The organism is Sphingomonas phyllosphaerae 5.2 (assembly GCF_000419605.1).
GTDB classification, from domain to species: Bacteria; Pseudomonadota; Alphaproteobacteria; order Sphingomonadales; family Sphingomonadaceae; genus Sphingomonas; species Sphingomonas phyllosphaerae_B.
In genome coordinates, this window is record NZ_ATTI01000001.1 from 2,087,524 (window position 1) to 2,198,433 (window position 110,910).

Genomic DNA, 110,910 nt, shown 5'->3' on the forward strand with positions numbered 1-110,910 from the left:
CCATCCCGGCGTTGACGAACATCAGCGTCGGGTCATTCTGCGGCACCAGTGGCGCCGACGGCACGATCTGGTGCCCGGCAGAACCGAAATAGTCGAGAAACGAGCGGCGGATGTCGTTGGTAGCGGTCATGGCGCTCGGCTTAATCCGCGAAATGTCCCGTGCCTAGTCGCCTCGACGCGTCGCTGTGGCGTGAAAGCCACCGTCGGCCTCATTCCGCGCGATCGTCTTGTGGCTGATACATGGGTGTGCAAAGCCGGTTAATAGACGGTTAAGGGGGTTTCAAATGAAGGGTCGATTCTGGCTGGCTGCGCTCGGCGCGGCCTGCATTGCCAACGGTGCGTCGGCTGCGACGATCATCCAGTTCGACAGCGAACAGGGCGCGTCACGCGGCTTCGACGGCTTCGACAGTTCCAGGGGGACCTTGAACAAGGTTACGCTACAGGTCGCGATCAACAAGTCGCGGGTGTGGCTGTTGAGCGTGCCGTCGAACAGCCCGACCACCAGCAGCGTCGACTGGGCGATCGACGGCGTCTGGCGCTTCGGCTCCAACAATGCCGCCTTGGGGAACCCGCTTGTCGCGCTGACCGGGGCCGGCACCAGCGTCGTCGCGCTCAACCAGCTCTCCGATGGTCGCGCGTTCGGCTATTTCGCCGTGACCGCCAAGGGCTCTGCCACGCTGAACTTCGATCCGATGCAGTTCGTCGGCCGTTACTCGCGGTTTAACGGGTTCGACCTCGGATTCCTCCCGAACCTCGACCGGACCGGCGATGGCCAGCCCGATCCGTCGGATACCACCATCACCGGCCTTCCCGCCGGCGGCGACACGTTCCAGCTCGATGGCGGCGCGTGTTTCGTCAACAACGGCAACCCGGTGGCCCAGGCGGAAGATCTGTGCGGCAGCGCCAATTACACGCTGACCTACGATTATACGCCAGCAGTACCTGAGCCGGCGACCTGGACGATGATGATCGCAGGCTTCGCCGCGACCGGCGCGGCACTGCGCGGCCGTCGTCGTCAGGCCGCTAACGCCTGATCATCAGACCGGTTGATCGATCGCGGCCGGCGGGGTGCTGAACCACGCCGGCCCACGATCGGTCATGTAGAAGCAATCCTCGAGCCGCACCCCGAACCTGCCGGGAAGATAGAGGCCTGGCTCGTCGGAGAAGCACATGCCCGGTGCAAGTCGCGTCGCTTCGCCACGGACCAGATTGACCGGCTCATGCCCGTCCATTCCGATACCGTGGCCGGTACGATGCGGCAGCCCCGGCAGGCGATAATCGGGACCATAGCCCAGCCGTTCGTAGAAGCCGCGCACCGCATCGTCGACCGCGCCCGCCGCCACACCGACCCGCGCCGTACGGAAAGCGAGCGCCTGCGCGTCCCTCACGCGATCCCACACCTTCCGCTGCTCCACCGACGCCGTGCCATGCACCCACGTGCGCGATACGTCCGACTGATAGCCCTGCACCGTGCAGCCGCAATCCATCAACACTACCTGCCCGATTGCGACGCGAAGCACCTCGCGGCTGCCATGCGGCAACGCGGCGGCCGGCCCGATCAGCGCAAGCGCAAACTCCGGATCGCCGCCGAGCTTTTCGGTCGCGGCGTTCATCAGCGCGCCGATCTGCGCGCCGGTCATGCCTTTTTCCACACGCGGATAGGTCCAGCGATACGCCGCGATCGTCACGTCGGTCGCACGCTGCATCAATGCGATCTCGGCTGGCGTCTTGATCATGCGACAGCCCCGCACAACCGGGTTGGCGCTGACCAGCGTACCGCCCGGCAACGCCCTCGCCAGTCCGTCGAACGCGAAGAAGCGCGCGCTCTCCTCGATCCCGATCGCGCGCCCGGCCAGTTTGCGGTCGCGCAGGAAGCCGGCGACCACCGTCAGCGGGTCCTGATCCTCCTGCCACACGCGCACCTCGGCGGGCACCGCCAGGGTCTGGCGCACCGATGGTTCCTCGAAGAACGGCGTGACGATGCACGGCTCGCCCTCGACCGGGATGATCGCTGCGGTCAGCCGCTCGCTACGGCCCCATCGAACGCCCGTGAAGTAGATCAGGCTCGATCCAGGTTCGATGAGGACCGCACCGATCCCGCTCGCGCGCATCAGCGCCTGCGCACGCGCGAGCCGCGCGGCCCGCTCCGCTACACCGATCGGCACGGCATCCGCCGTGAGGTCGCGCAACGCCGAAAGATCGGGCTCTGCTGCGCGCACGACCGACGCGGCAAGCAGCGCGGCACCGCCGCCGATCAGCGCGCGGCGGGTGGGGCGAAAGGCCGGACAGGTCATGGTTACCAGCGATACGGCGCTTGACCCCGCGGCCGCAATCCCCTTCCTAGCGTCCACGAACGGGAGCAACGAATGGCCAAGCGGCTGACCTTCTACATTCTTGCCGGGCTGGTCCTCGGGCTGGTCGTCGGGCTGGTGCTGAACGGCTGGCTCGACGATGGTTCCCCGGCGGCGCAGGCGCGCCTGACCGAGATCGCCGGCTATTTCTCGATTCTCACCTCGATCTTCCTGCGCCTGATCAAGATGATCATCGCGCCGTTGGTGTTCGCGACGCTGGTGTCGGGCATCGCGCAGATGGGCGACACCGCGGCGCTCGGGCGGATCGGCGCGCGCAGCCTGGCGTGGTTCATTTCGGCCAGCCTGCTGTCGCTCAGCCTCGGGCTGTTGATGGTCAACGTGCTTCAGCCCGGTGTCGGCATCGGGCTCACGTTGCCCGCCGCCAGCCAGTCCAGCGGGCTGGAAACGGCAGCCTTCAACCTCAAGGACTTCTTCACGCACATCGTGCCGGCCTCGATGGTCGATGCCATGGCGAAGAACGAAATCCTGCAGATCGTCGTGATGTCGGTCTTCGTCGGCGTCGCGATCACCGCCGTGGGCGAGAAGGCCGCGCCGCTGGTCAAGGCGATTGACGCGCTGGTGCACGTCATGTTGCAGGTCACCGACTACGTGATGCGCGTCGCGCCGATCGCGGTGTTCGCCGCAGTCGCGGGCACGCTAACCGAGCGGGGACCGTCGGTGATCGGGCAGCTCGCCTATTTCATGGGCAGCTTCTACCTTACGCTGCTGGTGCTATGGGCGGTTCTGCTCGGCATCGGCTTCCTCTTCATCGGATCGCGGATCCGCGAACTGATCCGTTACGTCCGGGAACCGTTGCTGGTCGCCTTCTCGACCGCCTCGTCCGAGGCGGCCTATCCGCGGATGCTGGAAGCGCTCGATCGCTTCGGCGTGCCGCCGCGGATCGCCAGCTTCGTGCTGCCGCTCGGCTACTCGTTCAATCTCGACGGCTCGATGATCTATATGACCTTCGCGTCGATCTTCATCGCGCAGGCTTACGGCATCGACATGTCCGTCGGGCAGATGATCACGATGCTGCTCGTGCTGATGGTGACCAGCAAAGGCATCGCCGGCGTCCCGCGCGCCAGCCTGGTGGTGATCGCCGCGACGCTTCCGATGTTCAACCTTCCGGAGTCGGGGTTGCTGCTGATCCTGGCCATCGATCACTTCCTCGACATGGGCCGCACCGCGACCAACGTGATCGGAAACGCCGTGGCCAGCGCTGTGATCGCGAAATGGGAGGGCGGGCTGGACCCGCGCGAGTCCCCGGTGATCGCAGCGGGCCCGGCGCCGTCGGGGGACGGCCCGGTGCGCGGCGTTGAAAGCTTTCGCGACGTCTGAGGTTTGCCCGCGAAGACGCGCTCTTTCTGCGCTTCCGGCTGACCTCAGTTTCGCGGCGGCTGCCGGCGGTAACTCAGCGCCTCGGCGATATGGATGCGGCCGATCGTGTCCACCCCTGCGAGGTCGGCGATGGTGCGCGCCACGCGCAGGATGCGGGTGTAGCCGCGCGCCGAAAGCTTCATCGCCACCGCGGCCTGCGCGAGCAGCGCGCGACCGGCTTCGTCGGGCGTAGCGAAGCGATCGAGCAGCTCGCCATCCAGCTCGGCGTTCGTCCGCGCGCCGCTGTGCGCCAGCCGCGCCGTCTGCACCGCTCGCGCTGCCGCGACGCGCGCGGCCACCTCGACCGAGCCCTCGGCAGGTGGCGGCAGCGCCAGATCGACCGCGCTGACCGCCGCAACCTCGATATGCAGATCGATGCGGTCGAGCAGCGGGCCCGAGACCTTGGCCTGGTAATCCGCCGCGCATTTCGGCGCACGCGCGCACGCGAGGCTCGCGTCGGCCAGATGCCCGCAGCGACACGGGTTCATCGCCGCGATCAGCTGGACGCGCGCCGGATAGGTCACGTGCGCATTCGCACGCGCGACGCTCACCGTACCACTTTCCAACGGCTGACGTAGCGAATCGAGCACGGCGCGCTGGAACTCGGGCAACTCGTCGAGGAACAGTACGCCGTGATGCGCGAGGCTGACCTCGCCCGGCTTCACCTTCAGCCCCCCGCCGGTCAGCGCCGCCATGCTGGCCGAATGATGCGGGCTGCGGAACGGACGATCGCGCGTCAGCGTGCCGCCGGCCAACGTGCCGGCCACCGACTGCACCATCGACACCTCCAGCGCCTCGGCAGGATCGAGCGGCGGCAGTATTCCCGGCAGGCACGCCGCCATCAACGACTTGCCCGCCCCCGGGGGACCGACGAACAACAGGTTGTGCGCACCCGCGGCGGCGATCTCCAACGCGCGCTTCGCCACTTCCTGCCCCTTCACCTGCCGCAAGTTGGGGCCGGCGCGCGCCGAGACCACCTCGCCCGGCCGCGGCGCGGCAAGCAGGCCATGCCCCTTGAGATGGTTGAGCAATCCGAGCAGATCGGGCGCGGCAAGCACCTCGATGCCACCGCTCCACGCCGCTTCCGATCCTTGTGCGGCCGGGCAGATCAGCCCCCGCCCGGTCTCGGCGGCGTGCAGCGCGGCGAGCAATACCCCCGGCGACGGTGCCAGCCGCCCGTCGAGCCCGAGTTCGCCGACCACGACATAATCCGCCAGCGCCTCGGCATCGACCACTCCCATCGCCGCCAACAATCCCAGCGCGATCGGCAGGTCGAAATGCGAGCCTTCCTTGGGCAGGTCCGCCGGCGACAGGTTCACCGCGATCCGCTTGGGAGGCAGTGACAATCCCATTCCGGCGATGGCGCCACGCACGCGTTCGCGGCTTTCGCCCACCGCCTTGTCGGCCAGCCCGACGACGTTGAAGGCCGGCAACCCGGCAATCAACTGCACCTGTACCTCGACGCTACGCGCCTCCAGCCCCAGATAGGCTACCGTCGATACGATCGCGACCATGTTCCCCCCAGCGCCCGCCATGCTCATAGCGCCTTTGCCGTGCCGGGGAATGGTCCGCAGTGACTTGCAACTGCAACACACCGCCGCCACATGACCCATATGAGGCACCGGCATCCCGCCAGGCGATATGGACAGCTCGCGCTGGGCGGCGTCCTGCTGCTGGTCGCCGCGATCATCGCGCCGCTGCCCGGCCCGGGCGGGATATTCCCGATGGCGGCGGGGCTGGTGCTGATCCTCCGCAACTCGGCGCGTGCACGCGGCTGGTTCGCTCGGGCCAAGCGGCGCTGGCCGCGCGCCGGCGGTATCGTCGATCTCGCCATGCGCCGCCGCAGCGCCTTGCGGCGACGCGCACGCGATCGTGCTGCCCTGCGTTGACTTCGCCGCGGCCCTCCCCTAACGGCGTTCTTCTTTCGGGCCGTCCGCTTGGGCGGCCTTTCGACATTCGATTTCGGGACATGAACGATGAAGCGGACCTTTCAGCCGAGCAATCTGGTGCGCGCCCGCCGTCACGGCTTCCGCGCGCGGATGGCCACGGTCGGCGGCCGGGCGGTGATCCGGGCGCGTCGCGCACGCGGCCGCAAGAAGCTGTCGGCGTAATCACGACGGATACCTGCTCGCCCGCGACTCGCGTCGCGGTCGGGCGCATGACCAGGCGGCCGGATTATCTGGCCGCAAATGCCGGGCGTCGGGCTCCGATGCCCGGCTTCGTGCTTCTGGTGAACCCGCGCGACGACGGCGACGCCGCGATGCGCATCGGGATCACCGTCACGAAGAAGGTCGGCAATGCGGTGGTCCGCAATCGCATCAAGCGGCGCTTTCGGGCGCTGGCACGCGAAATGCTGCCGGAGCACGGCCTTTCCGGGGCGGACCATGTCCTGATCGGGCGTGGCGCGGCGCTGGAGCGCGATTGGGCGACGTTGCGCACCGATCTGGCCAAGGCATTGGCAAAGGCGCGTAGCGGCGCGTCGACCCCGTTCAGGGCGAAACGATGATTGCGCGCGGGCTGATCCTGCTGGCACGCTGCTGGCAGCTCGGCCCATCGTTGCTGCTGCCGCCATCGTGCCGGTTCCAGCCGTCATGTTCCGCCTATGCAATCGAGGCCCTTCGCCGCTATGGCGCGAGCAAGGGCAGTTGGCTGGCGGTGCGCCGGATCGCGCGCTGCCACCCCTGGGGCGGGCACGGTCATGATCCGGTGCCATAAGGAAAGCGTGGGACGCTGGTGAAGGACGAGAGCAAGAACTTCGTGCTGTTCGCGGTGATCGCGGCGCTGATCCTGTTCGGATGGCCGCTGGTCCAGAGCCGCTTTTTTCCCACCGCGAACCCGCCCGCGACCAGGATGGTCGATGGAAAGAACAAGCCGCTGCCCAACCCGGCTGCGGACCCGACCGCCGATTCGCCTGCCGCACTGCGCGACCGTAAGATCGTGCTGGCCGAAAGCCCGCGCGTTCGCATCGATACGCCGGCATTGAAAGGCTCGATCAACCTGAAGGGTGCGCGGATCGATGACCTCGTCCTGACGCGCTATAACGAGACGGTGGCGAAGAACGCGCCGCCGATCCGCCTGTTCTCGCCCGCCGGGACGCAGGACGCCTATTTCGCGGGCTTCGGCTGGCGAAACGAAGGGCTCGCCCCGCCCCCGGCGGATTCCGTCTGGACCGCGTCCGCCCCGGTGCTGTCGCCGGGCAAGCCGGTGACGCTGACCGCCGCCAACGCGCAGGGTCAGCGCTTCGCGATCGAGATCGCGGTCGACAACGATTACCTCTTCACCGTCAAGCAGACGGTCGCAAACGGCGGCGCAGCGGCCGTGCCGGTCGCAGCCTATGGCCTGGTCAACCGTGTCGGCGTGTCGAAGGACCCGGACAGCTGGACGATCCACACCGGCCCGATGTCGGTCAGCAACGACGCCGCGCACTACAATCCGAACTTCAAGGACGTGGACAAGGCACCGACCAAGTTCACCACCACCGGCGGATGGTTGGGCTTCACCGACAAATATTGGCTGGCCGCGCTGGTACCGGATCAGTCTCGTGCCTTCGACGGCCAGTTCCGTGCCGGCGCCAACAGCGCCTATCAAGCCGACTTCACCACTGCCGGGCAAATGCTGCCGCCGGGTCGTCAGCTGACTCAGACCGCCAAGCTGTTCGCGGGCGCCAAGGAAGTGAAGCTGCTCGACCGCTACACCGACAGCGGCCAGGTCGTGAAGCTCGACTATGCGATCGACTGGGGCTGGTTCCGCCTCGTCGAGAAGCCGATCTTCTATTATCTCGACTGGCTGTTCCGTCTGATCGGAAACTTCGGCGTTGCGATCATCATCCTGACGCTCACGATCCGCGCGCTCGTCTTCCCGGTCGCGCAGCGCCAGTTCGCCAGCATGGCGGCGATGCGTGCGCTGCAGCCGAAGATGAAGGCGCTTCAGGAGCGCTACAAGGATGACAAGCAGCGCCAGCAGCAGGAAGTCATGGCGCTCTACAAGGCGGAGAAGGTCAATCCGCTCGCCGGTTGCATACCCACGCTTATCCAGATTCCGATCTTCTACGCGCTGTACAAGGCGCTGATGCTGACCATCGAGATGCGGCACCAGCCGTTCATCCTCTGGATCAAGGATCTGTCCGCACCCGATCCGGCGACGATCCTGAACCTGTTCGGCTATATCCCGATCACGCTGCCGCACTTCCTCGCGATCGGCGTCGTGCCGGTGCTGCTCGGGATCTCGATGTTCTTCCAGTTCCGCCTGAACCCGACGCAGATGGATCCGGCGCAGCAGCAGGTGTTCGCGATCCTGCCGTGGGTGCTGATGTTCGTGATGGCACCGTTCGCGGTCGGGCTGCAAATCTACTGGATTACCACCAATTGCATCTCGATCATCCAGCAGAAGTGGCTTTACAGCCGCCATCCGCAACTGAAGAACGCACCCGCGAAGTGAGCGACGTACAACCCCTGTTCGACGAGGAAACGCTTGAGGTGGCGCGCAAGCGCTTCGCCGGTCGGGTCGAGTTCCTGAAGTCCGCTCCGGCGCTCAACTTCCTGCCGTCCGACGAGGTGCCGGAAGTGGCGTTCGCCGGGCGGTCGAACGTCGGCAAGTCGTCGCTACTGAACGCGCTGGTCGGCCGCAAGGCGCTGGCGCGTACCTCAGTTACGCCGGGACGGACGCAGGAGCTCAACTTCTTCGATGTCGGCGAGCCGCTCGCCTTCCGTCTGGTCGACATGCCAGGCTACGGCTTCGCCAAGGCACCCAAGGATATCGTCAAGAAGTGGCGCTTCCTGGTGAACGATTATCTGCGCGGGCGGCAGGTGCTGAAGCGCGCGCTGGTGCTGATCGACAGCCGCCACGGCATCAAGGAAGTCGATCGCGAGATCCTGGAGATGCTCGATCGCGCCGCGGTCAGCTATCGTATGGTCATGACCAAGGCCGACAAGGTGAAGGCGACCGACCTTGCCGCCATCGTCGCCGCGACCGAGGCGGAGGCGCGCAAGCGCCCCGCCGCGCACCCCGACATCATCGTCACTTCCAGCGAAGGTGGAATGGGTATTCCCGAACTCCGCGCGGCGGTTATCGAGGCGATCGGCTGACGGCGGCGTGGCAGGCGGATGACGGGCGCGCCGCAAGGGCGGCGGCGATCTGCTGGCGCAACACCTCGGACCGGCTCGGCGACGGTGTGCTGGGCATGAAGACGAAGGTCGGGGCCTGAACGAATGCGGGAGTCATCGCCGACAAGGCCGCATCGTGGGAGAGAAGCTGGGCCATCGAAAATGCTCCTTGGGGAAACCTGTCTTCATACGGCCTAGCCGTGGATGCCTGCGATCCGATGTACGCCGGCGGTTAATGCGGCGGTCGTCTTTATCGCGAGCGACGTTGCCCCGCGCCGCATTGCCGCTTAACCCGGTGGCATGAAGCTCATCATCGGTAACAAGGCCTATTCCTCCTGGTCGCTGCGCGGCTGGCTCGCCTGCCGGCAATCGGGGCTGCCCTTCGAGGAAGTCGTCGTCCCGCTTTATGACCAGGAATGGGATCGTCGCCGCGAGGGCGACGAGTTCGCACCGTCCTCGGGCAAGGTGCCGATCCTGTGGGATGGCGACGCCGTCGTCTGGGACAGTCTGGCGATCGTCGAATATCTCGCCGACAAGGTCGGGCGCGAACGCTTCTGGCCCCTCGACGATGCGGCGCGTGCGATGGCGCGATCGATGGCGGCGGAGATGCACTCCAGCTTCGCCGCGCTGCGCCGGAAACACACGATGAACATCCGGCAGATCTACGCGCCGGTCGCCCCCGACGAGGACGTGCAGGTCGAACTGACGCGAATCTTCGAGTTGTGGGCGCAGGCGCGCGCGCGATTCGGTGGCGTCAGCGGACCCGATGGCGGCGACTTCCTGTTCGGTGCGTTCGGTGCCGCCGACATCATGTTCGCGCCGGTCTGCACGCGGATCGCCACCTACTCGCTACCCACCCCACGCTTCGCCGCCGCATACGTCATGGCCGTGCTGAGCCATCCGTTCATGCAGGACTGGATTGCCGCGGCGCAGGAAGAGGATTGGGTGATCGAGAAGTTCGAACAACCGGTAATCTGATGTCAGGCTTGCGTGTAACCGTCATCGGGCGACCAGCGCATCGCGATGTCGGGGTAATGGACCGTAGATCGTTCGGGCAGGCTGACCGCGAACAGCACGCAGGGCGTGTCACCGGTGTTGCGGATATGGTGCGCATTGGCATCGCCCTTGCGGAACACGGCGACCTCGCCTGCCGACATCGCATGTTCGCCGGCATCGTCGACGAGCGTCGCTGTGCCCGACAACAGCACGACGATCTCGTCCTCGCCTTCGTGCCAATGGCGCTGCGACGACCAGCCACCCGGCGGCACCACGACATGCGTCGCGACGAAGTCTTCCAAACCGGCCGCGGCGGACAGCCTGCGTACCAGCCGGCCGGACACGGCGTCGGCGAACGGCGGCGGATAGTCGCTGCCCCGCGACGCGGAAATAGGCTCGATCGTAAGTTTCGGCATCGGATGCTCCTTTCATGACCGACGTTGTTCAACTCGCCAGCGCACTGATCGCTGCCGAAAGCGTCACGCCGGCGCGCGGGCGTGTTTTCGAGGTGCTGGAAGCGGCGCTGATCCCGCTCGGCTTCGCGGTCGAACGGCGCATCAGCGGCGAGGCACCCGACGGCCCGGTCGAGAACCTGCTGGCCACGCGCGGAGCGGACGGTCCGCATCTTGCCTTCGCCGGCCATGTCGATGTGGTGCCTCCGGGGGGCGGCTGGCGCGACGATCCGTTTGCGCCGCAACGCCGCGACGGTCTGCTGGTCGGGCGCGGCGCGGTGGACATGAAGGGCGCGATTGCCGCCTTCGTCGCCGCCGCGGGCCGCGTTCCCGCCGACGCAGGCCGACTGACGCTGATCATCACCGGCGACGAAGAAGGTCCGGCGACCTTCGGCACCGTGTCGCTGATCGAGCGCATGCGCGAGCGCGGACTGATACCGGACCTGTGCCTCGTCGGCGAGCCGACCTCGGTCGCGGCGCTTGGCGATATGGTGAAGATCGGGCGACGCGGCTCGGTCAACATCTGGATCGAGGTCCCCGGCCGCCAGGGCCATGTCGCCTACCCGCATCTGGCCGACAACCCGATCCCGCGCCTCGTCGCGATGCTCGCCGAGCTGGAAGCGCTCGTCCTCGACTCGGGGAGCGACTGGTTCCAGCCTTCCAACCTCGAGATCACCGACATCACCGTCGGCAACCCTGCAGCCAACGTCATCCCCGCTCGCGCGAGCGCGCGGATCAGCATCCGCTTCAACGATCTGCACCGCGGCGCCGATCTCGCGGCGCGCGTCGCGGCGATCGTCCACCGCCACGCACCCGATGCGATCGTCACGCCGCGGATCTCGGGCGAGGCGTTCCTGACCGAACCGGGCGCGCTGTCGTCGTTGGTGTCGGCCGCGGTGCTGGAGGTGACCGGCCGCACACCCGAATTGTCGACGACCGGCGGAACGTCCGACGCGCGCTTCCTTCGCGCACTTTGTCCGGTAGTCGAGTTCGGGCTGCTCAATGCGACGATGCATAAGGCAGATGAAGCGGTCGCGATCGCCGATCTCGAGCAACTCGCGGACATCTACACGCGCATCATCCAGCGCGCCTGCTCAGCGCCGACGGCGTAACACCACGTAGAGCGCGCCCGCGCCGCCATGCCGCGGGTGCGCATTGCGGACGGCGGCGATCGCACCGGAATAGCCGGAGAGCCGCAGCCAGTCGGGGATCGCCGCGCGGATCGCGCCGCGTGCGTGTGGGCGCTGGCTTTCCGGGCGCGGCGGCTTGCCGGTGACCAGCAGGATCACGCGATCACCGCGCATGATCGCTTGCGCCAACCCCAGCTCCAGCGCCGCGTGCGCGCTAGCCAATGTGTGGCCATGCAAGTCGATGGTACGATCCGGCGCAACCACGCCCGCTGCCAGGCGCCGATCCCAACCGCCATCGAGCGTATGACCGGGCTCGCGCCGCGTCATCGTGGGCGCGGGCGCCGTCGTCAGCTTCAGCACCGGACCATTCGTCGAAGGAGCCAAAGACACACGATCGGCAACCGGAGCCGCCAGCTTGCGGCCCGGCATCGCGCGCACGGTTGCGCGCACGCGCGCCCACAGCGCTTCCTCGTCAGGGCCGAGGCGTCGACCCGACACTCGCCTGCCCCATCCCGCGCAGCGCGCGCCAACGCTCGTAACTACCACGCGGCAACAACAGGAACGCAGTCCCCCGCGCGCTCATTCCGCCCGCGATCGCACGCGCTTCCTCGCCCGCACCCCAAAAAGTGTCGAAGCGGTTGCTGCCCTTGATCGCGCCGCCGGTGTCCTGCGCGATCCAGATGCCGTTGGCGTCGGTGCGATCCATCGACAGGAACACCGGCGCGCCGAGCGGCACGAACTTCGGATCGGCCGCAACGGTCGCGCCACCGCTGACCGGCAGGCCGAGCGCTCCTTGCGGGGCCCCGTTCAGTTCACGGAAGAAGACGTAGCTCTTGTTCTCGCGCATGATCGCGCGGCCTTCTTCGGGATGCGCGTGCAACCAGGCGACGATCCCCTGCATCGACGACTGGCCGGGGCCGAGCAGCCCGCGGCTCTTCATCAGCGCACCGATGCCGGTATAATCGCGGCCATTCTGCGTGTCATAACCGATCCGCAGCACCCCGCCCTCGTCGAGACGAATGAAGCCCGAACCCTGCACCTGCAGGAAGAAGAGCTCGACGGGATCGGCGGCATAGCCAAGGATCGGCGCCCGCCCGTTCAGCGCCCCCTCCTCGATCGCGGTCCGATCGTGATAGGGCACCAGCGCCTGCCCCTGCACGCGTCCGCGAACTTTCTTGCCGGTCCACGTCGGGGAAAAGGCACCGAGGTCGACTTCGATCAGGTCGGTGGGGCGGCCGTAGATCGGAACGTAGCCCGATCGCGGCTGGCGCGATCCGGCGATCTCCGGGATATAATAGCCGGTGGCGAACGCCCGGCCGTCGGCGACCTGCACCGCTTCGAACCAGCGGCGGAAGAACGACACGGCATCGCGCGCATCGGTACGTGCCGCCTCGGCGCATGCGGGCTGCCAGTCGCTGCCGAGCGTAAGACCGGAAGTGTCGATACGACGCACAAGGCTCGGGCAGGAAATGCGGAACGCGTCGAGTGCGGCCCCAGCCTGCGCCGCGTCGAGCGGAACCGTCGACAGGTCGTTCGCCGGCAGCAATCCGGCCAACGCCGCGTTCGCGGCACCGGGCGCTACGACCGCAGGCAGCGCCGACAGCGGAACGGATGCCACCGGCTGCCGGGCCGGACGTGGACGATCCGCTGTCGTGGCTGGACCAGGCACCGCGGAAAAGGGCCGACCGGTAGGACCCGGCGGCATCGAACGGCCACCCGGCCCAACGCATCCGGCCATCATGAGGGCGCCCGCCAGCGCGAGCGTCGCTTTCGTTCGCATCCCGCCCCCGTTTATATCGTCGACGATCAGGCTTCGTCGGTGTCGGCGAGGATCCAGTTCGGATCGGAAGCGCGCACGGTGCGGACGAACGTCCATACGTCGTGCGTTTGTACCGCATCGCTCGTCGAGCCACCGATCACGTTGCCGTCTGCGTCGCGGGTCACAGCTGCGATGTCGGCATCGAAGCGCACGGCGACGCGCGCCTCGCCTCCGGCGATGCTGGCCGAGACGATCGTGGCATGCTCGATCGCGATCAGGCGATTGTCGAGGACCTGCCCCTGCCCGCGCCGCGCCTCGATCGCCTCGACGAACGCGGCATGGACGTCATCGCTCACCAGATCGCGCAATGCGCTTTCGTCGCCGCGCCAATACGCCTCCAGAATCATGCGGTACGCCGACTTGGCGCCGTCGAGGAAGCGAGCCACGTCGAACTGCGGTTCGGCGGCGACGATCGCGCGCAGGCCCGGCTCGCTCGCGCTGTCAAACGGCTTCGCGCCAGTTTCGCGCGCCTCCGTCGTCGTCTCGATCGTGCGCGGCACTGCCACGACACCGACGCGCTCCTCCGCAGGCTTGGGCAACGGCTGTTCGTGGCCGGAGCGTTTGCCCAGAACCGAGTAGAGCCGCAGGGCCAAAAAGCCGGCGACCATGGCAAGCAGGACAACGTAGAACACGGCAACTCCAGTAGTCTGGTATGCGTACATAGGCGCGCGGGCACCGAACATCAAATCTCCCGACCGGTCCATTGTATCCTTGCCTGCCGCGATCCTTCCTCTCGGGCCGCATCCATGTCGCGCATTGTGTCCGGCGCGGGGCGCTGCTAACCGCGCCACACTTCGCGTGGCGCGTGCGGGCGCCCGCTGCCTGACAGAGGGGATGACCATGGACGAACTGGACAATGCCGGCGGTGAACCGCTGGCGAACGGCGCCGACACGCTGCCGGCGGCTGGCCTGATCTCGCAATATGTCAAAGACCTGTCGTTCGAGAATCCGAACGCGCCGGCCGTTTATCAAGAGGCGCAGCCGCCCGAGATCAACGTGCAGTTCGATATCGGCGCCGCACAGGTGGCCGACGAAGTGCATGAAGTGACGCTGAAGATCGAGGTGCGCGCCACCACCGGCGGCAAGACCGCGTTCATCGCCGAATTGTCCTATGCCGGGCTGTTCGGCTTGCGCCACGTGCCGGCGGAGCATGTCCAGCCGTTCCTGCTCGGCGAAGGGCCGCGCCTGCTGTTCCCGTTCGCGCGCCGCGTCGTCGCCGATGCGATCCGCGACGGTGGCTTCCCGCCGCTGCTGCTGGAGCCGATCGATTTCAACGCGCTGTTCCTCCAGCAGGCACAGGCACAAGGCGTGCAGTTCGGCGCCGAAGGTCAGGCCTAAGATCCCGACGCGGGCGAGGATCGACGGATGAACCTCGCCCGTGCGCTTGGGTCGATCGGCGGGCTGACCTTGGTCAGCCGCGTGCTGGCGTTGGTGCGCGACACGTTGCAGGCCAGCTACGTCGGCGCCAGCTTCGCGTCCGATGCCTTCTTCGTTGCCTTCCGCCTGCCGAACATGTTCCGCGCACTGTTCGCGGAAGGCGCCTTCTCTGCCGCCTTCATCCCGCTGTTCAACCGCAAGGTGGCGGAAGGCGGCGGAACCGCGGCGGGCGTCGATTTCGCCGAACGCGCGCTGGCGTTGCTTTTCCCGGTGCTGGTGGTCGTCACCGCGCTGATGCTTGTGGCGGCGTGGCCGTTGACGTGGGGCTTGTCGCTCGGTTTCCGGCATCAGCACCCCAGTGCGGAGCAGTTCGCCTTCGCGGTGACGCTGTCACGCTTCACGATCCCCTATCTGCTGCTGATCTCGCTGGTCTCGTTGCTGGGCGGCATCCTCAATTCGCTCCATCGATTCTGGGTCAATGCCGCTGCGCCGATCCTGCTGAACATCGCGATGGTCGGCGCGCTGATCTTCTTCCACGGCGACGATCCGTACGAAACCGCCCGCGCGCAGGCTATCTCCGTGACGGTCGGCGGGGCGCTGCAACTGGCGTGGCTATGGTGGGCATGTCGCCGCGCCGGCGTGCGACTGGCGCTGCGCCGCCCGCGCATCGACGATGACGTGAAGCAGATGCTGAAATTGATCGTCCCCGCTGCGACCGGGGCGGGCGCAGCGCAGATCAACCTGGCGATCTCCACCGCGCTGGCCGGCGGACTGCTGTCCGCAGGGTCGATCTCGGCGATTTATTACGCCGACCGGCTCAACCAATTGCCGCTTGGGCTGATCGGCATCGGCCTCGGCACGATCCTGCTCCCGGTCGTCTCGCGCCTGCTGTCCGAAGGACGCGACGCGGAGGCGATGGAGACGCAGAACCGCGGACTCGAGCTTGCGCTGTTCCTGACCTTGCCCGCTACTGCCGCCTTCGTCTTCGCGGCCGAGCCCATCGTGCGCGGGCTGTTCCAGCATGGCGTGTTCGACGCCGGCGATACGATCCGCTCGGCGCAGGCGCTGGCGGCGTTCTCGCTGGGACTGCCGAGCTACGTGCTGGTCAAGGTGCTGACACCCGGCTTCTACGCGCGTGCGGATACCCGGACGCCGGTACGGCTCGCGCTCTATTCGGTCGCGATCAACCTCATCGGTAACCTCATCCTGATCCCGACGCTCGCGCATTGGGACGTCGGGCACATCGGCCCTCCCCTCGCCACTGCGCTCGCATCCTCGGTGAACGTCGCCTCGCTCTACGTCGTGCTGGCGCGTCGCGGCCATTTCGCGCTCGATCCACAGGTCAAGCGCAAGCTGCCGCGGCTCGCGCTGTCCGCGCTGCTGATGGGCGCGGCGCTGCTGCTGGTTGCCCCGTTCGTCGAACCGTTTCTGACCGGAGCGTTGCCGGTCCGCGGCGCGGCGCTGGCGGTGCTGGTCGGGGCGGGTGTCGCCATCTACGCCGTCGCCTGCTTCGTCACCGGCGCCTATCGCCTTGACGATCTCCGTTCCCTCCTTCGTCGCAGAGCCACCACCCGATGACCAACATGCGCGTCCTGTCCGGCATCAAGCCGACCGGCAACCTTCACCTCGGCAACTACCTGGGCGCGGTGAAGCAATGGGTGGCGATGCAGGATGAAATCCAGGCATCCGGTGGCGAAACGATTTATTTCATCGCCGACCTGCACGGCCTGACCGAATTCATCGCTCCTGCCGAGATGACCGCCAACACGATCGAGATGACCGCGACGCTGATCGCCGCCGGCATCGATCCGGCGCGTTCGATCGTGTTCAACCAGGCGCGCGTCGCCGCGCACGCCGAGCTGGCGTGGCTGCTCAACAATGTCGCGCGGGTCGGCTGGCTGAACCGCATGACGCAGTTCAAGGACAAGGCGGGCAAGAACCGCGAGGGCGCATCGGTCGGGCTCTACGACTATCCTGTGCTGATGGCCGCGGACGTGCTGCTCTACAACGCCACGCATGTGCCCGTCGGCGAGGACCAGAAGCAGCATCTGGAGCTGACCCGCGACATCGCGACCAAATTCAACACCGACTTCGGCGTCGAGCTGTTCACCCTGCCCGAGCCGCTGGTCAGCAAGGCCGCACCGCGGATCATGTCGCTGCGCGATGCGAGTGCGAAGATGTCGAAGTCGAACCCGTCCGAGCAGTCGCTGGTCAAGCTGGTCGACAGCGACGAGACGATCGCCGACAAGTTTCGCAAGGCCAAGACCGACCCCGACCTGTTGCCCGCGACGCTCGACGAGTTGGAAGGACGTCCGGAGGCGCGCAACCTGCTCACGATCTTCGCTGCGCTTGCCGATCGAACGCCGGAGGCGGTGCTGGGCGACTATGCCGGTAAGGGTTTCGGGCAGTTCAAGCCCGATCTCGCCGATCTCGCGGTGGCCACGCTGGCGCCGATCCGTGATGAGATGGTGCGCCTGCTCAACGATCGTAGTGCGATCGACGCCATCCTGCGCGACGGCGCGGAGCGGGCCGCGGCGCTGGCCGCCCCCACATTGCTCCGTGCGCAGGAAGCCATGGGCTTGATGATCTGATCCGATTGGCGCGTGACACCAGTTCACGCGCCAACATTCGGTGCACTACGCCGCGCATTCTGGCGCGGTGCGAGCCGAAGCCGCGGCAATCCGCGCTTTTCTCGTTCTGGCATCGCTCTTGCTCTGTGCTCCGTAACCAACGGAGCACACCATGACCGATCAGACCGCCCCCGCCGCCCATGCCCGCGACAACCTTTTCGGTATCTGCGCCGCGCTCGGCGAGGATCTCGGCTTCAACCCGATGTGGCTGCGGCTCGCCTTTGCGGTGGCGCTGCTGTTCGATCTGGAAAAGGTCCTGATGACCTATGCCGCGCTCGGCGTGATCGTGCTGGTCAGCCGGCTGCTCTTTCCGAACCGCAAGCCTGCCGCTTCCGCCGACCTGGCCGCTCCCGCAGCCTGTGAAGCGGAACGGGTCGATTATCGCGAGGCGGCTTGATCCGCCGTCGCTGGCTCAGCTCTCAAGCTGGGCCAGCAGCACGCGCACGGCGCCGTCCACGTCGCGATCGGTGTCGCGCAACGCCTCGATACGACGCACGGCGTGGATGACGGTGGAATGGTCGCGCCCACCGAACTTCCGGCCGATCTCGGGCAACGAGCGCGTGGTGAGCCGCTTCGAGAGATACATGGCTATCTGCCGCGGGCGGGCCACCGCACGCGCGCGCCGCGCCGAAACGAGATCGAGCGGCTTGAGCTCGAAATGCTCGCATACCAGCTTCTGGATCTGGTCGATCGTCACGCGACGCTGGTGGCCGCGCAGCATGTCGCCAAGCGTCTGCATCGCAAAGGCGAGGTCGATCGTCGCGCCGGTCAGCATCGCATAGGCGGTGACGCGGGTCAGCGCCCCCTCCAGTTCGCGGATGCTGCCGGTGATGCGCGTGGCGAGCAGATCGAGCACATCGGCGGGAATTTTTACCTCGGGCATGTCCCCGACGCGACGCGCGAGCACCGCATGGCGCAATTCCGGCGAAGAAGGACGAATATCCGCTACCAACCCGGACCCGAGCCGCCCCAGAATGCGCGCCTCGATCCCCTCGAGCGCCTGCGGCGCCCGGTCGGCGGCGATCACCAGCCGTTTGCCCGCAGTGATGATCTCGTTGATCGTATGGAAGAATTCGTCCTGCGTCACGTCCTTGCCGGCGATGAACTGCAGATCGTCGATCAGCAGCAGGTCGCACCCGCGCAGCTTCGCCTTGAACGCGAACGTGTCCCGCGCCCGCATCGCCGCCACGAACTCGAACATGAAGCGCTCGGCCGACAACAGCATCACGCGCGCGCCAGGATGCGCCGCAAGGAAATGATGCGCGATCGCGTTGATCAGATGGGTCTTGCCCTGCCCGGTGCTCCCGTGGAGGAACAGCGGGCTGAACCGCACCGCGCCCGGCTCGGCCAGCGCGCGCGCAGCGTTCACCGCCACCATGTTCGACGGGTCGATGACGAAGCGATCGAAGGTCAGCCGCGGATCCAGAGACGGCCGCTCCGCGGCCACCGGTAAGGGCTGTCCGGGACGAGGCTCGACTGCCGCTACCGGAGCTTCCGCGACCGGCAGCGCAGCGCTCAGCACTTCCGGCATGGCGGCCCGCAGGGCGGTGTCGATCACGACGCTGCGCACCTCCGGCAGCACGGCGCGGAACTCGTGCACCAGCCGCTCGGCGTAATGGCTTTTCACCCAGTTGGTCATGAAGGCGGATGGCAAGGTCAGACGAACATCGACGGCGTCATCGCCGGCCGCCAGCGCGATCGGTGCCAGCCACTGGTCGAAGACACGCGCGCCGGCCGACCGGCGCAGGTTGGCGCGGACCCGGGTCCATGCCCGTGCCACATCGCTCATCCCGTCGTCCTGTCCACCTGCCTTCGTCACGCACAAGTCTCCCGTTGCCGCGAACATCATCGTTCGCCGGCCCTTCAATCGAAAAGTCGAACATTCCCCTGCCCGCGGCCTCTAGCGCGTTGGCACCCGAACATTGTCCTTGTCCCGCGCAGCACGAACGGCGGCGCGGTTCGAGAGGATTAGGAACAGCGGCGTGAGTCGATCAAGCCCGCGAACGGGTACGATTCCGAAATAAAGCGGATTGACTCGCCACCAGCGGCACAAATGCGTCATATTTCGCATATGCCCTTGTTATTACTGGGAAATATTGAAGGCTCCAGATCAACGCCATTCGCGAATCGCGGGGAAAGCACGGCTTTCGAACGGGTGCTCCTTTGTTCCTTCACGCCCGTTCCAGACGCAAAAACGCCCGCCGGGATGGTCCCGACGGGCGTCAAACTCGCAACGCGAATTCAGCCGATCACGCCAGCGAGGCAACCCGCTTGGTCAGACGCGAGAACTTGCGCGAAGCCGTGTTGCGGTGGATCACACCCTTGGCAACGCCGCGCGCCATTTCTGGCTGCGCTGCCGCCAGCGCGGTGGTCGCCGCCGACTTGTCACCCGCTGCGAGCGCGGCCTCGACCTTCTTCACGAAGGTACGGATGCGGCCGATGCGGGCACCGTTGATTTCGGCCCGGCGCTGGTTGCGGCGGATGCGCTTCTTGGCTTGCGGCGTGTTCGCCATGAACGTCCTCTGATAAGTTTCGAATCGATGGAAGAAGGAGCGGGGAAGACCCTGCTTCTTCGTAAGGCGCGGCCCATACCCCGTAGGGATAGCAGCGTCAACTCCGCTGGCAGCGCGGGCACCAGAAGGTCGAGCGCCCGCCTTCGGCATAACGCTCCACCATGCTACCGCACGCGCAGGGCTCGCCAGCGCGGCCGTAGACTGCGAATTGCTTGGAGAAATAGCCGAGCTCGCCATCGGGGCGCGCATAATCGCGCAACGACGACCCTCCGGCCTCGATCGCGGCATCGAGCACCAGCTGCACCGCCGGGACAAGTCGCTCGAGCGCTGCCGCTTTGAGGGCGCCCGCGGGCGTGTGCGGGTCGATCCGTGCGTCGTAGAGCGCCTCGCAGACATAGATGTTGCCCAGCCCCGCGACGATCCGCTGATCGAGCAGCGCCAGCTTGATCGAAAAGCGCCGCCCCGCCAGCACGCGCCGGAGACGATCGGGGGTGAAGTCGGGCCCGAGCGGCTCGGGGCCGAGCATTCGGAAGGCGGCGAAGTCCGCGACCGTGGTCGTCGGGACCAGGTCCACCGACCCGAAACGACGCGGATCGTTGAGCGCCAGCCGTCGTCCCTCGCCGGTCTCGATGATCAGGTGGTCGTGCGGCAGCAGCTCCGCGGGATCGACACGCCATCGCCCCGACATGCCGAGATGGAAGATCAACGAGTCGCCGCGATCGGTTTCGATCAGCCCGTATTTCGCACGCCGGCCGAGCGACGTTGCACGCGCGCCCGTCAGCCGCTGCCGCAGGTCAGGGGGAAACGCGCGGCGCAGATCGTCGCGCCGTGTCTCGACCCGTGTCAGCACCTGTCCCTCGAGCACGGGCCGCAAACCGCGCACGGTGGTTTCGACCTCTGGCAATTCCGGCATCCGCGCCCCCTAGCCGCTCGCCGACGGTGCGGCTAGAGCGGCGCGCATGAGCGAAACCGTCTCCTTCGGCTACGAAGATGTCAGCCCGACCGAAAAGACCGCGCGCGTACGCAGCGTCTTCTCGAACGTCGCCAGCCGCTACGACCTGATGAACGACGCCATGTCCGGAGGCATGCACCGGCTCTGGAAGGACCGCTTCGTGCGCCGCGTGAAGCCACGCGCCGGCGAGCAGATCCTCGACATGGCGGGTGGCACCGGCGACATCGCCTTCCGCCTTGCCGAAAGCGGCGCATCGATCACCGTCGCGGACATCAACCCGGAGATGCTGGAGGTCGGCATCGGTCGCGCGCAGCAGCGCGGGATCGACGGACTGGTCTGGACGGAGGCCAATGCCGAGACGCTGACCTTCCCCGACCGCTTCTTCGATGCCTACACGATCGCGTTCGGAATCAGGAACGTGACCGACATACCGAAGGCATTGCGCGAGGCGCATCGCGTGCTGCGGCGCGGCGGGCGGTTCTTCTGCCTCGAGTTCTCCACGAACGTCTGGCCGGGCTTTGCAGAAGTTTATGACGCCTATTCGCACCATATGGTCCCGAAGCTGGGTCAGTTGCTCGCCAACGACGCCGACAGCTATCGCTATCTGATCGAGTCGATCCGCCGCTTCCCGGACATGCCTGCGTTCGAGCGGATGATCGGCGACGCCGGGTTCGTGCAGACCAAGGTCGAGCCGATCATGGGCGGGCTGGTTGCGATCCACAGCGGCTGGAAGATTTGACCTCTCCGCTCGTCCATACCTGGCGGCTCCTGAAGTGGGGCCGGACGCTGGCGCGCCACGGCGCGCTGAGCGGGCTGGAACGCGACCTCAACACGCCGCCGCGGCTGCGCCGGTTGCTGCGGGTCGCACGTTTCGGCGCGCGGGTGCCGCAAGTTCCGCGTTATGCGGACGCATTTGAGGCGTTGGGGCCGGCTGCGATCAAATTCGGACAGACGCTGGCAACGCGTCCCGACCTGGTGGGCGATGCGGCCGCGACCGATCTGCTGCGGCTGCAGGATGCGGTGCCACCGGTGCCGTTCGAGACGATCGAACGAACGATGCGCGCCAGCTTCGGGCGGCCGCTCGATACGTTGTTCACCGAGATCGATCCCGTACCGGTCGGCGCCGCCTCCATCGCGCAGGTGCATCGCGCGACGACGATCGACGGACGGCGCGTGGCGGTGAAGGTGCTCCGCCCCGGCGTGGAGGACGATTTCGCACGCGCGATCGAGACCTATGAATGGGCTGCGGCACAGATCGAGCCGATGGGCGGCGAGATCGCGCGCCTGCAACCCCGCCTGGTGATCGAGACGTTCAAGCGCTGGACAGCGCGGGAGCTGAACTTCACGCGCGAGGCGGCGTCGGCGTCGGAACTTGCCGAGACGATGACCTCGGAGCCCGACTTCTTCGTGCCCGCGGTCGATTGGGCGCGCACCACCGGCAAGGTGCTGACGATCGAATGGATCGACGGGATCAAGCTGAGCGATCGTACCGCGTTGCGCGCCGCGGGCTATGACCTGCCGGAACTGGCGCGGGTGCTGGTCCATGCCTTCCTGCGCCAGGCGATCGCCGACGGTTTTTTCCATGCCGACCTGCACCAAGGCAATCTGTTCGCCCTTCCCGGCAACCGCGTGGCCGCGATCGACTTCGGGATCATGGGGCGGATCGACCGGCGCGCGCGCGCCTGGCTCGCGGAAATCCTGTATGGCCTGATCACCGGCAATTACCGTCGGGTCGCGGAGATCCACTTCGAGGCGCAATATGTCCCCGCGCATCATAGCGTCGAGGAATTCGCGACCGCCCTGCGCGCGGTCGGCGAGCCGATGCGCGGCCTGCCGGTGAAGGACATGTCGATCGGGATGATGCTCGACGGACTGTTCGGCATCACGCGCGACTTCGACATGGTGACGCAGCCGCATCTCCTGTTGCTCCAGAAGACGATGGTGATGGTCGAGGGGGTGGCGACCGGGCTCGATCCCGACATCAACCTGTGGGTCACCGCCGCGCCACTGGTCGAGGACTGGATCCGCACCGAGCTGGGGCCCGAGGCGGCGATCGCAGACCGGCTGGTCGCCGACGTCAGGACGCTGGCGCGGCTGCCTGAACTGGTGCGGCGGATCGAGGCGCGCTTTCCTGCGCCCGGCGGCGCGCCGCCGCGTCCGCCGCTGCGCGAGATCGAGCGGGTACGGGTGGGCGGAGGCTGGCGCTACGCGGTGGCCGGCGCAATCGGGGTGCTTGCCGGGATCGCGGGCATGATGCTGGCCAACGGATGGTAGCTGCGCGCGCGGTGCACGGCGTGGTCGGACGATGGCTGGCGACGCCGAGCCGCGTTGCCACGCTTGGCCGGCGGACGGCGCGGCTCGTGCTCGCGGTATGGCTGGTAATGCTGGTCGCCGCGGCACTAACTGCGCCGTCGGCTCCGACGATGCCCGAGTTCCTGCACGACGCGATCGTGGCGACGATCCGCCACGGCGGCGACTTCTACGATACGGCCCGCGACCTGCTGCGCACCGAACCCGACGCGCGCGCGGCGATGGCCCTGCCCTCGCCGCTGGCGGTCGTCGAGGCGGCGGTGCCGCGCTGGGCGATGACGGCGCTGGTCGCGACCGCATTGACGACGCTGTTATGGGCTGGCGGGTTGCGCTTGGGAGCATTGTTCGCGCGGACGCCGGGCGCGGTGATGATCGTGAGCTTGCTCGCGGGGGGCGCTGTGGCGGTCGCCGCCCTGTGGCTCGTTGCGCCACATGCCGGTGCGGCCGCGATCCTGTCGGCGATCGCGATCGTCGCGCGGCGGCGCGATCTGCATGTGGCGTCGATCGCGACGGCCTGCGCCGCTGCGCTGATCGATCCGGCTGCGCTGATCACGATCGCGGCGATGGGAATGCTCGCGCTGCTCGATGGTTCGCGGCGTGAAATCGCCGGCTGGATCGTCGCGTTCGTCGCGGCAGCGGCGGTGTTCGCCTTGCATCTTCATGCGCTGGCCGGAGTCGCCCTGCCTCGTCAGCACGTCGATCCTGCCGAGGGCGCCCTGGCGAGGCTGGTCGGCGCGGCTTTTCCGGGGCTGCCCGGCGGCTTGGCGGCCGCATTGCTGATCGTGTCGGCGATCGGATGGGCCACCGTGAGCGATGTGATCGGACTCCGCGTCGTGGCGATCATGGTGGCCGGCGTCGCGCTCGATGGCGTGATGGGCTTACGATCCGCGACGCTCATGGCCGCGCTGGCCGCACCGGGCGTGGCGCTGGCGCCGGGCGGGATCGGCGATGCACTGCGTATCGCACTCGACAGACGACGGATTACCGTGACAAGGGTCGTGCGATGAGCCGGATTCTGCTGATCGTGGGCGGTGGGATCGCCGCCTACAAATCGTGCGAACTCATCCGCGGATTGCGCGCGGCGGGGCACGAGGTACGCTGCGTCCTCACCGACGGCGGCGCGCATTTCGTCACCGCGATGACCCTTGCAGCGCTGAGCGAGAACAAGGTCCACACAACGTTGTGGGACCTGAAGGACGAGGCGGAAATGGGTCATATTCGCCTCAGTCGCGAGGCGGATCTGGTGGTGGTCGCCCCGGCGACGGCGGATCTGATCGCGCGCATGGCGAACGGCCTCGCCAACGATCTTGCCACGACATTGCTGCTGGCGACGGACAAGCCGGTGCTGGTCGCCCCGGCGATGAACGTGCGGATGTGGCAGCATGCGGCGACGCGGCGCAACGTCGCCCGGCTGCGGGAGGACGGACTGCTCGTCATGGAACCCGACGACGGCGCCATGGCCTGCGGCGAGTTCGGGCCGGGACGGCTGCCGGAGCCTGTCGCAATCCTCGCGCGCATCACGGAATGTCTGCGAGATACCGTGGATAAAAGACTGAACGGACGGCATATCGTCGTCACCGCCGGCCCGACGCGCGAGCCGATCGACCCCGTGCGCTACATCGCCAATCGCTCGTCAGGAAAGCAGGGGTTCGCGATTGCAGCAGCCCTGGCCCAGCGCGGTGCAACGGTCTCGCTGATCACGGGACCGGTCGATCTGCCGACACCTGCCAACGTTACCCGGATCGACGTCGAGACGGCTGCCCAGATGCATGAAGCGGTCGGTGCAGCCCTCCCCGCCGACGTCGCGGTCATGGTGGCGGCTGTAGCCGATTGGCGAGTCGCGCACGTTGCCGACCAGAAATTGAAGAAGGGTGATGGCGACCCGCCGCCGCTCCAGCTTTCGCGAAACGTCGATATCCTCGCCGCGCTGGCGAACGATCCGCGGCGACCGCGATTGCTGATCGGGTTCGCGGCCGAGACGGAACGGGTCGTGGAGCATGCCGCCGCAAAGCGTGTTCGCAAGGGGGCGGACTGGATCGTCGCCAACGATGTCTCCGGGGACGTCATGGGAGGCGATGCCAACACCGTCCATCTTGTGACGAACGCGGGTGCGGAAAGTTGGGAGCAGCTTCCAAAAACCGTGGTGGCGCAACGACTTGCCGACAGGATCTGCGATGCCATTTGAGCCCATCAAGATTGCTCTGCGCCGCTTGCCGCATGGCGGGGATTTGCCGCTCCCGACCTATGCGACGGCGGGGGCCGCGGGGATGGATGTCGTCGCGGCCGAGGACGTGACGCTCGCCCCCGGCGCCCGGCATGCCGTGGCCACGGGGTTCGCCATCGCCATTCCCGAAGGGTATGAGGTGCAGGTGCGGCCGCGATCGGGGCTGGCGCTGAAATTCGGCGTGACCTGCCTCAACACGCCCGGCACGATCGATGAGGATTACCGTGGCGAAATCAAAGTGATCCTCGCCAATCTTGGTAGCGAGCCTTTCGACGTGCGCCGCGGCGACCGGATCGCGCAACTGGTGCCTGCGCCGGTCTTGCGGGCGCGGATCGTCGAGGTCGACGTGCTGGACACGACCGACCGTGGCGAAGGTGGCTTCGGATCGACGGGGCAATGATGCTCGCTGTGCTGCTGCTGTTCGGGCAAGCCCTGTCGTTGGCCCCACCAGCCGACTGGGAGACCTTACCGACGCTGCCGCTTCCCTCCTCCGGGGCGCCGACGCCACAATTCGAGCAATTCGTGCGGAACGAGGTGCAGGCTGCCCGTTGCGTGCTCGGCGCGGATCGAACCACGCTCGACATGGCCGTGCTCGTCGCCACGAACGGCCGCGTGCGGCGGATCGTGCCACGCGCGATCGGTTGCGCCGGCGTCGAACAATTCGCGGCCGGCATCGTGTTGCGGGCGGCGCGCGACACGATCAGGCCACCGTCGGTCGATACCTGGTATCGTACCAGCGTGCCGTTGACGCAGCCGTGACGCTGGGCGCCGACGAACTCGCGCGGTACGCCCGGCATATCGTGTTGCCGGAGATCGGCGGCAGCGGGCAGCAACGATTGGCGCGCGCGCACGTGGTGGTGATCGGTGCGGGTGGGATCGGATCACCGGTGATCCAGTACCTTGCCGCTGCGGGAGTCGGTTGGCTGACGATCATCGACGACGATCACGTCGACCTGAGCAACCTGCAACGCCAGACGCTGTTCGCGACGGGCGAAATAGGACGACCGAAGGCGGAGTCGGCAGCGGCGGCGGTGACGCGGTTGAACCCGCATGTCACCACGATCGCGCATGTCGCGCGCATCGGAGTGGAGAATGTCGACGCGCTGCTAAGCGATTCGCCGTCGGTGGTTATCGACGGATGCGACAATTTCGATACGCGCCTGCTGGTTGCCGATGCGGCGCTGGCGCGGCGCATCCCGCTCGTCTCCGCCGCGGTCGGGCGGTTCGAGGGTCAGGTCGGGGTGTATCGTGGATGGGAGCCGGGCAAGCCCTGCTACCGCTGTTTCGTCGGCGACGCGCCCGCCCGCGATGCGATGACATGCGCCGAGGAGGGCGTGCTGGGTCCGGTCACCGGGATCGTCGGGAGCATCGCGGCGCTGGAGGCGATCCGGCAGATCGCCCCGTTCGGCGACGACAGCGCCGGGAGGGTGTTGTTGCTCGACCTGCTGTCGCTACGCTTCCGGACGCTGGCGCTGCCAGCCGATCCGGGGTGCCCGTCGTGCGCGCGCGCCAAGGATCGGGTAGCGCAGCCGTGATAGGTCGCGTCGATCGCGCCGCCCGGCAGGTTCACCCCGAGCGCCTGGATCGTTCCAGCTTGCTAAGCCGTCCCTGCTTGCAGGACCGTCCCCCGGGCTGCGCCGGGGGACGGTCGATCGGGCAAGACTGATCCGTTAGCGGACGCGCTTCTCGGCAAAGGCGCGGACCGCCGGGCCGATGTCGGCGCGTTCCATCGCCAGCGCGAGATTGGCGGAGACGAAGCCGGTCTTGTCGCCGCAATCGAAGCGCTCGCCATTGAAGGTGAAGCCGTGGAAGGGCTGTTGCCCGATCAGCTTGGCCATCGCGTCGGTTAGCTGGATTTCGCCACCTGCGCCCTTTTCCTTCGAGTCGAGGATCTTCATCACCTCGGGCTGGAGGATGTAGCGGCCCGGGATCATCAGGTTCGAAGGCGCGCTGCCCTTTGCGGGCTTCTCGACCAGCGCGGTCACCTCGGTCAGCGCGCCGTCGCGGGCGCCCGGCGAGATGATGCCGTATTTGTCGGTCTCCTCGGGAGCGACTTCGAGCGCGCCGATGACGTTGCCGCCGACCTTGTCATAGGCCTGCACCATCTGCGCCATGAAGTTGGGGGTGCCGACCATCAGCTCATCGGGCAGCAACACCGCGAACGGCTCGTCACCGACGATGTCGCGCGCACACCATACGGCATGGCCGAGCCCGAGCGGCTCCTGCTGACGCACATAGACCGGCGAGCCGGGCTGCTGACGGATGTTCTCGATGATCGACAGGCTCTTGCCGCGGGCGCGCATCGTCGCCTCAAGCTCATAGGAGATGTCGAAATGATCCTCGAGCGCGCCCTTGCCGCGCCCGGTGACGAAGATGATCTGCTCGATCCCCGCCTCCAGCGCTTCCTCCACCGCATATTGGATCAGCGGCTTGTCGACGACCGTCAGCATTTCCTTCGGCATCGCCTTCGTGGCGGGAAGGAACCGGGTGCCGAGCCCGGCCACGGGAAAAATCGCTTTGCGTACCGGCTTGATGGTCATTCGATCCTCCTGTTGGCGCGGGCGCCGTGTACCGGTGGCAGCGAAGTAGCGCAATTCGTTAGCGTAACGGTTTGTCACACCGGCGTTGGCGGTCGTTGCTTGCGATGGGCGCGCGACCCGCCTAAGCAGCCCGCTTCCCGACATCGCTGGTTCCGCGTTTTTCATGCTCAAGAAGCTGTTTCGTTCGCCCCGTGCGGTCGCCATGCCGGCGCCAGCGCCCGCCGGCCACACCCGAATCTATGCGATCGGCGACATCCATGGATGCCGCGCCGAACTCGACGGATTGCTGGCGTTGATCGACGCCGACGATGCGGCGCGTGGCGGGAGCGTCGAGACGGTCCTTATCTTCCTCGGCGACCTGGTGGATCGCGGACCGGATTCGGCGGGCGTGGTGGAGCGGTTGTTGACGTTGTCGCGCGAGCGGCCGGGCACGCGCTTCCTGAAGGGCAATCACGAGGAGCTGTTCCTTCATGCGCTGTCGGGTGCGAAGGACGCGCTGCGGATGTTCTGCCGCGTGGGCGGCAAGGAAACGGTGCTGAGCTACGGCATCGACCGTGGCGAATATGATTCGCTCGACTATCCCCAGCTGGCGGAGCGGATGGCTGCGCTGGTCCCGCCCGCGCATCGCGCGTTCCTGGAGGGCTTCGAGGATTTGATCGTGTCGGGGGATTATGCCTTCGTCCACGCGGGCATCCGCCCCGACGTAGCGCTGGAGGACCAGCGCGACAGCGATTTGCGGTGGATTCGCGAGAGCTTCCTTGAACACCGCGGGACGCATCCGAAGATGATCGTCCATGGGCATACGATCACCCCCGACGTCGATCGGCAGCCCAATCGGATCGGCATCGATACCGGCGCCTATGCATCGGGACGGCTGACCGCGCTGGGGATCGAGGGACAAGAGACCTGGACCCTGAACACATGATGCACCGCGGCAATCAAGACTTGCCTTTTCCCATTTCGGGGCTATGAGATCAACCTGCACGCAAAGGGAGTTCATCATGCGTATTGCGAAGTACATGCTCGCTGCCGCTGCCGCCACGCTGGCGGTTGCTCCGGCGATGGCCGCCCCCGCCAACTCGGCGGCGAGCCTCTCGGTCGCCAAGTCGGTTCGCGCTGGCGCCCCGTCGGCGAAGAAGAACGAGCTCGCCGGTGGCGGCGTGATCGTTGCGGTTCTGGCGGCTGCTGCCGTTGTCGCCGGCATCGTCGTCGTCGCTGACGAAGACGACAGCTCGGACAGCAACTAAGCTGTTACGCTCTCCCTCGGGAGGAAGAATAGCGGCCTTCGGGCCGCTATTTTTTTGTTCCTTCGGGATGCGTTGATAGTGGCGGTGCGTTGTAGTGACGGCACCCGACCCGACGAGCGTTTCTATCGGGCTCCGCCAGAAATTCGCTTTGAACACCTAGTTGAGATGTTCTTGAGGCGGCCGTCGTACGGGTAGAGGATCGCGGTTTTAATCGAGAGGCATATCGACCGTTTGCGGCCCAGCCTGTTAAGCGAGCGTGGCGGCTGTGAAGTCGCGGATCGATTTTCGGGCGGCTTTATATGCCGACGGCAAACTGGCCGCCGAGGTACCGAATACCTCGCACTCTATAGTGGCATGCGGTTCGTAGCGGCGGCTTTATACGCCGCGCCGGCGCGTGGCATTTCTGTTCACTGGGCGAGAACACAAGGGTTGAAGCAGAGGCTTATAGTATCGAGCGTTCAATGGGACGCAAAGCCGGCAGCGGCGAAGTGGTTAACACTCGTCGGAGTCATACAGGTCGCAGATGAAGCCGACGACCTTCCAGAAATCGTCGACGATCCCGGCACCGATCCGCCGGAGTTGAGCTTTCAGTTGGAGAACGCCATCTCGACGGGATTAAGATCGGGGCTGCAGGACGGGAGAAAGAGGAACCAGGCGCCCGCTCCCTCAACATCGCCTCGGCCTTTGCGCTTTTATGAGCCGGCAGGTTGTCGAGGATGACGACATTGCCGTACCCGGGCGTCGGTGCGCGCTGGGTCTCGATTTAGGTTTCGAATAGCTCCTTGGCGATCGGGCGGTCGATGATCCACGGTGCGGTCAGGCCATCGCAGCGCAGGCCGGCGATGAAGGTCGGCCTTTTCCAATCCACCTCCAGACCCGAGGGAATCACATCTTCAGGCCGAATGGAATCTCTGCCGGTTCCTACTTCGGGCTCCATGGCTGATCTACTGAGGTCTGTTCTGCTTTCGGCTGGATAGCGTCAACGCGATATGTCGCTATTGCATCCCGATCGGCCGTGGTCGTCGCTGATGATGGGGCCGCTTCGCCGCATCTACGCTGCGATCGGGTTCTCGCGCTGGCGGCAAGACGTTTCCTGCGATCACGGTATGGATATCCATGTCCACAAGGCTTTGGTCACGATCAAGCCGGAGCGCTCCACTTTGCCGCGGGTCGACTTGTGGCGTGATTATGCCGGCGACACATCAGATGATCGCCGGGATCAACGTCGATGCTTGCCATCAGCTACGATCGTCGTCGCAAGCGGCGCCCGTCCCCCGCTGTAATAACGCGTCGAATAGCTTCCCCGCGCCCGCAGCGGAGGGAAGCTACCATCAACCGCTCAGGCAGCTGCGAACATTTCCGGTGGGAGCGCCATGATCGCTTCCGCGCCGCCCTCGATCTGGCGGCGGAGCGAACCGGTTTCCGGAAGGACGCGCTCGGCGAAATAGCGGGCGGTGACCAGCTTGGCGTCGAGGAAGGCGGCGTCGCCCTGCCCTTCGCCCTTCAGCTTCGCAGCGGCAGTCGCCATGCGTAGCCACATCAGCCCGACCGCGACCGTCCCGACAAGATGCATGTAGGGCACCGCACCGGCGCCGACATTGTTGGGATCCTTCATGCCGTTCGCGAGGAACCACATCGTCGCCGCCTGAAGCTCGCCGGCGGCCTTCTCCAGTCGCCCCGCGAAGTCGGCGATCGCCGGGTCGGCCTTGCCGGCGGCGATCTCTTGCATGACGATGCGACCGAACGCCTGCACTGCGCGACCACCATTGAGCGCCAGCTTGCGCCCGACGAGGTCCATCGCCTGGACGCCGTTCGTGCCCTCGTAGATCTGCGCGATGCGCGCATCGCGGACGTACTGCTCCATGCCCCATTCGCGGATGTAGCCGTGGCCGCCATAGACCTGCTGGGCGTTGGTCGCGATCTGGTAGCCCCGATCGGTGGCGACGCCCTTGATCACCGGGGTGAGCAAGCCGAGCAGATCGCCGGCAAGCTGGCGATCCTCGTCGCTCGCCGCATTGTGCTCGAGATCGGCCTGGAGCGCGCCCCACAGGCACAAGGCGCGCAAACCCTCGGTCCAAGCCTTGGCGTCCATCAGCATCCGGCGGACGTCGGGGTGAACGAACAGCGTGTCGGCCTTCTCGCCCGGCTCCGCGGGGCCGGTCAACGCACGTCCCTGGCGACGATCCTGCGCGTAGTGCACGGCGTTTTGATAGGCCGTCTCAGCGACGCCCAGCCCCTGCAATCCGACACCAAGCCGCGCGGCGTTCATCATGATGAACATTGCGGCGAGACCCTTCATTTCCTCACCGACCAGCCAGCCGGTCGCGCCATCATAATTCATGACGCAGGTCGAATTGCCGTGGATGCCCATCTTGTGCTCGATCGAGCCGCACGACACCCCGTTGCGCTCGCCCAGCGAACCGTCGTCGCCGACCATAACCTTGGGCACGACGAACAGCGAGATGCCTTTCGAGCTGTCCGGCGCACCGGGCGTCTTGGCCAGCACGAGATGGATGATGTTGTCGGTCAGGTCGTGCTCGCCGGCCGAGATGAAGATCTTGGTACCGGTGATCTTGTAGCTGCCGTCGGCCTGGAGCTCGGCGCGGGTGCGGATCAGGCCCAGGTCGGTGCCGCACTGCGGCTCGGTGAGGTTCATGGTGCCGCCCCATTCGCCGGCGACCATCTTGGGCAGATACTTCTGCTGCTGCTCGGGCGAGCCCTTCACCACCAAAGCGGCGATCGCGCCGTGCGCAAGGCCGGGGTACATGGCAAAGGCCATGTTGGCGGAAATCATATATTCCTGAAACGCGGTCGAGACGACGTGCGGCATTCCCTGCCCGCCGAACGCTTCCGGCGCACTGAGCGTCCCCCAGCCCGATTCGACGAACTTCGCATACGCTTCCTTGAAGCCGGCCGGCGTGGTCACGCTGCCGTCGTCGTGGCGGGTGCAGCCCTCCAGATCGCCCGACTGGTTGAGCGGGAAAAGTACCTCCGCCACGAAACGCCCACCCTCCTCAAGCACCGCATCGACGGTGTCGGGCGTGGCGGCCCCAAAGCCGGGAACGTTGGCGTAGCGGTCAAGCCCGACGACATGTTCGAGCACGAAGCGAGTGTCGCGGATCGGTGGCGTGTACTGGGGCATCGTCTCACTCTTTCCTTGCTGTGCCGGCCTCGAGCACGCCGACGAACTCGGACAACTCGGTGATCGCGGCATCGATGTCGTGCTTCTGCTGTTCCAGCGCGGCGATCCGATCGCGACATCGCTCCATGGCAACCATCCGCTGGGTCTGCCGCCCGTCGCCGAGATCGTAGAGATCGATCATCTCGCGAATGTCGGCCAGGCTGAAGCCGAGCCGCTTGCCGCGCATGATCCAGGCCAGACGGGCGCGATCACGGTGCGAGTAGATGCGGACCATGCCGCGTCGCTCGGGTGCGATCAGGCCTTCGTCCTCGTAGAACCGCAAGGCGCGCGGCGTAACTCCGAACTCCGCCGACAGGTCGGTGATCGTGAAGGTCTCGCGATCGGGCCGCGAGGGAACGACGGCGTAGGCAGCGGAGGCGCTCATGAAGATGGTGATACCTTCCCTTTACGTGAACGTCAATTAGCGCAAAGCAGCTTGCCGTCGGCGCCGCGCAGTCGTGCCGCCTCGCCGCCCGCCTCGCTGAGCCGATCGACGGCAAGCGCGTCGAGCGTCGCGCGTCCCTGGCAGAGCCGGGCGCAGGCGGCGGGAGCACGCGGAGGGAATAGCAGCCGGTCGCCGTCGCGGGTGATCGGCATGCGGCAGCCTGCGCCGAGATCGGTATCGAGTGTCGGGCGTCCCTTTGCGGTGCCGTGTGCGATGCAGCGGTGCCCCTCCCCGTAATCGACGCTGACCCCGATCCGGTAGCTGTCGGCAGCGCTGCGGGTCATGCAGACACGGTCCTCACCCGCGGCATAGACGCCGGCCGCGTCACGCGCGTCGGCGACGATGCCGGCGTTGCGTGCAGCACCCTCCAGCGCCTGCCCCGCCGCCGCCTCATCCCCGGTGTCCGGCGCACGCGCGCAGGCACCGAGCAGCAGCAACGCGGCCAGCGCCCGCCACATCAGTCGAGCCGCTCCAGCCCCGAATCGGTCAGGCGGCGATAAAAGCACGTAGGCGCTCCGGTGTGGCATGCAGGCCCGGCGGGATCGGCGACGATCCACAGCGCGTCCTGATCACAATCGACGCGGATCTCGACGACACGAAGGACGTTGCCGGACGTCTCGCCCTTCTTCCAGAGCCGCCCGCGACTGCGCGAGAAGAAGGTCGCCTCGCCGCTCGCGCGGGTGGCCGCGATGGCGGCAGCGTCCATATGCGCCACCATCAGCAGCGCGCCGCTGGCGCGATCGGTAACGACGGCGGTCACCAGCCCGGCGGCATCGAACTTGGGCAGGAAATCGCTGCCGGTCTCTCGCGGATCGCTCATGACGCTCCGCGTAGATCAGCACGCGGCGGGCCACAACGCGCGATATGATCGATCGCTCCGAGCGCGGTTGATGACATTTGCACGACGCTCGCTATATGCGGCTCCGCACCACGCGAGCCCCCACCGCTTATGCTGACAACACATCCGTTCGACGACGACCATCTGCACGAAGAGTGCGGCATCTTCGGCGCCTCCGGCTCCGAGGGCGCCGCCGCGCTCGTGGCGCTGGGCCTCCACGCGCTCCAGCACCGTGGGCAGGAAGCCGCGGGCATCACCAGCTTCGACGGCCACGTCTTCCACACCCATCGCGCGATGGGTCATGTCGCGGGCAATTTCGACCGCGACGAAGTGATCCGCGCGCTGGCCGGCGACGTCGCCTGCGGCCACGTCCGCTATTCGACGACCGGCGAGACCGCGCTGCGCAACGTCCAGCCGCTTTATGCCGAATTGCAGTCGGGCGGTTTCGCGATCGCGCATAACGGCAACATCTCCAATGCGATGCGGCTGCGGCGCGAACTGGTACGGCGTGGATCGATCTTCCAGTCGACCTCCGACACCGAGACGATCATTCACCTTGTCGCGACCAGCCAGTATCGCACGCTGCTCGACAAGTTCATCGACGCGCTGAAGCGGGTCGAGGGCGCCTATGCGCTGATCGTGATGACTCCGGACGGGATGATCGCGTGCCGCGACCCGCTGGGCATCCGGCCGCTGGTGATGGGCAAGCTGGGCGAGACGTACATTTTCGCCAGCGAGACGGTGGCACTCGACGTGGTCGGCGCGACCTTCGAGCGCTCGGTCGAGCCGGGCGAACTGGTGATCGTGCAGAACGGTGAGCTTCGCTCGATCCGTCCCTTCGAGCAGGTCGCGGCGCGGCCGTGCATCTTCGAATGGGTGTATTTCTCGCGCCCCGACTCGATCGTCGACGATCATTCGATCTATTCGGTGCGCAAGAACATCGGCGCGCAGCTGGCGATCGAGGCACCGGTCGATGCCGACCTGGTGATCCCGGTCCCCGATTCGGGCGTACCGGCGGCGATCGGCTATGCGCAGGAGTCCGGCATTCCGTTCGAGCTGGGGATCATCCGCTCGCATTATGTCGGCCGCACGTTCATCCAGCCGGGCGACAAGGTCCGGCATCTCGGCGTCAAGCTGAAGCACAACGCCAATCGCGCACTGATCAAGGGGCGCAAGGTGGTGCTGATCGACGATTCGATCGTGCGTGGCACGACCTCGCTGAAGATCGTGCAGATGATGCGCGAGGCGGGTGCGGCGGAAGTGCATATGCGCATCGCCTCGCCGCCGACGCGGCACAGCTGCTTCTATGGCGTCGACACGCCCGAGCGCGCCAAGTTGCTGGCGGCGAAGCTGGATCTCGGCGGGATGACCGACTTCATCCATGCCGACAGCCTCGCGTTCGTTTCCATCGACGGGCTGTACAAGGCGCTGGGCGAGACCGAGCGGACCGAGGGACGCCCGCGATATTGCGATGCGTGCTTCACCGGCGACTATCCGACGACGCTGACGGACCACGACGAATCGAGCGCGGTCGATCAGTTCGCGATGCTGGCGGAGCGGGTGAACTAACCACCCGCCGGCTCCTTCCCCGTCGCAGGTGCGGCGCTCAACAGGTTCGCGGGACGGTGAATCCCGGGACGAATCCGGGATGACGTTCATGACGAAGCCTCTTGCCGACAAACTGGCGCTGGTGACCGGTGCGAGCCGCGGTATCGGTGCGGCGACTGCGATCGCGCTGGGTGCGCAGGGGGCGCACGTCGTGTTGACGGCGCGCACTGCGGCCGGGCTGGAAGCGGTCGAGCAGGCGATCTTCGACGCGGGCGGGTCGGCGACGATCGCGCCGCTGGACCTGGCGCAGAGCGACTCGATCGCGCGGCTGGCGACGGCGATCGGCGAGCGCTGGCAGGCACTTGACGTCATGGTCCTGAATGCCGGAATGCTGGGTTCGCTGGCGGCGGTGCCCGCGATCGATGCCAAGGAGCTGGCGCAGGTGCTGACGCTGAACGTGTCGGCCCAGGTGGCGTTGATCCAGTCCTTCGATGCGATGCTGCGGCGGTCCGCCGGGGCACGCGTTATCGGCGTTACATCGTCGGTCGGGCGCACGCCGCGCGCCTATTGGAGCGCGTACGGCGCATCAAAAGCAGCATTCGAGACGCTTCTGGAAGCATATGGTGACGAAACCGCCGAGGTCAGCCGGATTCGCGTCGCGGTGCTCGATCCCGGCGCGACGCGGACCAAGATGCGCGCGCGCGCCTATCCCGGCGAAGATCCGGCATCGGTGAAGGCACCCGAGGTGGTGGCGGAGCGGATCGTGACGCTGGCGGTCGACGGGTTCGGGGTGAACCATCGTGAACGGGTGGGGTGAGCGCCTCGCCGCGCCTCGACGAGTGTCGTCCCTGACGTGATCCGGGATATCGCGTAAGCTCCGACGTCGCCAGGCAAGCGTCATCGTTCGTAACCGTCATTGCGAGCGGAGCGAAGCAATCCAGAGCCGGATCGGGACGCCCTCGATCGCTTCGCTCCGCTCGCAATGACGGTTTCGATCGAACCGCTGTCATGCCGCTATGAAAGCGTCACCCCGCATTACTTTCGGAGTGCCGTCGGGCGAGGCTACCGCTTGACCAGCGTGACCTGCATCACGTCGATGCCGCCGCCGCGGAAACCGCCCTCGCAATACATGAGATAGTAGCGCCACAGCCGCTGGAAGCGCGCGTCGAAGCGTGTCGGCAGGCGGCCTTCGTCGACGGCGCGGTCGAAACGGCGGCGCCAGTCGAGAAGCGTTTCGGCATAATCCAGCCCGAAGCTGTGTTCGTCTTCCCATCCCAACCCGTGTGTGGCGGCGAGCGCACGGAAGCGGGTGGCGGAGATCAGCGAGCCACCGGGAAAGACGTAGCGCTGAATGAAGTCGGCGCTGCCGGCATAGGCATCCCAGATGTCGTCGGCGATGGTGATGAATTGCAGCGCCGCCCGGCCGCCCGGCTTCAGCACACGTGCGATCGTCGCCAGGTAAGCGGGCCAATATTCCGGGCCGACCGCCTCGACCATCTCGATGCTGGCGACCGCGTCGTAGCGTTCGTGCGCATCGCGATAGTCGGTGAGCGCGACGGTGACGCCGGGCAGTTCGCGCGCGAGCACATGATCGCGCTGCTCGGTAGAGAGGGTCAGGCCGTGAACAGCCACGCCCGCGGCGGCGGCGGTGGCCGCGAACGATCCCCAGCCGCAGCCGATCTCCAGAAGTCGCTGCCCGGCGGTGGCGCGGGTGCGCGCGAGGATCGCGTCGAGCTTGCGCTGCTGCGCCGCCTCCAGCGGTTCGCCGGGACTTGCGGCGAGCGCGCTGGAATAGGTGAGCGTGGCGTCGAGCCATTCGCGATAGAAATCGTTGCCGAGATCGTAATGCGCGGCGATGTTGCGGCGCGCACCGCTGCGATGGTTGCGGCGCAGGCGGTGGCCGAGCCACATCGCCAGCCGCGCGACATGCTTGGCGCGCGCGACATCACCGAGCGCCGCACGGTTGCGGACGAACAGGTCGAAGATCGGCACCAGATCGGGGCTGGTCCAGTCGCCCGCCTCCCACGCCTCGTACCAGCCGATCGAGCCGGCGGTGACCAGTCGGCGCAGCGCGCGCCAGCGAACCAGCCGGACGACGGCGACCGGACCGGGCGCATGACCGCCAAGCAATCGCTGCGTCCCGTCGGGCAGCCGCGCGTCGATCGCGCCTTCGCGAAGTCCACGATCGATGCGGTCGAGGATACGGTGCCACAGCGGCGCGAGGAGACGCGCACGCACCGGGCGTCGCGAGAGATGAGAGGTGGCCGCGTCCATCGCGGACGCGCCCTATCGCACCTTCCGGTTCGCCGCCAGCGCGCGTTCGCGTGCCTCGCGGTGGCCGATCAGCTTGGCGGGATAGTCGTGCGGACGGCACCCGGCCGCGTCGGGATCGTGGATCGCATCGTCGGGCAAATGCGCGAGTTCGGGCACCCACTCGCGGATGTAATCGGCGGCGTCGAACTTCTCCGATTGCGAGAGCGGCGCCATGATCCGGCCGAACATGTTCGCGTCGACGCCGGTGCCGGCGACCCACTGCCAGTTGACCGCGTTGTTGCCGTAGTCGGCGTCGATCAGGCAATCCCAGAACCAGCGCTCGCCCTCCCGCCAGTCGAGCAGCAGGTGCTTCACCAGGAACGAAGCGGTGATCATGCGGACGCGGTTGTGCATCCAGCCGCTGTGCCAGAGCTGACGCATCCCGGCGTCGACGATCGGATAGCCGGTGCGGCCGCGCCGCCATGCACGCAGATCGCGGCTCGCTTCCGCGTCGCTGCGCCACGGGAGCTTATCGTAGGCCGCGCGACCGTTTCGGTCAGCATAATCGGGCAACGCAAGCACGACACCGTCGGTGAAATCGCGCCACGCCAGTTCCTTGCGGAAGGTGACGTCATGCGGGTCGCTGGCATGCCAGACCGCACGCGGCGACACCTCTCCGAAATGAAGGTGCGGCGAAAGTCGTGAGGTGCCTTCCTCCGCAGGCATGTTGCGGCGATCGTCGTAGCCTTCGAGATCGAGCGCCGCGATCTTGTGGCGCGCCTCGTCCTCGCCGGGCGTCCAGTCGAACCGGCCCGACCAGTCGGGGGTGGTCGGGAGCAGCTGCCACCCGGCCAGTGCGTCACTATCCGGCCACTGCTCCGGCGCCGGGATCGCGTCGGGCACGGGCAACGGCCGTTCGGGCGGCAGATGTTCCTGCAGGCCTTTCCAGAACGCGGAATAGATGCGGAACTGCCCGCCCGATCCGGTCCTGACCTGCTCGGGCGGCGCGAGGTGGTTCCCGTCATGCAGGCACAGCCGTTCGCCGAGCGCGTCCTCGGCCTTGCGCCACCACGGCTCGTAATGGCGGATGGCGTGGATCGCGTCGGCGCCGGTCCGCTCCATCAACCCGGTGAGAATCGCCACGGCATCGCCGCGGCGGAGGATCAGGCGACTGCCTTCTTGCTCCAGCGCCTTTCCGAGCGACGTCAGGCTGTGGTGCAGCCACCAGCGTTGCGCGCCGCCGATCCGCCAGTCGCCGGGAGCATCGTCGTCGAGGATGTAGACCGGGATCACCGGCCCCTGATGCGCGGCGGCGGCGAGCGCGGGTTGATCGTGGAGGCGCAGGTCCTGCCTGAGCCAGAGCAAGGTCGTCATCGCGCTCGCTACGAACGATCCGCCCCCACGGTTCCCGCAAACGCCTGCGCCAGCGTGTCGATGACGCGGACGTGGCGCGCGGCGATCGCCATCACATCGTCGCCGTACCCGCCGCCGACGGTGCTGGCGAGCGGGATGCCGGCGTCGATCGCGAGCCGCGCGACAAGGCGGTCGCGGCGATCGAGCCCGTCTTGCGTCAGGGCGAGCCGACCCAGCCGGTCGCCTTCGAACGGATCGACCCCGCCCTGGTAGAGGATCAGCGTCGGCTGCCATTCGGCGACGAACGGCGCGAGCGTTTCCTCCAGCACGGTAAGATAGGCATCGTCGCCGATCCCGTCGGCGAGCGGGACGTCGAGCGTCGAACGCGCCTTGCGGACCGGGAAGTTCTTTTCGGCGTGGATCGAGTAGCTCGCGATCTGCGGGTGGCCGGCGGTCAGCGCAGCGGTGCCGTCGCCCTGGTGGACATCGACGTCGACGATCATGACCCGCGACGTCGTCCCCTCGTCCACCAGCCGCAGTGCGGCGACGGCGAGGTCGTTGAACACGCAATAGCCCGCCCCGGTATCGGCGAGCGCGTGGTGGCTGCCGCCGGCGGTGTTGGCGGCGAAACCGTGTTCAAGCGCGAGCCGCGCAGCGAGATACGTGCCGCCCGGCACCAGCTGCGCCCGGCGTGCGACGATCGGGGTCACGGGGAAGCCGATGCGGCGTTCCTTGCCGGGCGGCACCTGCGCAGACAGCACTTCCGCGACGTAATCGGGATCGTGCGCCGCCTCCAGCCACTCGCGCGGCATCGGCTCGGGCGCGAACCATGTCGCGCGCGGCCCCCAATCGCGCAGCAGGTCGCGGATCGCACCGTTCTTGCCCCAGCGATAGGTGCTGCGCGCGGGCGCCTCGGTGACGTAATCGGGATGGTGTACGATGGCGATCATCCCCTTAAGATAGGAGCCCCGCCGCGTGCGCGCAGGAGTGCCGAATGACGAACGCAACGACCGACACCACGCCCTTCGTCCGCCCGGACGTGCGCGCGTTCCTCGGTTATCTCAATGCGATGCCCGGCCCGCGAACGCATGAAATGTCGCCGGCCGACGCGCGCGCGGCAATGCGCGCGATGTGCGACGTCGCCGATCCGCCGCGCGGCGAACTGGCGGTGGTGCGCGACTTGGCGATCCCCGGGCCGGCCGGTACGATCCCGGCGCGGCTGTTCGATGCACGCGAGACCCGCGTTCCGGGACCGGTGGTGGTGTTCTTCCATGGCGGCGGATGGGTGGTCGGCGACCTCGACAGTCACGCCAGCTTCACCGCCGAGATGGCGCGGCAACTGGACCTGCCGGTGCTCTCCGTCGATTATCGGCTCGCCCCGGAAGCCCCCTTCCCGGCCGCGGTCGACGATGCCGAGGCAGCGGCACGGTGGGTAGCGGACAGCCCGGCGACGCTCGGACGTGCGGTCACCTCGTTGGTGCTGAGCGGCGACAGCGCCGGCGGCAACCTTGCGATCGCGGTCGCCGTCGCGTTGCGCGACGCGCCCGCCGCCGCGCCGGTGATCGTGCAGGCGCCGATCTATCCCGCCACCGACGCGACCCGCGCCTATCCGTCGTTCGACGCCTTTTCCGCCGATTACCTGCTGACGCACGAGGCGATGGGATGGTTCGGGGGGCATTACCGCCCCGACGCGAACGATCCGCGCTTCTCGCCATTGCTGGGCGAGATGGCGGGATTGCCGCCCGCGGTGATCGTGGCGGCGGGGCTGGATCCGCTGCGCGACCAGGCGCGCGCCTATGCCGCCGCGCTCGTGCTTGCCGGCGTGCCGGTGTCGTATCAGGAGGCGGCCGGCAACATCCACGGCTTCGTCACGCTGCGGCGCGCGATCCCGTCGAGCCAGGGTGATGTCGCCGCCTATCTGACGGCGGTGAAGGCGGCTGTCGCTGGCGCGGAGGGCGCGCGCGTGATGGCGCAGGCGGCGGGTTGAAGCCGGCGCGCGTGCGGCCTATCGGACGGGCATGACTGCGCCAGACATGTTGCCCTATCGCCCCTGCGCGGGCGTGATGCTCCTCAACCGCCACGGCCAGGTGTTCGTCGGACAGCGGCTGGATAACGTACTGGAAGCGTGGCAGATGCCGCAGGGCGGGATCGATCCCGGCGAGGATGCGCAGGCCGCCGCGATCCGCGAATTGTGGGAGGAAACCGGCGTCACGGAGGACAAGGTGACGCTGATCGCCGCGGCGCCGGACGAGCTGTTCTACGACCTGCCACCCGAGATGATCGGCAAGGTGTGGAAGGGCAAGTATCGCGGGCAGCGGCAGCGCTGGTTCCTGTTCCGTTTCGACGGCGAGGACAGCGACATTCGCATCGACACGCCGCATCCGGAGTTCCGCGCATGGCGCTGGGCGGCGCCAACCGACCTGCCGCACCTGATCGTGCCGTTCAAGGCGCAGCTTTATCGCGACGTGCTCGCGGCGTTCGCCCCGCACCTGCCGCGCGGCGACAGCGCAGCCTGACGCGAGCGCCACGCGCATGTTGACGACGTTGCTCGGCACGATCGGCCTTGCCGCGCTGCCGGATCCGGCGCTGGCGCAGGCGACGCCGCGCCCGCCGCGGGTGCGGCGCGTGCGGCGTGCGACGACGCTGACGCGGCCGGAGCCGGAGGTCGACCCGGTCCTCATCGATGCAGCCCCGCCGACGGTGCCGGAGGCGGTGCTGGGCGACGTTGGCGTGACGCTGGGCAAGATCCCCGGACCCGAGATTCCGCCCGAGATCCGCGCGATGCTGGAAGCCGCGATACAGGCGAACGACGAAAGCGGCGTCGACACGCTCGTCAAATATGCCCGCAACGGCGATCCGGGATCGCGCGACCTGGTGCTGCGCCGCGCGACCGAGTGGAAGGATGCGCGATCGCGTGCCCGCAACGAGCGCGTGCGACAGGCGAGCGCCTTCCAGCTTTGGAGCGGGCGCGTGGAAGCCGGCGGCTTCATCTCGACCGGCAATTCCGATGTCACCGGGTTGACGGGCGTTGCCGACCTGACGCGCGAGGGATTGCGCTGGCGCCACCGCGTCATGGCGCAGGCCGATTTCCAGCGCACCGCCGGGGTGACGAGCCGCGAACGCTATGTCGCGGCGTACCAGCCGAACTACAAGATCAACGACCGCGGCTATATCTACGGCAACGGCCAGTACGAATCGGATCGCTTCCTCGGCTATTTCAGCCGTTATTCGGCATCGGTCGGTGCCGGTTACAGCGTGATCCGGCGCAACGGCCTGACGCTCGACCTGGAGGTCGGGCCGGCGTTTCGGCAAACCGACTATACCGACCGGACGATGCAGGGGAGCCTGGCGGCGCGCGGCAGCGTGGAGCTGAACTGGACGCTGCTGAGCGGGCTGGTGGTGACGCAGAGCGCGTCAGGGTATTGGGAACGCTACAACAGCACGGTTCGCAGCGTGTCCGCGATCGAGGCAAAGCTGCTGGGACCATTGTCGGCGCGGCTGTCCTACACGCTGCAATATGAAAGCGAGCCGCCCGACGGGCGCGTGACGACCGACACCACCAGCCGCGCGGCGTTGGTCTATACGTTCTGACCACGCCCGGTTAGTAGCGGTGGATGGAGAGACTGACGAACAGGGAGCGTGCCGCGATCGAGCGGCTCGACGCCGGCGCGATGCTGGCACGGGTCGAGCAGTGGGCGGCGATCAACAGCGGGACGCGCAACCTGGCCGGGTGCGCTGCGATGGCAAACGCGCTGAGCGAGGCGTTCGGCGTGCTGCCGGGAACGTTGCGGCTTCTCGAGCCGACGCCGGCGCAGGCGGTCACCCCGGACGGGCGCGTCGACGCGCTGGCGCACGGCCGGCACCTGCACCTGAGCGTGCGGCCGCAGGCGGCGGTGCGGATCCTGCTGACCGGGCATATGGACACCGTCTATCCCGTCGATCATCCCTTCCAGACGCTGACGTGGCGCGAGGCCGGCGTGCTGGGCGGGCCGGGCGTGGCGGACATGAAGGGCGGCCTGTCGCTGCTGCTGGAAGCGTTGCTGGCGATCGAGGCGACGGCGCCGGCGATCGGCTATGACGTGGTCATCAATTCCGACGAGGAGACCGGGTCGCTGTCGTCCGCCGCGCTGCTGGCGGAGGTGGCGCGCGGCAAGACGGCGGCGCTGACCTACGAACCGGCGCTGCCCGACGGGACGCTGGCAGGCGCGCGCGGCGGCACCGGCAATTTCTCGATCGTGGTGCATGGTCGCGCGGCGCACGCCGGGCGCAACCCCGAGGACGGCCGCAACGCCGTCGTCGCGGCCGGCGCGCTGGCGGTGCGGCTGCACGCGGAGCGTTCGCCACGGCTGGCGGTGAACCCGGCGCGCGTCGACGGCGGCGGGCCGAACAACGTCGTGCCCGACCTGGCGGTGCTGCGCGTCAACTTTCGTCCCGCCGACGGCGGCGAAATCGCGCGCGCCACGGCGGCGATCGATGCGGCTGTAGCCGCGGCAGCGGCGGCGTACGACGTGACGATCGAGGTCCATGGCGGGTTCAACCGCCCGCCCAAGCCGATCGACGCGGGCGCGGCGCGGCTGTTCGAGCTGGTGCGCGCGACCGGCGGCGACCTGGGCCAGCCGATCGCATGGCGCGACACCGGCGGCGTGTGCGACGGCAACAACATCGCGGCGTGCGGTGTGCCGGTGGTGGATACGATGGGCGCCCGTGGCGGCGCGATCCACTCGGCGGATGAATTCCTGATCGTCGACAGCCTTGCCGAGCGGGCGGCGCTGTCGGCGGTCACGATGTTGCGGATCGCAGACGGAGCAATGGCATGACGTTCGTGATCCGCGCCGCCGACACCGGCGACATGGCGCACCTTTACGAAATGGCGAAGCTGACCGGGGGCGGCTTCACGAACCTGCCGCCGGACCGTGCCGCGCTGACCACGAAACTGGAGCGGAGCGCAACCGCGTTCGGGCACGACGATACCGCGCTGGCCGACGAGCTGTTCGTGCTGATGCTGGAGAACAGCGCGACGCGCGAGGTGCGCGGCACCTGCCAGCTGTTCACGCATGTCGGTCAGAAGCATCCCTTCTACAGCTATCGCATCGGCACGCTGACGCAGTACAGCCGCGAGCTGGGGCGGACGTTTCGCGCCGAGATGCTGTCGCTGACCACCGACCTGGAGGGCGCGAGCGAGGTCGGCGGGCTGTTCCTGCATCCCGGCGAGCGCGCCGGCGGCCTCGGGCTACTGCTGGCGCGGAGCCGCTATCTCTTCATCCGCGCGCACCGCCCGCGCTTCGCCGACCGGACGCTGGCGGAGCTGCGCGGCGTGATCGACGAAGCGGGCGGATCGCCGTTCTGGGACGGGCTGGCCGGGCGCTTCTTCGGAATGGGGTTCCAGGAGGCGGACGAGTTCAACGCCGTCAACGGCCACCAGTTCATCGCCGATCTGATGCCCAAGCACCCGATCTATACCGCGATGCTCAGCGACCACGCGCGCGCCGCGATCGGCCTGCCGCACCCGTCCGGCCGCGCGGCGATGCGGATGCTGGAGAACGAAGGGTTCGCATTCGAGAAGTACGTCGACATCTTCGACGGCGGGCCAACGATGACGGTGCGCACCGATCAGATCCGCACCGTGCGCGATGCGCAGGACGCGACCGTGACCGCGATCGGTGACGGCGGCACGACCGAGGCGCTGGTCGCGACCGGGCGGCTCGCCGAATTCCGCTGCGCCTATGCCCGGATCGGGCCGTCCGACGGGGGCGTGATGCTGGACGCCGCCGGCGCGGCCGCGCTAGGCATCGCGGCGGGCGCGCGGGTGAGCTGGATCGGACGGATATGATGCGCGAGATCAACTTCGACGGGATCATCGGCCCGAGCCATAATTACGCCGGGCTCAGCCCCGGCAACCTCGCGGCGACCGCCAACGCCGGCGCGGTCGCGCATCCGCGTGCAGCAGCGTTGCAGGGCGTCGCCAAGATGCGCGCCAATCTCGCACTGGGTCTGGCGCAAGGCGTGCTGATCCCACCGCCGCGCCCCGACCATGACTGGCTGGCACGGCTGGCGACGGACTACGACGCGGCGCCCGCGCACCTTAAGGCGCAGGCGCTGTCGGCGTCGTCGATGTGGGCGGCAAATGCCGCGACGGTGTCGCCTGCCCCCGATACCGGCGACGGGCGCTGCCATCTGACGGTCGCCAATCTGGTGACGATGCCGCATCGCAGCCACGAATGGCAGGCGACGCTGGCGCAATTGCGGGTGGCGTTCGGGAACGAGCGGCATTTCGCCGTACGCGCGCCGGTGCCGGCGCCGTTCGGCGACGAGGGTGCAGCGAACCACATGCGGCTGTGCGCGGCGCATGACGCGCCGGGAGTCGAGGTGTTCGTCTATGGCGTGAGCGGTGGCCCCTTCCCCGCGCGCCAGCATGTGGAGGCGAGCCGTGCGGTCGCGCGCGCGCACGGACTGGACCCGGCACGGACGCTGTTCGTCCAGCAATCGACCGCGGCGATCGCGGCGGGCGCATTCCACAACGACGTGGTCGCGGTCGCCAACGAGCGCGTGCTGCTGACCCACGAACAGGCCTTCGAGGACCGCGACGGCTTCTACGCCGACCTCCGTCGATTGCTGCCCGAGGTCGAGATCGTCGAGGTGCCGGCCAGCGAAGTGAGCCTTGAGGATGCGATTGGATCGTATCTGTTCAACGCACAATTGGTGACCCCGCCGGACGGGCAGCCGACGTTGATCGTGCCCGGGGAGGCGCGCGCCAACGCACGCGTCCGGGCGTGGATCGAGGCGCATCTCGCCGGCAACGGGCCGATCCGCCGTGTCGAGGTGGTCGACGTGCGCGAGTCGATGGCCAATGGCGGCGGGCCGGCGTGCTTGCGGCTGCGCGTGGCGTGCGACCCCGCGACGATCGACCCGCGCTTCCTGGTCGACGATGCGCGGCTGGACATGATCGCGGCGGTGATCGAGCGGCATTGGCCCGAGGCGATCGGGCCGGATGCGATCGGCGACGCGGCGTTGCTGGCGCGGATCGCGACCGCACGCGCGGCGTTGATCGAAGCGTTGGGACTGACGGAGTTGCAGGGATGAAAGCGCGGCTGATGCGATGGTGGCGCGGCTTCGCGCGGCTGTTCGTCGTCAAGACGAAGTTCGAAGCCTTCATGCTGATCTACGCGATCGCGACCGGCGCGGTGGAGCGTGGGCTGACCTATACGCATCGCTTTCCCGGCACCGGTGGGTGGATCATGTTCGCGGCCTGCACGATCGTGGTGTTCATGGCGGGCGGCAAGATTCTCGATGGTGTCGAGCGGGATGCGATGGAGCGCAATCATCCCTATTGATATGATGTAACATGGCGCTATGGAATGCTCGCAAAGGAGTTCTCCATGAAGTTCATGTTGTTCGCTGCGGTCGCGCTCGCGCCGCTCGCCATGCCCGCCGCCGCGCAGACCGCCGGTGCCGGCCGCCAGTCCGATCCGCATCGCTCCGATGAGGTGATCGTGACCGCGCCGATCCAGACCAGCGAGGCCGACGTCCTGCAGGGTACGTCGGTGCTGACCGGCGCGAACCTGACGCGTGAGTTGCGCCCGACGATCGGCGAGACGCTGGCGCGGTTGCCGGGCGTGTCCGCGACATCGTTCGGCCCGAATGCCTCGCGCCCGATCCTGCGCGGTTTCCAGGGCGACCGCATCCGCGTGCTGACGGACGGGATCGGATCGATCGACGTGTCGAACACCTCGGTCGATCACGCCGTGATCATCGATCCGCTGCTGGCCGAACGCATCGAAGTGCTGCGCGGTCCGGCCGCGTTGCTGTACGGATCGTCGGCGGTGGGGGGCGTCGTCAACGTCGTCGATCGCCGCATCCCGCGCGCACTGCCCGAGAACGGCTACCGCGTCGATGCGATCGGCAGCTATGGCAGCGCGGCGAACGCACGCTCGATCGGCGGCGCCGCGGACGTGACCGCGGTCGGCCCGCTCGTCCTTCACGTCGACGGATCGTACCTGAAGTCGGACGACCTGCGTACCGGAGGCTTCATCCTGTCGCGCGCGGCGCGCCGCGCCTCATTGGCCGCCGCAGGGGTGCCGCAGGCGGGCGACGAAGCGATCGACTTCGCGGGCAATGCCGCGCTGCGCGGCAAGCTGCCCAACAGCGCGTCGGAAACGTGGACCGCGGGCGCAGGCGCGTCGATCATCACCGACGGTGGAATGCTGGGCGCATCCTACGCGCATTATGACAGCCTGTACGGCGTGCCGGTTCGCTACGCCACCGCGGCCGGGCAGGAGCAGGAAGCACCGCGGCTGGACGTGGCGCAGGACCGATACGACTTGCGTGCCGAGGTGACACCGCACGGAGCGGTGATCGATGCGATCCGCGTCCGTGCCGCCCATGCGAACTATCGCCACTTCGAGCTGGAGGAGGACGGATCGGTCGGCACGGCCTTCTACAACAAGGGGCTGGAAGGCCGGCTTGAGGTGGTACAGGCCAAACGCGGCGCGTGGCAGGGGGCCAGCGGCGTGCAATATTTCAGCCGCGCGTTCGACGTGGTCGGCGACGAGGCGTTCCTGCCGCGCAACGACACGCAGCAGACCGGGCTGTTCACGTTGCAACAATTCGAGGACGGGCGCTTCAAGGCCGAGGGTGGCGTGCGTTACGAGCACACTTCGTTGACCGCAGACGCCGGGTTCCGGGAGGGGACCGAGCGCTTCACCGCGCAGGCGCGGCAGTTCGATACGTGGTCGGGATCGCTCGGTGCGGCTTACACGCTCACCGACGGCGTGCGGATCGGGCTGAACGGATCGCGCACCGCACGTGCGCCGTCCGCGGAGGAACTCTTCGCCAACGGGCCGCACGCCGGCACGCAGGCCTATGAACTCGGCAATCCGGATTTCCGCGCCGAAACGTCGTGGGGGCTGGAAGCGACGTTGCACGCGCACAATGCGATCTTCAGCCTTGATGCGTCGGCCTATTACAACTGGTTCGACAATTACATCTTCGAGACGCAGGTCGTCGATACGCCGTGCGTCGTGGCGGCGGGCGGCGAGGTCGATCTGCCGTGCTTCCGCTACGGCCAGGCCAAGGCGCGCTATTATGGGTTCGAGGCCGACGCCTCGGCACAGCTGGCGACGATCGGCACGCATGCCATCACCGCCGACCTTCTGGGCGATTACGTCCATGCCGAGGTGGTCGACGGCGGCCCGGTGCCGCGCATCCCGCCGCTGCGGCTGCTCGGCGGGCTTGAGGCGCGCAGCGACACCAGCGGCGCGCGCGTCGAGGTGGAGAAGGTGTTCCCGGAACGCCGGACCGCGGCGTTCGAAACCGACACGGACGGCTATACGATGGTCAACGCCTCGCTGTCGTTCCATCCGTGGGGCGGCAGCGACCGGCGCAGCATCCTGCTGGCGGCAAACAACATCTTCGACGTCGAGGCGCGCCGCGCGTCAAGCGTGCTGAAGGATTTCGCACCGCTGGCCGGCCGCGATCTCCGGGTGACGTTCCGGGTGGGGATCTGATCGGGGCGACGATCGGTACGCACTTCGCCCCGGCCTCGCGCCGGGCGCCCGTTACGGGCGGGTTTCCACCCGCAGCGGGCGCCCGATCGGATCCGGGGCCGAGGCAGCTGTCGACGATCGGCGCCGTCGCGCCGCGCTCCGGCTGCCGCGACGGCCTGCTACAGCATGCGTGCGTAGATCAGGTCGTCATGCCACGTTTCGCCGACCCGGAAGCGGCGTGTTCCCGCGACGGTGAACCCCTGCTTTTCATAGAAGCGCTGCGCTCGCCGGTTGCCGCCGTAAACGCCGAGCAGCAGGCGGCGGTGGTCGGCGTCGCGTGCGTCGGCGATCGCCTGCGCCATCAGCGCGGGACCGAGGCCGGCGCCGTGTAACGGAAAGAGCGCGTAGATGCGCTTCAGCTCGATATCGCCGGGTGCTGGCACGACCGGCAGGTCGGGGCTGGTCAGCAGCGTGTAGCCGACCGGCGCGGTGCCGGCGCGCGCTTCGGCCAGCGTCACGATCGCGCCGTCGGCCATGTAGCGCTCGAAGGCGGCGGCGCTGCTGTTGCGGGCGACGTGCGCGACGATGTCGGCACCGTCGAGGAGGCCCGCGAACGCCTCCAGGAAGGTGGCGCCCGCTACCAGCGACAGGGCGGCGGCATCGGCCGGCCCGGCGCGGCGCAGGCGCCAGTCCATGTCAGCCGACGATCTCTTCCGGCTTGAAGAAATAGGCGATCTCGATCTCGGCGTTCTCGTCCGAGTCCGAACCGTGGACGGTGTTCGCCTCGATCGACTCCGCCAGCTCCTTGCGGATCGTGCCCGGCGCGGCGTTCTCGGGGTTGGTGGCGCCCATGATGTCGCGGTTGCGCTGCATGGCGTTCTCGCCCTCCAGCACCTGCACGACGACCGGGCCCGAGATCATGAAGCCGACCAGATCGTTGAAGAACGGGCGCTCCTTGTGAACGGCGTAGAAGCCTTCGGCCTGCTCGCGGGTCATCTGGATGCGCTTGGACGCGACGACGCGCAGGCCGGCTTCCTCCAGCATCTTCGTGACCGCGCCGGTCAGGTTGCGGCGCGTGGCATCGGGCTTGATGATCGAGAAGGTACGGTTCGCGGCCATGACGGTCACGGGCTCCTGATGATGAGGATTGGGAAGTGGCGCCGCACTAGGCGGAGGGCGGCGCGGATGCAAGTCGCGGGTCAGGCGGCCTGTTCCCAGCGCCCGGCCTCGTTCTGCTTCCAATAGCGCCGCTCGATCCCGTCGCGCGCCGCCAGATCCTTCCATGCCGCGCGCGCGGGGCGGATATGATCCTCGTCGAAGAAGTGGAAGGCGCGGTCGAAGTCGAGCGCGGCGTCCCGCCACTCGCCGTCGACCAGCGCGATGTTGCGGGCCCGGTTCGCCGCATTCACGTCCGGCGCGATCAAGATCGGCTGGCGATCGTCGGCCGCGCTGCCGAGCTGCGCATGCGGCAGGAAGCTGTCGGGCGCATAATTCCATAGCAGCCGGTCGAGCGCCGTCCGCTGATCCTCGTCGGCGGCGACGATCAGCAGCCGGGCGCCCGACGCCACCACCTTCGCCGCGATCTGCGGCAGCGCACGTTCCAGCGGCATCCGGGTCAGGTGGTAGAAGTCGACCTGCATCGGGCCTGGCCTCAGCCTTCGCAGACGTCCGCGACGAAGCGGTCCAGCACGCGCACACCGTAACCGGTCGCGCCCTTCGCCCAGGTCGCGCCGTCCTTGTCGGCCCACACCATCCCGGCGATATCGAGATGCGCCCACGCCACGCCCTCGTCGACGAAGCGCTGGAGGAACTGTGCGGCGGTGATCGAGCCGGCGCCGCGTGGCCCGACGTTCTTCATGTCCGCGATCGGCGAGTCGATCAGGCGATCGTACGCCTCGGCGAGCGGGAAGCGCCACAATTGGTCACCCGAGGCGCGACCGGCGGCAAGCAGTTGCTCGGCAAGCGTATCGTCGTTCGAGAAGAGGCCGCCGTATTCGTTGCCGAGGCTGACGATCATCGCGCCGGTCAGCGTGGCGAGGTCGACGATGCGCACCGGCTTGTGCGTCTCCTGCACCCAGGTGATGCAGTCGCACAGCACCAGTCGACCTTCGGCGTCGGTGTTGATGACTTCGATCGTCTGTCCCGACATGCTGGTGACGACGTCGCCGGGGCGCTGCGCATTGCCGTCGGGCATGTTCTCGACCAGCCCCATCACGCCGATGACGTTGGCCCTGGCCTTGCGGGTGGCGAACGACAGCATCGCACCGGCGACCGCCGCGGCGCCGCCCATGTCCCACTTCATGTCTTCCATGCCCGCAGCGGGCTTGATCGAGATGCCGCCGGTATCGAAGGTCACGCCCTTCCCGACCAGCGCGGTGAGCGGCGCCTCCCCCGCCCCGTTCCACTTCAAGGCGAGGACCCGCGCGTCGCGGCGCGAACCCTGCGACACGCCGACCAACGCGCCCATGCCAAGCGCCGCGAGTTCGGGCTCGCCGAGCACGGTGACCTCGAGGCCGAGGCCGTCGACGGCGGCGAGCACACGCTCCACGAACGATTCGGGATAGAGGATGTTCGGCGGCAGCGTGGCAAGCGTACGGGCCAGGCCGAGGCCCTTCGTCACGGCGTCCCGTCCGGCCCATTCGGCGTCGTCGCCGACGACCGTGACATGCGCCAGCGTCGGCTTCTGCTTGTCAGACAGTCTCGTGCGATATTCGTCGAAGCGCCACGCACGCTGCGCGACGCCGGCCGCGAAGCGGGCCGCGGCGAGCGGAGCGGCGGCGCCGAGATCGGCAACCGCCGCGGTCGCGCCCGAGGTCAGCAGCCTGGCGGTCAGCGCGCCGCCGGCCCGCTCGTACGCGGCATCGTCGCCGGCGCCGACACCGAGCAGCAGCACGCGCTGCGTCCCGCCCCCGTGCGGTACGAAGAGGTCGGCGACGCTGCCGGCCTCGCCGGTGAAGCGCTGCCCGGCCGCGGCGCCGGCCAGCAGCGCATCCGCGCCCTCCACGAGCCCGTCGAGCGCCGCACCCTTGGTCACGGGCAGCGCGAGGATGCCGGGGCTGGCAGGGCGTTGGGGGGCGAAGGCGATCTGCATTCCGGTGTCCTCAGTCATCATGCCTTCTAACTAGGGACGGCCCCGGCAAATGGCAAAGCGTTGCAGGCGACGCGCGGCGATGCGATAGGCGCGAGAGCGTGCCACGGTCATTTCCGGCCGGGGGTGCAAACGGGGCAACGACAATCACGTGATGCGTTTGGATTTCCTCGCCGGTGGCGCGCTGTGGCTGGCGCTTGCCACCCCGGCCGCGGCACAGTCGCTGCAGGATCGTGGCGACACCCCTGCCCCCGTCGTATCGCCCGTATCCTCGGGTGTTTCCACCGCACCGACGGGGAGCGACCAGGTGCAGTTCAGCGCCGGTACGCTGGAATACGATTATAGCGCCGACATCGTGACCGCGACCGGCGCGGTGCGCATGACGCGTGCCGGCGACCGGCTGCGCGCCGAGAAAGTCGTGTGGAACCGCAAGAGCGGTCGCGTGGTCGCCAGCGGCAATGTCGCGGTGACCAACCCGGAAGGCGATGTCGCTTACGGCGACACGATCGAGTTGACCGACACGCTGAAGGACGGCGTGGTCGACAATCTGCTGGTCGTGCTGGAACAGGGCGGCCGGCTGGCGGCGGTTCGCGGCGTGCGCGAGCAGGACGGGACGATGAACCTGGAGCGCGCGGTCTATTCGCCGTGCGCGGTGACGGGATCGGACGGCTGCCCGCGCGAGCCGACGTGGAAGATCACCGCGGTCAAGGTCGTGTACCGTCCCGACAAGCAGCGCATCTATTACGAAGGTGCGCGCTTCCACCTGTTCGGGCTGACCAGCCCGGCGCTGCCGCGGTTCAGCAACTCGATCGCCGCCAGCAACGATACCGGCCTGCTGATGCCGTCGATCGGGCTGACGCGGTTGAACGGTGCCGAATTGGTGGCGCCGGTCAACTTCGCGCTGGGGCCGAACCAGTCGCTGGTCGTCGCGCCGCACATCTTCTCGTCGGAAGTCCCGATGCTGGAGGCGCGCTACACCGGGCTGAACGAACTGGGCGCATTTTCGATACGCGGTTTCGCCACCGGCAGCCGGCGTAGCCAGGATCTGGCGAGCGGCTTCAATTCCGACACCGAGCGCGCGTTTCGCGGCTATCTCGACGGCGTAGGACGTTTCCAGTTCGACCAGAATTGGAGCCTGTCCGGATCGTTGCGGCTCGTGACCGATCGGACCTTCCTGCGCCGCTACGACATCTCGAACGAGGATCGGCTGCGTACCACGCTTGCGCTGGAGCGGGTCGACCCGAACAGCTATCTTTCGATCGCCGGCTGGGCGGTGCAGACGTTGCGCGTCGGCGACCAGCAGGGAATGCAGCCGGTGGCGCTGCCGGAGATAGACTATCGCCGTCGCGTGCCGGACGCCCTGCTGGGCGGTACGTTGCAAGTGCAGCTGAACACGCTGGCGATCGGACGCAAGGCGGGACAGGACACGCAGCGGGCCTTCGGCAGCGCGCGCTGGGACTGGCGCGGGATCACCGTCATGGGCCAGGAAGTGACGTTGACCGCGTTCGGCCGCGCCGATGCCTATGACACGCAGAACGTCGCGGCGACCTCGATCGTCAGCTATCGCGGGATCGAGGGCTTCCAGACGCGGCTGATCGGCGCGCTGGCCGCCGACGTGCGCTGGCCCTTCGTGGGTGAGTTGTTCGGGGGGTTTCAGCGCTTCACGCCGCGCGTGCAGGTGGTGGCCACGCCAAAGACCCGCAACATCCAGATACCGAACGAGGATGCGCGAGCGGTCGACCTGGAAGATTCGAACCTTTTCGCGCTGAATCGCTTCTCCGGCTATGATCGCTGGGAGGATTCAAGCCGCGTCACCTATGGTGCGGAATGGGCACTCGATCTCAACCGGATCGCGATCTCCGCCAACGTCGGGCAGAGCTACCGCCTTGTCGAACGGCCGAGCATCCTGCCGGACGGCACGGGCCTGTCGGACCGCTTCTCCGACATCGTCGGGCGCACCAACATCCGCTTCGGTGAGTTCCTGACGCTCACCCATCGCTATCGCATCGACAAGGACAGTTTCTCGGTGCGCCGCAACGAGGTCGACGCGACGGTGGGAACGCGCCGCACCTATGCGACGATCGGCTACCTGCGGCTGAACCGCGACATCGACGTGCTGGAAGATCTTCAGGACCGCGAGGAAGTGCGCGCGGGCGGACGCGTAGCGATCGGTCGCTTCTGGTCCGTATGGGGCTCGGCGATCGTCGACCTGACCGATCGTGCCGAAGATCCGCTGTCCGCATCGGACGGGTTCAATCCGATCCGGCACCGCGTAGGTGTCGCATATCAGGACGATTGTCTCGACCTGGGCGTGACGTGGAAGCGCGACTATCGCAACATTGGCGACGCGCGCAGCGGCAACAGTTACCTGTTGACGCTTTCCTTCAAGAACATCGGCCGCTAAGCCCCGGTTCAGTTCATTTTCGGCACATGCGCCTAACGTGCCCTTCACGGGTGCGCATCATCGGGATTTCGAGACGGACGTGATGACGAAGACGAAGGGCGCGGCGCTGACCCGCCGATTGCTGGGCACGATCGTGACGCTGGGCGTCACCGGTGCGGCACTGGCGCAAGGAGGCGCGCCGAACGCCGCGCCGGATTTCGCGCAGGACGTGCCGTCGCGCGACGCCACCGGGCTGAACCTGCCAGCCAACCTTCAGATCTTCGGCAAGCTGGACCCCAACATCCGCAAGGCGACCGCTATCGTCAACGAGGCGGTGATCACCGGCACCGACGTCGACCAGCGCGTGAACTTCATCGCCGCCGCGAACGGCGCCAAGCTGAACGACGAGGAACGCGAGCGGCTACGCTTGCAGGTGCTGCGCCAGCTGATCGACGAGACGTTGCAGATCCAGCAGGCCAAGGTCGCCGACATCACCGTGACCAAGGGCGAGATCGACCAGGCCTATGCGGGGGTCGCGCGTAACCTGCAGAAGACGCCGGCGGTGCTGACCACATGGCTGCGCGAGGAGGGATCGTCGGATCGCTCGCTGCGGCGCCAGATCGAGGGCGAGCTGGCGTGGAACCGCTATCTGCGCAAGCGGGTCGAGCCCTTCGTCAACGTCGGCGATGAAGAAGTGAAGGCGATCCTAGACCGGCTGGAAGCGGCCAAGGGCACCGAGGAATACCACCTCAACGAAATCTACCTCGCCGCGACGCCGGACCGCCAGCAGCAGGTGTTCGAAAGCACGAAGCAGCTGATCGCCGAAATCGGCAAGGGTCAGGCGCCATTCGCCTATTTTGCGCGCAACTTCTCCGAAGCATCGACGCGCGGCGTCGGCGGCGATCTGGGCTGGGTGCGTAGCGCGCAGCTCCCCGGGCCGCTCGCCGAAACGGCGCAGACGATGCAGGTCGGGCAGGTCGCCGGACCGGTCGCAACGCCGGGCGGCTTCTCGATCCTGTACCTGGTCGACAAGCGCCAGGTGCTGATGGCCGATCCGCGCGATGCGCGATTGAGCCTGAAGCAGCTGACGATCAAGTTCCCGGCCGGCACGACCCAGGCGCAGGCGACCGCCAGGACCAGCGCGTTCGCCGGTGCCATCCAGAAGCTGCAAGGCTGCGGATCGGTGGAGAAGGTGGCCGCGTCGCTGAACGCGGAGGTGGTCGACAACGACGCGATCCGCATCCGCGACCTGCCGCCGCCCTTGCAGGCGATCATGGTGAAGTTGCAGGTCGGCCAGGCCACGCCGCCGTTCGGTTCGCCAACGGAGGGCGTGCGGACGCTGGTGATGTGCGGGCGCGACGAAGCGCAGGGCGGACAGCTGCCGGGTGCGCAGCAGATCCAGAACCAGCTGGAGCAGCAGCGCGTGAACCTGCGCGCGCAGCAGGCGCTGCGCGACCTGCGGCGCGACGCGGTGATCGATTATCGTTGAGGAGCGTGGCGTGACCCGGCCGATCGTCATCTCGATGGGTGATCCCGCGGGGATCGGCCCGGAGACGATCGCCAGGTCATGGGACGCGCGCCACGAACGCGCACTGCCGCCGTTCGTGGCGGTGGGCGACCGGCGTGCGATCGCGCGCGTTTGGGACGGACCGGTCGCCGCGGTGTCCGACCTGAACATGGTGGCGCAGGTGTTCGCCGAGGCGCTGCCGGTGCTGACGGTCGAGGATGCCGGCGACATCGTTCCCGGCGAGCCCGACCTGGAGGGTGCGCGCTGCGCGGTGCGGGCGCTGGAGCTGGCGACCGGGCTGGTGCGATCGGGCGCCGGGCGTGCGCTGGTGACGGGGCCGGTGTCGAAAGCGCAACTCTACCAGACCGGCTTCACCTATCCGGGGCAGACGGAGTTCGTCGCCGAACGCTGCGGGATCGCGCGCGACAATGCGGTGATGATGCTGGCCGGACCGGGGCTGCGGGTCGTGCCGATGACGACGCACGTGCCGCTGGCCAACGTGCCGGGATTGCTGACGGTCGAGTTGATCCTCGCGAAGGCGCGGGTGACGGCGCGCGCGATGATGCGCAACTTCGGGATCGAGCAACCACGTCTCGCCTTCACCGGGCTGAACCCGCATGCCGGCGAGAACGGCGCATTGGGGCGTGAGGAGATCGAGGTCATGCAGCCGGCGATCGAGCAGCTGCGAGCCGAAGGGCTGGACGTGCGCGGGCCGCTGGCGGCGGACACGATGTTCCATGCACGTGCGCGCGAGGGCTACGACGTGGCGCTCTGCCCCTATCATGACCAGGCGCTGGTGCCGCTGAAGACGCTGTTCTTCGACGACGGGGTGAACATCACGCTGGGGCTGCCGATCGTGCGGACCTCGCCGGATCACGGCACGGCGTTCGGGATCGCCGGCAAGGGGCTGGCGCATCCGGGTGCGACGATCGCGGCGATCCTGATGGCCGACGAGGCCGCCACGCACCGCGCGCGCTGCACGCTGGCGGCATGACCGCACCGGAGCTGCCGCCGCTGCGCGACGTGATCGCGCGCCACGGGCTGTCCGCGTCCAAGGCGCTGGGGCAGAATTTCCTGTTCGACGCGCAATTGCTGGGGCGGATCGCGCGTATCCCGGGCGAGCTTGCCGATGCCGAGGTGCTGGAGGTCGGCCCCGGTCCTGGCGGGCTGACGCGGGCGCTGCTGGCGCAGGGCGCGCGCGTGACCGCGATCGAGCGCGACCGGCGCTGCATCCCCGCGCTCGCCGAGCTGGAGGCGGCGTATCCGGGCAAGCTGCGCGTGATCGAGGGCGATGCCACAGCGATCGATGCGCGTACCTTGTTCGAAGGCGCGCCGCATATCGTGTCGAACCTGCCGTACAATGTTGGCACCGCGTTGCTGATCGGCTGGTTGTCGGCGGAGTGGGTGCCGTGGTGGCGGTCGCTGACGCTGATGTTCCAGCGCGAGGTGGCCGAGCGGATCGTCGCACCGGTCAACGGCGATGCGTACGGGCGGCTGGCGATACTGGCGCAATGGCGGACGGCGGCGAAGATCGCGATGCCGGTGCACCGCTCGGCGTTCACGCCGCCGCCCAAGGTGATGTCGGCAGTGGTGCACCTGACGCCCGTGTCGGCGCCCGAAGGCGTGGCGCTGGACGTGCTGGAGCGGGTGACCGCCGCGGCGTTCGGGCAGCGGCGCAAGATGCTGCGGCAATCGTTGCGCGGCGTGCCGGGGGCGATGGACGCCCTGGCGGCGGAGGCAATCGACGCGACGCGGCGGGCGGAGACGGTGAGCGTCGCGGAGTTCGTGGCAGTGGCGCGGCGCCTGACCGGAACGAACTGAGGCCGAGCGAATCGCGGGTTTGCGGACGGAACGTCAGTCGACCAGCATGCGCGCTCAGTCCTGTGCCGACGGCTCCGCGCCGGTCGCGGCCGTGGTCGTGTTCGCGCCGACCTGCGCGGTCGTGACTGGCGGGCCCTTCGCGATCACCGCAGCCAGCGTCGTCGCCTGCGGGCAGCCCGACTTGCACAGCGAGCGGACCTTGGCGAGGTTCTGGCGCGCGCGCTCGACGGCCCCCTTCGCGACCATCGCCTCGCCCTGCCCCGCCAGCGCGGTGACGTCGTTGGGTTCGAGCAGCAGTGCTTCACGATAGAGCCGGATCGCCTTGCCCGGCAGCCCGCGGCCGTCCGCGACCTCGGCCAGAACGACGAACGCCTGGCGATTGCGCGGATCGATCGTCACCGCGCTTTCGAGCAGATCGGTCGCGCCGTCGAGATTACCCGCCGCCTTTGCTGCCTTGCCCTGTTGCAGCAGCGCCATGCTGCGTGCGTCGATCTGGTCGTCGGGCCGCTGGCCGTGAAGCACGGTGGAGATCGACACCAGCGCCAGCGAGGCAGCCATGGCGACGGCGGTGAAACGCATGAACGGCTCCAGCTTCGACACTATCCGGCCCGGTTAGCATGGTGCCCGCAGCCGTGCGACGAAAAAACCGTCGGTGGCGTCATGCGCGGGGGTTAGCCGGGTGCCGGCGTGATGCGCGCGCCCGAACGGAAGCGTCGGCGGCTCGGCGCGCCAACCCGGGTGCGCGGCGAGGAAGGCGTCGACCTGCGTCGCCCCCTCCGCATCGAGGAGCGAGCAGACGATGTAGACCAGCGCCCCGCCCGGCTTCAGCGCCGCGGCGCCAAGCGCGAGGACATGCTGCTGCGTGGCGATAAGGCGGTCGAGGCGCGCCGGCGTGAGCCGCCAGCGCGCCTCCGGGTTGCGGCGCCACGTGCCCGTGCCCGAGCATGGCGCGTCGATCAGCACCACATCGGCCTGGATCCCGGCGAGCACGTCGGCCTCGCGATTCGGATCGAGCAGCCGCGTCTCGATGATCGTCGCCCCGGCCTTCGCGGCGCGCGGGGCGAGCCGCGACAGCCGTGCGCGATCCACGTCGGTTGCGATGATCCGGCCGTCGTGCCCCATCAATGCGGCGAGCGCGAGGCTCTTGCCGCCGGCGCCGGCGCACAGGTCCAGCACGGTCATGCCGGGCGTCGCACCGGCGGCGAGCGTCACCGCCTGGCTGCCGGCATCCTGTACTTCGACGCGCCCGGACAGCGCCGCGACGTCCGTGCCCGCGGGCAGGCGGCGCGCGAGCGGCAGGCCGGCGATCGGCTCCGCACCGGGCAGGTCGAGATCGGCGGCATCGGAATGGAGGCGAACGTCGAGCGGCGCGCGGTCGATCAGCGCGCGTTGCTCGGCGGCGTCGATCCCGGAGGCGGCGAGCCGCTCCTCGAGCCAGCGCGGGTGCAACCCCTCGGCCGCGGGCGCTTCGTCGGCGATCGGCGCGGGACCGTGGGTCGAGCCGTCGAAGGTGGCGGCCAGCGCCGGATCGCTAGCGGCCAGCGCGAGCAGCGCGGCGCGACCATCGGCCGGGCGCTCGCCAAGCCGGCGGATCGCGGCGTAGACCAGCTCCCGCACTGCGCGACGATCTTTCGAACCGGCGTAACGGCGCTGTGCGAAGTAGCGCGAAATCAGCGTGTCGGCGGCGGCACCACCTTCACGTGCGGCAACGACGATCGCGTCGAGCAGGTCGATCGCGGCCTGAGTGCGGGCGGCGGGCGTCATCGAATGTTGCGAATGTTGAGGCTCCCGCGGGGGCGGTTGAGGCGCGTGGCGAGCGCGTGATGCGGGTCGCCGATGATCGTGGCACCGGACGTGCCGCGCGGATGTCGAGACGGCCGCGACCAGCGGACGGGCTCGCCTGCTTGTCGTATCCCGACGCTGCGGCAAGGGGCGGGTGCCACAGATGTCGCGAATATCGAGACGCTGGCGATCGCGAGTCGCGGCTCGCCGCCGACGGTCGTCGCAAGCGCCATACAGCCGGTTGCGGGTCCGCGGCGGCATCGGACGCCGTCTTCGGTCGTCGTCACCACTATGCCACCGGGCGCGTGGCCACGGTGGTGCGGGGGACGCGCCGCGAACGTCGAGACGCCGACACACCGGGATTGCTGCTTGCCGGCCGCGAGCTTCGCCGCCAGCGGGCGACCTGCTGCTCGACGGTCAGCCGAACGGCCACACCGGAGGGTCGACGGCATGCGGCAAGACGGTGCTGCGCGCCAAGTTGCGACGGGATCGGCGGCGGTCATTGTGCAGCTTTGCCACAGCGGTGGTGCGTAGGACAGCGCCCTGCCCCGCCGCCGGCGGCGGCGGGGCGGTGCGTGCGGTCAGCGCGTCGGGTAATTGGGTGCCTCGCGGGTAATCGTCACGTCGTGGACATGGCTTTCCTTGAGGCCGGCGCCGGTGATCTGGACGAATTGCGCGCGCGCCTGCAGGTCCTTGATCGTCTCCGAACCGGTGTAGCCCATCGCCGCCTTGATGCCGCCGACCAGCTGGTGGATCACGTCGCGCGCCGGGCCCTTGTAGGGCACCTGCCCCTCGATCCCTTCCGGCACCAGCTTCAGCTGGTCGCGGACTTCGCCCTGGAAATAGCGGTCGGCGGAGCCGCGGCCCATCGCCCCGACACTTCCCATCCCGCGGTAAGATTTGTACGCACGTCCTTGATATAGGAACGTTTCTCCCGGCGCCTCCTCGGTGCCGGCGAGCAGCGAGCCGACCATGCAGGTCGATGCGCCGGCCGCGAGCGCCTTGGCGAGATCGCCGGAGGTGCGCAGGCCCCCGTCGGCGATGACGGGGACGCCGGCCTTCGCGCCGACCTCCGCGCAGTCCATCACCGCGGTGAGCTGCGGCACGCCGACGCCGGCGACGACGCGGGTGGTGCAGATCGAACCCGGGCCGATCCCGACCTTGATCCCGTCCGCGCCGGCATCGATCAGCGCGCGGGTCGCCTCGCCGGTGGCGACGTTGCCGGCGACGACCTGCACGGAGTTCGACAGCTTCTTCACGCGTTCCACGGCGCGCGCGACCTCACTGTTGTGGCCATGCGCGGTGTCGATGACGATCAGGTCGCATTCGGCGTCGACCAACGCCTCGGTGCGCGCAAAGCCCTTGTCGCCGACCGTCGTGGCGGCAGCGACGCGCAGGCGACCGGCGGCATCCTTGGTCGCGTTCGGGTACATCACCGCCTTTTCGATGTCCTTGACGGTGATGAGACCGACGCAGCGATAGGCGTCGTCGACGACCAGCAGCTTCTCGATACGGCGATGGTGGAGCAGGCGGCGTGCCTCCTCCTGCCCGACGCCGACCGCGACGGTGGCGAGGTTATCGCGGGTCATCAACTCGGCGACGGGCTGATGCGGGTTCTCGGCGAAGCGCACGTCGCGGTTGGTGAGGATGCCGACCAGCTTCCCGTCGGACTCCACCACCGGGATGCCGCTGATGCGATGCGCGGCCATCAGCGCCTGCGCCTGCGCCAGCGTCGCCTGTGGCGCGATCGTGATCGGGTTGACGACCATGCCGCTTTCGAAGCGCTTGACCTGCCGCACCGCCGCGACCTGTTCGTCGACGGTGAGGTTGCGATGAAGCACGCCCATCCCGCCGAGCTGCGCCATCACGATCGCCATGTCGGCCTCGGTCACGGTATCCATCGCCGAGGAGAGCACGGGGATGTTGAGCGCGATGCCGCGCGTCACCTGGGTGCGGGTGTCAGCCTCGCCGGGGAGGACGCTCGACTCGGCGGGCACGAGCAGCACGTCGTCGAAGGTGAGGCCGAGGCGGATGTTCATGGAACGCCGAATCCTGTGGGGAGAGGAGGTGGCGCGCCATGTAACCGCGATGCGGGGAATCCGCTAGGGGCGAGTGCCCCGGCGCCAGCAGTTACGCGTCATTGCGAGCGTAGCGAAGCAATCCAGGGCCACCCGGACGCTCGGGATTGCTTCGCTGCGCTCGCGATGACGGTTGCGCTTCAGGCGCCGGTTCCGACCACCTTCGGCGCAGCTTCGCGGACGCCCTGATCGACGTGATCGGCGAATTGCGCGAAATTGTCGTTGAACAAGTCGACCAGCTTCGCCGCCGTCGCGTCATAGGCGGCCTTGTCCGCCCAGGTCGCGCGCGGATCGAGGATCACGGCGTCGACGCCCGGCACCGACACCGGCACCTTGAAGCCGAAGTTCGGATCGGTGCGGAATTCCGCGTCGTTCAGGCTGCCGTCGAGCGCGGCGTCGAGCAGCGCGCGGGTGGCCTTGATCGGCATCCGGTGTCCGGTGCCGTATTTGCCGCCGGTCCAGCCGGTGTTGACCAGCCAGCAATCGACCCCGCCGCGCGCGATCCGCTCCTTGAGCAGATTGCCGTAGACCGACGGGTGGCGCGGCATGAACGGCGCACCGAAGCAGGTCGAGAAGGTCGCGTCCGGCTCCGTCACGCCGATCTCGGTGCCCGCGACGCGCGCGGTATAGCCCGACAGGAAATGGTACATCGCCTGATCGGGGGTGAGTTTCGAAATCGGCGGCAGGATCCCGTACGCGTCGGCGGTCAGCATCACGATGCTGCGCGGGGTGCCGCCCATGTTGTCGTCCGAGGCGTTCGGAATGAAGTCGATCGGATAGGCGCCGCGGCTGTTCTCGGCCAGGCTGTTGTCGTGGAGGTCGAGCTGGCGCGTCACCTCGTCCATCACGACATTCTCGAGCACGGTGCCGAAGCGCTTGGTGGTGGCGAAGATCTCCGGCTCCGCATCGGCCGACAGGCGGATCATCTTGGCGTAGCAGCCACCCTCGAAATTGAAGACCGCATCATCGGACCAGCCATGTTCGTCGTCGCCGATCAGCGTACGCTTCGGATCGGCCGACAACGTCGTCTTTCCCGTCCCGGACAGGCCGAAGAACACGGCGGTCCGCCCGTCGTCGCCCATGTTGGCGGAGCAATGCATCGGCATCACGCCGGTGGGCGGCAGCAGGTAGTTGAGGATGCCGAACACCGACTTCTTCATCTCGCCGGCATAGCGCGTGCCGCCGATCAGGATCAGCTTCTCGGTCATGTTGACCGCGATCACCGTCTCGCTGCGGCAGCCGTGGCGCGCGGGATCGGCGCGGAAGCTGGGCAGGTCGATGATCGTATAGTCGGGCGCGAACGATTTCAGCTCGCGTTCCTCGGGGCGCACCAGCATCGTGCGGATGAACAGGTTGTGCCACGCCAGTTCGTTGATGACGCGCACGCCGACACGGTGCGCCGGCTGCGATCCGCCGTACAGATCCTGCACGAACAGGTCGCTCTTGCCATGCAGCGCGGTGAGGAAATCGGCCTTGAGCGCGGCGAAATGCGCCGGGTCCATCGCCTTGTTCGACTTGCCCCACCACACCGTCGTCTCGGTTTCAGCGTCACGGACGATGAACTTGTCCTGCGCCGAGCGCCCGGTGTGCGCGCCGGTTTCGACGACCAGCGGGCCGTCGGCGGACAGCTTGCCTTCGCTGCGTGCCACGGCGGCCTCGGTCAGGCGCGCGGTGACCAGGTTCCAGTGCAGCGTGGCGCGGGTTTCGATGCCCTGCGTTTCCAGCCCGGCGTCGGGGATACGGTCGCTCAATGGTCCATCCTCTGCTCCGGCGCGCAAGCGGCGCCATTCGATGAAGTGCCAAATACGTCATGCTCGTAGGCGCGTCAAACATGTTAAACACGACGATGCGACGGGCGGTCCCCATTGAGCAGGACGTCGGTTTGCCCTACCCCGTCCGTCGTGATGACCGGGACGACGCCATGACCGCCACGATCGCGCTGGTCGACGACGACCGCAACATCCTGACCTCGGTCTCGATCGCGTTGCAGGCCGAGGGTTTCCTGACGCGGCTGTATTCCGACGGCGAGGCGGCGCTGAAGGCCTTGACCGACAACCCGCCCGACCTGGCGATCTTCGACATCAAGATGCCGAAGATGGACGGGCTGGAGCTGTTGCGGCGGCTGCGCGAGAAGAGCCGGCTGCCGGTGATCTTCCTGACCAGCAAGGACGACGAACTGGACGAGGCGCTGGGGCTGGCGATGGGCGCGGACGATTATATCGCCAAGCCGTTCAGCCAGCGGCTGCTGATCGCGCGGATCCGCGCGATCCTGCGCCGGACCGAACCCGCCACACCGGGCACGGAGGACGAAGCGGCGGCGCAGGGGCCGCTGGAGCGCGGGCGGCTGGTGATGGACCCGGCACGGCACCGCGTCAGCTGGGACGGCAAGCCCGTGACGCTGACCGTCACCGAATTCCTGATCCTGGAAACGCTGGCGCAGCGGCCCGGCATCGTGAAGACCCGCAACCAGTTGATGGACGCCGCCTACCAGGACGACATCTACGTCGACGACCGCACCATCGACAGCCATATCAAGCGCGTCCGCCGCAAGTTCCGCGAGGCCGATCCGGCCTTCGACTCGATCGAGACGCTGTATGGCGCCGGCTACCGCTTTTCGGAGGAGTGACGCCGCCGAACAGGCACGCGCGTGGTCGGGCAAGGTCTCGCTCACGCCGCGCATCCTGGCGGTCAACGTGCTGGCGCTGCTGCTGCTGGCTGGCGGCTTCTTCTATCTCGAGTCGTTCCGCAGCCGCATCCTCGACCAGCGCACGACGCAGGCGGGGCGCGAGGTGTTGTTGATGGCCGAGGCGCTGGCACCGGTCGCCACACCGTCGCGCGATGCGACGATCGCGGCGCTGGCGCGGCAGACCGGCACGCGGCTGCGCCTCTACGATCGCAGCGGCACGCTCGCCGCGGACAGCCGCGCGCTGGGGGTCGCCAACTTCCGGCTCGACGATCCCGATGACGATCCCCTCGCCCGCCGCAGCGCGCGCTGGCTGGATGCCGGGATCGACCGCATCGTGCGCGCGCCCCTGGCGCCCGGTTATCGCGAGCGGCGCGACGGGCGGCGCTGGCCGGACGTGCGCGCGGTGTTCGCAGGCGATGCGACTGCGCAGACGTTGTGGCGTGCCCCGGATCGCACGCCGGTGATCACGGCCGCGGCCGCGCTGCCCGGCGGCTTCGCGCTGATGTCGACCGTCAACGCGCGCGACGTGACCGAGCGCGTGCGCGCCGAGCGTTTCCGGCTGAGCGTCGTGATCCTGGTGGCGAGCGCGATTTCGATCGGGCTGTCGCTGTTCCTCGCGCGCACGATCGTCGTACCGCTGCGGCTGCTGGCGCGAGCGGCGGTGCGCGTGCGGCTGGGGCGTGCGCGCGAGGTGATCGTGCCGCGGCTGCCGGAACGGCGCGACGAAATCGGGATGCTGGCGCGCGCGCTGTCCGACATGACGCTGGCGTTGCGCGCGCGGATCGATGCGACCGAGGCGTTCGCCGCCGACGTCACCCACGAACTGAAGAACCCGCTCGCCTCGCTACGTTCCGCGATCGACGCGCTGGAGCGGGTCGAGGACCCGGAATTGCGCGCGCGGTTGCTGGCGATCGTCAACGACGACGTGCACCGGCTCGATCGCCTCATCAGCGATATCTCCGAGGCGTCGCGGCTCGATGCGCAATTGAGCCGCGCCACCTTCGATCCGGTCGACATCGCCGCGATGCTGGCAGCGATGGTCGCGCAGCGCGAGGAACGCGGGACCACGCATGACGTGCGGCTGCGCTTCGATGCGCCGGGCGGCGATCTGGTCGTCGCCGGCGAGGGCGCACGCCTGGAGCGGGTGTTCGCCAACCTGATCGACAACGCGATCTCCTTTTCGCCGGATGGCGGGCTGGTGCGGATCGCGGCGCGGCGCGATCGTTCGATGCTGGAGGTGTGGGTCGAGGACGAAGGCCCCGGCGTGCCCGAGGAAGCACGCGAGGCGGTCTTCCGCCGCTTCCACTCCGTACGCCCGTCGCAGGAGACGTTCGGGCAACATTCCGGGCTCGGCCTCGCGATCGCGCGGACGATCGTGGAAGGACACCAGGGCGAGATCGGCGTCGAATCCCGCGAGGATCGGCTGAGCGGGGCGCGCTTCGTCGTGCGGCTGCCTCTGGCGGACGGGCGACGCGGCGGATGAGCGGCAGCGCTGCGCCCATCCACGCGACCTGCGTGGCGATCGGCGCGCAGGGCGTGCTGCTGACCGGGCCGTCCGGCGCCGGGAAAAGCGACCTCGCGATGCGACTGATCGATCGCGGGGCCGTTCTGGTCGCCGATGACTATACCGTCCTGTCCGACGAGGGCGGCGTGCTGATCGCGCGCTCACCCGCCACGATCGCCGGGCGCATGGAGGTGCGCGGGATCGGGATCGTCGCGCGCGCGGCAGCAGCCTCGGTGCCGGTCGCATTGGTAGTGGCGCTGGCCAGCGAGGACGAGCGGATGCCGGAGCCGCGGACGATCATGCTGCACGGCATTACCGTGCCGCAGGTGGTGATCGATCCGCGCTGGGCGTCGGCGCCGATCAAGGTCGAATGGGCGTTGGGCGAGCGGACCGCGCTCGGGCCCGCGGGGAGAGGCGAATGAACGAAGTGCTGCTGGTCACCGGCATGGCCGGCGCGGGCGTCTCGACCGTGCTCAAGACGCTGGAGGACATGGGGTGGGAAACCGTGGACAATGTCCCGCTGTCGCTGCTGTCGCGCGTCGTCGCGCCGCCGGCCGATCCCGACGAAGTGCCGCGCCCGCTGGCGATCGGTTTCGGCACGCGGACGCGCAACTTCGATGCGGAGACCGCGCTGCGCCGCTTCGAGGAGCTGCGCCAGCGTGGCGACAATGTCGGCCTGCTGTTCCTCGATTGCTCCGGCGAGGAACTGACGCGGCGCTTCGCCGAGACGCGCCGGCGCCACCCGCTCGCCGACGACCGTCCGGCGGTGGAGGGCATCCAGCGCGAGCGACGGCTGCTGGCGCCGCTTCGCGAGCGCGCCAACCGGCTGATCGACACCACGGCGTTCAAGGCCAACACCCTGGCGCAGCAGGTGCGGGAGATGTTCGCGCGCGACACCGCCGTCGGCACCACGTTGACGATCGAATCGTTCGGGTTCGCGCGCGGCATCCCGGCCGGCGTCGACATGGTGTTCGACATGCGCTTCCTGCGGAATCCGCACTGGGACCCGGCGCTTCGTCCCCATACGGGACAGGATGCGGCGGTGGCGGCCTATATCGCCGCCGACCCGGCCTATGAGGAAGCGGTGGCGCGGATCGAGGACCTGCTGCTGCTGCTGCTGCCGCGTTACACCGCCGAGGGCAAACCCTATGTCACGGTCGCGTTCGGGTGCACGGGAGGCAAGCATCGCTCCGTCCATGTCGCCGAGCGCATGGCAGGACGGTTGCGCGACGCGGGATTTTGCCCCACGATCGTACATCGCGACCTTGCGGCGGCCCCGCAGGATGCGCTCGAGGGACGCCCGACGGGTCAATGAACGGATTGTCGAAGCCAATGCAGGGGCCAGTTATCGGGTTGGTGCTTGTCACCCATGGACGTCTCGCCGACGAATTCGTGGTGGCGATGGAGCATGTCGTCGGCCCGCAGACGCAGGTGCGGACGGTGGCGATCGGGCCGGACGACGACATGGAGGCGCGCCGCGCCGACATCGCCGCCGCGATCGCCGAGGTCGATGAAGGACGCGGCGTGATCGTGCTGACCGACCTGTTCGGAGGAACGCCCTCCAACCTCGCGATATCGTTGATGGAACGCGGACGTGTCGAGGTGATCGCAGGTATCAACCTGCCGATGCTGATCCGGCTGGAATCGGCGCGCAAGGCGATGACGGTGGTTGCGGCGGTCGCCGCAGCACGCGAAGCCGGGCGGAAGTATATCTCGGTGGCGTCGGAAGTGCTCGGCGAGGCGGCGGCTTGAGCGTCTCGCGCACCGTCGAGGTCACCAACCGCCGCGGGCTTCACGCCCGCGCGAGCGCCAAGTTCGTGACGCTCGCCGCCGGGCAGCCGGCCGCGGTGAAGGTGGCCAAGGGTGATTCGGAAGTGATCGGCACATCGATCATGGGGTTGATGATGCTGGGCGCGGCAAAGGGCGACCAGATCACGATCTCCGCAGACGGCGAGCAGGCCGAGGGCGTGGTGGCGACGATGTGCGCGCTGGTCGAGGGCAAGTTCGGCGAGGATTGATCCTCCACGAGTTTCTTTATGCCCAAGGTCATCACCTCCTTCTCCAACCCACTGGTCAAGCGCGTGCAGGCACTGCGCGACAAGCGCCACCGCCGCGAGGAAGGGCTGTTCCTGGCCGAGGGGCTGCGCATCCTGACCGAGGCGCTGGAGACCGGGCGAATCCCGCGCATCCTGTTCTTCGCCGCGGCCAGCGTGGGCCATCCGCTGGTCCGCGCGCTGATCGACGCGGTCGAAGGCGATTTCGGCGAGGCGATCGAAACGACGCCCGACATCCTTTCGAAACTTTCGGGCAAGGACAATCCGCAGGCGGTGGTCGGCGTGTTCGACACGTTCGAGACGACGCTCGACATGCTCGACCGTTCGGCGGCGTCGATCTGGCTTGTCGCGGAGCGGCTGCGCGATCCCGGCAACCTCGGCACGATCCTGCGAACCGGCGACGCGGTGGGCGCCGGCGCGCTGATCCTGGTGGACGAATGCGTCGATCCGTTTTCCACCGAGGCGGTGCGCGCCAGCATGGGGGCGCTGTTCACGGTGCCCATCGTGCGCGTGATCTGGCCGGAGTTCCTGGAGTGGCTCCGCGCGGGGCCGGGGCAACTGGTGGGGCTGAGCCTGCAGACCGAGCACGGCTATCGCGAGGCCGCCTATGCGGCGCCGACGTTCCTGCTGACCGGCAACGAGGCGCAGGGGCTGCCGGAGGAATATGAGGCGGCTTGCGACCTGTTGGTCAAGATGCCGATGTTGGGCAAAGCCGACAGCCTGAACGCCGCGGTGGCGACGGCCGTGATGGCGTATGAGGTACTCGCGCGGCATCGGTGAGGCGTGGCGGACCGGCTACCCGCTTTTTCGCCACGGACCATGCCGTTCGTATAGCCGATCGCGACTATTTCGCGGCATCCTCGACCGGAACCAGCTTGGTGAGCGGGCGCGCGGCCTGTTCGCCGACCGGGAGCGCCTCGATCGATTTGTTGCCGGTGTCGATATTCAGCGTCTCGAAGCGGCGGGCGCTGGTCAGCACCTGGCTCTCGAGGCTCCCGACGAAGCTGTTATAGGCGCCCATCGCGGTATCGAGGTTCTTGCCAAGCCGTGCGACATGGCCGCCCATCACCGCCAGCCGCTGATACAATTCCTTGCCGAGTGCGCCGATCTCCTGCGCCTCGCGCGCCAGTTTCTCCTGCCGCCACACCGCCGAAACGGTCCGCGCGATCGCGATCAGGTTGGTGGGCGTCGCGAGCAGCACGCGACGCTCGAACGCATAGTCCCACAGCCCCGCGTCATGCTCCAGCGCGGCGGAGAGGAAATGCTCCCCCGGCACGAACATCACGACATATTCGGGCGCATCGTCGAACTGCGTCCAATACGCCTTCGCGCCCAACGCGTTGACGTGCGCGCGCATCGAAGCGGCATGCGCGGCCAGCCCGAGCTGCCGCTCGGCCTCGTCGACAGCGCCGAACGCGTCCTGATAGGCGTTGAGCGACACTTTGGCATCGACGATCAGCGACTTGCCGCCGGGCACGCGCACGATGGCATCGGGGCGGAGGCGCGCACCGTCTTCGCCGGCGACGCTCACTTCCATGCGGAAGTCGGTGTGCTCGGCCAGACCACATGATTCGAGGACGTTGCGCAACTGCTGCTCGCCCCAGCGCCCGCGCGCCTTCGGCGCATTGCGGAGCGCGTTGACCAGCTTGGCGGCCTCACCGGAGACACGCTCCTGTCCGACGCGCATTTCCTCGATCTGCCCGCGCAACTGTCCGAAAGCGTCACGGCGCTCGGCCTCGATCTTGGCGACGCCTTCCTCGTAGCGTTGCAGGCGATCGTTGACCGGCTGAAGCAGCGCACGCAGCCCCTGCCCCGATTGCTCCTCCGACTGACGGAAGCGTGCCTCGGCGCGTTCGAGGAACGCCTTTTGCGCCTCGCCCAGCGCGTTGGTCGCGACCTCGCGGAAGCGCAGGCTCATCTCGTCGGCGGCGGCGCGCAGGTCGGCGATGCGTTGCTCGGCGGCGCGGCCCTCCGCCTCCAGCCGCGACACCGCAAGCCGCGCACTCTCGCGCTCGTCGCGCGCCTGCGTCAATTCGGTGCGCAAGCCCTCGACGGCGCGGGCGCGTTCCTCGGCGGCGGCAAGGTCGGTGATCGCGCGCTTGAACTGCTCGACCTGTTCATCGCGTTCGCGGCGATAGCCAGCCGCCTCGCGCTTGCCGACGAACCAGCCGAGCAGCGCGCCGATGGCGACGGCGATCAGGGCGACGAGGACATATTCGATCATGACGGGAACATAGATCGAACGACCGGGCGCCGACAACCGCTAATCGGCACTGCCCGCGGCGATCAGCCCATGCGGCGGAGCTTGTCGAGCTTCTTCATCAGCATGCCGCGCTTCAGCCGCGAGATATGATCGATGAACAGTACGCCGTTCAGATGGTCGATCTCGTGCTGCATACATGTCGACATCAAACCGTCGAACTCGGCCTCCTGCCGCGCGCCCGTCGTGTCCAGCCACGCCACGCGGCACCGCATCGGGCGGGTAACCTCGGCATATTGCTCGGGGATCGAGAGACAACCTTCGTTGTAGCTCGACACCTCCTCGCTCACCCACGTGATCTCGGGATTGATGAAGGCGTGCGGCGTGCGCGCGGCCTCGCGCGGCTCGTCTTCCTCGAGCTCGCGCTCCTGCAAGTCGATGACGACGATGCGCTGCATGATCCCGACCTGGATCGCCGCCAGCCCGATGCCGTGCGCGTCGTACATGGTGTCGAACATATCGGCGACGATGCCGCGCACCGCGTCGTTCACCTCCGCAACGGGGGCGCAGGTCTCGCGCAGCCGCGCGTCGGGGACTTCTACAATCGGAAGAATGGCCATGCGCGTCGGCTAGAAGCGCGCCGCCGGGCCGTCAAGCGACCGGTCGCCGCGCGCGCAACGCCTGCGCCAGCGTACCCTCGTCGAGATAGTCAAGCTCGCCGCCGACCGGCAGCCCGTGCGCGAGTTGCGTGAGGCGCACCGGATGCTTCTCCAGCCGTTCCGCGAGGTAGTGCGCGGTGGTCTGCCCCTCCAGGGTCGCGTTCATCGCCAGCACCACCTCGTCGACCGCGCCGCCGGCGACGCGGGCGACCAGCGTCTCGATCGCGAGATCTTCGGGACGGATACCTTCGAGCGCGGAAAGACGCCCGCCGAGCACGTGGAAGCGGCCGGGGAAGAGCCGCGCACGCTCCAGCGCCCACAGATCGCTGACATCCTCCACCACGCACAGGCTGCGCGGATCGCGGCGTGGGTCAGCGCAGATCGCGCACGGGTCCGTCGTGTCGACATTGCCGCACGTTCGACAGGTTGCGAGACGTTCCTCGACCGCGATCAACGCCGAGCGCAACGGCACCAGCGATGATTCGCGGCGCTTCAGCAAGTGCAGCACCGCGCGGCGGGCCGAGCGCGGGCCGAAACCAGGAAGCCGCGCCAATGCGCTCGTCAGCGCCTCGATCTCGGGGGATGCCATGGGGAACAGATAGGGGGTTGCGCCGCGCGCCGCCAGCGTGTCGAGAGGCCGCCATGCGGATCATATTCATGGGAACCCCCAGCTTCGCGGTGCCGACGCTGGAGGCGCTGGTGGCGGACGGGCATGAGGTGGCGGCGGCGTACAGCCAGCCGCCGCGACCCGGCGGGCGACGCGGGCGCGAACTGGTGCGCTCACCGGTGCACGTGCGCGCGGAGGAACTGGGAATAAAGGTGCTGACGCCGGTGTCGCTGCGCACTTCCGAGGCGCAGGAAGTGTTTGCGGCGCATGCGCCGGACGTCGCAGTGGTCGCGGCCTATGGCCTGATCCTGCCGCGCGCCGTGCTCGATGCGCCGCGGCTCGGCTGCCTGAACGTGCACGGCTCTTTGCTGCCACGCTGGCGTGGTGCGGCGCCGGTGCAGCGCGCCATCCTTGCCGGGGATGCCGAGACCGGGGTCGGGGTCATGCAGATGGAGGCAGGGCTGGATACCGGTCCGGTCCGGCTGGAGGAACGCCTCCCGATCGACATGAAGAATGCAGGGCAAGTCACGGAAGAGCTTGCACAAATTGGCGCAGCGCTGATGGCGCGCGTCTTGCGCGATCCCGATGCCTTTCCGCCGGTGCCGCAACCTGCGAACGGCATCACCTATGCCGACAAGATCCGCAAGGAGGAGGCGCGGCTCGACTTCACTGCCGATGCGGGACAGGTCGTGCGGCAGGTGCTGGCATTCGCACCGATGCCGGGCGCGTTCTTCGAACATGCCGGCGAGCGGGTGAAGGTGCTGGCGGCGGAAGCCGTCGATGGCGAGGGCACGCCGGGCACGGTGCTGGACGACGCGTTGACGATCGCATGTGGGCGCGGCGCGATACGACCAGTGCGGGTGCAGCGGGCCGGACGCGGGGCGATGACCGTCGCCGAACTGCTGCGCGGATTCGCGATTCCGATCGGCACGCTCCTGTGACGCGTTTCGCGCTGACGGTCGAGTTCGACGGTCGGCCGTTCATGGGCTGGCAACGACAGGCGCATGGGCCAAGCGTGCAGAAGGCGATCGAAGACGCGGTGCTGGCGGTAACCGGCGAGGCCGTGACCGTCCATGCCGCCGGGCGCACCGATGCGGGGGTACACGGGCTGGCGATGCGCGCGCACTTCGACATCGCCAAGTCAATCACGGCCTTCCGGCTGGGCGAGGCGCTGAACGCGCGATTGCGGCCCGCGCCGGTCGCGATCCTCGATTGTGTCGCGGTCGCTGATGATTTTCACGCGAGATTCTCGTGCCTTGCGCGGTCTTATGAATATCGCATCATCAATCGCCGCGCGCCGCTGACGTTCGAGAAGGGGCTGGTGTGGCAGATATTACCGCCACTTGACGCAGCCGCGATGCACGACGCGGCGCAGCTTCTGGTCGGGCAACACGATTTCACGACGTTCCGCTCGGCGCATTGCCAGTCGGCGAGCCCGCTCAAGTCGATCGACTGGATCGAGGTGGTGCGTCACGGCGAGCGGATCACGACGCGGGTCGAGGCGCGATCGTTCCTCCATCATCAGGTACGCTCGATGGTCGGATGCCTGGCACTGGTCGGCATGGGGCGGTGGTCGGCCACCGATCTGGGCGACGCGTTACGGGCGGCGGATCGCACGCGGCTGGGGCTGAATGCGCCGCCCGACGGCCTCTTCTTCGTCGCAGCGGCTTACGAAGGCGACCGGCTGAAGCGCGCCGCAAGCTCGACGTGCGTCGACCAGCGAAACTGACCGACCGGCTGAACCCAGTCGAGCGTATAACCGGCCTTGCAAAGATCCTGAGCATCTCGGGCGAAGCTGTTGGGATTGCAGGAAACATACACGATGACCGGCACCCGTGACGTCACGAGTTGCAGTATCTGGTCACGTGCGCCGGCGCGCGGGGGATCGAGCACGATCGCGTCGAAGCGATCGAGCTCCGCGCTGGTCAGCGGGCGGCGGAACAGGTCACGGTGCTCGGTAAAGACCGGACGTTGCGCGCGGCCAGCCGCCGCCTTCAGCGACAGGATCGCGTCACGCGCACCCTCCGCGGCGTAGACGCGCGCCGGCAGCGCGAAGGCGAACGTGCCGAGCCCGGCGAAGAGATCGGCAACGATCCTGGCCGGGCCAACGCCTTCGCGGACCGCGGCGACCAGCGTCGCCTCCCCCTCCGCCGTGGCCTGGAGGAACGCGCCGGGCGGAAGCGGCACCGCGATGCCGCCGAGCGTAATCGTGACCGGCTCGGGCTCCCAGCGCGTTTCCGGGCCGAGATCGTTATCGAACGCGATCCGCGCCACCCGATGCTGCTGCGCGAAGGCGGCGAGCGCGTCGTGATGCGCCAGCCCCGCGGGCGCGACACCCTTGATGAGCAAATCGACACCCTGATCGGCGAGTGTCATGTGGATGTCGAGGCGACGCTTCGCCTTGAACGACGGCAGCAGGCGCTTGAGCGGGCGCACCAGCGCGAACAGCTCCGGCGCGATCACATGACATTCGTGAAGGTCGACGATCTGGTGGCTGCGCTCGGCCGTGAACCCGATCCGGCCGGACGGCTCCATATGCAGCGTCGCGCGGCGGCGCGTGCGCGGCGGCGACAAGGCAGGGCGGCGGATCGTAGTCGAAAGGCCATGAGCGGCGAGCGCCGACGCGACACGATCGGTGATGAAGTCGCTCCAGGTCGCATCGTCGAGATGCTGGAGCTGGCAGCCGCCGCATTCGGGATAATGGCGGCACGGCGGCACGGGATGGTGCGGGCCGCGGGTGACGGTGCCATCCTCGGCGATCGTGTCGCCGGGCGCGGAGAGCGCGACGTGGCGACCATCGGCGGCGACGCCTTCCCCGCGCGCGGCAACCCGGACGATAATGGTCATGCGCGTGCTCCGGCGAGGGCGGTGGCGAGGTCGTCGGCGACGAAGGCCGGGCCGAGTTGCCGCGCCGCGGCGGCGTGGAGCCAGACGCCGGCGGCGGCAGCGTCGATCGGGGCGCGCCCGCCGGCCAGCATGGCGGCGATCGCACCGGCGAGCACGTCACCGCTGCCGGCGGTCGACAGCCACGAACTTGCCGCATCGGCGAGGATCGCGCGACCGTCCGGGGTGGCGATCACGGTATCCGGGCCCTTGAAGACGACCGTCGCACCGGACTGCGTCGCAGCGGCGCGTGCGGCGGTGAGCTTGTCGACATCCGGCGCGCCGAACAGCGCGGCGAACTCGCCGGCATGGGGGGTGAGGATCATCGTGCCGCCGCGCGCGCGCAGGCGCTGCGGGGTGATCAAGTGGAGCGCATCGCCGTCGACGACCAGCGGGTGCGCGGTGGCGAGCACGCGGTCCAGCAACGTGCGCGCTTCGTCGTCACGGCCGAGCCCCGGGCCGATCAGCACGGTACCGATCCGCGGGTCGGCGAGCGCCGCGTCGTCACAGCGGCGGCGGACCAGCGCATGCGGCGCGCCGGGGATGGTCGGCCCGAGCAGTTCGACATAGCCGGCGCCGGCGTGCATCGCAGCGGTTGCGGCGAGTTGCGCGGCACCCGCCATCCGCCCGCGCACCACCGCGACCATGCCACGCGTGAACTTGTGCGCATCGACCGCCGGGGCAGGCAGATCCGGGTGCGACAGGACGTGCGCCTCGCTTCGCGTATCGACGCCGATCGCGAGCAACCGCACCGCGCCGCACCGCGAGGCGGCGGGTTGCAGCAGGTGCGCCGGCTTGGCCGCGCCGAGCGCGAGCGTGACGTGCATCACGGGCACCTCGCCCAGCACGGCGCCGTCGTCGGTCGACACGCCACTGGGCACGTCGACCGCGATCGCCAGCGACGCCGCGGCAACCAGCCGGGCGAGCGCGGCGGCGACCTCACCATCGAGCGCGCGCGACAGGCCGGTGCCGAACAGCGCATCGACCACGACCGGTGCGGGTGCGGTGGTGGCGAGCGGCTCCACCGCGCCGGTCCACAGCCCGCGCGCCGCGATCGCGGCGGGGCTGCGCGGCTCACCCGTGGCGGCGACGCGCACCGCGCGGCCGGCGGCGTGGAGCCGGGCGGCGGCCACGTAACCGTCACCGCCGTTGTTGCCGGGGCCGCACAGCACCAGCACCTCGTTCACGCCAGCCAGCCGGCGCACGGCATCCGCGACGCCGGCGCCGGCGCGCTGCATGAGCGTGTCGACGCCAGCGCCGGCGGCGATGGCGGTGTCCTCCGCCGCGCGCATCTCGGCAGCGGTGAGCACGGGGGTTCCGGCGATCGGGATCATGCCCGAGCGCCTAGGTCACCACCCCTGCTTCGTCAAATATCGGCGTAGACGTGCCGTTCCGCCCTGGCGCCAGGATGCGTCACCGCGCCCTTGAAGGCCGGGCCGACGTTCTGCGCGTACCGCCACAGCGCGCCCGCGCCGTAGCCGTTCTGCCGTCCCTGCCAGCGGGTGCGACGATCGGTCAGCACCGCTTCGTCGACGAGCAGATCGATCGTCCCCGCCTCGGCATCGATGCGGATCGGGTCGCCGTCCTCGATCAATGCGATCGGGCCGCCCTCCGCCGCCTCGGGGCCGACATGCCCGATGCAGAAGCCGCGCGTGGCGCCCGAGAAGCGGCCGTCGGTGATGAGCGCGACCTTTTCGCCCATGCCCAGTCCATAAAGCGCGGCGGTGGTGGACAGCATCTCGCGCATTCCCGGTCCGCCCTTCGGTCCTTCGTAGCGGATGACGACCACTTCGCCTTCGTTGATGGAGCGCGCCTCGACCGCGGCGAAGGCGTCCTCCTCGCAATCGAAGCAACGCGCCGGTCCCTCGAACTGCAGGCGATGCATCCCCGCGACCTTCACGATCGCGCCGTCGGGGGCGAGCGTACCGCGCAGGCCGACGACGCCGCCGGTCGGCGTGATCGGGGTCGCGACGTCGTAGATGACCTTCTGGTCGGGGTTCCACGTCACCTGATCGATGTTCTCGCCCAGCGTCCGGCCGGTCACGGTCAGGCAATCCCCGTCGAGCAGGCCGCCCGCCAGCATCGTCTTCATCAACATGTAGACGCCGCCGGCCTCGTACATGTCCTTCGCCACATATTGGCCGCCGGGCTTGAGGTCAGCGATATAGGGCGTCGACTTGAACGCCTCGGCGACGTCGAACAGGTCGAAGTCGATCCCGGCCTCGCTCGCCATGGCGGGCAGATGCAGTGCGGCGTTGGTCGAGCCGCCGGTCGCGGCCACGACGCGGGCGGCGTTGATGAACGCCGCGCGCGTGCAGATGTCGCGCGGGCGCAGGTTGCGTGCGACCAGTTCCATCACCTGCGCGCCGGCGGCGACGGCGATCTGCTCACGGGTGGTGTAGGGTGCGGGCACCATGTTGCTGTTGGGCAGCGACAGGCCGATGGCCTCGCCGACGCAGGCCATCGTGTTGGCGGTGAACTGCCCACCGCACGCGCCGTGCCCGGGGCAGGCAACCTTCTCGAGCTCGTGCACCTCCGACAGCGGGCAGGCACCGGCGGCATATTTTCCGACCACCTCGAACACGTCGACGACGGTCACGTCGCGGTCGTGGAAGCGGCCGGGCAGGATCGAGCCGCCATAGACGAAAATCGAGGGCACGTTCAGCCGCAGCATCGCCATCATCATGCCCGGCAGCGACTTGTCGCACCCGGCAAAGCCGACCAGCGCGTCGTAGCAATGGCCGCGCACCGACAGCTCGACCGAATCGGCGATCACCTCACGGCTGACCAGCGACGACTTCATCCCCTGGTGCCCCATCGCGATCCCGTCCGTCACGGTGATCGTGTTGAAGCGGCGCGGCATCCCCCCGCCCTGCTCCACCCCGCGGCGCGCGGCATCTGCCTGTGCGTCAAGCGTGGTGTTGCACGGTGCGCTGTCGTTGCCGGCGGAGGCGAGCGCGACGAACGGGCGTGCGATCTCCTCCTCGGTCAGGCCCATCGCATAATAATAGCTGCGATGGGGAGCGCGTTCGGGGCCGACCGACACGTGGCGGCTCGGCAGGCGGGACTTGTCGAAGGTCTTGGTCATAGCGCGCACGCCTATGTCGCCCGAGACCCCCTTCGCGCAAGGATAATGCGTCAGCCGAGTTGCGACAGTGCCTTTTCGACGCCGTCGATCGTGAAGGGCTTGGCGAGCCGCGGCCGGTCGCGATGGCCCGCCGCAATCTCCTCCCCGCCGCCGCCGGTGGCGAAAACGAACGGGATGTTGCGCTCCGCCAACGCGTCGGCGATCGCGAAGCTCTTCTCACCGCCACGCAGGTTGACGTCGAGAATCGCAGCGTCGAAGCCGCCCGCCTCGACAAGCGGCAGCGCCGCCGCCACGCTGTCGGCGGTTCCGGCATGGGATTTATCAAGCGCGTCGAGGAAATCCTCGAGCATCATCGCGATCAGGGGTTCGTCTTCGACCAACAGCACACGCATCGTCATGCGACCTGCCATAGCGCGGTCCATGCCGGGCGCAAGCCGCTGTCAGGCTCCGGTCTTCGTCGCTTCCTCCGCGATCAGCACGTCGCGCGTCGCCTCGGCGAGCTGCTGGACCGAAAACGGCTTGGGCAGGAACGCGACATTGTCGAGGTCGATCGAGCGCCGCAGCTGCTCCTCGGCATAGCCCGACATGAACAGGATCGGGATATTGGGGTGGATCTTGCGCAACTGCCGCGCGAGCGTCGGCCCGTCCATCAACGGCATCATCACGTCGGAGATGACGAGCGTCGGACGGTCGACGCCCTGCATCAGCTCCATCGCCGCCTCGCCGTTTTCGGCGGCGAGAACGGTATAGCCCTGTCGCGCCAGCGCGCGTTCGGCGACCGCGCGCACCATGTCCTCGTCCTCGACGAGCAGGATCGTGCCGGTACCCCACAGATCGCCCGACCGATGGCGCGCAGCCTGTTTGGCCTGCGCGGCGACGGTGACCGCATCGGGCACGCCGGCGGTGTGGACCGGCAGGTAGATGGTGAAGGTCGCCCCTTGCCCGGGCCGCGAATCGGCGAAGATGAACCCGCCGGATTGCTTGACGATGCCGTACACGGTCGACAGCCCGAGGCCGGTGCCCTTGCCGACTTCCTTGGTGGTGAAGAACGGCTCGAAGATCTTCGGCAGGACGTCGGCGGGAATGCCGGTGCCGGTGTCCGAAATCTCCAGCGCGGTATAATCGCCGAGCGGGACGATATCGCTGCCACGGCGGCGGATCTCGGCGATCGGGACCGAGCGGGTCTGGATCGTCAGCTTGCCGCTGGAACCCGTGCTGAGCATCGCATCGCGGGCGTTGACCGCGAGGTTGACCACCACCTGCTCCAGCTGCCCCGGATCGGCACGGACCGGGCCGAGATCGCGACCGTGCTTGACCTCCATGGTCACCGTCTCGCCCATCAGGCGGCGCAGCAGGTTGGAGACTTCGGAGACGACGTCGGGGAGTTGCAGCACCTGCGGGCGCAGCGTCTGCTGGCGCGAGAAGGCGAGCAGCTGCCGCGTCAGGCTGGCGGCGCGGTTTGAATTGGCGCGGATCTGCTGGATATCGTCATAGTCGCTGTCGCCGGGCGAATGACGCATCAGCATCAGATCGCAATGCCCGATGATCGCAGTAAGGATGTTGTTGAAATCGTGCGCGACACCGCCGGCGAGCTGGCCGACCGCCTGCATCTTTGTCGCCTGCGCCACCTCGCGCTTCAGGCGATTCTCCTCGCCATTGTCCTTGAGGCTGAGCAGCACCGCAGCATCGCCGAGCCCGCGCGCGGCAGCGATCGACAGTGCGACCGGCTCGTCGGGATGGTCCTTTAGCCGGACCGCGAGGTCGGTCGAGCGCGACGCGGTGCTGGCGAAGCGGCGGATCGCATCCGCGACCGCGCTCTTGTCCTCTCGCACCACGAGGTCGCCGGGGTAGATCGGCGGCGCGGCGGCATCGACGTCCGCCGCGCGCGCGAACGCGCTGTTCATCTGCAGGAAGCGCCCCTCGCGATCGACGAGCGCGACACCGAACGGCATCAGCATCAACAGCGCCTCGATCCCGTCGCCGGAACCGCCCAGCCCGGGCTCGCTGTCGATCAGCGCGACCAGGATCGGCGCGTCGGCATCTTCGGCAAGCGGGATCTGCACCAGTCGCAGCGGGTTCGCCGTCACGCCCTCCGACACGAACCGGACGGTGCCGCCCTGATCCTCGACCAGGAAGCGCGCGAGGTCCTCACCCAGGATCGACACGTCTCCGGACGGCGCGGCGCGCGTGCGCAGCACCGGATTGGCGGCGATCACATAGCCCTCGGCGGTGATCAGCGCCGCCATCACCCCGGCCGCACCGAGTTGCGCCCCGAGCAGCCCGTCGAGCGAGTCCATCAGTCGCGCGGGCAGGCCCGGCGAGACGGTGCGCCCGGCAAAGCGCCACACCAGCACGTCCTGCTGCTGACCGGCGCGCGTGATCGTCGCATCGATCGCGCCGACGGCCCCCTTCAACGTGACGCTCGCACGCCCGTCGCGCCACGCGACGCGGCCGGCGACCTCCAGCTCGCTGGCACCGTCACCCGCCAGCGGCAGCGACGGCGGCGTCGGGAAGCCGGCGAACAGATGTTCGTAACGGTCGTTGGCGCACACCAGCCGCCCGCCACGATCGGTGATCGCGATCCCGTCGGAGCTGGCCTCCGCCATCACCCGCATCAATTCCCAGTCGTAGCTGACCGACACCGCATCGCCGGGACCGCGACGGGCGTGGAGCAACGCAATGCCGACCCCGGCCAGCACGATCGCGGTGGCCGTGAAGCCGCCCGCGACGCGCAAGTCGTGGACCAGCCACAGGATCAGCGCCGCCGCGAGCACGCCGGCGGCGATGGCGATCAGCAGCGCACCGATGCCGCCGCTCCACCACCGGCGCTTGCCCGCGATCGACGCCAGCCGCATCATGATCCTCCGCCGATCACCAGATCCGCACGCGCGCGTCGGGCGCCAGATACAGCTTCTCGCCCGGCTGCGGCTTATAGGCCGTATACCATGGGTCCATGTTGCGGACGATGTCGCTGCGCTGCTCGGACGGGGCATGCGGATCGGTCAGCAAACGCTGGCGCAGATTCGCCTCGCGGTAGTTCCGACGCCACACCTGCGCCCAGCCGAGGTAGAAACGCTGATCGCCGCTGAAGCCGTCGATCACCGGGGCGGGCTTCCCGCCCAGGGTCGCCAGCCACGCATCGTGCGCGGCAGCCAGCCCGGCGAGATCGGCCGAATTCTCGCCGAGCGTCAGCTCACCCTTCACGTGCATTCCCGGGAGCGGTTCGTAGGCGTCGTACTGCCTGGCCAACCGCTCGCTGAGCGCCTTGAACTTCTGGACGTCGCCATCGGTCCACCATTGCGTCAGCCGGCCCCTGGCGTCGTACTTGGCGCCCTGATCGTCGAAATGGTGGCTGATCTCGTGCCCGATCACCGCACCGATCCCGCCGTAATTGACCGCTGGATCGGCCTTGGGATCGAAGAACGGCGGCTGGAGGATCGCGGCCGGGAAGGTGATCGCGACCAACCCGAAATTGGCCTGCGCATTCACCGTCATCGGGGCCATGCCCCATTCCCAGCGGTAGATCGGCTTGCCGAGCTTCGTCACCTCGAAGTCGTGTCGCCATTGGTTGGCGCGCAGCATGTTGCCGAACGCGTCGCCGCTGCGCACGTCGAGCGCGGCATAGTCGCGCCACCGATCGGGATAGCCGATCCGCGGTTCGAAGGCGGCAAGCTTGGCGAGCGCCTTCTGCTTGGTCGCGGGTGCCATCCAGTCGAGCTTCTGGATGCGCTGCCCGAGCGCGGCGAGCACGTTCTTGACCATCGTGTCCGCCGCCGCCTTGGTCTCCGGCGGGAAGTAGCGTGCGACATAGACCTTGCTGACCTCGTCGGTCAGCGCCGACGAGGTAAAGCCGACCGCACGCTTCCAGCGCTCCTGCTGCTGCGGGGTGCCGCTCAGCACGGTGCCGTTGAACGCGAAGCTTTCCGCGTCGATCGCCTGCGGCAGCACGGCGGCGAAGCCATCGAGGCTGCGCAGCATCAACTGATCGCGCAACACGCCGATCGGCGTCGCGGCGATCAGCTTCGCCGTGCCGGCAATCGCGGTCGGCTGTGCGACGATCAGCGACGGTGCGCTCGCCTTCTCGGCGTTCAGGAAGGCCGCAAAGTCGAAGCCGGGCGCGCTCTGCCGCAATTGCGCGAGCGTCATCTTGTTATAGGTCTTGTCCGCGTCGCGGCTGTCGATACGCGTCCAGTGCGCGCGGGCCAGTCCGGTCTCGAACGCGACCACTGCGGCGGCGCGTGCCTCGCCATCCTTCTCGCCGGCGAGCGTCAGCAATTTCGCGAGGTGCGCCTGATACGCCGCCTTGGTCTGGATCAGCTTGGCATCGGTCGACAGGTAATAGTCGAGGTCGGGCATCCCCAGGCCGCCCTGCATCAGGTTGACGGCATAGACGTCCGGGTTCTTGTCATCCTGCCCGACATAGAAGCCGAAGGGGATGTCCACGCCGTTGCGGTCGGCCTCGGCGAGCAGCGCGGGATAGCCGGCCATGTCGACCTTGCGGATCCTGGCCAGCCACGGCTGGATCGGTGCGAGCCCCGCCTTCTCGATCGCGGCGGTATCGAGGAAGGCGGCATAGGCGCGACCGATCTTGGAATTGCCGCCACTCTTCGCCGCGTCGAGGATGCCGCGCGTGCGCTCCCGCGACAAATCCTGCAGCACGTTGAACGCGCCATAGTTCGACTCGTCGGAGGGGATCGCGGTGTTCTTCGCCCAAGTTCCATTGGCATAGGCGTAGAAATCGTCGCCTGGCTTGACGCTCCGGTCCATGCCCGCGGCGTCGAAGCCGAACGTCCCGTAGGTCGGGCGATCGCTTGCCGGGGGAGCAGCCGGTGCCGCGGTCGGGGGTGATGGCGGGATGGATTGTGCGAGGAGCGCCGCGGGCAGCAGCGCGATCAACGAGGTCAACGTGACGGTGGACAGACGCATTTACTTGGCATCCTTGTGGAAAGCCTTCCGATGCGGCGTTTCTTAGCCACCCCGTTGCACAGACGCTAGTTACCCTGGTGACGATGCCGCCACTTGCGCGCGATCCACAGCCGCCACAGCAGCGCCGCGAGCCCATAGCCGAGCACCGCGCCGATCAGCGAGCAGACCACCATCCCGACGGCGGTCGCCGGGCCGACGTCCTGCACCAGCCATTCGATCCAGCCCGGCGTCGCCTGCACCGCATCGCCGAGCGGCTGGCCGGGCACCGAATGGTCGAGGTGGAGCAACCAGCCGCCGACCTTGTAGTAAAGGACGAACAGCAGCGGCGTGGTGAGCGGGTTGGTGAAGAAGGTGGTCAGCGCCGCCGCCGGCACGTTGGCGCGACACGGCAGCGCCAGCACCGCCGATGCGGGAATCTGCCCCATCGGAATCAGGATGCCGGTAAACATGCCCAGCGCGACGCCGCGCGGCACCGAGCGACGCGTGAAGCGCCACAATTCGGGGGCGAGCACGCGATGCGCGACGGGGCGCAGCACGCGGCTCTTCGCCATCGACTCGCGCGTCGGCAGATTGCGGCGGCTCCACGCCGCCAGACGTTCCCACATGGTCACAGGCCGGCTCGCCACGCTCAGCCGTGGTCGCGCATGATGCGACCGGCCTCGCGCTTCCAGTCGCGCTCCTTCAGGTGCTCGCGCTTGTCGTGCGCCTTGCGCCCCTTGGCGAGTGCCAGTTCCACCTTCGCGCGCCCCTGCCCGTTGAAATAGACGGTCAGCGGGACCAGCGTCATGCCCTCCCGCGCGACCGCGCCGTGCAGCTTGTTTATCTCACGCACGTGAAGCAGCAGTTTACGCGGGCGCTTCGGTTCGTGGTTGAAGCGGTTACCGTGGCTGAATTCGGGGATGTTCGAATTGACCAGCCACACCTCCTCGCCCTTCACCTCGGCATAGCTCTCCGCGATCGAGCCCTCCCCGAAGCGCAGCGACTTCACCTCGGTGCCGGTCAGGACGATCCCCGCCTCATAGGTGGTGTCGACCGCATAATCGAAACGGGCGCGGCGATTCTCGGCGACGATCTTCTTCTTGTCGAAGGTGGCGGGTTTGGGACGCGACATGCGCGTGATGTAGGCGCGTCCGGCGCGTGGGGCAAAGCCTCAGTCCCGCAATTTTCCCAACGGTATCCTCAGCCGGATCATCACACGGTTGCTCGGCACGCCGCCGACGCTCCCGGCCTCGGCTTCCGCTGCCAGCGCGGCGCGGCCGCCGAGGATGCCGGTTTCGGCCTTCGGCAGCGCGGCGGCGTCGGCGCTGTAGCGGTCACCGAGCGGGCGGAGGCGGTAGCGTTGCGGGTCGGCGCGACGACCACAGACCACCACGTCGCCGGCCGCGGGCCGGGCGCACGGATCGGGCGCGGGCGGCTTGTCGAGCAGCGGGCCGGCGACGGTGGCCTGGAGGAGGAACCAGATCGCCGCCATCGCCGCCGCTCCTTCAAAGGCCAGCGCGTTCCAGGCCCGCGTCCACCGCGGCCCGGCTGGTCGCGGACGGCCAGGTCATCGGCAGGCGCAAGCCGTCGGGGAACCCGGCGCGCACCCTGGTCATCGCGTATTTCACGGGACCGGGCGACGCGTCGGTGAACAGCGATGTATGAAGCGCGAACAGCCGGTCGTGGAGGTCGCGTGCCGTCGCGTAATCCCCGGATGCGCACGCCGCCTGGAAATCGGCGCAGAGCCGCGGCGCGACGTTCGCGGTGACCGAGATGCAGCCCACCCCGCCATGCGCGTTATAGGCCAGCCCGAGATCGTCGTTGCCCGACAATTGGCAGAACTCCGCACCCAGCGCGGTGCGATGCTGGGTGACGCGGGTGAGCACGCCGGACGCGTCCTTCACCGCCACGAACACCTTCGGGAAATCGGCGACGATGCGGATCAGCGTCTCGGGCTGGATATCCGTCACGGTGCGCGCGGGCACGTTGTAGAGCACGATCGGCAGCGGCGCGGCGTCGGCCAGCGCGGCGAAGTGGCGATAGATGCCCTCCTGCGACGGCCGGTTGTAGTAAGGCGGCACCATCAGCGCGGCATCCGCGCCGGCCTCCCGTGCGGCGTGCAGGTTCGCGGCCGCCACGCGCGTGTCGTTCGAGCCCGCGCCCGCGATCACCGGCACGCGACCGCGCGCCTGATCGACGCAGACGCGGACGATCGCGAACTGCTCTTCCTTGGTCAGCGTCGCCGCCTCGCCCGTGGTGCCGCACGGGACCAATGCGGACGAACCCTCCGCGATCTGCCATTCGATCAGGTCACGGTAAGCGGGCTCCACGAAATGGCCCTGCGCGTCGAACGGCGTGACCAGCGCCGGGATGGAACCTGAGAACATGAGGCGGATTTGCTCCTGTGGCGCGATTTTGGGGACGTCGTTCAGCGCAGATACGGCTAGGGTCGCTATCCTGTCCACCACGGGCGTCGGTCAGAAACAGTGAAGGCGGGTGCGTTGATCCTTTTCGTTGCAGTAGCAGGAACCCTGGCGGTGGCCGCCGGGCAATATGGCGCGGTGCCCGCCACGCAGGCGCCCGCCCCGGTGGCGAGCGCGCCGTTGCCGGGCATGGCGCAGCCGTTGGCGCAGTGGAAGGCATTGCAACAGACCGACGCCCTGCCGTTCGACAGCTATTTCTCGTTCATCAGCGCGCATCCCGGCTGGCCCGGCGAGGCCGCCTTCCGTCGCACGCTGGAACGCAAGGCATCGACCGATCCGAACACGCCGATGGCGAGCGTCGCGGCGTTCTGTCGCCGCTGGAAGCCGCTGACCGCCGCGGGGTGGGTCGCCTGCGCGCGCGCCTATCAGGCGAGCGGCGCGACGATGGACGCGCAGGTGGCGGCGCGGACCGGCTGGCGGCTGGGCAATCTGTCGGCGCAGGACGAATCGACGATGCTGGCGCAATTCGCCAGTGCGCTGTCGCCTGCCGACCACGACAAGCGCGTCGACGCGCTGTTGTGGCAGGGCGCGACCGGCGCGGCGATGCGGATGCTGCCCTATACCAGCCCCGCGCAGCGCCCGCTGTTCACCGCGCGGCTGGCGGTCCGCAGCGAGGCGGAGAACGCCTCGGCGCTCTCCGCCAGCTATGACGCGATCGGCGCACGCGATCCCGGCTACATCGCCGACAAGGCGACGTGGCTGCGCAACTCGGGGGCGAGCCCGAGTGCGCGGACGTGGCTGGCGCGCACCCGCAGCGGCATGACGCTGCCCGGCAACGTCGAGAAGTTCTACGAGGCGCTGCTGGTCAACGCGCGCGGCGCGGCCGCGGACGGACAGTGGCAGACCGCGTACGACATCGCGCGGCAGATCGACGATGCCTATCCGGTCGGCACCGACGTCTCGACCAAGCCCTATGGCGAGCGCGACGATTATACCTCGCTGGCGTGGCTGGCGGGACAAGCGGCGATGAAGCTGGGGCGGCCAGCGGACGCACGCGCGATGTTCGAACGTTACGGCCGCGGCAGCCAGTCACCGCAGACGCGTGCGAAGGGCTTCTACTGGGCGGCACGCGCAGCGGAACAGGCGCGCCAGCCGGACGCGGCCGCGCTGTTCGAGCGGACCGCGGGGTATCGCGACCAATATTACGGGCAGCTGGCGATCGAGCATCTTCGCCGCCCGCTGACGGCCCCGCCCGCCCCGCCGGCGCCGGTGATCGCCGCGGCGTATCGCGCCGCTTTCTATGCGCGCGAGACGGTGCGCGCGGCGCAATTCCTGGGGCAGATCAACCAATATCAGGACCAGACGTCGTTCGTTAAGCAGATCGCGTCCGACGCCACGACCGATAGCGACCATTATCTCGCCGACGAGCTGTCGCGCGCGCTGCGCCGCCCCGACCTGGGTGTGCTGGTCGGGCGGAGCGCGATGCAGAACGGCCTGACCGAATATAGCGCCAACGGCTTCCCGACGGTGGCGGTGCCGACCGGTTACGAATCGCAATGGCCGCTGATCCATGCCGTCGCGCGGCAGGAGAGCCAGTTCGACCGCGCCGCGCGCAGCCCGGTCGGCGCGAGCGGGCTGATGCAGTTGATGCCCGGCACCGCACGCGAGCAGGCGGGCAAGCTGGGGCTCGACTATGATCCGGTCCGGCTGACCAGCGACACGAGCTACAACATCCAGCTGGGATCGAGCTATTTCCAGCGGATCTTCGGCCTCTACGGCAGCTATCCGCTCGCCATCGCAGCGTATAATGCCGGGCCGGGCAACGTGAACAAGTGGCTGCGCGCCTATGGCGATCCGCGGACCGGCGCCGTGGACGCGGTCGACTGGGTCGAGGCGATCCCGTTTGGCGAGACGCGCAACTATGTGCAGCGCGTGCTGGAAAATGCGGTCGTCTACGACCTGATGAACCCGGCACGGGCGAAGAGCCGCGGCCCGAACAACCTGAGCTGGTATCTCGGGCGATCGCGCGGCGGATGAACGATCGCCCTAACCACATCACCCCCGCCGGCTATGCCGCGCTGCGCCGCGAATATGAGCAGTTGTTCGCGACCGAACGCCCGGCGCTGGTCGAAACGATCTCGTGGGCGGCGGGTAATGGCGATCGATCCGAGAACGGCGATTACATCTACGGGCGCAAGCGGCTGCGCGAGATCGACCGACGGCTCGGGTGGCTGTCGAAGCGGATGAAGGCGGCGAAGGTGGTCGATCCCGCGCAGCAGCAGGACCGTACGCGCGTGTGGTTCGGCGCGACCGTGACGATCGCCGACGAAGACGATCACGAGCGCGTACTGACGCTGGTCGGCGACGACGAGACCGACGCCGGTGCGGGGCGCGTCGGGTGGAACGCACCGATCGCACGTGCGCTGCGCGGCGCGACGGTCGGGGACATGCGCCGCGTCACGCTGCCGGCGGGCGAGCGCGAATATGAGATCGTCGCGATCGGATATCCGCAGGCCGGCTGATATCCGATCGGCCGGGGAACGCGCCTGCGCACCCAAGTGTTTGAACGCCGAAGGAGATTTTCGATGGCCGACGAACATCCCAGAGTGCAGTCCGCACGCGATCACGACGACAAGGACGCCATCGAGGGCATGATCCCCGCAGGCGAAGCGGTACCCTCGACCGGCGGCGGCGCGCTGGCGCGCGACCTGGGGTCGCAGGACGACCTTCATCAGGTCGACGACCCCGACGGACATGAACGCGTGACCAAGCAGGCATCGAGCGATGCAGGACAATCCTATCGCAGCGATCGTCCGGTACGCGATTGACCTGAACGTGTCGGCGGCCGATGCAGCGGACATGGCCGCCGACGACAACCCCGCCCGCAACATCGCCCTGCTGATCGACGCCGACAATGCGTCGTGGCAGGCGCTGGACCCCGTTCTGACCGCGCTGGCGGAGTTTGGGCGCGTCAACGTCCGGCGCGTCTACGGCAATTGGTCGAAGGAAGGGCTGAAAGGCTGGCGCGACATGAGCGTGATGCACGGCATCGAGCCGCAGCAGCAGTTCGACCTGACGCGCGGGAAGAACGCCACCGACATGAAGATGACGATCGACGCCATGGACCTGCTTCATCGCGGGCGCATCGACGCATTCGGGATCATGTCGTCGGACAGCGACTTCATGCCGCTGGCCACGCGCATCCGGCAGGACGGCCTCGACGTCTACGGCTTCGGAAACAGCAACACGCCGGCAGGCTTCCGCAACGCCTGCACGCGTTTCATCGACGTCAACGCGCTGCTCGAGACGACCAAGCCGAAGCGCGCGCGGCGTGTCGAGGTCCCGATCAACGAATCGGTCCCGCCCGCGATCGGCGCTGCGCCGGCAGCCGCGCCGACCGCGACCACGAAGGTGGATGACCCCGAACTGCTTCATCTGCTCCACGATGCGTATGATTCGCTCAAGCCGGACGCGAAGGGCTTCGTCGGATTGTCCGCATTGGGGCAGCGCGCCGCGAACCGTTCGAGCTTCGACGTGCGCAATTATGGTTTCAAGCGGTTGTCCGACCTGGTCGCCGCCATCCCCTCGATCGACGTCGACCGCCGCGACAGCCGCGTCTTCGTGCGCTGGAAGGACTGACGATGCGACTTCCCCTGCTTGCACTGGCGCTGACGATCGCTGCCCCCGTCCTCGCCGAAGACGCCGCCCCCAACAGATTGTCCGACGACGTACGCGTGCTCGCCTCGCCGGCGTTCGGCGGTCGTGCCCCGGGGACTGCGGGCGAAAAGAAGACGCTCGACTGGCTGGTCGCGCGCTTTGCGGCATTGGGGCTGAAGCCGGGCGGGCCGGACGGACAATGGGTGCAGAAGGTGCCGCTGATCCACACGCGCATCGCACCCACGGCGCAGATGTCGATCGGCTCGACCGCGCTGACGCAGGGCAAGGAGATTGCGGTCACCACCGTGCGCGCCGCGCCGCGCGTGGCGATCAAGGATTCGCCCATGGTGTTCGTCGGCTACGGCGTGTCAGCGCCCGAGGCGGGCTGGGACGATTTCAAGGGCATGGACGTGCGCGGCAAGACGCTCGTCTTCCTGGTCAACGATCCCGATTTCGAGGCGCAGGCAGGCGACGACGCCAAGGGGAAGTTCGGCGACCGGCGCATGACCTATTACGGGCGGTGGACCTACAAGTTCGAAGAGGCCGCGCGGCGCGGGGCGGCAGCGGCGCTGATCGTCCACGACACCGCCGGGGCGGGTTATCCGTGGTCGACGGTCAATGCGTCGAACGGCGAGAATTACGACATCGTGCGGGACGCCAAGGACACGCGCGTGCCGGTACAGGGCTGGATCGCGCACGACGTCGCCGACCGGCTGTTCGCCGACGCCGGGCTCGACCTGGCGAAGCTGCGCGTCGCGGCGCGCTCGAAGGCGTTCCGTCCGGTGGCGATGACGCCGCGCTTCTCCGCCGCTGCCGATGTGGCGGTGGAGCGGATCGAAAGCGCCAACGTGCTGGCGAAGATCCCCGGCACGAAGCGCCCGGACGAGACGGTGATGTTCGCCGCGCATTGGGATGCCTATGGCGAAGGACCCGCAGATGCATCCGGCAAGACGCTGCGTCCCGGCGCGAACGACGACGCCTTGGGGATCGCCGGTGTCGTCGAACTGGCGCGACTGTTCAAGGCCGGCGCAGCGCCCGAACGGACGTTGGTGTTTGCGCTGTGGACCGGGGAGGAGCGCGGGCTGCTCGGCTCCGAACATTATGCGACACATCCGGTCTATCCGCTGGCGAAGACCGCCGCGAACCTGACGCTCGACATCCTCCAGACCGCCGGTCCCGCAAAGGACGTGGTGCTGGTGGGCCAGGGGCAGTCGTCGCTGGATGCGATGCTGGCCGATGCCGCCCGGGCGCAGGGCCGGACGGTCACGCCGGAGACGTTCAGCGAGCGCGGGCTGTTCTATCGCGCCGACCATTTTTCGGTCGTGCGTCGCGGGGTGCCGTCGCTGCTGCTGATGGCGCTCGGCGGCGCTGCCGACCTGCGCATCGGTGGACGCGCGGCGGGGCAGAAGTGGCTCGACGGCTATATGGCCTGCTATCACAAGACGTGCGATGCATGGGACGCCGGCTGGGACCTGCGCGGTGCGGCGGCGGACGTCGACCTGTTCCACGCGATGGGCGAGCGGCTGGGCAAGGCCGACCTGTGGCCGACGTGGAGCGCGGGCAGCGAGTTCCTGGCCATTCGCGACGGGAGCGCGGCGATGCGGAAGTGACGGACGCGTGTTGCCCGGCACCGAGTCGATCGTGGCGTACATAGTCTGAAGGTTCGAGCGCACGGGGCTCGGGAGACACTTCAGATCGGGTCCCTAAGCCTGACCCGCGTGCTTCAAGCGGTGGTCCGCCAGCCTCGTTCGTCGGGCCACTTGCTCACCGAAACATACACGCCACGGCGGCGTGATCGGGGCCTGCGGCACATCTGACCACGAGTGGGCCGGCGCACTCACGCACCCGCCCACTCCCCGGATCAGCGCGTCAGCTTCTTGTACGCAAGCCGCGTCGGGCGATCGGCGGCATCGCCCATGCGGCGGCGCTTGTCTTCCTCGTAGCTTTCGTAATTGCCCTCGAACCACTCGACGTGGCTGTCGCCCTCGAACGCGAGGATGTGCGTGCACAGGCGATCGAGGAAGAAGCGATCGTGGCTGATGACCACGGCGCAGCCCGCGAACGTCTCCAGCGCCTCTTCCAGCGCGCGCAGCGTCTCGACGTCGAGATCGTTGGTCGGCTCATCGAGCAGCAGGACGTTGCCGCCCTCCTTCAGCATCTTGGCCATGTGCACGCGGTTGCGCTCACCGCCCGACAACTGGCCGACCTTCTTCTGCTGGTCCGGCCCGCGGAAGTTGAACGCGCCGACATAGGCACGCGTCCCCATCTCCTGCTTGCCGAAGCGGAAGACCTCGAGTTCGTCGGAGATTTCCTGCCAGACGTTCTTGTTCGGATCGAGGTCGTCGCGGCTCTGGTCGACATAGCCGAGCTTCACGGTCGAGCCGACCTCGATCGTGCCGCTGTCGGGCTGTTCCTGTCCGGTGATGAGCTTGAACAGCGTCGACTTGCCCGCCCCGTTCGGGCCGATCACGCCCACGATGCCGCCGGGCGGCAACATGAAGTCGAGATTGTCGAACAGCAACTTGTCGCCGTATGCCTTGGTCAGCCCCTTGGCCTCGATCACCTTGCCGCCAAGCCGCGACGGCAGCTGGATCAGGATCGCGGCCTTGCCGGCGACGCGATTCTCCTGTTTCTCCATCAGTTCGTCGAACGCGCGGATACGCGCCTTGCTCTTGGTCTGGCGCGCCTTGGGCGTCTGGCGCATCCACGCCAGCTCGTCGGCGATCGCCTTCTGCTTGCCCTGCTCCTCGCGCTCTTCCTGCTCGAGCCGCTTGGCCTTCTTTTCCAGATAGCCCGAGTAGTTCGACTCGTAGGTGTAGTAACGCCCGCGATCCAGCTCGAGCACCCAGTTGACGACGTTGTCGAGGAAGTAGCGGTCGTGGGTGACGAGGATGACGTTGCCGGTATATTCCTTGAGATAATTTTCGAGCCACGACACGCTTTCGGCGTCGAGGTGGTTGGTCGGCTCGTCGAGCAGCAGAATGTCTGGCTTTTCGAGCAGCAGCTTGCACAGCGCCACGCGGCGCTTCTCGCCGCCGGACAGGTTGGTGACGGGCGAATCACCGGGCGGGCAGCGCAATGCCTCCATCGCCTGTTCCAGCTGGCTGTCGAGCGCCCAGCCGTCGACCGCATCGATGCGCGCCTGCAGGTCGCCCATCTCCTCCATCAACGCGTCGAAGTCGGTGTCGTCCTGCGGATCGCCCATCTCGGCCGAAATCGCATTGAAGCGATCGACGAGGTCGGCGACCGGGCGAACGCCGTCCTTGACGTTGCCGATCACGTCCTTGGTCGGATCGAGCTGCGGCTCCTGCGCCAGATAGCCGACGCGCACGCCCTCGGCCGCCCACGCCTCGCCCACGAAATCGGGGTCCATGCCGGCCATGATCTTCATCAGCGTCGACTTGCCCGAGCCGTTCGGCCCGATGATCGCGATCTTCGCGGACGGCAGGAATTGCAGGTGGATGTTGTTGAGGACGGGCTTGTTCGCGCCCGGGAAGGTCTTGGTCAGACCCTTCATGACATAGGTGTACTGAACGGCCATGTGGCGCGCGGCTCCATATAAAGGTGGGTGCGGCGAAAAATCGTTGGCGCGCATGTAAGCGTAGCCCGCGCCGTTGGCAAACCGCGCAGCGCCGGTTACGCCGGTGGCCATGAAGCATCTGTATCCGCTGACGATCGCCCTGCTGCTCGCCGCCCCGGCCGCGGCGCAGCACACCGCCCCGCCCACCCCCGCCGCGGTCGATCCGCGGGTGGCCGCGCTGCGCGATGCGGCGCTGAAGGACGACCTCGCCTATGATATCGTCGAGGGGCTGACGACCGAAGTCGGCGCGCGGCTGGCCGGCACCGATGCCGAGGCACGCGCGCGGACGTGGGCAGTCGCCAAACTGACCGCGCTCGGCTTCAGCAACGTGCGAAGCGAGCCGTACCGGATGCCGGTATGGGTGCGCGGCGCCGAAGAGGCCGAGATCGTCGCGCCCGTGCCGCAGAAGCTGACGCTGACCGCACTCGGCAATTCGGCGAGCACCGGGGCCGGCGGGCTGACGGGCGAGCTGGTGGTCTTCTCGTCCTATGTCGAATTCGCCAACGCGCCATCCACCGCGGTGAAGGGCAAGATCGTCTATATCGGTAACACGATGCAACCGACCCAGGACGGATCGAGCTATGGCGCGAACGGCACCGCGCGCTTCACCGGGCCGGCGCTGGCCGCGCAAAAGGGCGCCGCGGCGATCGTGATCCGCTCGATCGGCACCGACGCGCACCGCCTGCCGCATACCGGGGTGACGGACTTTCCCGCTGGCGTGAAGCCGATCCCGGCCGCGGCCTTGTCCACGCCGGACGCGACGCTGATCGAGCGGCTGGCCAGGCGCGGGCAGCCGATCCGCCTGAAGCTGCTGCTCACCCCGAAGATGATCGGGGAGCGCGAATCGGGCAACGTCATCGCCGAGGTGCCGGGCACCGATCCCGGCGCGGGGATCGTGCTGGTCGGCGGGCACCTCGACAGCTGGGATCTCGGCACGGGTGCGATCGACGATGCCAGCGGCGTCGCGATCACCGCCGCCGCGGCCAAGCGGATCATGGACAGCGGGCAACGCCCGCGCCGCACGATCCGGGTCGTCTGGTTCGGGGCGGAGGAAGTCGGCGGCTTCGGCGGGAAGGCCTATGCGCAGCGCCACGGCAGCGAGCGGCACGCGACGGCATCGGAGAGCGACTTCGGCGCCGACCGCGTCTGGCGCTTCGAGACGCAACTGCCCGAAAGCGCAAAATCCGTAACGGCGCGACTGGCCAGTGCATTGGCACCGTTGGGTATTGTTCACGGCAGCGGGCTTGCCGGCGACGGCACCGATATCGAGCCGACGGTGGCGACCGGGGTAGCCGGGATCGACCTCAACCAGTCCGGGCTGCGCTATTTCGACACACACCACACGCCCGACGATGTACTGGAGCGCGTGGACCCCGAACAGCTGCGCCAGAACGTCGCCGCGTGGACGACGATGCTGGCGATCGTGGCAAATGCGCCGGAGGAAATCGGCGCCGTCCCACGACAATAATCGGGCAGTTGATGCCCTCCGGAGCGGGTCACCGTTCGTCGCAACCTTACCGATCGATGAATTTTGCTTATTGACCCCCCCGGTTGGTAGGGTATTGCGAAGGTTCGCGACGGCGCTGGGGTCGGGCGCGAGTGTTTTTATGTGATGCTTGGGAGCATTCCGATGAAGAAGATCCTGCTCGTTGCCGCCGCCGCCGGCCTGATGTCGGTTGCCGCTTGCTCGAAGTCGCCGGAAGCGGCCTCGGTCGAGAACAACACCGACATGATGGCTGACAACATGGACGCCATGGCTGCCAACGTCGCCGACATGTCGAACACCACTGCCAACCCGTTCTCCGAGGACAATGCCGAGGCAGTTGCCGAGAACATCAACTCGGCCGCGGACAACGTCCGTGACGCCGGCGAGGACGCCGCGAAGAACATGTAATCGGCTGAGGCCGTGCCGATGGTCATGAGGAAGTCCTTTCCCCTGCTCGCGATTGCGCTTTGCGGCGTAGCGGCGTGCAGCGACCATTCCGGCACGGCTTCGATCGAGAACAATACCGAGGCAATGGCGGATGCGCTCGAGCGCAAGGCCGACAACCTCGATGCGATGGCACAAGCCGCCGCCAACGACAGCGCCACGACGATGCTGGAGGGTGCTGCCGACAATCTCGACGACCAGGCGGACAATGTTCGCGACATGGCCGGTGAGAGCATCGCGCCGCGCTGAGCGGAACGATGCAGGTAGGGCTGACGACGTTGCGAGGCGCCTCCGGGCGCCTCTTCTTTTACGGGCCGATCGCCCTTGCGCCCGCGCACCGCGCGGCCTAGGCGAAGTCCCACGCGTCGGGGAGTGGCGCAGTCTGGTAGCGCGCCTGCTTTGGGAGCAGGATGTCGCAGGTTCGAATCCTGTCTCCCCGACCAAAAAGCCGAAATTGAGCGTTTTCAACGACTTATCCGGCGGTGCTGTAGCAAATGTAGTTACGCACGCTGTAGCGAATCGGGCGGGGAACGCATCGCCTGAAACTCTCTCGACATTGCGAGCGGCGGCGCAGCGGAACGAGGGCATAGCGACTCGATCTGCGGCCTAGAGTAATCCCTTGGATGTGCAGCGCCGGCAACGAGTTTGCATTCAGCTCACCGAGCTACGTCGGCCCTTATCGACAACCGCCGGCATGCCGTCCGTACCGTCCGTCAAACATGCCGCTGAAACGCGCCATTGCCCCACATACGACCACTCTCTAGACCCTGCCGTAAATGGGGGTAGGCTTAGCAATGGTCGGTGATGTTCAAAGCGCTCTGAGGGAACTCATCGGTAGATTCCGGGACAATCTGGCAAGCTACAAGAAGCCCGGATACAATGAGACGCAGACACGACGCGAGTTCATAGATCCACTCTTCGAATTGTTGGGGTGGGACGTCGCAAACGCTCACGGCTATGCCGAAGCTTATAAGCACGTGGTTCATGAAGATCGATTGCGCATAGGGAGAAGCTCCAAAGCGCCTGACTACTCGTTTCGAGTAGGCGGCACGCGCAAGTTTTTTCTTGAGGCAAAGAAGCCTTCAGTGGATATTAATAAGGACTCTGAAGCGGCTTTTCAGTTACGTCGATATGCATGGAGCGCTAAGCTTCCTCTCTCCATTCTCACGAATTTTGAGACACTCTCTGTATACGACTGTAGAGTTAAACCAGCCGCAGGTGACAAGCCGTCGATTGCTCGTATACTTTCGATCCATTATGATGAGCTGCCAGACCGTTGGAGCGAGCTTTCTTCCATCTTCTCCTTGGACGCGATCCACAAAGGTGCATTTGATCGTTTCGCATCAGCAGAGAAGGTGCGCAAAGGCGTTGCCACGGTTGATGACGACTTTTTAGATCAAATCGAAGGGTGGCGTGACCGCCTCGCACGCGCCTTCAAACGCCGCAACCGCGATCTGGATACCTTCGATCTAAATGATGCTGTGCAAAAGACCATCGATCGTCTCGTTTTCCTCCGCATCGCTGAAGATCGCGGCATTGAGCCTTACGGGCGTCTGAAGCAGGCACTGTCGAGCAAGGGAACTTACTCGAATCTTACGAAGATTTTTCGTGAGGCGGACAAGCGTTACAACTCTGGAATTTTTCATTTCGACGCCAAGGACGGCTCTTCGGAAACTCTAGATACAACAACCCTGTCCCTAGATCTTGATGATGCTCCTTTAAAGGAGATCATAGAGGGTCTTTACCCGCCCAAGAGTCCTTATGAATTTTCCGTGATACCGGCGGACATCCTAGGCCAAGTCTACGAGCGGTTTCTCGGCAAGACCATCAAGGTGGTTGGTCGTTCGCTTGAAATCGATGATAAGCCGGACGTAAAGAACGCTGGGGGTGTTTTCTATACGCCGTCCTATGTAGTGCGCCATATTGTTAACGCAGTTCTGCAGCCTCTCCTCGCAGGCAAGGCGCCCACTGACGTTTCAGGTGAGCGAACCGGAACCTTGCCTGTCCGCGTTCTGGACCCCGCTTGCGGCTCTGGCTCCTTTCTCATTGAGGTTTATCAAGCGCTGCTCGACTGGTACCTCGAAAAGTACGTTGAGGCCGGTTCCACCCGTGCCGCACGAGGAGCGCATCCGCGAATTTTTCAGGCGGCCTCTGGCGAATGGCGGCTCACTATTGCAGAGCGCAAGCGGATTCTGACGACTCATATCTATGGTGTAGACGTCGATCCTCAGGCGGTCGAAGTCACTAAGCTCTCACTATTATTGAAAGTTCTTGAGGGTGAGTCTAGCGACCAAGTTGCGGCTCAGATCAATTTTTTGGACAACCAGAGGGTTCTCCCAGATCTCGGAGCGTTGATCCGGTGCGGCAACAGTCTGATCGCACCAGACTTCTACGGTTTATTCGATCCTAATCTTCTTAGTGAAGATCAACTCCATAAGATCAATGTCTTCTCATGGCAAAAGGCGTTTCCGTCCGTTTTTCGGGACGGCGGCTTTCATGCGGTTGTTGGAAATCCTCCCTATGGAGCATCGCTGCTAGCAGAGGAAAAGCAATATCTCAGCAATCAGTTCGGATGGCAAAGCTACCAACTCGACACGTACCTGGTCTTTTTAGAGCAATCACTTAGATCTCTGCTTAGAGACAGTGGCTTTTTGGGGATGATTATCCCCAATCCGTGGCTGACCAACCTGCGTCAGGACCGTATGCGGCAAAAGGTATTCGAGGTAAGCAAAGTTCATGAGATCGTGCACTTCACCTTTCCGGTATTCCGGCGCGCTAAAGCCACGGTCGATACCGAGATCGTTATTCTAGAACGCGCAAGCTCGAAAAGACACAAGCCGAATACATATGTAATAAATGCGATTGGTCCTGACGAACAAATCGATTTGAAGCTTGGGACTCAGATCACTCATGATCAAGATGCATGGCGTAAAAGCGCAGCTCTTCCTATAAACATTTTCCTAGATAAGTCTGGTCGAGCTCTCGCCGAGAAGATGCGTGAAGCTGGAAAAGAGCTTAGCCTTTCATTTCATACTAGTGTTGGCATGAAGCCATATCAGAAGGGAAAAGGGCGCCCGCAGCAGTCAGCTGACGACGTAAAGAATCGTATCTTCGACGCCAACACTAGGCTTACAACCGAATACCGTCAGTACCTACGGGGTGGCGACATAAAACGCTTCGTAGTTAAGCCGGTTGAGGATCGATATATAAAGTACGGAGAATGGTTAGCCGAACCGCGCCTATCGGCCGGCTTTGACGCCCCCGAGAAGATACTTATGCGGCAAACGGGCGATAGTTTAGTAGCAACCGTGGACCAACAAAGCTTTCTTTGCATGAACAATATGCACGTTCTGGTTCCTCGCGATCCAAAAACAAATCTCTATGCGGTGACCGCGATCATAAACTCTCGTACGATGAACTGGTATTATCAGACACTAAACCCGGAGGCTGGCGAGGCGCTTGCGGAGGTGAAAAAAGCGAATGTCGATCGATTGCCGCTACCGAAGCTATCTGCTCAGCAGGCAAACACTCTGGCTAAACTCACGAAGCGCATGTCTGCCAATTTGTTGATGCTGCCGTCCGCGACGGAAAAGAAGCGGCAAATGATGTTAACAATGATCGAAAGCGATTTTGACGCTGTTGAGGAGATTGTGGGCGATCTATTCAATCTCAATGCAACTGACCGCAAGAGGGTAGTTGCCGATCAGGTCAAGCACTCGCCGCTTTGAAGCGGCGTTGTTGTGCTTTGCCCAAGTGAGAGCGTCAGCGCGTTTGCCGGCGGGAGCAGCAGCTCGAAGGCTTGACTAAAGATTGAGGTTGACACATTTTGAATACGTGTCCGGGAACGGATGAGGCATTACCTCATCGTCGCTTCTCCACGCGCTGAATGGCCGCACGGCTCACGCCGTACTGCTTAGCCAATATGCCTAAAGAAACACCCTGTGCTCGGCTGGTGAGCACCGATTGCTGTTGCTCTCCGGTAAGGGCTGACGGGCGCCCTAGCGCCTTCCCTTCGGCCTTGGCGCGCAACAGGCCGGCCTGCGTGCGCTCGATGAGCAAGTCGCGCTCGAACTCCGCGACAGCCGACAGCACGCCCATGGTCATCTTGCCCGCCGCGCTAGTGAGGTCGACCCCGCCAAGGGCGAGGCAATGCACCCGCACCCCCTGCCCTGCCAGCGCCTCCACAGTTCCGCGCACGTCTATCGCGTTGCGCCCTAAGCGGTCCAGCTTCGTCACGATCAGCACATCCCCTTCCTCAAGGCGATCTACCAGCTTGGCGAAGCCTTTCCGCTCCATAGCTGCGACCGATCCCGACACAGTTTCGACGATCACCCGCCGGGGTTCGATCCCGAACCCCGCCGCCTCAATCTCCCGCACCTGATTGTCGGTGGTCTGATCGGCTGTGCTGACACGGCAGTAAGCGAAGGTGCGGGCCACAAGAACGACTCCTGTATCGAAAGCGTGTCTCGAAACTACCAGCGTATCGGAACCATCGTCAAGCTATATTCCGATACATACAGTGCATATGGCACGTAATCGGTCGTTTCCGATACAGGCACAGCATGGCGACGGTCACTATGAATGCTGCTATAGCACATACACGGCTTGACTACCTCGTCGCGCGAAGCGGCCGTAAGATAGAGCGAGCTACCGGGTTGGGCGAAGGCAGCTCAACAGTCGGCGTAGGAGCGTCGACTTGGCAACGTCATGGTTGGATTTCGCCCGGGTGATTGAGGCAACGGGTTCATCGAAAAGCAAGCTTTTCATGTCTCGGCAAATTCCGTCAAGACCGGGAAACAGCGAGCCATAGGTGATCCCCATTAGCTCTAGCTCGCGCATGATTTGGGGGCGGCTGGCTGCGGGTAGGTCACACACAGTCAGATATGAAACGCCATCCTCAATCTCTTTACGCCGTATGAAACTCTCGACGTCAGCAACGTTCGTGACCGTCGTGAGTGATTGCTGCGGGACATGACGCGGGTTCGCGGCGGCCATCGTCTCCAGCACTACGATTTGATCTGGAGCCGCATCTACGATGATGTGCTTTCGATCGTAGCGGCGGCCCCACGCTTCGCGATCGAATATAAAAATTCTAGGCGCGCTACCGTTTTTTTCTGCGGCTTCGAACGCGAAGTAGGCGGCCACGAAAGGCGAAAGTGACCAGTCAATCATAGGTGTGGGGTAGCCGTGGTGTTGTAGGATGCTCCAAATTGCAGCGTTGTGTTGCAAGTTGCCGATTTGTAGTGGGAAAGACAGCCGATCCGCAACAGCCCCATAGAGCCGCTCGGCGTCGTCCATTATCCATGCGTGTAAGTCACTGCGCCATGTGCGATGGAACGAAGACACAAGCTTGTGCGGGCATCGCTGACCGCGAAAAATGTACTTCTTGGGACTTTGACTGATCGCCCATTGACGAAAGTGAGCCCACGTCTTGAGGTCGACGCAACCTTTCATCGCCGAAACTGTGCTGGTGTCCGCCTTTTTCAGGCAGACAGTGCCCGATCGCCCGTCGTGATTATTCCAAGCAATCCTGAGGGTTTCTCCTTCCTCGTGCATTCGAACGTTAATTGCGCTGGGCGGCGTCCATCCCATCTGACGGATCCGCTCTTCGTCCGCTTTGCGCTCAGCGATGGTCATAACGCCACCCCATGGATAGAGATACGTTGCGTTGACCGTCGTTACATATGGTGGCGCACTAGGCAGATTGATCGGGAACTGGAACCCGGGCAGGTTTCCGTTAGGGTAAAACAGGTAGGCGTTTCCAAAGCTGCCGTGCCCGCGATCTTCCAAATCGATCCGGATTGACGCTTTGGGCTCGTCGTCCTGCAATTCCCCCAGCCATTGCCCGTTCATTTTCACCTCCGGTCAACCATTGAGCGGAGTGACAGGGGCATCGTCAAGCGTTTGATGGCGTGGCGCTGGCCTCGATTAGCGCCGCGCCAAAATCATCCATGCCGGCACTATCCCGCTTGGACACATCACGGCTCTTTTTCGCCAGCCCTAGCTTGATGAGGTTGGCACCTAGCAGTGTCACGTTGCGGCGGTAGTTCTCTTGATCAACTTCCCTACTCTCCAGCAAATCTGCCGTCGCCTGTTCGCACAGCATCGCAAGAGTTGCTGTGTTCATGAGCAACAAGCGCTCCGAGGCGGTCGGGTTGCGGCCTAGCTGATCGGCGAGTTCCAGCCCGATTGACCGGAAGCGCTTGGCCTCCATGGTGCGCCCGTCAATCTTGCGGCCGGCGACGTTCATGTCGAACGTGATCGGCTCAATGGACACGTGCACCTCCACGGCGAGAGCGAACACGCTTTTTGGGCTTCCCGGTCTGCGCCAGCTCCGCGTCAACATACGCGAGCACCCCAGACTGCACGCAATCAGGGTCAAGGCCAGCGTAGAGGCAAACCTCCTTGAAATCGTCGTCAGCCTCGCGAAACCATTCGAGCGCCTGCTTCTGAGACTTGGCACCCCGGCGGCGATCGTCACCCGCTTGAAGCCGGCCAACGGCTTCGCGGGCAGCGCTCAAGATGACGCTGACGAACAAGCGCTGCTCGCCGGTCATCTGCTCACAAGGATGTTCTGCACGATCGATCTGGATCATGCGGCGTTCCTCAACACCGCCTTGCACCGGCAGCCGGCCTCCAGAGGCGGCGTGAAGCATGGCCCCAACGGCGTTGCGAACGGCTGATTAAGGGGCACGCCCGCGCGGTTCATTCCGGGCACCTGCGCGTGAGCGAGGCGCACACGTTCGTCGCCTGCGGTGCGCCAGTAGCGGCACTGCTCGACGGGCAGCGCGCCGAACCGTTGCGCGATCTGCCAGCCCGTCAGCTTCGCGGCTTCGGCGATCTGGTGCGCGGCGTTGCCGGCGACGGCTTTGGTGCGCGCGCGCCGGAGTGCCTTGGCGTGACGATCCAGTAGCTTCTCAGCTTGGTCCGGGTTGATGCCGGTTCGCAGTGCCTTGGCGATCATCTGGCGCTGTGCGGCGGTGATGCTGCCCCGTGTGGCGGTGAGGATGGTGTCAGCGTCCCAAGAGGCACTGGTGGCCCGGACGATCAGGGCTTCGCGGAGCACGTGGAGCGAGCGAGCTTGCGCGAGCGACAGGCCGACCACGCGCCGGAGTTGGGCGGCGCGGCTGGCGGCGCTACCGCGCGCGGTGAGCATGCGTTCGGCGGTCTCACGAAGCGCTAGCGCGCTTTCGTGAAGGTAGGCGGCGCGGAACGAGCGAATGGCGCTGTCGCGGGCTGCTACGGCGTCGGCGGCGTTCGTGTTGGCGACGTGTCGGGCCTGTGCGGCAGCAAGGGCCGCGACGGCAGCGAAGAAGGACGCGAGCGCCACCAGCCCACCGCCGGCATCCAGCGCGTCCGCAAACGTGCCTTGCTCGGGGACATCGATGTCGATGAAGGTGGCGAGCTGATCGGCGTAGTGGTCGCGGGCGTCGAGGCCTTCCTGATCGGCATTAGCGAATATCGCCGCGATCATCGTGGCGTCGAACATGACGCCCACGTCATCGATCGCGGCGTCAATCGCCGCTTGCAGCTCCGCTTCCTGCCGTGCGGTGAGCTGGTCAATCTGGTCGATCACAGCAGCACCTCCGCGACGTTGGCGGACGATGCACGCAAATGAGGTTCGATCAGCCGGCGAACATGCTTCGGCAGCTCATCGGCGATCGTGGGGAAATACATAGTCATGCTGTCGCCCAGCATCCGTTGCATGACCGGGGCGCTGAATAGCTGCCCCTGCGTCAGAACGTGAACTGCCAGCTCGACAGATGCCGCGACGATTGCGGGCGGCGTTTCAGCCGTGAGCGGGTAGCCGTGCGGGCATCGATCGGGCACGCGGGGCCACGCTAGCGGTTGAGTAGCCGCGACTGCCCGGCCCTGCCACCGCATGCGGTCCAGCAACGACGTGGCGGTGATGAGGGCTTGCGCCTGCGTCAGCGAGGTCGCGCTGCTCCATGCGCTGGAAAACAGGCGCGTTGCAGCGATCTCGTGGGCTTCGGGGAGGCTGGCGTAGGAGTTCACGCCGGCAATAATCGTCCAGGCGGGCACGGCATCGGTCACGTCAGATATACCTTGTGGAGAATGCCACCGGGAAGCGTGCGCAGCTCGAAGCGAGCGACCTTGATCTGGTCGCCGCCGGGCAGTTCGAACGTTTCACCGATGATAATCGGATGAGGGTGGTTGATGAGCCACACGATAGCGGTCGCGTCGGGCATGGCCTCTCGCGAAGCCTGTCCAAGCAATTTGCCGGGACTGTACGTGACCCGCGCGCGGTGCTCGGTCACGTCACGATCCTGCGACTTGCCGAACATGTCGCGCTTGCCCGCATGAAGCTGGCGCACTGTGTCGGTCATCATTGGCAACAGGTCGGCGAGCATCGAACACCTAGGAATGAGGGTGCCAGCCGCGCGCCTAAAATCAGGAGAGAAGACGCCGCTGGCAGTCGAGGTTTTTCATGCGCGGGCACTCGCCGACTTATCCCGCTCCGGTGTCGCACCGGCCCTTCCCACCTCTCGACGCGCGGCGGACAACCTTTCCAGCGTCGAGAGTTTGTGGGGAGGTTCTATTGTCCGCCGGGGTGAGCTTAAGCGGCCTTGATGCCCTTGAGACGGGCAGCGGCCTTCGGGTGCTTGATGACAAAGCCGGAATACCACTCCGTACGCGTACGCAGCGCCGGCTTGTCATCCACCTCGCCTAGGTCACGCGCTTCGATCGGCTTCGTCTGAATGCCGTGGAGCGTGTCCGCGCCGAAGCGGACGGCATAGATGCTGGTGGTGGCGTTGGCGGTGCCCTGCGTCTCATCGAACGCGAGAATATCTGCGCCGGTCTCGTCTTCTTCGATCAGGCCGAACGGCACGCCGGCATAGCCTTCCAGCTCGCGGCCGAGCTGGTCGGTCGTAATGGTGAGCGCATTCATGCTCCGGGCCATCTGGCGGACGGTGCGACGAAGCGTCTTGTTCATGAGCAGGATGGACGGCGTGCCGCGCACGGCGTCGACCAGCTCGTCCAGCATCTTGAACTCCAGCGTTCCGCCGTTGGTCCCGGCGGTCAGCACCTGCGACCCGGTGAGCCGGCGGTTCAGGCCATCGAACTCCTTCGGGTTCTTCGACGTGTCGCCGTCGAAGAACGTACGTAGCCACGTCAGCGTCGCCGCTTTTGCCTTCATGCCGTCGTGGATCGCGCGAGTGTCGTTGTTGCCGGTCTGCATGGCGATCTGGGCCACGTCGAAGTCGCTGTCGCCACCAAGGATCGTCAGCGTTTCCGTGAGCGGATTCACGACGCCAGTGGACTCCACATAGCCCTCGTTGAAACCACGGAAGGCCACGCCGGGGAGCGACTGTTCGAGGTTATAGGTATAGGCGTTGCCTGCGATGTTGATGAACGGCAGCGCGGCGAGCACCGGGTTCTCGGTCGCGAAAATCTCGACAATGCCGGACGTGAGCTGATCGGGGTTCAGCTTCGCCCATTCCGAAATGGTAAGCACTTACGGGTATCCTCTCTTATTATCGTCTTAGTTGCGGTAACCGCCAGCCATGCGGGCGAAGACCGGCAGGGAGGCGGGATCAACGGCAGCCGGCGTGATCGCTGGCTTGGCGTTATTGGTCGCGGGCACTGCCGGCTTGGCGTCGAACACGCCGGTTGCCTTGGCGGTGTGGAACCATGCGAGCTGGTCGGCGGGCGTCAGGCTGGCCGGGATCAGGCCGCGAAGATGCTCCGGCACTCCTGCAAGCACAGTCGTCACAGTGTCGGCGAGCTGCGCCTTGAGGGCGGCAAGCTCCGCGACGGCGGGATCGGGGGTCGAGTTCTCGTTTTCCATGTCAGCTCCTAGAGGGGCAGCGCCAGTGCGGCGGCTTCGTCGCGGCGGGATTGAAGTTCGCGCATCGCGGCGGCGCGATCGGGGAAGCCATCGGGATTAAGCGCCATGAGGGCGTCAGCCGGGGACCAAAGCCCGAGGTCGATCTTGTCGCGGCTGTTCGCGAGCTGTTCGCTCTCGGTGAGCTGGTCCTGCAACTCGGCAAAATCGACCGCAACCGTGGCGTCATCAGGAATGGTGCCGGGACGGTGCGTGTTCACGACAGCCTTGAGCACCGCGAACAAGCGGGCTTCGGCGATGCGCCACTGTGCGATGTCGTCTAGCCGTTCCTCACGAAGCTCGATGCGCCCCGCGTGCTTGGCGCTGCCGGACTCCGCGACCTTGGACAGGTCGAACACGTCGCTCCCAACTCCGTGCGTCGCGGCGGTCTGACGCAACACGAACTCGATCGCCGACAGGATCGATGCGATCGGCGAGTTGGGGCTGGCGAACCCGAACTGCCCGCCCTGCGGCAGCGCGATTGCGCGATCGGGACCGAATTGAAGCACCTCGTTGGCGCTAATGCCGGTAGCCCACGCTTGCCCGTGCGCCTGCGTTTCGACCGATCGCCACAGGTTGGCCAGCGCGACGTTCACCGCGTCCTGTGCCTCGATCAGGTCATTGCCGCCGGGCAGAAAGAACTGGTCGTCGGGCAGCCGATCGAACAGCGGGACGAACGGAAGAACGCCATAGGGGTTGGCGTTGCCAGCGTTGCCTTCAATCCGGCGGGGCACGCCGCGATAATTCAGGTGACGATAGCCGGTGGCGGTCCAATCGGAGTAGGATACATCCTCGGCGCGTGACGCGCCGTGCGTGACAATGACGCGCTCGGGGTACTCCGGGTCGCTGTAAAGCACGTCCAGCACGTTTGGGGTCACAACGTTGAGCGTCGGCGTGCCGGTCGCGTCGCTAAAGCCGACTTGCAGCATCCCTGTCTTGCATAGCTTCACATAGCGCGAAGCCTTCTTGAGCACCGCGTCAGCGTTCATCGCGCGATAAAGTGCGTCCATCGTCGCTTGATCGACGCCGGTAAACACACGTCGAGGCTGAATGCGATAAGTGTTTGCACGGCGATTGGTGATCGCACGGACGGCGTTGATGCTGAAAACCCGGAACTGCTCAGGGCGCGACCAGCGGCGAGTGATCAGTTTAAGCGTCTCTTGGGACTGCTCATCCCAATAGTAGCGAAGCCGGCGAGCACAATCATCCTTGCGGTCACGCGACGCGGATGCTATCCGAACAGTGTCAGTTGCGAACAGCACCTTTACTCACCAAGCTCCAAATAGACGAAAGTGGTAGTAGTATAACTCGCTTCTGCTTTCGAGTCACGAACTTTGTTCATCGTGGCACCGTGTGTGCGCCAATATTCTTCATTTTTGTTGCGGCAAAGACTTCGAAGGTGACCGGTTGGACCGGCTTGCGGGCGCGGTACGCATCAAACAGGCAGGATGCTTCGCGCATCGAGCGGCACTCGCGCGCGCACAGCGGCACATGAGCACCTCCATTCAGCACGCATGCCGCGATGGCGGGACCGCGACCGTGGCAGTGAATGCCGTCAAGCTCGTACGGGTTTAGCGAGACATGCCGGAGCGAGTGTGCGGCCCATGCTACCGCATGCACGAAATCGTCATGCGCGCCGCGCGGGTGCGTAAACTTGGGGACAGCCGCTTCGCCATCGGTCGCCTTCCCGTCCGCCTGCACCTCGAACACGGCAAGCTCGGCAAGTAGGTCTTTGAAGGCGGGATGGATGTGGAGACGATGTTCGGCGGCAGCCTGATACAGCCCCATGAAGGCTTGATACTTCGTCCTGCGCGACGGGTGGATCACCTCCACGCCGGAGCTAAACGGCTGTGTTGCCGCCCAATCCGCCACGTCCTGCGCCCCGTAGGACTCCAGCGTAGCGCGGCTCATGCCGTAGCCGCGATGGTAGCCCTCGAACCGGCTCTTGATACCGCCAAGCCGGCCAAGGAACACGCTGTCGGCGTCCAGCACGAATAGATGTTCCTCATCGTCCAGGACGATTTTGGCGACACAGGCGGTGACGGTGCGGTCGCCGTGGCGCGACCCGCCGAACGCACGGTCCAGACCGCTGCCGACGATGTAGGCGGACCCGGCAGCGAGCGCCTTCACGTCCAGCGGATATTCCTGCGTGCATGCCGCCAGCATGTCGGCGGGGAACAAGGCGCTGGTCGCATCACCCCAGCGGTTCAGGTGGTACAACGCGAACTCGTGCGGCAGCATCTGGCGCGAGAGCGAGCGGAGCTTGCTTTCGCTGATCCAAGGCGGCGCGTTCCGGCATGCTTCGTCCAAGTCGGCGTAGGCGATGTGACTGAACGCGATCGACGTGTCCGGGTCGGTCGGATGGTTCGCTGCCTGATACAGCTCGAACAGCTTGTTGGACTTCGGCGAGACTGTGCTGTCGATCAGCATCAGCGAGCCTACGGTGTCCAGCAGCGAGCCGGCGAGTGCCGCGAACACCTCATCGCCGCGCGGGGCGGCGTGCAGCTCGGAGACTTGTGCACAGGAAAGCTTTTTGCCCCACAGCGCGGCGGGGTTGGCGCTGAACGCCTGAATGGTGGAGCCGGCGGTCGGGAACTCGACCCGATCGCCCAGCACGTTGATCGTGCCCGCTGCGACCAGACGCTTGAGCAACGGCGTTTGCTCGAAAGCCTCGCGGATCGATCGGAACGCCGTGTCGACAACCTGCTTCTCGCTGTTCGCGACCACAGCGACGGTCTCGGTTTGCCGGGTGAGAAACCGCCACACGATCAGCATCGCGGACGTAACGGATTTCCCATGCCTCCGAGGCCAGCAAAACACCGCGACGGATACGTCCTTGCCGTCCAACGCCTTCGCGATCTCCGCAGCTTCGCGGGGTCCGGGAACGAACGGGGTGAACCCGCCAGTGCTCGACCGGACGCGGGGCTGCACGTCATCAAGGAACTTGAAAAAGCCCGCGCTGCCGGAACGCCATGAGGCGATCGACGCGGCGAGGCTGGACGTGGCGGGATTCGTGGACAATGAAACGAACTCGGGAGCTGATGTGGAACGCCGCGTGTTCGCGGGATCAGCCTAACGACGCTCGACTTGAGCGGCCCTTGTCCGGGCTGGACCGCACGCGGTCCGCAGAGTTTCTGTGCCTAGCGCCGCTGCGTGGCTGGTGGCTCATCGTTGTTCAGCGTGCGCGCGCTTTCGTGATCGCCGCCAACGCCGGAGTTTATGGCACTCCGGGTTCCTGTGGATTTACCCGATCCTCAAGCGGGGTTCTCGGGATCGCCGCGAACACAATTATTGTATCAACTCTGGAGGAAAAATGAAACAGGCAATTTGCTTGCACTACGAGGCCGTTGCCTCAAACCTTAAGAAATAAGCGAGCTGTCACGAAGTGACGGCGAGCTGATTACCCGACCGAAGGGAGGGTAACCGTATCAACTTCCTCTTTACCGCAACGCCTATCGCCACGCCTTCGGCGTGACGATGAGCTACGCCGTCGCTTTGCGACGGCTTGCTTCATTTCTCGCTTCGCTCGAAGGTAAAAACACCCCGTTTGTGTCGTCAAATGTTTTAAGCAAGTTTCAACGACACAGCATTTGAACGGGGTGAAAATAGCGGATTTCCGTTACCTTGATCACGCATCGTCGTCTAAAACCTCGAAAATCACCCCGTTCGAAAATCGTCCGGGTGAACGGGGTGGAATTGGATCATCGGCAGGCACGAATGCCGCCCACACAGACCCCTCCTCCTCCAATCTTCCAACGCGAGAGATTGCCTCATTCACCCGAGGTCGCAAGGATGTAGGCGACATGCCGTGATCGCGGCCTAGCGCAACCAAACCACGCATCACGTCACCGCCGGTGATCTCGCGTCCGCTCCTGCCCTCCATCGCCTCCCGGACCTGCCATACATCGCAAGTAACGGCGATCATGCGATCAGAGAGGTTACGCAACCAAGTCGGTGCGCCCGCCGACCGCGCGGCACTCATAAGCGCGTCGTGACGCCGATCACGCTCGGCATCTAGCGCCGCCAGCGCGGTCGGAGTGGCCGTTTTAGCCAGCTTCGTCGTTCGGCTCTGTTGCGCACGCTGCTTGCGCTTGCGCTTCGCGTCTTCCGCACGCTGCCAAGCCAATGCATCCTCATTGTCAGAGCGCCAGCCGCGTTCCTCACACGCGGTCGCGAGATCAGTGAAGGTCGGGTGCTCATACCGGGCGACGCCCTCCAGCCTCTGAGTAGCTGCAGCCCAAGCAGCTCGCTTTGCAGCGATGCCGACGTCCATCTCTATACGCAGCTCTGCGAATTGGCCGCATGCTGGTCGAGAGGGGCAACCCGCGCACCAGCGCGGCGGTCCCAGCTCACCCTTGTACGTCGACTGCTTGTCAAACTCTCCGCGAAGATACTCGATCGGGCTGGCGAAGCAAGCGAGCTTACCAATCGGCTTGTGAATGATAGCCCCAGCAGCATCAATAGCTACATCGCGGGGGAGTAGCATATCCTGCCGATTTCTATAGCGCTGAACCCGAGGAACATACTCGCCGTTCCGATCGATGTAAGCTATATTACTGGCGATCATTGACGTTTCTCATCTAGTGATCTTTCCTAAAGACAGACTTTCCCGCCGGTCTCTCCGGCGGTCTTTTTCTATCTGCAAGAATACTATAGAGATTACATAAAATCAACGACGTGTTTTTGAACGGGGTGACTTAAGCCGCCGATGCTCCCTTGTCGAACTCGACGCCGTCAAAACGCACCTGCGCCATGACCGGCGCGAGGAACCGCACCGTGCCCTGTCGCACAGCACCGTAGCCGGCGGTCGTGCTTTTCTGATCGTGCCCCAGTGCAACTGCGATCTGGTCATCGACAAGCCCCACCTCAACCCGGAGCCGGTCTGCCAGCTCGTGGCGGAAGCTATGCGCCCCCAAGCCATCAGCACCTGACTTGACGCCGATCCGGGTCAGGTAGTCACGCCAGAACGCAGAGGGCTCGGCCCCGAGCTGGTCACGATCGTTCGCCACCAGCTCCGGGAACAACCTGCTGTCGCCGCCGGCCTCGCGGCGCTTCTCCACGAAACCCACAAACCCCAGCTCGACTAGCTTTGTGTGCGCGACCGACGCTCGCGATTGCCCGGACTTGGTCGTCTGCCCCTTCGCTGGTGCATGCTGGATGTCGATAACCCACGCGCCACTCTCATGCTGTGACACATCCTCGACCCGAAGCTGTGCCGCCTCGCCGATGCGCATGCCGGTGAACAAGCACAGCAATGGTATCCAATAACGCCAATCGTTCGCGCGAACCTCGCCGGGACGGTGCTCTCTTCCATCCGCCTCAAACCCGGTGAACAGAGGTGATGCCAGAACCTTGTTGAGGCGATCCGTCCCGAGCGGCGGGCGCGGGTTTTTGCCGCGCACCTTGTCGTGGAACAACCCGTTGCACGGGTTCGACAAGTCCCATCGCTCCTTGATGAGCCAAGCAAACAGTGGCGATATGGTGGACAGGTGCTTGTTGACCGTCGAGAGTGCCGTACGGGGCATGTCAGCCGCTCGGGCTTTCGCAGCCGCCTCCCGCATAGACAGGCCGCGCATATCGGCCCTGTCGCGCCATTTGGGCGGTAGCTGGCGCAACGTGTCGCGGTAGTCGCGAACGTGCTCCGGCTTGATCGACGTGATGGCGCGATCGGTCCCGATAAAGGTCGCGAACTGCTCGATAACCTTGCGGTCTTGCTTGAGCGTGTCGTCGCGCTTGCGGCCTTCCGCGAGCCGCTGCTCGGCGTAGCGTTCGAACAACTCCAGCAACGCCTCACCCGACTTCGCCTTGTCCTGCTCACGCTGGCGCACGCGAGCCACCAGCGGGCTTTCGACAAAAACCTCTAGATCGCCGCGCGCACGAGCGTGGCTGGTTTTGAGCGCCGCCATGCGCGCGGCGTTCAGGTCGGTGAGGAATTGACGGTAAGCCGGCGTGCCGGGTTCAAGGTCCAGCCCCATCCCTTCAATGATCTGAACAGCCATGCCCTCGACGAGCGTATAATCGCCGGTCGCTGCCAGCGGAGTGAAGGCTTCTAGCGCCGCTTCCGTACGGTGCATGTGCCGACGCCAGCCGCCGGGTTGCTGTCGGCGCATGTCGCTTTGTGCCAGCGCTTCGTCATGCCCGAACTCGACCGCCAGCGCCTCTAGCTCTGCTTGGGTCGGCGTCCGGCGTGCTGGCGCTGCCACGGGTATCGTCACCGGCGTTTCACCTCGTGCGGTCGCCCACTCCCGCTTCCATTCGTCCAGCACCGCCAGCGCCCGGTCAGAGGCGATCCGGCGGTCGGTAGTGCCCATCGACTTCACGCGCTCCTTTGGCTTGCCGGGAGCATGGAGGGCGCGCGGAATGGGAACGCGAAGCTGCCACGTGCCTCGTGCACCGCGCTGAACAAGGTAGGTAGCGAGGGACATAGAAACCGGCTTCTCCGTACAAGTGCTGTAGCAACTCGTAGCACGTTTGCTGTAGCAAGTGGAGTCCGAACCCGCAGAAAACCGCGACTCGTGGTCAATCCTGTGTCAATATGGTCAAGACATTCCCATCCTGTCTCCCCGACCATCTCCTTTGCAAGTCTCTGCTTTTTCGCCTCCTCTACGGTGATCAGGAACGATTGCACGGTCGATTGCACGCCTCGCTGTATCCTTTAGCTTGACGAACTCCGTTTTACGAGCGCCGCGCAGCAGCAGCTGATTTTGCGGCAAGAGGTTCACCGCCGCAGCAAGTGTCGAAACCGGCATTACCGCTTCACACGATCAACTTCAAAGATGCGCGCGCGATCACCTTGCCCACGGCGCCGACCGTTGGGATATTCGCGAGCCTCACATGATCGGTCGTCGGCCGGAGTGCACCACACCCGGCGCAGCGGGTTGTTCAACGACGCGAATACGCCGGCATTCGCAGCACATCCGCATGAGCCGGATCGCCGGCGATACTCCGCCCCTGCCTCATGCAACCGCGGACGTGGACTAAGCATACTGCCTCAATGGTCTCGCTCCGCCCTTGCTCGCACGGAGGATTGATGAACGCCGATGCCGGCCAGCACGCCGGCGGCGGACGCGAGGGTGGCGTTGTGCATGGGGGTGGCCGCATCGCCCGCCGCCCACACGCCCGGCACGGACGTCGCACCCCACGGGTCGACCTTGACGTACGGCCCGGTCGGACCGTCCGCATGCTCGCAGCCTAGCATCATGGCCAGTGGCGTCGCGGGTTTGGTCTGCGGCGCGGTAAACAACGCGTTCATCGCCACCACTCGTCCATCTGCCAGTCGTACGCCGTCCAGCGTGGGGGCGTCGCCGAGCAGTTCGACGACGGGTGTCCGCTCGATCGTTATGCCGCGGGCGGCGAAGGCGATCAGGTCGGCCGGTTCAGGTTCGAATTGTGCCTGGGTAAAGTAGGTGGTCGGGCCCCAGTCCGGGATCAGCACCGCCTGATGAGCCGACAGCGGGTGGGCTGCGACAATGCCGAGTGGCAGGTCGCGCACCTCATAGCCGTGACAATAGGGGCAGTGGAGCACGGTCGCCCCCCATCGCTCCTTCATGCCCGGGATCGCCGGCAGCTCGTCTGCCACGCCCGTCGCCAGGACAAGGCGCCGCGCCCGCCGCTCTCCGCCGCTGGCAAGGGCGACCGCGAAGCCGCCGTCGACCGCTACCGCGCCGCTGGCTTCGCCCGACAGGATCTCTGCGGTCGGGTATCGACGCAGCTGGCCTTGAGCGTCGCGCATGATGGCCAAGGGTGCTCGCCCGTCCTGACCGAGGAAGCCGTGCGCTTCGTCCGCGAAGCGATTCCGGGGTGACCCTCCGTCGATCACCAGCACGGTCCGCCGGGCGCGCGCGAGCTGCGTCGCGGCCGAAAGGCCAGCGAAACTGCCGCCGATCACGATCACGTCGAACATCAATCCACCTCATCACATAACGTACAATGTTACATGACTGCCCCCTGATGCTTTTGCAACGTGCAAAGTGACGTGATATCGGGAGATCATCTGACCGAGGGATCGAAAGCTTGGACGCACGCCTGTCGAGAATGCTGCACCTGCTGATCCATATGGGGAGAATGCAGGGACCGCTCACCTCGGAAACGGCCGCCACGATGCTGGG

General features: G+C 66.8%; 111 protein-coding genes and 1 tRNA gene (2 of these 112 cut by a window edge). 57 read left to right on the forward strand and 55 right to left on the reverse strand.

Annotated features, from left to right (window positions below; genetic code table 11):
- A protein-coding gene (alaS, locus tag SPHPHY_RS0109740) for an alanine--tRNA ligase (protein WP_022686495.1) crosses the window boundary here: on the reverse strand, positions 1-130 show its beginning. Its footprint begins 2,531 nt before the window's first position; only the first 130 of its 2,661 coding nucleotides appear in the window; the start codon lies at positions 128-130; the stop codon falls past the left edge of the window.
- A gap of 154 nt (positions 131-284) precedes the next feature.
- Here alaS and SPHPHY_RS22510 point away from each other — a divergent pair, with 154 nt between their 5' ends.
- Positions 285-1,034: a choice-of-anchor E domain-containing protein gene (locus tag SPHPHY_RS22510; protein WP_022686496.1), complete on the forward strand. Its 750-nt coding sequence runs from the start codon at positions 285-287 to the stop codon at positions 1,032-1,034.
- Between the two features lie 3 nt (positions 1,035-1,037).
- On the opposite strand, the gene SPHPHY_RS0109750 is transcribed toward SPHPHY_RS22510, so the two are convergent.
- Positions 1,038-2,294, reverse strand: a complete 1,257-nt coding sequence (locus SPHPHY_RS0109750) for a M24 family metallopeptidase (RefSeq protein WP_022686497.1) — start codon at positions 2,292-2,294, stop codon at positions 1,038-1,040.
- Positions 2,295-2,366: 72 nt separating this feature from the next.
- Between SPHPHY_RS0109750 and SPHPHY_RS0109755 the strand changes: the two genes are divergently transcribed.
- On the forward strand, positions 2,367-3,689 hold the full coding sequence (locus SPHPHY_RS0109755; protein WP_022686498.1) for a dicarboxylate/amino acid:cation symporter: 1,323 nt from the start codon (positions 2,367-2,369) through the stop codon (positions 3,687-3,689).
- A 44-nt stretch (positions 3,690-3,733) separates the two neighbouring features.
- Here SPHPHY_RS0109755 and SPHPHY_RS0109760 read toward each other — a convergent pair whose 3' ends face one another.
- The gene (locus SPHPHY_RS0109760) at positions 3,734-5,242 is read right to left on the reverse strand and encodes a YifB family Mg chelatase-like AAA ATPase (RefSeq protein ID WP_022686499.1); all 1,509 of its coding nucleotides are present in this window, start codon (positions 5,240-5,242) and stop codon (positions 3,734-3,736) included.
- A 90-nt stretch (positions 5,243-5,332) separates the two neighbouring features.
- Here SPHPHY_RS0109760 and SPHPHY_RS0109765 point away from each other — a divergent pair, with 90 nt between their 5' ends.
- The 7 genes from SPHPHY_RS0109765 to SPHPHY_RS0109795 all read left to right on the forward strand — a co-directional run bounded on the left by SPHPHY_RS0109765 (position 5,333) and on the right by SPHPHY_RS0109795 (position 9,808).
- Positions 5,333-5,617, forward strand: coding sequence for a hypothetical protein (locus tag SPHPHY_RS0109765; protein ID WP_231370396.1), 285 nt, complete (start codon positions 5,333-5,335; stop codon positions 5,615-5,617).
- Between the two features lie 87 nt (positions 5,618-5,704).
- Positions 5,705-5,839 carry a 50S ribosomal protein L34 gene (gene rpmH, locus SPHPHY_RS0109770; protein WP_028056723.1) on the forward strand — a complete coding sequence of 45 codons (135 nt, stop codon included), beginning with the start codon at positions 5,705-5,707 and terminating at the stop codon, positions 5,837-5,839.
- Positions 5,840-5,886: 47 nt separating this feature from the next.
- Positions 5,887-6,234 (forward strand): ribonuclease P protein component, encoded by a 348-nt coding sequence (gene rnpA, locus SPHPHY_RS19860; protein ID WP_051148301.1) that lies wholly within the window; start codon positions 5,887-5,889, stop codon positions 6,232-6,234.
- Positions 6,231-6,443 (forward strand): membrane protein insertion efficiency factor YidD, encoded by a 213-nt coding sequence (yidD, locus tag SPHPHY_RS0109780; RefSeq protein WP_022686501.1) that lies wholly within the window; start codon positions 6,231-6,233, stop codon positions 6,441-6,443. Before rnpA ends, yidD begins: the two co-directional genes overlap by 4 nt.
- An 18-nt stretch (positions 6,444-6,461) precedes the next feature.
- Positions 6,462-8,165 (forward strand): membrane protein insertase YidC, encoded by a 1,704-nt coding sequence (gene yidC / locus SPHPHY_RS0109785; protein WP_022686502.1) that lies wholly within the window; start codon positions 6,462-6,464, stop codon positions 8,163-8,165.
- Positions 8,162-8,812 carry a ribosome biogenesis GTP-binding protein YihA/YsxC gene (gene yihA / locus SPHPHY_RS0109790; RefSeq protein WP_022686503.1) on the forward strand — a complete coding sequence of 217 codons (651 nt, stop codon included), beginning with the start codon at positions 8,162-8,164 and terminating at the stop codon, positions 8,810-8,812. Before yidC ends, yihA begins: the two co-directional genes overlap by 4 nt.
- Positions 8,813-9,130: 318 nt before the next feature.
- Positions 9,131-9,808, forward strand: a complete 678-nt coding sequence (locus tag SPHPHY_RS0109795) for a glutathione S-transferase family protein (protein WP_022686504.1) — start codon at positions 9,131-9,133, stop codon at positions 9,806-9,808.
- 2 nt (positions 9,809-9,810) lie between these two features.
- Here the strand turns inward: SPHPHY_RS0109795 and SPHPHY_RS0109800 are convergent, their stop codons facing one another.
- Positions 9,811-10,242 (reverse strand): cupin domain-containing protein, encoded by a 432-nt coding sequence (locus SPHPHY_RS0109800; RefSeq protein WP_022686505.1) that lies wholly within the window; start codon positions 10,240-10,242, stop codon positions 9,811-9,813.
- 14 nt (positions 10,243-10,256) lie between these two features.
- Here SPHPHY_RS0109800 and dapE point away from each other — a divergent pair, with 14 nt between their 5' ends.
- On the forward strand, positions 10,257-11,390 hold the full coding sequence (gene dapE, locus SPHPHY_RS0109805) for a succinyl-diaminopimelate desuccinylase (protein ID WP_022686506.1): 1,134 nt from the start codon (positions 10,257-10,259) through the stop codon (positions 11,388-11,390).
- On the opposite strand, the gene SPHPHY_RS0109810 is transcribed toward dapE, so the two are convergent.
- The 3 genes from SPHPHY_RS0109810 to SPHPHY_RS0109820 are packed head-to-tail and all read right to left on the reverse strand — an operon-like array spanning position 11,373 to position 13,859.
- Positions 11,373-11,906, reverse strand: a complete 534-nt coding sequence (locus SPHPHY_RS0109810; protein ID WP_028056724.1) for a Smr/MutS family protein — start codon at positions 11,904-11,906, stop codon at positions 11,373-11,375. The two genes, dapE and SPHPHY_RS0109810, sit on opposite strands and share 18 nt — an antisense overlap.
- A complete protein-coding gene (locus SPHPHY_RS19865) occupies positions 11,881-13,188 on the reverse strand; it encodes a murein transglycosylase A (RefSeq protein WP_022686507.1) in 1,308 nt (435 codons plus the stop codon). The genes SPHPHY_RS0109810 and SPHPHY_RS19865 overlap by 26 nt, the downstream gene beginning before the upstream one ends.
- 26 nt (positions 13,189-13,214) lie before the next feature.
- Positions 13,215-13,859, reverse strand: coding sequence for a Tim44/TimA family putative adaptor protein (locus SPHPHY_RS0109820; protein ID WP_022686508.1), 645 nt, complete (start codon positions 13,857-13,859; stop codon positions 13,215-13,217).
- Positions 13,860-14,067: 208 nt separating this feature from the next.
- Here SPHPHY_RS0109820 and secB point away from each other — a divergent pair, with 208 nt between their 5' ends.
- From secB to SPHPHY_RS0109840, 4 genes are all read left to right on the forward strand, one after another.
- Entirely contained in the window at positions 14,068-14,565 is a 498-nt protein-coding gene (gene secB, locus SPHPHY_RS0109825) for a protein-export chaperone SecB (protein WP_022686509.1), read from the forward strand.
- Between the two features lie 27 nt (positions 14,566-14,592).
- The gene (murJ, locus tag SPHPHY_RS0109830; RefSeq protein WP_022686510.1) at positions 14,593-16,182 is read left to right on the forward strand and encodes a murein biosynthesis integral membrane protein MurJ; all 1,590 of its coding nucleotides are present in this window, start codon (positions 14,593-14,595) and stop codon (positions 16,180-16,182) included.
- A 5-nt stretch (positions 16,183-16,187) separates the two neighbouring features.
- A complete protein-coding gene (gene trpS / locus SPHPHY_RS0109835; protein ID WP_028056727.1) occupies positions 16,188-17,195 on the forward strand; it encodes a tryptophan--tRNA ligase in 1,008 nt (335 codons plus the stop codon).
- A gap of 151 nt (positions 17,196-17,346) precedes the next feature.
- Positions 17,347-17,631, forward strand: coding sequence for a PspC domain-containing protein (locus SPHPHY_RS0109840; RefSeq protein WP_022686512.1), 285 nt, complete (start codon positions 17,347-17,349; stop codon positions 17,629-17,631).
- A gap of 15 nt (positions 17,632-17,646) precedes the next feature.
- On the opposite strand, the gene dnaA is transcribed toward SPHPHY_RS0109840, so the two are convergent.
- From dnaA to mutM, 3 genes are all read right to left on the reverse strand, one after another.
- Positions 17,647-19,023: a chromosomal replication initiator protein DnaA gene (gene dnaA / locus SPHPHY_RS0109845; RefSeq protein ID WP_043130955.1), complete on the reverse strand. Its 1,377-nt coding sequence runs from the start codon at positions 19,021-19,023 to the stop codon at positions 17,647-17,649.
- Between the two features lie 460 nt (positions 19,024-19,483).
- Positions 19,484-19,747 carry a 30S ribosomal protein S20 gene (gene rpsT / locus SPHPHY_RS0109850; RefSeq protein WP_022686514.1) on the reverse strand — a complete coding sequence of 88 codons (264 nt, stop codon included), beginning with the start codon at positions 19,745-19,747 and terminating at the stop codon, positions 19,484-19,486.
- Positions 19,748-19,844: 97 nt separating this feature from the next.
- Positions 19,845-20,660 carry a bifunctional DNA-formamidopyrimidine glycosylase/DNA-(apurinic or apyrimidinic site) lyase gene (gene mutM, locus SPHPHY_RS0109855; RefSeq protein WP_022686515.1) on the reverse strand — a complete coding sequence of 272 codons (816 nt, stop codon included), beginning with the start codon at positions 20,658-20,660 and terminating at the stop codon, positions 19,845-19,847.
- 46 nt (positions 20,661-20,706) lie between these two features.
- Here mutM and SPHPHY_RS0109860 point away from each other — a divergent pair, with 46 nt between their 5' ends.
- From SPHPHY_RS0109860 to SPHPHY_RS0109890, 7 genes are read left to right on the forward strand one after another with little or no spacing between them, the layout of a single operon-like run.
- Positions 20,707-21,438, forward strand: coding sequence for a class I SAM-dependent methyltransferase (locus tag SPHPHY_RS0109860; RefSeq protein WP_022686516.1), 732 nt, complete (start codon positions 20,707-20,709; stop codon positions 21,436-21,438).
- Entirely contained in the window at positions 21,435-22,973 is a 1,539-nt protein-coding gene (gene ubiB / locus SPHPHY_RS0109865; RefSeq protein ID WP_022686517.1) for a 2-polyprenylphenol 6-hydroxylase, read from the forward strand. The genes SPHPHY_RS0109860 and ubiB overlap by 4 nt, the downstream gene beginning before the upstream one ends.
- Positions 22,967-24,016, forward strand: coding sequence for a hypothetical protein (locus tag SPHPHY_RS0109870; RefSeq protein ID WP_022686518.1), 1,050 nt, complete (start codon positions 22,967-22,969; stop codon positions 24,014-24,016). The genes ubiB and SPHPHY_RS0109870 overlap by 7 nt, the downstream gene beginning before the upstream one ends.
- The gene (gene coaBC, locus SPHPHY_RS0109875) at positions 24,013-25,194 is read left to right on the forward strand and encodes a bifunctional phosphopantothenoylcysteine decarboxylase/phosphopantothenate--cysteine ligase CoaBC (RefSeq protein ID WP_022686519.1); all 1,182 of its coding nucleotides are present in this window, start codon (positions 24,013-24,015) and stop codon (positions 25,192-25,194) included. Before SPHPHY_RS0109870 ends, coaBC begins: the two co-directional genes overlap by 4 nt.
- Entirely contained in the window at positions 25,184-25,633 is a 450-nt protein-coding gene (dut, locus tag SPHPHY_RS0109880; protein ID WP_022686520.1) for a dUTP diphosphatase, read from the forward strand. Before coaBC ends, dut begins: the two co-directional genes overlap by 11 nt.
- Complete coding sequence (locus tag SPHPHY_RS0109885) at positions 25,630-25,992, forward strand: hypothetical protein (protein ID WP_022686521.1); 363 nt, start codon at positions 25,630-25,632, stop codon at positions 25,990-25,992. The genes dut and SPHPHY_RS0109885 overlap by 4 nt, the downstream gene beginning before the upstream one ends.
- A complete protein-coding gene (locus tag SPHPHY_RS0109890) occupies positions 25,989-26,768 on the forward strand; it encodes a HesA/MoeB/ThiF family protein (protein ID WP_022686522.1) in 780 nt (259 codons plus the stop codon). Before SPHPHY_RS0109885 ends, SPHPHY_RS0109890 begins: the two co-directional genes overlap by 4 nt.
- Before the next feature lie 135 nt (positions 26,769-26,903).
- Here SPHPHY_RS0109890 and galU read toward each other — a convergent pair whose 3' ends face one another.
- Positions 26,904-27,773: a UTP--glucose-1-phosphate uridylyltransferase GalU gene (galU, locus tag SPHPHY_RS0109895; RefSeq protein WP_022686523.1), complete on the reverse strand. Its 870-nt coding sequence runs from the start codon at positions 27,771-27,773 to the stop codon at positions 26,904-26,906.
- Between the two features lie 202 nt (positions 27,774-27,975).
- Between galU and SPHPHY_RS0109900 the strand changes: the two genes are divergently transcribed.
- Together SPHPHY_RS0109900 and SPHPHY_RS0109905 are read left to right on the forward strand one after the other, a co-directional pair.
- Positions 27,976-28,698: a metallophosphoesterase family protein gene (locus SPHPHY_RS0109900; RefSeq protein ID WP_231370397.1), complete on the forward strand. Its 723-nt coding sequence runs from the start codon at positions 27,976-27,978 to the stop codon at positions 28,696-28,698.
- A gap of 76 nt (positions 28,699-28,774) precedes the next feature.
- On the forward strand, positions 28,775-29,020 hold the full coding sequence (locus tag SPHPHY_RS0109905) for a hypothetical protein (protein WP_022686525.1): 246 nt from the start codon (positions 28,775-28,777) through the stop codon (positions 29,018-29,020).
- A 763-nt stretch (positions 29,021-29,783) separates the two neighbouring features.
- Here the strand turns inward: SPHPHY_RS0109905 and SPHPHY_RS21980 are convergent.
- From SPHPHY_RS21980 to hisI, 5 genes are all read right to left on the reverse strand, one after another.
- A complete protein-coding gene (locus SPHPHY_RS21980) occupies positions 29,784-29,957 on the reverse strand; it encodes a hypothetical protein (protein ID WP_156025079.1) in 174 nt (57 codons plus the stop codon).
- Between the two features lie 402 nt (positions 29,958-30,359).
- Complete coding sequence (locus tag SPHPHY_RS0109920) at positions 30,360-32,162, reverse strand: acyl-CoA dehydrogenase C-terminal domain-containing protein (RefSeq protein ID WP_022686528.1); 1,803 nt, start codon at positions 32,160-32,162, stop codon at positions 30,360-30,362.
- A gap of 4 nt (positions 32,163-32,166) precedes the next feature.
- On the reverse strand, positions 32,167-32,586 hold the full coding sequence (locus SPHPHY_RS0109925) for a MerR family transcriptional regulator (RefSeq protein WP_022686529.1): 420 nt from the start codon (positions 32,584-32,586) through the stop codon (positions 32,167-32,169).
- A 32-nt stretch (positions 32,587-32,618) separates the two neighbouring features.
- Complete coding sequence (locus SPHPHY_RS0109930) at positions 32,619-33,104, reverse strand: hypothetical protein (protein ID WP_022686530.1); 486 nt, start codon at positions 33,102-33,104, stop codon at positions 32,619-32,621.
- The gene (hisI, locus tag SPHPHY_RS0109935) at positions 33,104-33,466 is read right to left on the reverse strand and encodes a phosphoribosyl-AMP cyclohydrolase (protein ID WP_022686531.1); all 363 of its coding nucleotides are present in this window, start codon (positions 33,464-33,466) and stop codon (positions 33,104-33,106) included. Before hisI ends, SPHPHY_RS0109930 begins: the two co-directional genes overlap by 1 nt.
- Before the next feature lie 129 nt (positions 33,467-33,595).
- Here hisI and purF point away from each other — a divergent pair, with 129 nt between their 5' ends.
- Together purF and SPHPHY_RS0109945 are read left to right on the forward strand one after the other, a co-directional pair.
- Entirely contained in the window at positions 33,596-35,053 is a 1,458-nt protein-coding gene (gene purF, locus SPHPHY_RS0109940) for an amidophosphoribosyltransferase (RefSeq protein ID WP_022686532.1), read from the forward strand.
- Positions 35,054-35,141: 88 nt separating this feature from the next.
- On the forward strand, positions 35,142-35,849 hold the full coding sequence (locus SPHPHY_RS0109945) for an SDR family NAD(P)-dependent oxidoreductase (protein ID WP_028056731.1): 708 nt from the start codon (positions 35,142-35,144) through the stop codon (positions 35,847-35,849).
- Positions 35,850-36,094: 245 nt separating this feature from the next.
- Here SPHPHY_RS0109945 and SPHPHY_RS0109950 read toward each other — a convergent pair whose 3' ends face one another.
- Genes SPHPHY_RS0109950 through SPHPHY_RS0109960 form a run of 3 tightly spaced genes read right to left on the reverse strand, consistent with a single transcriptional unit; the run spans position 36,095 to position 39,588 of the window.
- Positions 36,095-37,306 carry a class I SAM-dependent methyltransferase gene (locus SPHPHY_RS0109950; protein ID WP_051148302.1) on the reverse strand — a complete coding sequence of 404 codons (1,212 nt, stop codon included), beginning with the start codon at positions 37,304-37,306 and terminating at the stop codon, positions 36,095-36,097.
- A gap of 12 nt (positions 37,307-37,318) precedes the next feature.
- Complete coding sequence (locus SPHPHY_RS0109955; RefSeq protein WP_022686535.1) at positions 37,319-38,659, reverse strand: cryptochrome/photolyase family protein; 1,341 nt, start codon at positions 38,657-38,659, stop codon at positions 37,319-37,321.
- Positions 38,660-38,667: 8 nt separating this feature from the next.
- Positions 38,668-39,588, reverse strand: coding sequence for a histone deacetylase (locus tag SPHPHY_RS0109960; protein ID WP_022686536.1), 921 nt, complete (start codon positions 39,586-39,588; stop codon positions 38,668-38,670).
- Between the two features lie 44 nt (positions 39,589-39,632).
- On the opposite strand from SPHPHY_RS0109960, the gene SPHPHY_RS0109965 reads away from it, so the two are divergent.
- Genes SPHPHY_RS0109965 through SPHPHY_RS0110000 form a run of 8 tightly spaced genes read left to right on the forward strand, consistent with a single transcriptional unit; the run spans position 39,633 to position 48,141 of the window.
- The gene (locus SPHPHY_RS0109965; RefSeq protein ID WP_022686537.1) at positions 39,633-40,625 is read left to right on the forward strand and encodes an alpha/beta hydrolase; all 993 of its coding nucleotides are present in this window, start codon (positions 39,633-39,635) and stop codon (positions 40,623-40,625) included.
- Positions 40,626-40,656: 31 nt separating this feature from the next.
- Positions 40,657-41,154 (forward strand): RNA pyrophosphohydrolase, encoded by a 498-nt coding sequence (locus tag SPHPHY_RS0109970; RefSeq protein ID WP_028056732.1) that lies wholly within the window; start codon positions 40,657-40,659, stop codon positions 41,152-41,154.
- 16 nt (positions 41,155-41,170) lie between these two features.
- Positions 41,171-42,229, forward strand: a complete 1,059-nt coding sequence (locus tag SPHPHY_RS0109975; protein ID WP_022686539.1) for a DUF481 domain-containing protein — start codon at positions 41,171-41,173, stop codon at positions 42,227-42,229.
- Between the two features lie 23 nt (positions 42,230-42,252).
- On the forward strand, positions 42,253-43,455 hold the full coding sequence (locus SPHPHY_RS0109980) for a hydrolase (protein WP_022686540.1): 1,203 nt from the start codon (positions 42,253-42,255) through the stop codon (positions 43,453-43,455).
- Positions 43,452-44,468 carry an arginine N-succinyltransferase gene (locus SPHPHY_RS0109985; protein WP_022686541.1) on the forward strand — a complete coding sequence of 339 codons (1,017 nt, stop codon included), beginning with the start codon at positions 43,452-43,454 and terminating at the stop codon, positions 44,466-44,468. The genes SPHPHY_RS0109980 and SPHPHY_RS0109985 overlap by 4 nt, the downstream gene beginning before the upstream one ends.
- On the forward strand, positions 44,465-45,718 hold the full coding sequence (locus tag SPHPHY_RS0109990; RefSeq protein ID WP_022686542.1) for an N-succinylarginine dihydrolase: 1,254 nt from the start codon (positions 44,465-44,467) through the stop codon (positions 45,716-45,718). Before SPHPHY_RS0109985 ends, SPHPHY_RS0109990 begins: the two co-directional genes overlap by 4 nt.
- Before the next feature lie 11 nt (positions 45,719-45,729).
- Positions 45,730-45,969, forward strand: a complete 240-nt coding sequence (locus tag SPHPHY_RS0109995; protein ID WP_043130962.1) for a hypothetical protein — start codon at positions 45,730-45,732, stop codon at positions 45,967-45,969.
- 45 nt (positions 45,970-46,014) lie between these two features.
- On the forward strand, positions 46,015-48,141 hold the full coding sequence (locus tag SPHPHY_RS0110000; protein WP_028056735.1) for a TonB-dependent receptor: 2,127 nt from the start codon (positions 46,015-46,017) through the stop codon (positions 48,139-48,141).
- Between the two features lie 158 nt (positions 48,142-48,299).
- On the opposite strand, the gene SPHPHY_RS0110005 is transcribed toward SPHPHY_RS0110000, so the two are convergent.
- The 4 genes from SPHPHY_RS0110005 to SPHPHY_RS0110020 form a co-directional block, all read right to left on the reverse strand.
- A complete protein-coding gene (locus SPHPHY_RS0110005; protein WP_022686545.1) occupies positions 48,300-48,815 on the reverse strand; it encodes a GNAT family N-acetyltransferase in 516 nt (171 codons plus the stop codon).
- 1 nt (position 48,816) lies between these two features.
- Positions 48,817-49,239, reverse strand: coding sequence for a nucleoside-diphosphate kinase (gene ndk / locus SPHPHY_RS0110010; RefSeq protein WP_022686546.1), 423 nt, complete (start codon positions 49,237-49,239; stop codon positions 48,817-48,819).
- Between the two features lie 80 nt (positions 49,240-49,319).
- Positions 49,320-49,760, reverse strand: a complete 441-nt coding sequence (locus tag SPHPHY_RS0110015) for a DNA polymerase III subunit chi (protein WP_022686547.1) — start codon at positions 49,758-49,760, stop codon at positions 49,320-49,322.
- Positions 49,761-49,771: 11 nt separating this feature from the next.
- A complete protein-coding gene (locus SPHPHY_RS0110020) occupies positions 49,772-51,211 on the reverse strand; it encodes a leucyl aminopeptidase (protein WP_028056736.1) in 1,440 nt (479 codons plus the stop codon).
- A 151-nt stretch (positions 51,212-51,362) separates the two neighbouring features.
- On the opposite strand from SPHPHY_RS0110020, the gene SPHPHY_RS0110025 reads away from it, so the two are divergent.
- From SPHPHY_RS0110025 to rsmA, 4 genes are all read left to right on the forward strand, one after another.
- Positions 51,363-53,612 carry an LPS-assembly protein LptD gene (locus SPHPHY_RS0110025; RefSeq protein ID WP_022686549.1) on the forward strand — a complete coding sequence of 750 codons (2,250 nt, stop codon included), beginning with the start codon at positions 51,363-51,365 and terminating at the stop codon, positions 53,610-53,612.
- An 82-nt stretch (positions 53,613-53,694) separates the two neighbouring features.
- On the forward strand, positions 53,695-55,080 hold the full coding sequence (locus SPHPHY_RS0110030; RefSeq protein WP_043130964.1) for a peptidylprolyl isomerase: 1,386 nt from the start codon (positions 53,695-53,697) through the stop codon (positions 55,078-55,080).
- 10 nt (positions 55,081-55,090) lie between these two features.
- The gene (pdxA, locus tag SPHPHY_RS0110035) at positions 55,091-56,092 is read left to right on the forward strand and encodes a 4-hydroxythreonine-4-phosphate dehydrogenase PdxA (protein WP_022686551.1); all 1,002 of its coding nucleotides are present in this window, start codon (positions 55,091-55,093) and stop codon (positions 56,090-56,092) included.
- Complete coding sequence (rsmA, locus tag SPHPHY_RS0110040; RefSeq protein ID WP_022686552.1) at positions 56,089-56,919, forward strand: 16S rRNA (adenine(1518)-N(6)/adenine(1519)-N(6))-dimethyltransferase RsmA; 831 nt, start codon at positions 56,089-56,091, stop codon at positions 56,917-56,919. The genes pdxA and rsmA overlap by 4 nt, the downstream gene beginning before the upstream one ends.
- Positions 56,920-56,973: 54 nt before the next feature.
- Here the strand turns inward: rsmA and SPHPHY_RS0110045 are convergent, their stop codons facing one another.
- The 4 genes from SPHPHY_RS0110045 to SPHPHY_RS0110060 all read right to left on the reverse strand — a co-directional run bounded on the left by SPHPHY_RS0110045 (position 56,974) and on the right by SPHPHY_RS0110060 (position 62,530).
- Positions 56,974-57,498, reverse strand: a complete 525-nt coding sequence (locus SPHPHY_RS0110045; RefSeq protein ID WP_028056739.1) for a tetratricopeptide repeat protein — start codon at positions 57,496-57,498, stop codon at positions 56,974-56,976.
- A gap of 33 nt (positions 57,499-57,531) precedes the next feature.
- Positions 57,532-58,683 carry an RsmB/NOP family class I SAM-dependent RNA methyltransferase gene (locus tag SPHPHY_RS0110050; protein WP_022686554.1) on the reverse strand — a complete coding sequence of 384 codons (1,152 nt, stop codon included), beginning with the start codon at positions 58,681-58,683 and terminating at the stop codon, positions 57,532-57,534.
- Between the two features lie 599 nt (positions 58,684-59,282).
- A complete protein-coding gene (gene guaB, locus SPHPHY_RS0110055) occupies positions 59,283-60,740 on the reverse strand; it encodes an IMP dehydrogenase (RefSeq protein ID WP_022686555.1) in 1,458 nt (485 codons plus the stop codon).
- A gap of 179 nt (positions 60,741-60,919) precedes the next feature.
- Positions 60,920-62,530, reverse strand: a complete 1,611-nt coding sequence (locus tag SPHPHY_RS0110060; RefSeq protein ID WP_022686556.1) for a phosphoenolpyruvate carboxykinase — start codon at positions 62,528-62,530, stop codon at positions 60,920-60,922.
- 170 nt (positions 62,531-62,700) lie between these two features.
- On the opposite strand from SPHPHY_RS0110060, the gene SPHPHY_RS0110065 reads away from it, so the two are divergent.
- From SPHPHY_RS0110065 to SPHPHY_RS0110095, 7 genes are read left to right on the forward strand one after another with little or no spacing between them, the layout of a single operon-like run.
- Entirely contained in the window at positions 62,701-63,405 is a 705-nt protein-coding gene (locus SPHPHY_RS0110065; RefSeq protein WP_022686557.1) for a response regulator transcription factor, read from the forward strand.
- Positions 63,374-64,948: a sensor histidine kinase gene (locus SPHPHY_RS0110070; RefSeq protein ID WP_022686558.1), complete on the forward strand. Its 1,575-nt coding sequence runs from the start codon at positions 63,374-63,376 to the stop codon at positions 64,946-64,948. The genes SPHPHY_RS0110065 and SPHPHY_RS0110070 overlap by 32 nt, the downstream gene beginning before the upstream one ends.
- Positions 64,945-65,391, forward strand: a complete 447-nt coding sequence (locus SPHPHY_RS0110075; protein WP_022686559.1) for an HPr kinase/phosphorylase — start codon at positions 64,945-64,947, stop codon at positions 65,389-65,391. The genes SPHPHY_RS0110070 and SPHPHY_RS0110075 overlap by 4 nt, the downstream gene beginning before the upstream one ends.
- A complete protein-coding gene (rapZ, locus tag SPHPHY_RS0110080) occupies positions 65,388-66,284 on the forward strand; it encodes an RNase adapter RapZ (RefSeq protein WP_022686560.1) in 897 nt (298 codons plus the stop codon). The genes SPHPHY_RS0110075 and rapZ overlap by 4 nt, the downstream gene beginning before the upstream one ends.
- 17 nt (positions 66,285-66,301) lie before the next feature.
- Complete coding sequence (locus SPHPHY_RS0110085) at positions 66,302-66,721, forward strand: PTS sugar transporter subunit IIA (protein WP_022686561.1); 420 nt, start codon at positions 66,302-66,304, stop codon at positions 66,719-66,721.
- Positions 66,718-66,987, forward strand: a complete 270-nt coding sequence (locus SPHPHY_RS0110090) for an HPr family phosphocarrier protein (RefSeq protein WP_022686562.1) — start codon at positions 66,718-66,720, stop codon at positions 66,985-66,987. Before SPHPHY_RS0110085 ends, SPHPHY_RS0110090 begins: the two co-directional genes overlap by 4 nt.
- Positions 66,988-67,005: 18 nt before the next feature.
- Positions 67,006-67,803: a TrmH family RNA methyltransferase gene (locus tag SPHPHY_RS0110095; protein WP_022686563.1), complete on the forward strand. Its 798-nt coding sequence runs from the start codon at positions 67,006-67,008 to the stop codon at positions 67,801-67,803.
- Between the two features lie 64 nt (positions 67,804-67,867).
- Here the strand turns inward: SPHPHY_RS0110095 and SPHPHY_RS0110100 are convergent, their stop codons facing one another.
- From SPHPHY_RS0110100 to recR, 3 genes are all read right to left on the reverse strand, one after another.
- On the reverse strand, positions 67,868-69,247 hold the full coding sequence (locus SPHPHY_RS0110100) for a DNA recombination protein RmuC (RefSeq protein WP_028056741.1): 1,380 nt from the start codon (positions 69,245-69,247) through the stop codon (positions 67,868-67,870).
- A 62-nt stretch (positions 69,248-69,309) separates the two neighbouring features.
- A complete protein-coding gene (def, locus tag SPHPHY_RS0110105) occupies positions 69,310-69,843 on the reverse strand; it encodes a peptide deformylase (protein WP_022686565.1) in 534 nt (177 codons plus the stop codon).
- Positions 69,844-69,874: 31 nt separating this feature from the next.
- Positions 69,875-70,471 carry a recombination mediator RecR gene (recR, locus tag SPHPHY_RS0110110; protein ID WP_022686566.1) on the reverse strand — a complete coding sequence of 199 codons (597 nt, stop codon included), beginning with the start codon at positions 70,469-70,471 and terminating at the stop codon, positions 69,875-69,877.
- Between the two features lie 53 nt (positions 70,472-70,524).
- Here recR and fmt point away from each other — a divergent pair, with 53 nt between their 5' ends.
- Positions 70,525-71,430, forward strand: a complete 906-nt coding sequence (gene fmt / locus SPHPHY_RS0110115) for a methionyl-tRNA formyltransferase (RefSeq protein WP_022686567.1) — start codon at positions 70,525-70,527, stop codon at positions 71,428-71,430.
- Complete coding sequence (truA, locus tag SPHPHY_RS19875) at positions 71,427-72,218, forward strand: tRNA pseudouridine(38-40) synthase TruA (protein ID WP_022686568.1); 792 nt, start codon at positions 71,427-71,429, stop codon at positions 72,216-72,218. The genes fmt and truA overlap by 4 nt, the downstream gene beginning before the upstream one ends.
- Here the strand turns inward: truA and SPHPHY_RS0110125 are convergent.
- The 10 genes from SPHPHY_RS0110125 to dapA form a co-directional block, all read right to left on the reverse strand.
- Positions 72,158-73,336 carry a class I SAM-dependent RNA methyltransferase gene (locus SPHPHY_RS0110125; RefSeq protein WP_022686569.1) on the reverse strand — a complete coding sequence of 393 codons (1,179 nt, stop codon included), beginning with the start codon at positions 73,334-73,336 and terminating at the stop codon, positions 72,158-72,160. The two genes, truA and SPHPHY_RS0110125, sit on opposite strands and share 61 nt — an antisense overlap.
- Entirely contained in the window at positions 73,333-74,706 is a 1,374-nt protein-coding gene (locus SPHPHY_RS0110130; RefSeq protein WP_022686570.1) for a bifunctional ADP-dependent NAD(P)H-hydrate dehydratase/NAD(P)H-hydrate epimerase, read from the reverse strand. The genes SPHPHY_RS0110125 and SPHPHY_RS0110130 overlap by 4 nt, the downstream gene beginning before the upstream one ends.
- Before the next feature lie 32 nt (positions 74,707-74,738).
- On the reverse strand, positions 74,739-76,460 hold the full coding sequence (gene ilvD, locus SPHPHY_RS0110135; protein WP_022686571.1) for a dihydroxy-acid dehydratase: 1,722 nt from the start codon (positions 76,458-76,460) through the stop codon (positions 74,739-74,741).
- Positions 76,461-76,510: 50 nt separating this feature from the next.
- Entirely contained in the window at positions 76,511-76,858 is a 348-nt protein-coding gene (locus tag SPHPHY_RS0110140) for a response regulator (protein ID WP_022686572.1), read from the reverse strand.
- A gap of 42 nt (positions 76,859-76,900) precedes the next feature.
- The gene (locus SPHPHY_RS19880; protein WP_022686573.1) at positions 76,901-79,315 is read right to left on the reverse strand and encodes a response regulator; all 2,415 of its coding nucleotides are present in this window, start codon (positions 79,313-79,315) and stop codon (positions 76,901-76,903) included.
- 16 nt (positions 79,316-79,331) lie between these two features.
- On the reverse strand, positions 79,332-81,386 hold the full coding sequence (locus tag SPHPHY_RS0110150) for a M13 family metallopeptidase (protein WP_022686574.1): 2,055 nt from the start codon (positions 81,384-81,386) through the stop codon (positions 79,332-79,334).
- A gap of 65 nt (positions 81,387-81,451) precedes the next feature.
- Positions 81,452-81,991, reverse strand: coding sequence for a DUF2062 domain-containing protein (locus tag SPHPHY_RS0110155; RefSeq protein WP_028056744.1), 540 nt, complete (start codon positions 81,989-81,991; stop codon positions 81,452-81,454).
- Between the two features lie 23 nt (positions 81,992-82,014).
- A complete protein-coding gene (gene smpB / locus SPHPHY_RS0110160) occupies positions 82,015-82,497 on the reverse strand; it encodes an SsrA-binding protein SmpB (protein ID WP_022686576.1) in 483 nt (160 codons plus the stop codon).
- Positions 82,498-82,536: 39 nt separating this feature from the next.
- A complete protein-coding gene (locus SPHPHY_RS0110165; RefSeq protein ID WP_022686577.1) occupies positions 82,537-82,857 on the reverse strand; it encodes a hypothetical protein in 321 nt (106 codons plus the stop codon).
- 13 nt (positions 82,858-82,870) lie between these two features.
- Positions 82,871-83,752 (reverse strand): 4-hydroxy-tetrahydrodipicolinate synthase, encoded by an 882-nt coding sequence (dapA, locus tag SPHPHY_RS0110170; protein ID WP_022686578.1) that lies wholly within the window; start codon positions 83,750-83,752, stop codon positions 82,871-82,873.
- A gap of 114 nt (positions 83,753-83,866) precedes the next feature.
- Between dapA and SPHPHY_RS0110175 the strand changes: the two genes are divergently transcribed.
- The 5 genes from SPHPHY_RS0110175 (at position 83,867) to SPHPHY_RS0110195 (ending at position 89,055) form a co-directional block, all read left to right on the forward strand.
- On the forward strand, positions 83,867-85,825 hold the full coding sequence (locus SPHPHY_RS0110175; protein ID WP_231370399.1) for a lytic transglycosylase domain-containing protein: 1,959 nt from the start codon (positions 83,867-83,869) through the stop codon (positions 85,823-85,825).
- Positions 85,822-86,310, forward strand: a complete 489-nt coding sequence (gene greB, locus SPHPHY_RS0110180) for a transcription elongation factor GreB (RefSeq protein WP_022686580.1) — start codon at positions 85,822-85,824, stop codon at positions 86,308-86,310. Before SPHPHY_RS0110175 ends, greB begins: the two co-directional genes overlap by 4 nt.
- A 63-nt stretch (positions 86,311-86,373) precedes the next feature.
- On the forward strand, positions 86,374-86,616 hold the full coding sequence (locus SPHPHY_RS0110185; RefSeq protein ID WP_022686581.1) for a hypothetical protein: 243 nt from the start codon (positions 86,374-86,376) through the stop codon (positions 86,614-86,616).
- A 31-nt stretch (positions 86,617-86,647) separates the two neighbouring features.
- Complete coding sequence (locus SPHPHY_RS0110190) at positions 86,648-87,427, forward strand: NYN domain-containing protein (protein ID WP_028056746.1); 780 nt, start codon at positions 86,648-86,650, stop codon at positions 87,425-87,427.
- A 2-nt stretch (positions 87,428-87,429) separates the two neighbouring features.
- Positions 87,430-89,055 carry a M28 family peptidase gene (locus SPHPHY_RS0110195; RefSeq protein ID WP_022686583.1) on the forward strand — a complete coding sequence of 542 codons (1,626 nt, stop codon included), beginning with the start codon at positions 87,430-87,432 and terminating at the stop codon, positions 89,053-89,055.
- Between the two features lie 251 nt (positions 89,056-89,306).
- On the opposite strand, the gene ettA is transcribed toward SPHPHY_RS0110195, so the two are convergent.
- Positions 89,307-90,986, reverse strand: coding sequence for an energy-dependent translational throttle protein EttA (gene ettA, locus SPHPHY_RS0110200; RefSeq protein WP_028056747.1), 1,680 nt, complete (start codon positions 90,984-90,986; stop codon positions 89,307-89,309).
- A 109-nt stretch (positions 90,987-91,095) separates the two neighbouring features.
- On the opposite strand from ettA, the gene SPHPHY_RS0110205 reads away from it, so the two are divergent.
- The 5 genes from SPHPHY_RS0110205 (at position 91,096) to SPHPHY_RS21375 (ending at position 96,683) form a co-directional block, all read left to right on the forward strand.
- On the forward strand, positions 91,096-92,493 hold the full coding sequence (locus SPHPHY_RS0110205; RefSeq protein WP_022686585.1) for a M20/M25/M40 family metallo-hydrolase: 1,398 nt from the start codon (positions 91,096-91,098) through the stop codon (positions 92,491-92,493).
- 162 nt (positions 92,494-92,655) lie between these two features.
- Entirely contained in the window at positions 92,656-92,919 is a 264-nt protein-coding gene (locus SPHPHY_RS0110210; protein ID WP_022686586.1) for a hypothetical protein, read from the forward strand.
- 24 nt (positions 92,920-92,943) lie between these two features.
- Complete coding sequence (locus SPHPHY_RS0110215) at positions 92,944-93,204, forward strand: hypothetical protein (RefSeq protein ID WP_022686587.1); 261 nt, start codon at positions 92,944-92,946, stop codon at positions 93,202-93,204.
- Positions 93,205-93,321: 117 nt separating this feature from the next.
- Positions 93,322-93,398, forward strand: a tRNA-Pro gene (locus tag SPHPHY_RS0110225).
- Between the two features lie 351 nt (positions 93,399-93,749).
- A complete protein-coding gene (locus SPHPHY_RS21375) occupies positions 93,750-96,683 on the forward strand; it encodes an Eco57I restriction-modification methylase domain-containing protein (protein ID WP_196802154.1) in 2,934 nt (977 codons plus the stop codon).
- 133 nt (positions 96,684-96,816) lie between these two features.
- On the opposite strand, the gene SPHPHY_RS0110240 is transcribed toward SPHPHY_RS21375, so the two are convergent.
- The 14 genes from SPHPHY_RS0110240 to SPHPHY_RS0110300 all read right to left on the reverse strand — a co-directional run bounded on the left by SPHPHY_RS0110240 (position 96,817) and on the right by SPHPHY_RS0110300 (position 110,705).
- Entirely contained in the window at positions 96,817-97,392 is a 576-nt protein-coding gene (locus SPHPHY_RS0110240) for a recombinase family protein (RefSeq protein ID WP_022686591.1), read from the reverse strand.
- 210 nt (positions 97,393-97,602) lie between these two features.
- Complete coding sequence (locus SPHPHY_RS21380) at positions 97,603-98,808, reverse strand: FRG domain-containing protein (RefSeq protein WP_081645287.1); 1,206 nt, start codon at positions 98,806-98,808, stop codon at positions 97,603-97,605.
- Between the two features lie 43 nt (positions 98,809-98,851).
- Positions 98,852-99,259, reverse strand: a complete 408-nt coding sequence (locus tag SPHPHY_RS0110250) for a hypothetical protein (protein ID WP_196802155.1) — start codon at positions 99,257-99,259, stop codon at positions 98,852-98,854.
- The gene (locus tag SPHPHY_RS0110255; RefSeq protein WP_156025081.1) at positions 99,222-99,551 is read right to left on the reverse strand and encodes a hypothetical protein; all 330 of its coding nucleotides are present in this window, start codon (positions 99,549-99,551) and stop codon (positions 99,222-99,224) included. The genes SPHPHY_RS0110250 and SPHPHY_RS0110255 overlap by 38 nt, the downstream gene beginning before the upstream one ends.
- Positions 99,548-100,531, reverse strand: coding sequence for a phage minor head protein (locus SPHPHY_RS0110260; protein ID WP_022686595.1), 984 nt, complete (start codon positions 100,529-100,531; stop codon positions 99,548-99,550). The genes SPHPHY_RS0110255 and SPHPHY_RS0110260 overlap by 4 nt, the downstream gene beginning before the upstream one ends.
- The gene (locus SPHPHY_RS20965) at positions 100,528-101,010 is read right to left on the reverse strand and encodes a DnaT-like ssDNA-binding protein (RefSeq protein ID WP_022686596.1); all 483 of its coding nucleotides are present in this window, start codon (positions 101,008-101,010) and stop codon (positions 100,528-100,530) included. The genes SPHPHY_RS0110260 and SPHPHY_RS20965 overlap by 4 nt, the downstream gene beginning before the upstream one ends.
- Positions 101,007-101,327, reverse strand: coding sequence for a hypothetical protein (locus tag SPHPHY_RS0110270; protein WP_156025082.1), 321 nt, complete (start codon positions 101,325-101,327; stop codon positions 101,007-101,009). The genes SPHPHY_RS20965 and SPHPHY_RS0110270 overlap by 4 nt, the downstream gene beginning before the upstream one ends.
- Before the next feature lie 206 nt (positions 101,328-101,533).
- Positions 101,534-102,433, reverse strand: coding sequence for a major capsid protein (locus tag SPHPHY_RS0110275; RefSeq protein WP_022686598.1), 900 nt, complete (start codon positions 102,431-102,433; stop codon positions 101,534-101,536).
- A gap of 27 nt (positions 102,434-102,460) precedes the next feature.
- Positions 102,461-102,766: a hypothetical protein gene (locus SPHPHY_RS0110280; protein WP_022686599.1), complete on the reverse strand. Its 306-nt coding sequence runs from the start codon at positions 102,764-102,766 to the stop codon at positions 102,461-102,463.
- Between the two features lie 8 nt (positions 102,767-102,774).
- Positions 102,775-104,064, reverse strand: coding sequence for a hypothetical protein (locus SPHPHY_RS0110285; protein ID WP_196802157.1), 1,290 nt, complete (start codon positions 104,062-104,064; stop codon positions 102,775-102,777).
- Positions 104,065-104,140: 76 nt separating this feature from the next.
- The gene (locus SPHPHY_RS0110290) at positions 104,141-105,823 is read right to left on the reverse strand and encodes a terminase large subunit domain-containing protein (protein WP_022686601.1); all 1,683 of its coding nucleotides are present in this window, start codon (positions 105,821-105,823) and stop codon (positions 104,141-104,143) included.
- A gap of 607 nt (positions 105,824-106,430) precedes the next feature.
- Positions 106,431-107,369, reverse strand: coding sequence for a hypothetical protein (locus tag SPHPHY_RS21985; protein WP_156025083.1), 939 nt, complete (start codon positions 107,367-107,369; stop codon positions 106,431-106,433).
- Between the two features lie 130 nt (positions 107,370-107,499).
- Positions 107,500-109,227, reverse strand: a complete 1,728-nt coding sequence (locus tag SPHPHY_RS0110295) for a tyrosine-type recombinase/integrase (RefSeq protein WP_081645288.1) — start codon at positions 109,225-109,227, stop codon at positions 107,500-107,502.
- A gap of 566 nt (positions 109,228-109,793) precedes the next feature.
- Positions 109,794-110,705, reverse strand: coding sequence for an NAD(P)/FAD-dependent oxidoreductase (locus SPHPHY_RS0110300; RefSeq protein WP_022686603.1), 912 nt, complete (start codon positions 110,703-110,705; stop codon positions 109,794-109,796).
- Between the two features lie 110 nt (positions 110,706-110,815).
- Between SPHPHY_RS0110300 and SPHPHY_RS0110305 the strand changes: the two genes are divergently transcribed.
- Positions 110,816-110,910: the 5' end (the start) of an RrF2 family transcriptional regulator gene (locus SPHPHY_RS0110305; protein WP_081645289.1), read on the forward strand. It continues 343 nt past the right edge of the window; the window shows 95 of its 438 coding nt (coding positions 1-95); its start codon is at positions 110,816-110,818; its stop codon lies off the right edge, out of view.

What these genes read in the sequence shown, in the direction of transcription:
- SPHPHY_RS22510 (WP_022686496.1), top strand. Translation starts at nt 285, where the DNA reads ATGAAGGGTCGATTCTGGCTGGCTGCGCTCGGCGCGGCCTGCATTGCC.
- SPHPHY_RS0109750 (WP_022686497.1), bottom strand. Translation starts at nt 2,294, where the DNA reads ATGACCTGTCCGGCCTTTCGCCCCACCCGCCGCGCGCTGATCGGCGGC.
- SPHPHY_RS0109755 (WP_022686498.1), top strand. Translation starts at nt 2,367, where the DNA reads ATGGCCAAGCGGCTGACCTTCTACATTCTTGCCGGGCTGGTCCTCGGG.
- SPHPHY_RS0109760 (WP_022686499.1), bottom strand. Translation starts at nt 5,242, where the DNA reads ATGGTCGCGATCGTATCGACGGTAGCCTATCTGGGGCTGGAGGCGCGT.
- SPHPHY_RS0109765 (WP_231370396.1), top strand. Translation starts at nt 5,333, where the DNA reads ATGACCCATATGAGGCACCGGCATCCCGCCAGGCGATATGGACAGCTC.
- rpmH (WP_028056723.1), top strand. Translation starts at nt 5,705, where the DNA reads ATGAAGCGGACCTTTCAGCCGAGCAATCTGGTGCGCGCCCGCCGTCAC.
- rnpA (WP_051148301.1), top strand. Translation starts at nt 5,887, where the DNA reads ATGACCAGGCGGCCGGATTATCTGGCCGCAAATGCCGGGCGTCGGGCT.
- yidD (WP_022686501.1), top strand. Translation starts at nt 6,231, where the DNA reads ATGATTGCGCGCGGGCTGATCCTGCTGGCACGCTGCTGGCAGCTCGGC.
- SPHPHY_RS0109795 (WP_022686504.1), top strand. Translation starts at nt 9,131, where the DNA reads ATGAAGCTCATCATCGGTAACAAGGCCTATTCCTCCTGGTCGCTGCGC.
- SPHPHY_RS0109800 (WP_022686505.1), bottom strand. Translation starts at nt 10,242, where the DNA reads ATGCCGAAACTTACGATCGAGCCTATTTCCGCGTCGCGGGGCAGCGAC.
- dapE (WP_022686506.1), top strand. Translation starts at nt 10,257, where the DNA reads ATGACCGACGTTGTTCAACTCGCCAGCGCACTGATCGCTGCCGAAAGC.
- SPHPHY_RS19865 (WP_022686507.1), bottom strand. Translation starts at nt 13,188, where the DNA reads ATGCGAACGAAAGCGACGCTCGCGCTGGCGGGCGCCCTCATGATGGCC.
- secB (WP_022686509.1), top strand. Translation starts at nt 14,068, where the DNA reads ATGGACGAACTGGACAATGCCGGCGGTGAACCGCTGGCGAACGGCGCC.
- murJ (WP_022686510.1), top strand. Translation starts at nt 14,593, where the DNA reads ATGAACCTCGCCCGTGCGCTTGGGTCGATCGGCGGGCTGACCTTGGTC.
- trpS (WP_028056727.1), top strand. Translation starts at nt 16,188, where the DNA reads ATGCGCGTCCTGTCCGGCATCAAGCCGACCGGCAACCTTCACCTCGGC.
- SPHPHY_RS0109840 (WP_022686512.1), top strand. Translation starts at nt 17,347, where the DNA reads ATGACCGATCAGACCGCCCCCGCCGCCCATGCCCGCGACAACCTTTTC.
- dnaA (WP_043130955.1), bottom strand. Translation starts at nt 19,023, where the DNA reads ATGAGCGATGTGGCACGGGCATGGACCCGGGTCCGCGCCAACCTGCGC.
- rpsT (WP_022686514.1), bottom strand. Translation starts at nt 19,747, where the DNA reads ATGGCGAACACGCCGCAAGCCAAGAAGCGCATCCGCCGCAACCAGCGC.
- mutM (WP_022686515.1), bottom strand. Translation starts at nt 20,660, where the DNA reads ATGCCGGAATTGCCAGAGGTCGAAACCACCGTGCGCGGTTTGCGGCCC.
- SPHPHY_RS0109860 (WP_022686516.1), top strand. Translation starts at nt 20,707, where the DNA reads ATGAGCGAAACCGTCTCCTTCGGCTACGAAGATGTCAGCCCGACCGAA.
- SPHPHY_RS0109870 (WP_022686518.1), top strand. Translation starts at nt 22,967, where the DNA reads ATGGTAGCTGCGCGCGCGGTGCACGGCGTGGTCGGACGATGGCTGGCG.
- coaBC (WP_022686519.1), top strand. Translation starts at nt 24,013, where the DNA reads ATGAGCCGGATTCTGCTGATCGTGGGCGGTGGGATCGCCGCCTACAAA.
- dut (WP_022686520.1), top strand. Translation starts at nt 25,184, where the DNA reads ATGCCATTTGAGCCCATCAAGATTGCTCTGCGCCGCTTGCCGCATGGC.
- SPHPHY_RS0109885 (WP_022686521.1), top strand. Translation starts at nt 25,630, where the DNA reads ATGATGCTCGCTGTGCTGCTGCTGTTCGGGCAAGCCCTGTCGTTGGCC.
- galU (WP_022686523.1), bottom strand. Translation starts at nt 27,773, where the DNA reads ATGACCATCAAGCCGGTACGCAAAGCGATTTTTCCCGTGGCCGGGCTC.
- SPHPHY_RS0109900 (WP_231370397.1), top strand. Translation starts at nt 27,976, where the DNA reads ATGCCGGCGCCAGCGCCCGCCGGCCACACCCGAATCTATGCGATCGGC.
- SPHPHY_RS0109905 (WP_022686525.1), top strand. Translation starts at nt 28,775, where the DNA reads ATGCGTATTGCGAAGTACATGCTCGCTGCCGCTGCCGCCACGCTGGCG.
- SPHPHY_RS21980 (WP_156025079.1), bottom strand. Translation starts at nt 29,957, where the DNA reads ATGGAGCCCGAAGTAGGAACCGGCAGAGATTCCATTCGGCCTGAAGAT.
- SPHPHY_RS0109920 (WP_022686528.1), bottom strand. Translation starts at nt 32,162, where the DNA reads ATGCCCCAGTACACGCCACCGATCCGCGACACTCGCTTCGTGCTCGAA.
- SPHPHY_RS0109925 (WP_022686529.1), bottom strand. Translation starts at nt 32,586, where the DNA reads ATGAGCGCCTCCGCTGCCTACGCCGTCGTTCCCTCGCGGCCCGATCGC.
- SPHPHY_RS0109930 (WP_022686530.1), bottom strand. Translation starts at nt 33,104, where the DNA reads ATGTGGCGGGCGCTGGCCGCGTTGCTGCTGCTCGGTGCCTGCGCGCGT.
- hisI (WP_022686531.1), bottom strand. Translation starts at nt 33,466, where the DNA reads ATGAGCGATCCGCGAGAGACCGGCAGCGATTTCCTGCCCAAGTTCGAT.
- purF (WP_022686532.1), top strand. Translation starts at nt 33,596, where the DNA reads ATGCTGACAACACATCCGTTCGACGACGACCATCTGCACGAAGAGTGC.
- SPHPHY_RS0109945 (WP_028056731.1), top strand. Translation starts at nt 35,142, where the DNA reads ATGACGAAGCCTCTTGCCGACAAACTGGCGCTGGTGACCGGTGCGAGC.
- SPHPHY_RS0109950 (WP_051148302.1), bottom strand. Translation starts at nt 37,306, where the DNA reads ATGGACGCGGCCACCTCTCATCTCTCGCGACGCCCGGTGCGTGCGCGT.
- SPHPHY_RS0109955 (WP_022686535.1), bottom strand. Translation starts at nt 38,659, where the DNA reads ATGACGACCTTGCTCTGGCTCAGGCAGGACCTGCGCCTCCACGATCAA.
- SPHPHY_RS0109960 (WP_022686536.1), bottom strand. Translation starts at nt 39,588, where the DNA reads ATGATCGCCATCGTACACCATCCCGATTACGTCACCGAGGCGCCCGCG.
- SPHPHY_RS0109965 (WP_022686537.1), top strand. Translation starts at nt 39,633, where the DNA reads ATGACGAACGCAACGACCGACACCACGCCCTTCGTCCGCCCGGACGTG.
- SPHPHY_RS0109970 (WP_028056732.1), top strand. Translation starts at nt 40,657, where the DNA reads ATGACTGCGCCAGACATGTTGCCCTATCGCCCCTGCGCGGGCGTGATG.
- SPHPHY_RS0109975 (WP_022686539.1), top strand. Translation starts at nt 41,171, where the DNA reads ATGTTGACGACGTTGCTCGGCACGATCGGCCTTGCCGCGCTGCCGGAT.
- SPHPHY_RS0109980 (WP_022686540.1), top strand. Translation starts at nt 42,253, where the DNA reads ATGGAGAGACTGACGAACAGGGAGCGTGCCGCGATCGAGCGGCTCGAC.
- SPHPHY_RS0109985 (WP_022686541.1), top strand. Translation starts at nt 43,452, where the DNA reads ATGACGTTCGTGATCCGCGCCGCCGACACCGGCGACATGGCGCACCTT.
- SPHPHY_RS0109990 (WP_022686542.1), top strand. Translation starts at nt 44,465, where the DNA reads ATGATGCGCGAGATCAACTTCGACGGGATCATCGGCCCGAGCCATAAT.
- SPHPHY_RS0109995 (WP_043130962.1), top strand. Translation starts at nt 45,730, where the DNA reads ATGCGATGGTGGCGCGGCTTCGCGCGGCTGTTCGTCGTCAAGACGAAG.
- SPHPHY_RS0110000 (WP_028056735.1), top strand. Translation starts at nt 46,015, where the DNA reads ATGAAGTTCATGTTGTTCGCTGCGGTCGCGCTCGCGCCGCTCGCCATG.
- SPHPHY_RS0110005 (WP_022686545.1), bottom strand. Translation starts at nt 48,815, where the DNA reads ATGGACTGGCGCCTGCGCCGCGCCGGGCCGGCCGATGCCGCCGCCCTG.
- ndk (WP_022686546.1), bottom strand. Translation starts at nt 49,239, where the DNA reads ATGGCCGCGAACCGTACCTTCTCGATCATCAAGCCCGATGCCACGCGC.
- SPHPHY_RS0110015 (WP_022686547.1), bottom strand. Translation starts at nt 49,760, where the DNA reads ATGCAGGTCGACTTCTACCACCTGACCCGGATGCCGCTGGAACGTGCG.
- SPHPHY_RS0110020 (WP_028056736.1), bottom strand. Translation starts at nt 51,211, where the DNA reads ATGCAGATCGCCTTCGCCCCCCAACGCCCTGCCAGCCCCGGCATCCTC.
- SPHPHY_RS0110025 (WP_022686549.1), top strand. Translation starts at nt 51,363, where the DNA reads ATGCGTTTGGATTTCCTCGCCGGTGGCGCGCTGTGGCTGGCGCTTGCC.
- SPHPHY_RS0110030 (WP_043130964.1), top strand. Translation starts at nt 53,695, where the DNA reads ATGACGAAGACGAAGGGCGCGGCGCTGACCCGCCGATTGCTGGGCACG.
- rsmA (WP_022686552.1), top strand. Translation starts at nt 56,089, where the DNA reads ATGACCGCACCGGAGCTGCCGCCGCTGCGCGACGTGATCGCGCGCCAC.
- SPHPHY_RS0110045 (WP_028056739.1), bottom strand. Translation starts at nt 57,498, where the DNA reads ATGCGTTTCACCGCCGTCGCCATGGCTGCCTCGCTGGCGCTGGTGTCG.
- SPHPHY_RS0110050 (WP_022686554.1), bottom strand. Translation starts at nt 58,683, where the DNA reads ATGACGCCCGCCGCCCGCACTCAGGCCGCGATCGACCTGCTCGACGCG.
- guaB (WP_022686555.1), bottom strand. Translation starts at nt 60,740, where the DNA reads ATGAACATCCGCCTCGGCCTCACCTTCGACGACGTGCTGCTCGTGCCC.
- SPHPHY_RS0110065 (WP_022686557.1), top strand. Translation starts at nt 62,701, where the DNA reads ATGACCGCCACGATCGCGCTGGTCGACGACGACCGCAACATCCTGACC.
- SPHPHY_RS0110070 (WP_022686558.1), top strand. Translation starts at nt 63,374, where the DNA reads ATGGCGCCGGCTACCGCTTTTCGGAGGAGTGACGCCGCCGAACAGGCA.
- SPHPHY_RS0110075 (WP_022686559.1), top strand. Translation starts at nt 64,945, where the DNA reads ATGAGCGGCAGCGCTGCGCCCATCCACGCGACCTGCGTGGCGATCGGC.
- rapZ (WP_022686560.1), top strand. Translation starts at nt 65,388, where the DNA reads ATGAACGAAGTGCTGCTGGTCACCGGCATGGCCGGCGCGGGCGTCTCG.
- SPHPHY_RS0110085 (WP_022686561.1), top strand. Translation starts at nt 66,302, where the DNA reads ATGCAGGGGCCAGTTATCGGGTTGGTGCTTGTCACCCATGGACGTCTC.
- SPHPHY_RS0110095 (WP_022686563.1), top strand. Translation starts at nt 67,006, where the DNA reads ATGCCCAAGGTCATCACCTCCTTCTCCAACCCACTGGTCAAGCGCGTG.
- SPHPHY_RS0110100 (WP_028056741.1), bottom strand. Translation starts at nt 69,247, where the DNA reads ATGATCGAATATGTCCTCGTCGCCCTGATCGCCGTCGCCATCGGCGCG.
- def (WP_022686565.1), bottom strand. Translation starts at nt 69,843, where the DNA reads ATGGCCATTCTTCCGATTGTAGAAGTCCCCGACGCGCGGCTGCGCGAG.
- recR (WP_022686566.1), bottom strand. Translation starts at nt 70,471, where the DNA reads ATGGCATCCCCCGAGATCGAGGCGCTGACGAGCGCATTGGCGCGGCTT.
- fmt (WP_022686567.1), top strand. Translation starts at nt 70,525, where the DNA reads ATGCGGATCATATTCATGGGAACCCCCAGCTTCGCGGTGCCGACGCTG.
- SPHPHY_RS0110125 (WP_022686569.1), bottom strand. Translation starts at nt 73,336, where the DNA reads ATGACCATTATCGTCCGGGTTGCCGCGCGCGGGGAAGGCGTCGCCGCC.
- SPHPHY_RS0110130 (WP_022686570.1), bottom strand. Translation starts at nt 74,706, where the DNA reads ATGATCCCGATCGCCGGAACCCCCGTGCTCACCGCTGCCGAGATGCGC.
- ilvD (WP_022686571.1), bottom strand. Translation starts at nt 76,460, where the DNA reads ATGACCAAGACCTTCGACAAGTCCCGCCTGCCGAGCCGCCACGTGTCG.
- SPHPHY_RS0110140 (WP_022686572.1), bottom strand. Translation starts at nt 76,858, where the DNA reads ATGACGATGCGTGTGCTGTTGGTCGAAGACGAACCCCTGATCGCGATG.
- SPHPHY_RS19880 (WP_022686573.1), bottom strand. Translation starts at nt 79,315, where the DNA reads ATGCGGCTGGCGTCGATCGCGGGCAAGCGCCGGTGGTGGAGCGGCGGC.
- SPHPHY_RS0110150 (WP_022686574.1), bottom strand. Translation starts at nt 81,386, where the DNA reads ATGCGTCTGTCCACCGTCACGTTGACCTCGTTGATCGCGCTGCTGCCC.
- SPHPHY_RS0110155 (WP_028056744.1), bottom strand. Translation starts at nt 81,991, where the DNA reads ATGTGGGAACGTCTGGCGGCGTGGAGCCGCCGCAATCTGCCGACGCGC.
- smpB (WP_022686576.1), bottom strand. Translation starts at nt 82,497, where the DNA reads ATGTCGCGTCCCAAACCCGCCACCTTCGACAAGAAGAAGATCGTCGCC.
- SPHPHY_RS0110165 (WP_022686577.1), bottom strand. Translation starts at nt 82,857, where the DNA reads ATGGCGGCGATCTGGTTCCTCCTCCAGGCCACCGTCGCCGGCCCGCTG.
- dapA (WP_022686578.1), bottom strand. Translation starts at nt 83,752, where the DNA reads ATGTTCTCAGGTTCCATCCCGGCGCTGGTCACGCCGTTCGACGCGCAG.
- greB (WP_022686580.1), top strand. Translation starts at nt 85,822, where the DNA reads ATGAACGATCGCCCTAACCACATCACCCCCGCCGGCTATGCCGCGCTG.
- SPHPHY_RS0110185 (WP_022686581.1), top strand. Translation starts at nt 86,374, where the DNA reads ATGGCCGACGAACATCCCAGAGTGCAGTCCGCACGCGATCACGACGAC.
- SPHPHY_RS0110190 (WP_028056746.1), top strand. Translation starts at nt 86,648, where the DNA reads ATGGCCGCCGACGACAACCCCGCCCGCAACATCGCCCTGCTGATCGAC.
- SPHPHY_RS0110195 (WP_022686583.1), top strand. Translation starts at nt 87,430, where the DNA reads ATGCGACTTCCCCTGCTTGCACTGGCGCTGACGATCGCTGCCCCCGTC.
- ettA (WP_028056747.1), bottom strand. Translation starts at nt 90,986, where the DNA reads ATGGCCGTTCAGTACACCTATGTCATGAAGGGTCTGACCAAGACCTTC.
- SPHPHY_RS0110205 (WP_022686585.1), top strand. Translation starts at nt 91,096, where the DNA reads ATGAAGCATCTGTATCCGCTGACGATCGCCCTGCTGCTCGCCGCCCCG.
- SPHPHY_RS0110210 (WP_022686586.1), top strand. Translation starts at nt 92,656, where the DNA reads ATGAAGAAGATCCTGCTCGTTGCCGCCGCCGCCGGCCTGATGTCGGTT.
- SPHPHY_RS0110215 (WP_022686587.1), top strand. Translation starts at nt 92,944, where the DNA reads ATGAGGAAGTCCTTTCCCCTGCTCGCGATTGCGCTTTGCGGCGTAGCG.
- SPHPHY_RS21375 (WP_196802154.1), top strand. Translation starts at nt 93,750, where the DNA reads ATGGTCGGTGATGTTCAAAGCGCTCTGAGGGAACTCATCGGTAGATTC.
- SPHPHY_RS21380 (WP_081645287.1), bottom strand. Translation starts at nt 98,808, where the DNA reads ATGAACGGGCAATGGCTGGGGGAATTGCAGGACGACGAGCCCAAAGCG.
- SPHPHY_RS0110255 (WP_156025081.1), bottom strand. Translation starts at nt 99,551, where the DNA reads ATGATCCAGATCGATCGTGCAGAACATCCTTGTGAGCAGATGACCGGC.
- SPHPHY_RS0110270 (WP_156025082.1), bottom strand. Translation starts at nt 101,327, where the DNA reads ATGCTCGCCGACCTGTTGCCAATGATGACCGACACAGTGCGCCAGCTT.
- SPHPHY_RS0110280 (WP_022686599.1), bottom strand. Translation starts at nt 102,766, where the DNA reads ATGGAAAACGAGAACTCGACCCCCGATCCCGCCGTCGCGGAGCTTGCC.
- SPHPHY_RS21985 (WP_156025083.1), bottom strand. Translation starts at nt 107,369, where the DNA reads ATGATCGCCAGTAATATAGCTTACATCGATCGGAACGGCGAGTATGTT.
- SPHPHY_RS0110295 (WP_081645288.1), bottom strand. Translation starts at nt 109,227, where the DNA reads ATGTCCCTCGCTACCTACCTTGTTCAGCGCGGTGCACGAGGCACGTGG.
- SPHPHY_RS0110300 (WP_022686603.1), bottom strand. Translation starts at nt 110,705, where the DNA reads ATGTTCGACGTGATCGTGATCGGCGGCAGTTTCGCTGGCCTTTCGGCC.